75 protein-coding genes and 1 pseudogene (1 of these 76 only partly in view) are annotated in these 85027 nt (G+C 47.6%); 40 read left to right on the top strand and 36 right to left on the bottom strand.

Annotated features, from left to right (window positions below; translation table 11 throughout):
• The first annotated feature begins 553 nt into the window (after positions 1 to 553).
• The 4 genes from FJ444_RS12550 (at position 554) to FJ444_RS12535 (ending at position 5241) form a co-directional block, all read left to right on the top strand.
• Entirely contained in the window at positions 554 to 931 is a 378-nt protein-coding gene (locus tag FJ444_RS12550) for a hypothetical protein (protein WP_140958642.1), read from the top strand.
• Positions 912 to 2180, top strand: a complete 1269-nt coding sequence (locus FJ444_RS12545; RefSeq protein ID WP_140958641.1) for a hypothetical protein — start codon at positions 912 to 914, stop codon at positions 2178 to 2180. Before FJ444_RS12550 ends, FJ444_RS12545 begins: the two co-directional genes overlap by 20 nt.
• A gap of 17 nt (positions 2181 to 2197) precedes the next feature.
• Complete coding sequence (locus FJ444_RS12540; RefSeq protein WP_140958640.1) at positions 2198 to 3775, top strand: sensor domain-containing diguanylate cyclase; 1578 nt, start codon at positions 2198 to 2200, stop codon at positions 3773 to 3775.
• A gap of 383 nt (positions 3776 to 4158) precedes the next feature.
• Positions 4159 to 5241, top strand: coding sequence for a CNNM domain-containing protein (locus FJ444_RS12535; RefSeq protein WP_140958639.1), 1083 nt, complete (start codon positions 4159 to 4161; stop codon positions 5239 to 5241).
• A 23-nt stretch (positions 5242 to 5264) separates the two neighbouring features.
• On the opposite strand, the gene pdsS is transcribed toward FJ444_RS12535, so the two are convergent.
• A complete protein-coding gene (pdsS, locus tag FJ444_RS12530; protein ID WP_140958638.1) occupies positions 5265 to 7427 on the bottom strand; it encodes a proteobacterial dedicated sortase system histidine kinase in 2163 nt (720 codons plus the stop codon).
• A 17-nt stretch (positions 7428 to 7444) separates the two neighbouring features.
• On the bottom strand, positions 7445 to 8134 hold the full coding sequence (gene pdsR / locus FJ444_RS12525) for a proteobacterial dedicated sortase system response regulator (RefSeq protein ID WP_140958637.1): 690 nt from the start codon (positions 8132 to 8134) through the stop codon (positions 7445 to 7447).
• A gap of 337 nt (positions 8135 to 8471) precedes the next feature.
• On the opposite strand from pdsR, the gene pdsO reads away from it, so the two are divergent.
• Entirely contained in the window at positions 8472 to 9194 is a 723-nt protein-coding gene (gene pdsO / locus FJ444_RS12520) for a sortase-associated OmpA-like protein PdsO (RefSeq protein ID WP_140958636.1), read from the top strand.
• A 60-nt stretch (positions 9195 to 9254) separates the two neighbouring features.
• Here the strand turns inward: pdsO and FJ444_RS12515 are convergent, their stop codons facing one another.
• Entirely contained in the window at positions 9255 to 10172 is a 918-nt protein-coding gene (locus FJ444_RS12515; protein WP_140958635.1) for a diguanylate cyclase, read from the bottom strand.
• Between the two features lie 308 nt (positions 10173 to 10480).
• On the opposite strand from FJ444_RS12515, the gene FJ444_RS12510 reads away from it, so the two are divergent.
• The 5 genes from FJ444_RS12510 (at position 10481) to panP (ending at position 18411) form a co-directional block, all read left to right on the top strand.
• Positions 10481 to 13906, top strand: a complete 3426-nt coding sequence (locus FJ444_RS12510) for an ATP-binding protein (RefSeq protein WP_140958634.1) — start codon at positions 10481 to 10483, stop codon at positions 13904 to 13906.
• 195 nt (positions 13907 to 14101) lie between these two features.
• Positions 14102 to 15025: an ABC transporter ATP-binding protein gene (locus FJ444_RS12505; RefSeq protein ID WP_140958633.1), complete on the top strand. Its 924-nt coding sequence runs from the start codon at positions 14102 to 14104 to the stop codon at positions 15023 to 15025.
• Positions 15025 to 15798, top strand: coding sequence for an ABC transporter permease (locus tag FJ444_RS12500; RefSeq protein WP_140958632.1), 774 nt, complete (start codon positions 15025 to 15027; stop codon positions 15796 to 15798). The genes FJ444_RS12505 and FJ444_RS12500 overlap by 1 nt, the downstream gene beginning before the upstream one ends.
• Positions 15799 to 15801: 3 nt before the next feature.
• Entirely contained in the window at positions 15802 to 16479 is a 678-nt protein-coding gene (locus FJ444_RS12495) for a tRNA (guanosine(46)-N(7))-methyltransferase TrmB (protein ID WP_140958631.1), read from the top strand.
• A 294-nt stretch (positions 16480 to 16773) separates the two neighbouring features.
• Positions 16774 to 18411: a pyridoxal-dependent aspartate 1-decarboxylase PanP gene (gene panP, locus FJ444_RS12490; protein WP_140958630.1), complete on the top strand. Its 1638-nt coding sequence runs from the start codon at positions 16774 to 16776 to the stop codon at positions 18409 to 18411.
• A gap of 24 nt (positions 18412 to 18435) precedes the next feature.
• Here panP and FJ444_RS12485 read toward each other — a convergent pair whose 3' ends face one another.
• The 8 genes from FJ444_RS12485 to sfsA form a co-directional block, all read right to left on the bottom strand.
• The gene (locus tag FJ444_RS12485; protein ID WP_140958629.1) at positions 18436 to 20850 is read right to left on the bottom strand and encodes a PAS domain-containing protein; all 2415 of its coding nucleotides are present in this window, start codon (positions 20848 to 20850) and stop codon (positions 18436 to 18438) included.
• A gap of 144 nt (positions 20851 to 20994) precedes the next feature.
• A complete protein-coding gene (gene panC / locus FJ444_RS12480; protein ID WP_140958628.1) occupies positions 20995 to 21843 on the bottom strand; it encodes a pantoate--beta-alanine ligase in 849 nt (282 codons plus the stop codon).
• Positions 21844 to 21845: 2 nt separating this feature from the next.
• A complete protein-coding gene (gene panB / locus FJ444_RS12475) occupies positions 21846 to 22640 on the bottom strand; it encodes a 3-methyl-2-oxobutanoate hydroxymethyltransferase (RefSeq protein ID WP_140958627.1) in 795 nt (264 codons plus the stop codon).
• A 40-nt stretch (positions 22641 to 22680) separates the two neighbouring features.
• Positions 22681 to 23184 (bottom strand): 2-amino-4-hydroxy-6-hydroxymethyldihydropteridine diphosphokinase, encoded by a 504-nt coding sequence (gene folK, locus FJ444_RS12470; RefSeq protein WP_140958626.1) that lies wholly within the window; start codon positions 23182 to 23184, stop codon positions 22681 to 22683.
• Positions 23174 to 24517, bottom strand: a complete 1344-nt coding sequence (gene pcnB / locus FJ444_RS12465) for a polynucleotide adenylyltransferase PcnB (RefSeq protein WP_370298044.1) — start codon at positions 24515 to 24517, stop codon at positions 23174 to 23176. The genes folK and pcnB overlap by 11 nt, the downstream gene beginning before the upstream one ends.
• A gap of 36 nt (positions 24518 to 24553) precedes the next feature.
• Positions 24554 to 25492 (bottom strand): tRNA glutamyl-Q(34) synthetase GluQRS, encoded by a 939-nt coding sequence (gene gluQRS / locus FJ444_RS12460; RefSeq protein ID WP_255439149.1) that lies wholly within the window; start codon positions 25490 to 25492, stop codon positions 24554 to 24556.
• Between the two features lie 75 nt (positions 25493 to 25567).
• The gene (gene dksA, locus FJ444_RS12455) at positions 25568 to 26017 is read right to left on the bottom strand and encodes an RNA polymerase-binding protein DksA (RefSeq protein WP_140958624.1); all 450 of its coding nucleotides are present in this window, start codon (positions 26015 to 26017) and stop codon (positions 25568 to 25570) included.
• A 216-nt stretch (positions 26018 to 26233) separates the two neighbouring features.
• Complete coding sequence (gene sfsA, locus FJ444_RS12450) at positions 26234 to 26938, bottom strand: DNA/RNA nuclease SfsA (protein ID WP_140958623.1); 705 nt, start codon at positions 26936 to 26938, stop codon at positions 26234 to 26236.
• Positions 26939 to 26970: 32 nt separating this feature from the next.
• Between sfsA and pepB the strand changes: the two genes are divergently transcribed.
• Positions 26971 to 28257: an aminopeptidase PepB gene (gene pepB / locus FJ444_RS12445; RefSeq protein WP_140958622.1), complete on the top strand. Its 1287-nt coding sequence runs from the start codon at positions 26971 to 26973 to the stop codon at positions 28255 to 28257.
• Positions 28258 to 28331: 74 nt separating this feature from the next.
• Here pepB and FJ444_RS12440 read toward each other — a convergent pair whose 3' ends face one another.
• Positions 28332 to 28514 (bottom strand): helix-turn-helix domain-containing protein, encoded by a 183-nt coding sequence (locus tag FJ444_RS12440; RefSeq protein ID WP_140958621.1) that lies wholly within the window; start codon positions 28512 to 28514, stop codon positions 28332 to 28334.
• A gap of 149 nt (positions 28515 to 28663) precedes the next feature.
• Here FJ444_RS12440 and FJ444_RS12435 point away from each other — a divergent pair, with 149 nt between their 5' ends.
• Both FJ444_RS12435 and FJ444_RS12430 read left to right on the top strand, forming a co-directional pair.
• The gene (locus tag FJ444_RS12435) at positions 28664 to 29260 is read left to right on the top strand and encodes a YhgN family NAAT transporter (protein WP_140958620.1); all 597 of its coding nucleotides are present in this window, start codon (positions 28664 to 28666) and stop codon (positions 29258 to 29260) included.
• A 12-nt stretch (positions 29261 to 29272) separates the two neighbouring features.
• Complete coding sequence (locus tag FJ444_RS12430) at positions 29273 to 29854, top strand: YjaG family protein (RefSeq protein ID WP_140958619.1); 582 nt, start codon at positions 29273 to 29275, stop codon at positions 29852 to 29854.
• A 31-nt stretch (positions 29855 to 29885) separates the two neighbouring features.
• Here the strand turns inward: FJ444_RS12430 and rsmD are convergent, their stop codons facing one another.
• The gene (rsmD, locus tag FJ444_RS12425; RefSeq protein WP_140958618.1) at positions 29886 to 30470 is read right to left on the bottom strand and encodes a 16S rRNA (guanine(966)-N(2))-methyltransferase RsmD; all 585 of its coding nucleotides are present in this window, start codon (positions 30468 to 30470) and stop codon (positions 29886 to 29888) included.
• 360 nt (positions 30471 to 30830) lie between these two features.
• Here rsmD and ftsY point away from each other — a divergent pair.
• From ftsY to FJ444_RS12405, 4 genes and pseudogenes are all read left to right on the top strand, one after another.
• A pseudogene (ftsY, locus tag FJ444_RS12420) lies at positions 30831 to 31781 on the top strand (signal recognition particle-docking protein FtsY); the annotation flags it as partial.
• Between the two features lie 37 nt (positions 31782 to 31818).
• Positions 31819 to 32502, top strand: coding sequence for a cell division ATP-binding protein FtsE (gene ftsE / locus FJ444_RS12415; protein WP_140958616.1), 684 nt, complete (start codon positions 31819 to 31821; stop codon positions 32500 to 32502).
• Positions 32499 to 33479 carry a permease-like cell division protein FtsX gene (gene ftsX / locus FJ444_RS12410; RefSeq protein WP_140958615.1) on the top strand — a complete coding sequence of 327 codons (981 nt, stop codon included), beginning with the start codon at positions 32499 to 32501 and terminating at the stop codon, positions 33477 to 33479. The genes ftsE and ftsX overlap by 4 nt, the downstream gene beginning before the upstream one ends.
• A 66-nt stretch (positions 33480 to 33545) precedes the next feature.
• Positions 33546 to 34154 carry an ACP phosphodiesterase gene (locus FJ444_RS12405; protein ID WP_140958614.1) on the top strand — a complete coding sequence of 203 codons (609 nt, stop codon included), beginning with the start codon at positions 33546 to 33548 and terminating at the stop codon, positions 34152 to 34154.
• A gap of 7 nt (positions 34155 to 34161) precedes the next feature.
• On the opposite strand, the gene FJ444_RS12400 is transcribed toward FJ444_RS12405, so the two are convergent.
• Together FJ444_RS12400 and FJ444_RS12395 are read right to left on the bottom strand one after the other, a co-directional pair.
• A complete protein-coding gene (locus tag FJ444_RS12400) occupies positions 34162 to 35406 on the bottom strand; it encodes an EAL and HDOD domain-containing protein (protein WP_140958613.1) in 1245 nt (414 codons plus the stop codon).
• A gap of 139 nt (positions 35407 to 35545) precedes the next feature.
• Complete coding sequence (locus tag FJ444_RS12395) at positions 35546 to 36766, bottom strand: EAL and HDOD domain-containing protein (protein WP_140958612.1); 1221 nt, start codon at positions 36764 to 36766, stop codon at positions 35546 to 35548.
• A gap of 267 nt (positions 36767 to 37033) precedes the next feature.
• On the opposite strand from FJ444_RS12395, the gene rpoH reads away from it, so the two are divergent.
• Positions 37034 to 37888, top strand: a complete 855-nt coding sequence (gene rpoH, locus FJ444_RS12390) for an RNA polymerase sigma factor RpoH (protein ID WP_140958611.1) — start codon at positions 37034 to 37036, stop codon at positions 37886 to 37888.
• Between the two features lie 56 nt (positions 37889 to 37944).
• Here the strand turns inward: rpoH and FJ444_RS12385 are convergent, their stop codons facing one another.
• The 3 genes from FJ444_RS12385 to pip all read right to left on the bottom strand — a co-directional run bounded on the left by FJ444_RS12385 (position 37945) and on the right by pip (position 40333).
• Entirely contained in the window at positions 37945 to 38853 is a 909-nt protein-coding gene (locus FJ444_RS12385; protein WP_140958610.1) for a bifunctional GNAT family N-acetyltransferase/hotdog fold thioesterase, read from the bottom strand.
• A 92-nt stretch (positions 38854 to 38945) separates the two neighbouring features.
• Positions 38946 to 39383: a D-aminoacyl-tRNA deacylase gene (dtd, locus tag FJ444_RS12380; protein WP_140958609.1), complete on the bottom strand. Its 438-nt coding sequence runs from the start codon at positions 39381 to 39383 to the stop codon at positions 38946 to 38948.
• The gene (pip, locus tag FJ444_RS12375; protein ID WP_140958608.1) at positions 39380 to 40333 is read right to left on the bottom strand and encodes a prolyl aminopeptidase; all 954 of its coding nucleotides are present in this window, start codon (positions 40331 to 40333) and stop codon (positions 39380 to 39382) included. Before pip ends, dtd begins: the two co-directional genes overlap by 4 nt.
• A 101-nt stretch (positions 40334 to 40434) precedes the next feature.
• Between pip and FJ444_RS12370 the strand changes: the two genes are divergently transcribed.
• On the top strand, positions 40435 to 40665 hold the full coding sequence (locus tag FJ444_RS12370) for a hypothetical protein (protein WP_140958607.1): 231 nt from the start codon (positions 40435 to 40437) through the stop codon (positions 40663 to 40665).
• Positions 40666 to 40684: 19 nt separating this feature from the next.
• Entirely contained in the window at positions 40685 to 41332 is a 648-nt protein-coding gene (locus FJ444_RS12365; RefSeq protein WP_140958606.1) for a DUF2959 domain-containing protein, read from the top strand.
• Positions 41333 to 41420: 88 nt separating this feature from the next.
• On the opposite strand, the gene FJ444_RS12360 is transcribed toward FJ444_RS12365, so the two are convergent.
• Positions 41421 to 42308: a virulence factor BrkB family protein gene (locus tag FJ444_RS12360; RefSeq protein WP_140958605.1), complete on the bottom strand. Its 888-nt coding sequence runs from the start codon at positions 42306 to 42308 to the stop codon at positions 41421 to 41423.
• A 77-nt stretch (positions 42309 to 42385) separates the two neighbouring features.
• Positions 42386 to 43276 carry a methylenetetrahydrofolate reductase gene (metF, locus tag FJ444_RS12355; RefSeq protein ID WP_140958604.1) on the bottom strand — a complete coding sequence of 297 codons (891 nt, stop codon included), beginning with the start codon at positions 43274 to 43276 and terminating at the stop codon, positions 42386 to 42388.
• Between the two features lie 147 nt (positions 43277 to 43423).
• On the opposite strand from metF, the gene metJ reads away from it, so the two are divergent.
• A complete protein-coding gene (gene metJ, locus FJ444_RS12350) occupies positions 43424 to 43750 on the top strand; it encodes a met regulon transcriptional regulator MetJ (protein ID WP_140958603.1) in 327 nt (108 codons plus the stop codon).
• 87 nt (positions 43751 to 43837) lie between these two features.
• Here metJ and FJ444_RS12345 read toward each other — a convergent pair whose 3' ends face one another.
• A complete protein-coding gene (locus FJ444_RS12345; RefSeq protein ID WP_140958602.1) occupies positions 43838 to 45076 on the bottom strand; it encodes a malic enzyme-like NAD(P)-binding protein in 1239 nt (412 codons plus the stop codon).
• Between the two features lie 325 nt (positions 45077 to 45401).
• Positions 45402 to 45614: a 50S ribosomal protein L31 gene (rpmE, locus tag FJ444_RS12340; protein ID WP_140958601.1), complete on the bottom strand. Its 213-nt coding sequence runs from the start codon at positions 45612 to 45614 to the stop codon at positions 45402 to 45404.
• Between the two features lie 280 nt (positions 45615 to 45894).
• Here rpmE and priA point away from each other — a divergent pair, with 280 nt between their 5' ends.
• The 4 genes from priA to hslU all read left to right on the top strand — a co-directional run bounded on the left by priA (position 45895) and on the right by hslU (position 50904).
• Positions 45895 to 48081 (top strand): primosomal protein N', encoded by a 2187-nt coding sequence (gene priA, locus FJ444_RS12335; protein WP_140958600.1) that lies wholly within the window; start codon positions 45895 to 45897, stop codon positions 48079 to 48081.
• A 189-nt stretch (positions 48082 to 48270) separates the two neighbouring features.
• A complete protein-coding gene (locus FJ444_RS12330; protein WP_140958599.1) occupies positions 48271 to 48846 on the top strand; it encodes an SPOR domain-containing protein in 576 nt (191 codons plus the stop codon).
• Between the two features lie 132 nt (positions 48847 to 48978).
• Positions 48979 to 49503 carry an ATP-dependent protease subunit HslV gene (gene hslV, locus FJ444_RS12325; protein ID WP_140958598.1) on the top strand — a complete coding sequence of 175 codons (525 nt, stop codon included), beginning with the start codon at positions 48979 to 48981 and terminating at the stop codon, positions 49501 to 49503.
• A 69-nt stretch (positions 49504 to 49572) separates the two neighbouring features.
• Positions 49573 to 50904 (top strand): HslU--HslV peptidase ATPase subunit, encoded by a 1332-nt coding sequence (gene hslU, locus FJ444_RS12320; protein ID WP_140958597.1) that lies wholly within the window; start codon positions 49573 to 49575, stop codon positions 50902 to 50904.
• Positions 50905 to 50969: 65 nt separating this feature from the next.
• Here the strand turns inward: hslU and FJ444_RS12315 are convergent, their stop codons facing one another.
• From FJ444_RS12315 to FJ444_RS12300, 4 genes are all read right to left on the bottom strand, one after another.
• Complete coding sequence (locus FJ444_RS12315; RefSeq protein ID WP_140958596.1) at positions 50970 to 51140, bottom strand: DUF6435 family protein; 171 nt, start codon at positions 51138 to 51140, stop codon at positions 50970 to 50972.
• Positions 51141 to 51263: 123 nt separating this feature from the next.
• A complete protein-coding gene (locus FJ444_RS12310; RefSeq protein WP_140958595.1) occupies positions 51264 to 51503 on the bottom strand; it encodes a LuxR C-terminal-related transcriptional regulator in 240 nt (79 codons plus the stop codon).
• Positions 51496 to 53667: a peptidase domain-containing ABC transporter gene (locus FJ444_RS12305; RefSeq protein ID WP_140958594.1), complete on the bottom strand. Its 2172-nt coding sequence runs from the start codon at positions 53665 to 53667 to the stop codon at positions 51496 to 51498. Before FJ444_RS12305 ends, FJ444_RS12310 begins: the two co-directional genes overlap by 8 nt.
• On the bottom strand, positions 53664 to 54923 hold the full coding sequence (locus FJ444_RS12300) for an HlyD family efflux transporter periplasmic adaptor subunit (protein ID WP_140958593.1): 1260 nt from the start codon (positions 54921 to 54923) through the stop codon (positions 53664 to 53666). The genes FJ444_RS12305 and FJ444_RS12300 overlap by 4 nt, the downstream gene beginning before the upstream one ends.
• A gap of 300 nt (positions 54924 to 55223) precedes the next feature.
• Between FJ444_RS12300 and FJ444_RS12295 the strand changes: the two genes are divergently transcribed.
• The 4 genes from FJ444_RS12295 to FJ444_RS12280 all read left to right on the top strand — a co-directional run bounded on the left by FJ444_RS12295 (position 55224) and on the right by FJ444_RS12280 (position 59142).
• On the top strand, positions 55224 to 56768 hold the full coding sequence (locus FJ444_RS12295) for a hydroxymethylglutaryl-CoA reductase (RefSeq protein WP_140958592.1): 1545 nt from the start codon (positions 55224 to 55226) through the stop codon (positions 56766 to 56768).
• Between the two features lie 262 nt (positions 56769 to 57030).
• Positions 57031 to 57384 carry a PadR family transcriptional regulator gene (locus tag FJ444_RS12290; RefSeq protein ID WP_255439146.1) on the top strand — a complete coding sequence of 118 codons (354 nt, stop codon included), beginning with the start codon at positions 57031 to 57033 and terminating at the stop codon, positions 57382 to 57384.
• Positions 57385 to 57401: 17 nt separating this feature from the next.
• Positions 57402 to 57980 (top strand): hypothetical protein, encoded by a 579-nt coding sequence (locus FJ444_RS12285; RefSeq protein ID WP_140958591.1) that lies wholly within the window; start codon positions 57402 to 57404, stop codon positions 57978 to 57980.
• The gene (locus FJ444_RS12280) at positions 57973 to 59142 is read left to right on the top strand and encodes a metallophosphoesterase (protein ID WP_140958590.1); all 1170 of its coding nucleotides are present in this window, start codon (positions 57973 to 57975) and stop codon (positions 59140 to 59142) included. The genes FJ444_RS12285 and FJ444_RS12280 overlap by 8 nt, the downstream gene beginning before the upstream one ends.
• Before the next feature lie 57 nt (positions 59143 to 59199).
• Here the strand turns inward: FJ444_RS12280 and FJ444_RS12275 are convergent, their stop codons facing one another.
• The 9 genes from FJ444_RS12275 to FJ444_RS12235 all read right to left on the bottom strand — a co-directional run bounded on the left by FJ444_RS12275 (position 59200) and on the right by FJ444_RS12235 (position 72192).
• The gene (locus FJ444_RS12275) at positions 59200 to 59946 is read right to left on the bottom strand and encodes a dienelactone hydrolase family protein (protein WP_140958589.1); all 747 of its coding nucleotides are present in this window, start codon (positions 59944 to 59946) and stop codon (positions 59200 to 59202) included.
• A gap of 142 nt (positions 59947 to 60088) precedes the next feature.
• Positions 60089 to 63454: an amidohydrolase family protein gene (locus FJ444_RS12270; RefSeq protein WP_140958588.1), complete on the bottom strand. Its 3366-nt coding sequence runs from the start codon at positions 63452 to 63454 to the stop codon at positions 60089 to 60091.
• 129 nt (positions 63455 to 63583) lie between these two features.
• Positions 63584 to 65113, bottom strand: a complete 1530-nt coding sequence (locus FJ444_RS12265) for a DUF3369 domain-containing protein (RefSeq protein ID WP_140958587.1) — start codon at positions 65111 to 65113, stop codon at positions 63584 to 63586.
• A gap of 220 nt (positions 65114 to 65333) precedes the next feature.
• Positions 65334 to 65918, bottom strand: a complete 585-nt coding sequence (locus FJ444_RS12260; RefSeq protein ID WP_140958586.1) for a PEP-CTERM sorting domain-containing protein — start codon at positions 65916 to 65918, stop codon at positions 65334 to 65336.
• 329 nt (positions 65919 to 66247) lie between these two features.
• On the bottom strand, positions 66248 to 67597 hold the full coding sequence (gorA, locus tag FJ444_RS12255; protein WP_140958585.1) for a glutathione-disulfide reductase: 1350 nt from the start codon (positions 67595 to 67597) through the stop codon (positions 66248 to 66250).
• Between the two features lie 101 nt (positions 67598 to 67698).
• A complete protein-coding gene (locus FJ444_RS12250) occupies positions 67699 to 69006 on the bottom strand; it encodes a response regulator (protein WP_140958584.1) in 1308 nt (435 codons plus the stop codon).
• A gap of 84 nt (positions 69007 to 69090) precedes the next feature.
• Positions 69091 to 70767 (bottom strand): ATP-binding protein, encoded by a 1677-nt coding sequence (locus tag FJ444_RS12245; RefSeq protein WP_140958583.1) that lies wholly within the window; start codon positions 70765 to 70767, stop codon positions 69091 to 69093.
• A gap of 8 nt (positions 70768 to 70775) precedes the next feature.
• Positions 70776 to 71609, bottom strand: coding sequence for a phosphate/phosphite/phosphonate ABC transporter substrate-binding protein (locus FJ444_RS12240; protein WP_140958582.1), 834 nt, complete (start codon positions 71607 to 71609; stop codon positions 70776 to 70778).
• Positions 71610 to 71631: 22 nt separating this feature from the next.
• A complete protein-coding gene (locus tag FJ444_RS12235) occupies positions 71632 to 72192 on the bottom strand; it encodes a response regulator (RefSeq protein ID WP_140958581.1) in 561 nt (186 codons plus the stop codon).
• A gap of 190 nt (positions 72193 to 72382) precedes the next feature.
• Between FJ444_RS12235 and FJ444_RS12230 the strand changes: the two genes are divergently transcribed.
• The 9 genes from FJ444_RS12230 (at position 72383) to FJ444_RS12190 (ending at position 83217) form a co-directional block, all read left to right on the top strand.
• Complete coding sequence (locus FJ444_RS12230; RefSeq protein ID WP_140958580.1) at positions 72383 to 74050, top strand: EAL domain-containing protein; 1668 nt, start codon at positions 72383 to 72385, stop codon at positions 74048 to 74050.
• Positions 74051 to 74333: 283 nt separating this feature from the next.
• Positions 74334 to 76370, top strand: a complete 2037-nt coding sequence (gene prlC / locus FJ444_RS12225; protein ID WP_140958579.1) for an oligopeptidase A — start codon at positions 74334 to 74336, stop codon at positions 76368 to 76370.
• Positions 76367 to 77053, top strand: a complete 687-nt coding sequence (locus tag FJ444_RS12220) for a DNA-3-methyladenine glycosylase I (RefSeq protein WP_140958578.1) — start codon at positions 76367 to 76369, stop codon at positions 77051 to 77053. The genes prlC and FJ444_RS12220 overlap by 4 nt, the downstream gene beginning before the upstream one ends.
• A gap of 49 nt (positions 77054 to 77102) precedes the next feature.
• Positions 77103 to 78740 carry a M28 family metallopeptidase gene (locus tag FJ444_RS12215; protein WP_140958577.1) on the top strand — a complete coding sequence of 546 codons (1638 nt, stop codon included), beginning with the start codon at positions 77103 to 77105 and terminating at the stop codon, positions 78738 to 78740.
• A gap of 105 nt (positions 78741 to 78845) precedes the next feature.
• Positions 78846 to 79640, top strand: a complete 795-nt coding sequence (gene ubiE, locus FJ444_RS12210; RefSeq protein WP_140958576.1) for a bifunctional demethylmenaquinone methyltransferase/2-methoxy-6-polyprenyl-1,4-benzoquinol methylase UbiE — start codon at positions 78846 to 78848, stop codon at positions 79638 to 79640.
• Positions 79640 to 80260, top strand: a complete 621-nt coding sequence (locus tag FJ444_RS12205; RefSeq protein WP_140958575.1) for an SCP2 domain-containing protein — start codon at positions 79640 to 79642, stop codon at positions 80258 to 80260. Before ubiE ends, FJ444_RS12205 begins: the two co-directional genes overlap by 1 nt.
• Before the next feature lie 3 nt (positions 80261 to 80263).
• Positions 80264 to 81904 carry a ubiquinone biosynthesis regulatory protein kinase UbiB gene (gene ubiB / locus FJ444_RS12200; RefSeq protein WP_140958574.1) on the top strand — a complete coding sequence of 547 codons (1641 nt, stop codon included), beginning with the start codon at positions 80264 to 80266 and terminating at the stop codon, positions 81902 to 81904.
• 271 nt (positions 81905 to 82175) lie between these two features.
• Positions 82176 to 82385 carry a cold-shock protein gene (locus FJ444_RS12195; RefSeq protein WP_140958573.1) on the top strand — a complete coding sequence of 70 codons (210 nt, stop codon included), beginning with the start codon at positions 82176 to 82178 and terminating at the stop codon, positions 82383 to 82385.
• A 145-nt stretch (positions 82386 to 82530) separates the two neighbouring features.
• Positions 82531 to 83217 (top strand): hypothetical protein, encoded by a 687-nt coding sequence (locus FJ444_RS12190; protein ID WP_140958572.1) that lies wholly within the window; start codon positions 82531 to 82533, stop codon positions 83215 to 83217.
• 120 nt (positions 83218 to 83337) lie between these two features.
• On the opposite strand, the gene FJ444_RS12185 is transcribed toward FJ444_RS12190, so the two are convergent.
• Entirely contained in the window at positions 83338 to 84309 is a 972-nt protein-coding gene (locus tag FJ444_RS12185; RefSeq protein ID WP_140958571.1) for a PLP-dependent cysteine synthase family protein, read from the bottom strand.
• A gap of 134 nt (positions 84310 to 84443) precedes the next feature.
• Between FJ444_RS12185 and FJ444_RS12180 the strand changes: the two genes are divergently transcribed.
• A complete protein-coding gene (locus tag FJ444_RS12180; protein ID WP_140958658.1) occupies positions 84444 to 84902 on the top strand; it encodes an Lrp/AsnC family transcriptional regulator in 459 nt (152 codons plus the stop codon).
• Between the two features lie 32 nt (positions 84903 to 84934).
• Positions 84935 to 85027: the 5' end (the start) of an acyl-CoA dehydrogenase gene (locus FJ444_RS12175; protein WP_140958570.1), read on the top strand. 1086 nt of this gene lie beyond the right edge of the window; the window shows 93 of its 1179 coding nt (coding positions 1-93); it begins with the start codon at positions 84935 to 84937; the stop codon falls past the right edge of the window.

Genomic DNA, 85027 nt, shown 5'->3' with positions numbered 1-85027 from the left:
TATGCCTCAGAGTGCACGTCGTGATCTAAGTCGTTTTTACTCACTCTGAGAGGGCAAACTTCTATGCGAATTGGTATTAATTTTCTTAGATTCTTTTGGTAACCCTTAGGAATTTCCTGAACGGCTTGAACTGTAAAAGGCGAAAGCACACTTCAATATCACACCGCCAGAACTACTTTCGCTCTAAAAGGAGCTTTGGGCGAGCAGTGGAAGTGGACGTTTTCTGTTGTGCAACGCCGCTTTACTGGTGAGTCAGAAGTCGGCTGAACCCTGCTTGTTACAGTATGTTTCCCCTACAAAATAATTGAACTCTGTTTGAAGTCAGCTACGCTTTAAATGAGTAAGTTCAATGTCTCTGGGTGTTAATTCATGTTTAGTCATTTACTTCGAGGTAGTCGTAATAACGACGCGTGTCGGTGGCTATTTTTTGTATGTCTACTCAATCTGCACTGAATTAAACCTATTCAGAAAGGTGCTGTGTAACTTAATGTCCCGGCAAAACTGGCTTTGCAAAATGGTACTGGCGATAGCAGTTAGCAGCATTGCTAATTGTGTGTCAGCGTTTGCAGATCCCATCGCTGTCGTGGTTCCCCAAAAGAGTGAAATCAGTGAATTAACCAAAAAGCAGGTTATCGACATCTTTATGGGCCGCTTTGACTTACTTGAGAGTGGCCAGCGAATCAAACCGGTTGACTACAACAATGGTTACGAATTCAGGGAGCAGTTTTATCGTGCGTTACTGGACAAATCAGAGCGTCAGGTAGCGGCATATTGGTCCCGCTTGTTGTTTTCTGGCAGGGCAAAGCCCCCTATTCAGGTACCAAGCGTTCAAAATAGTATCGAAGAACTCAGTAGTGATGCTTCTATGATTACTTACATACCCATCACTATGGTTTCAGAGGAGATGAAGATTGTCCTGGTTCTGGAATAAGTCATTCGTGATGTTGTGTTTATTGTGTGTAGAGGCTGTAACGGCGAGCTTAGCGCATGCTCAGGTTAACGTTAACGGATTTGCTACGCTGGGGTACACAAGCAGTAATGCTGATGATCTGGTTTTTCGCTCTGCTATCAATCGCTGGCCCGAACAAGGTTCAAACTTTAAAACCGAATCAGTGCTGGGAATTCAAATTGATTATCAGTTGTCCGATAAAGCCGACATAGTGTTCCAAAGCCTGCTGGAAAACAAACACTATGACGCCTTGTCGGATTATTTTGAAATGGCATTTGTCCGGTATCAGTTTAACCGAAACTGGACTGCCCGGGCAGGACGCATCAATTACAATGCGTATCTGCTCTCTGAGTATTTACACGTGGGATACAGTTATCTGTGGGCTGCGCCACCCATGGAGTATTACACGCCTTCTTCCAATTTATCCTATATCGATGGGGCTGAAATTCAGTACAGGAAGTCGTTTTCTACCGGCGTTTTGCAATCTACCCTGGCCTTTGGCGTAAGCAAGGCAGATGTACTGAATAATGATGCAAATTACTTCTTTGAATACGATTATGTTGTAAATGGCTCCGTTACCTATGAAACCGATAATTGGACTCTTAAGGGGACTTTGAGTCAGTTCCATGGCAAACGGTCTTACTTCGGGAGCCTGAATCAGTTTCAACGGGATTTAACACAACTGCCATCAGATTGGTGGCCTGCCGCAGAAAGCATAGCAGACGAACTCAACTTTTTGGCCAAGCATGTTAATTACGCTGCGTTGGGTTACAGCTATAACGATAGCGCGCTCATCATCATGGCAGAAGCTGCCATGCTTGATGTTGAATGGAGCGTGCTGGGCAACCTGGCTTATGGTTATGTCAGCTTAGGCTACTGCTTCGGAGAACTTACGCCATACATCACACTGGCTACGATTAATACCACCGATAAGCGCAAGGTCATAGAACAGCCAAATTACGCTGAAGTAGGTGACCCAAATGCCATTGCCGACTTGGCCGGTATGTATTTCGGTTACCAGTATTTACTGGATATATCGCGCATAGAACAATCATCGGTGGCCATTGGCTTGCGTTGGGATTTTACAGCAAATTGGGCGCTAAAAGCGCAGCTTACCGCGTTTGAATTACGGGGGCCTGGCTACGGCATTTGGGGGAGTGACCAGCAGGTTAGTATAGATGACAAACGGGATGTGAATGTGTTTAACCTCAATCTCAATGTTATTTTCTAACGTCGGCCGGAATAGCCATGAATAAACTACAAGACAAGTTACACGTCAGACTGGCATTTGTTGTTGCGGTGGTAGGTATTCTTATTTCCATTGCAGGTAGTCTTATTGTTTTCCAGCTTGCGCAAGCCGAGCAACAGCGCTTCAGTCAGCACCTGGTAAATCAAATTGCGCAAGGCTCGGTTAAACCCGCAGCGATTGCTGTTTACGTAAACGATGCAGAGCTGGCAAAGGAGATCATCGAAAGTCTGCAAATTAATGATTTGGTGTTAGCAGCGGAAATTCGCAACGAAGCTGGCATTTTTGCTGAGACATCGTTAAAGAATGAATCAGCGGATGCAATTGTGCTGAAATTACCGCATCCCTTCATCAGTAACGACTTCGTAGGTGAGCTGCTGGTTTATCCTGACAATGTGTTTATTCAGGGTCTGGCAGTAGCCGATGCCCGTAACAGCGTTTGGGAAATGATGATGGTGTCGATGGCCCTTACGCTTACCATGTACATAGCAATTTATCAGTTGCTCTCTCGCCCGCTAATCAAGCTTTATAATGCCTTTGAGCGCGTTGATCCCAGTAATCCCGAATTCCTCGAAAAAATTGACATTCAGTATACAAAGAAAGATGAAGTCGGCTTTTTAATTAGCGGTATTAACCGCCTTATTCATGCTGTAAGAATTAACTTTGTTGCTGAACGGCGGTTGCGGATGCGAACCGAAAAGCTCGAGCAGCGGTTTCGGCTGGTGTTTGACAAAGCGTCGGTTGGTATTGGGTTAATCTCTACCAGAAAGGGTATTTTGTTAGAAAACCCGGTATTTCATGACATCGTAGGGCAGATATGCTCGTTACATGATTTTATTCATATGTTTGATACGCCCGATCAGGTAACGGAGGCGATTGCTGAGCTGCGGGCAACTCAGCAGTCGGGCCCAATAACCCTTGATCTGTCTTATCGCAACAGTGAGCAACAAGTTCGCTGGCTGAATTGCTTATTCGCGCTGGTAATCGATCAGCGCAGCACGGAGCGCAACGACGATATGTTAATTGAAGTGATTTTAAATGATGTGACGGATCGAAAAGAAAAAGAATCCAAAGCAAAATACCTTGCTCAGCATGACGCACTTACTGGCTTATTGAATCGTCATGGCGGCGAATTGAAATTACAGATGCTGATGAAGTCTGTTTCAACAACCACAGTCACGGCAATCATGCTGATCGATTTGGATAACTTTAAACCCATCAACGATAGTTACGGCCATGATGCAGGGGATGCGGTGTTACAGGAAACGGCTCAGAGAATTAAGCGCTTGTTCAACGATCCTGATGACGTGTGTTGCCGCTGGGGCGGCGATGAATTTGTCATTGGTTTCCGGCGCGACACATTGTTGCCGTCAGCAATGGAGACCCTTTGTAATACGCTTCTACACGGCATTGAAGCGCCTATTGCGCTGTCCAGTACGCAGTACTGTGCTATTTCTGCCAGTATTGGCGTTGCTTTGGTCGATACGCCACCACAAAGCCTTGAAGATATTCTGAATGAAGCTGATGAAGCCATGTATCAGGTGAAGCGACAAGGGCGCTCCAATTACCTGATCGTGTGAATTAAGTGCTTGTTGGCAGTGCCATATGGCCGAACTACTGAGTGAGTTACAGATAAACTGAAACGCCAGGGTTAAGTTAACCCTGGCGTTTTTAAATGTCCGTATAAAGGAGCTTAGAGATAAGCCCGGAAAATGCCTGCCGTGATAATGACTAAAGACACTGAGTACAATACCAGTGTGACCTGATCACATAATCTAGTTTTTGACATCATTCGTACCTCTTATCAGCGAATGTAATCAAAATGTAACACCATATGTTTTATTTGTTAATTATTCTTTGGTCGTAGATTGAAGGTTGTAACTTTATCAGTATGTCTCATAATGGATTGTTCGTGGCTTTTCATAAAAGCTCAGGAATTTGACAAGGAAACGGAACGAACAACATGTTACTCCTGCTTATTTATATTTTCATCGCACTGGGCTTTTCCTTTATTTGCTCAGTAGCGGAAGCGGTGATTTTAAGTGTCTCGTCAGCATACATCTCACTAATGGAAAAAGAAGGTAAGGGGAGCGGTAAGTTACTCCGTGAGTTAACCGACGACATTAACCGTCCTCTGTCAGCCATACTTACACTGAATACTATAGCGCATACGATGGGGGCGGCTGGGGCAGGTGCTCAGGCAGCGGTGGTGTTCGGCGATGCCTATCTGGGCGTAATTTCAGCGATTCTCACGCTGCTCATTCTGGTCTTTTCTGAGATCATTCCTAAAACACTCGGTGCTACCTATTGGCGCGGGCTTGCTCCAGTTACGGCGTATTTTTTGAAGTATCTGGTAATCGTATTATTGCCATTCGTAAAGATGTCTCAATGGCTCACAAAAGGGTTCAAGGAAGAGTCGCCACTGCGTGGACTTAGCCGGGCAGAGTTGCATGCCATGGCCGAACTCAGTGGTGAAGAAGGTCAGTTAGATGCACATGAGGCAGCATTTTTAAAAAGTTTGCTCAGTTTAAATGCGCTTACCGTTAAGGATGCCATTACTCATCGCACTCAGGTTTTTTCGGTGAGCGAAGAATTGAGTGTAGAAGGATTCTTCCATAAACACGGCAATATCGAATTTTCGCGAATCCCGGTTTACGAATCGCAAGACAGTGAATTGGTGACCGGCTTTGTGTTGCGTTCAGATTTACTGTTAGCCCAGGCCCGAGGCAACGGCGATAGCCCGCTCAGCCGCTATCGCAAGAGTATGGTTACCGTTTTAGGCTCCATGCCGCTGTCAGCCACGTTTGACCACTTTCTTAAGAATCACATTCACATGTTATTAGTGGTAGATGAATATGGCGGGCTCGAGGGCATATTGACACTTGAGGATTTGCTGGAGCGTTTGCTTGGGGTAGAAATTATTGATGAGAAAGATACCGCAGTGAGTATGCGTCGGCTTGCCTACATGATGTATCGCAGGAAGCAGCAAATGTTACTTAAAAATGTACCAGATAGCAGCATGACGCAACGGTCAGGAAAGCAATAACCCCTGACCTGACCGTGTTAGAACTAGTGCAGAGCAGGAAAGGTAGTTACTACACAAACGCCGGTATGGTCTGGCAGGTTGTTGAGCGCAATACTGCCGTGATGAAATGCCACGATGATATTGGCAATATACAGCCCTAAACCCAAATGAGGCGGTCCGTCAGACTGATTGCCTTCAGCTCTTACCGACACCATCGACTGGGTAAGCTGCGATTGCATCCCCTGAGGTAATAACGGCCCCGTGTTAGTAATACTGAGTTTAATGTGGCGATTTTCCTGCCAGATATGTAATGCAATAGTGCTGTCTTTAGTGCTGAACTCCACTGCATTGGCAATGATTTTATCCAGCATCTGGGCAATCAGATCCGGCGAACCGTTCAGCTGCGCTTGTTTAACCGATAATTTCAAGGCGAACTTGCGCTGCGGATAGGCATACTGATATCCCTCAACGCAGCCTTTTACTACCCGGGCCAAATCAAACTGTTCAGTATCTTCCTGACTAATGGCGTGTTCTAAGCGAGTAGCTTCACTCATACTATTTAAAATGCTGCTCAGGCGACTGATGCCAGATTGAGCACGACTCAAAAACACCTGTTGCTGGTCTGGATCCTGGACCTGATTAAGGGTATCCAGCGACGAACGCACTACGGCAATCGGTGTGCGCAGTTCATGAGAGAGTCTCGACGCCATATTCTCCAGATAAGAATTGTATTGTTGCAAACGACTTAATACGGCGCTGAACGAACGCGACAAATCACCAATTTCATCAGCATTGCGCGAAGGTGTTAAGGTACCAATGATTTTTCCGTTCGAGTCGATCACTGCCTCGGTGTTGTCGCGCAGCGTGCGGATACGACTGGAAATGCGATGTGCAAATAACAGCAGGCCTGTGGTACCCAATAGCATTACCGCTAAGATGACGTGAAAAAGTTGTTCCAGCGCCCGGTTGCGAAGAGTGCGAATACCGTGAGTGGTTTGCTCAACGACTACGGCACCCATTACCGCATCGCCAATGTAGATTGGATAGGCGGCAGACAGGATCACTGCTTTATTGTCGGGAGTGAGTCGCCATAGCGAGTCCGGTTCGCCTGCCAGCGCCCGGTTAATGTCTTTCCCGGCCAATGCATAGGCATCCGCCAGTTCGTCAACAAAATCGCCGGGGGGGCGGGTCAGAATTTGATAGTACAGCGGCAATAGCCAGTTTTGTTCTATATAACCCCACCAGCCCTGGCTGGCAGGACGCTGCTGTCCGGCATTAAAGCCCTGTGATGAATGGATTGAACCGGAACGCGCCAGTACCCGCTTGTGCTTGTCAATGACCCACACCCTCGAATCAGCGTAACGCAGTCCTGACAAAATACGCTCAATTTCCGGCGATGGCGTCACTACTGTACCTAAATCGTCACTTTGATTTGGGTTAGCAGTTCCCATTGCGTATTGTTTTATACGGCTGATGTCATCGTCTACATCAACCAGTGCAAATGCCAATGAGCCAGAGGTCATGGTAATAGGGAAGCGAAGCTCAATACTGTAACCTTGTTGCGTAAGTAACCAGCGCCCCTGAATTTGCAGGGCATTGTCGGTGGCTCTGAAGAAGCGGGGATCATCATCCAGTCGGTAGGCATTCACCCAACCGGGTTTGTAGGGCGAAATAATGTAACGCTGTAAGCTGTCGTTTGCGTCCAGCATGCCAATTAGCAGATGATCAGAGCGATCCACACTTAAACTATTGGGCGCTCGAAACACAACCTTGTCGTCGGCAACGTCAAACATGGCATAAAAATACTGGTCGTAGCGGCCTACCATGTGTTGAAAGCTCATGGATACCGGGGCTTTGTCGTCAAACCAGGTAACAATATTATTTTTATTATAGGCTTGTATCAGGGGCGACACCGCCTGCCATTCCTGCAGACGGCCATCTAACTGAATCGGCACGTCAATTGGTGGCGCATATAGATCGGTACCAGGGCGAACGTTTTGCAAATAGGCCGACTGACTATCGAACAGTGCCGGGCGTTCGTGCAGTGCAGTTGCCACTGCGCGTGCAGTCCCGATCATGGTTTGTTCCTGACCAATACGCAGATACTGCTCCAATTCCCAAACGTACTTGTACCCCAGCCACGGAATGGCGAACAGAAACAATGACAGAACTAATAACTGAAGCCTGATTGAAAAACGTAATTTCACAGCGCCATCCTGAGCCTTTACTGCTGCCAGCGGTAACCCATACCATACACGGTATCGATGTGATCAAAGTCGGCATCTGCCTGAATGAATTTTTTACGCATGCGCTTTATATGCGATGTAATTGTGGAGTCATCCACCACCATGCGCGACTCATCCATAAGTTGTTGTCGGCTTTTTACATGACCAGGGCGTTTTATGATGGCGTGTAACATCCAGAACTCGGTAACAGTTAATGCAATCGGCATGTCTTTCCAGCTTACTGTCATGCGGCTCACATCCACTAACAGGTGTCCCAGCTTTATCAGGTCGCTATCCTGCTTTGGCGTCGCCAGCAGGTCGGTGCGCCGAAATAGTGCGGCGATACGAGCCAGTAAATGGGCCATGCTGATGTCTTTGGTTAGGTAATCATCTGCGCCCATTCGTAAACCACTGATCGTATCTACGTCATTATCTCTTGCGGTAAAAAAAATAATGGGCAGTGTTTGAGACAGCCGGCGCAATTGCTGACACAGCATGAAACCGCCTTCCATCTCGTCTTTTAAACCAATATCAATGATCGCCAAATCCGGCAGAGCCTGATTAAAGGCGGCACTGGCCGACGGGCGATCTGCATAAGCATTTACCGTGTAACCCTGACCCGTCAGGGCCGCGGTATAGTTATCGCGAATGGCGATATCATCTTCTACTAGCGCAATGTTTCGTGGCATGGTTTTCACTTACAAAAGGTATGTACAGGCACTATACATTAAGAGTGCCTGTGGCGTGGCAAGTTCGGCACAAATTCCCCCAACTTGCCATATTTCTGCCACTTTTATGCAGGCATAACAGTCACTTCGTATTGCTGCAAGCCCTGAGCTGTAGTGTATTTATATTGCATGCGCACCTCTGAACTCCTGCATGATTTATGGCAATCCTGCCAACTTTTGCCCGGGTTACTGCTTTTTTGCCCCTGCATTTCCATAACACCCGAATCATTAAGCCATATGCGATTGCTTTAATAGCACCATCAAATCAAAACACCACAATCGTTTAAAGGAAATCACTATGCGTAAATCAATGTTAGCTGCCCTGGTAATGGCCACCTCTCTTACTGCAACCAGCACCTATGCAAAGGATAAAGAGTCTGATTACGAACATGCTCCCGGTATCGGCTTGGGCACCGGTGTGGTAATTGGTGCCATTGTGGCGGGTCCGGTTGGTGCTGCCGTAGCGGGTTTCATGGGCGCCATGTTAGGTAATGATGTACGTCAGGATAAAATCCTGGCGTCTAAAACTGAACAACTGTCGGCACAGTCACAGTTACTCTCTGAGCGCGATAAAGCACTGCTCGCCATGCGCAGTCAATTGCAATCCATGCAACAGGCTTCAGTCACCCAGGTGGCCATGCATGAGGAACGCAGCGAACCTTCTATTACATTGCAAAGCAGTGTGCAGTTTCAAACCGGCGCGTATGACATTGCGCCAGACTATCAAAAGCAATTGGATTTGATAGCAAAAACACTAAAAGGCTACCCGTCATTAACGGCAAGGCTAACCGGCCATGCTGATGTTCGGGGCGATGATGAATACAACCAGGCGTTGTCCATGCAGCGGGCAATAAGTGTAAAACAATATCTGATAAATAAGGGGGTAGATAACCAGCAGATTCTAACTGTGGCCCTAGGGGAATCTCAAAGTGCCCATCAGGGCGGTGAGCAAACGTTCTTTGATCGCAAAGTGGTAATTGAACTTGGCAATGAGGATGCAACGTTAACTGCCCAGCGCTAAGTATATTGCCAGGCAGGTAATCCGTCGTTACAGAGTGATTTGAGCGATCACTCTGTTTCGTTATTTACACACAACGCGATTTTTACCGTTCATTTTGGCTTCATACAAATTGACATCGGCCAGCTCAAGTATTTCGTCTAAATTATCCTGATTAAACGAGCGGGTACTAACCGCGCCCGCACTCACAGTGATCCTGCCAAAATCAGTGTTTTTATGCGGTATACCTGCTTTGTTCACGTCATCCACAATGGCTTGTGCAATGCATCTGGCGATGTGCATATCGGTATCTGGCAAAATGGCTAAAAACTCCTCGCCTCCAAAGCGTATCATTGCATCGCGCGAGCGGCGGGCGTGTTTCTGCAATATATTGGCAACTCGCTGCAGACATTGATCTCCAGCCAGGTGGCCATACTGATCGTTGTATTGCTTAAAGTTGTCCACGTCGAACAAAATAACCCCAAGACGCTGCTGACTGCGCAACAGTTGCCGGGCAAGTTTGGGGTATTCCTGCGTTAAATAGTTGCGATTGAGTAAGCCGGTTAGTGAATCGTGAAAGGTAAGCTCAACCAGCGCATCCATGCGCAGTTTACTGAGCAGGTGGTTGCGTACCCGATGAATGAGCGTTTGTGCTACAACTGGCTTAGAAACAAAGTCGTTGCCACCTGATTCCCAGCACTGAATTTGTGATTCCTTACTTACATTACCGGTGATAAATATAAGTGGGATGTCGTCCAGCTTTTCATTGTGTTTTATGGATTTACATAAATTCAACCCGTTCATTTCGGGCATGTTTACATCGATTACCATTAAATCAGGGCTGTGCTGCTCGCAATACGTTAGTGCATCCTGAGCATTTGCCACAGTAACGCAATGGCACAAATCACTGAGTATCGTTGAAATTACGGTGCGGCTTATATTGTCATCATCAACAATAAGTACAGTGCAGGATTCAATTTTTTTTGTGTCGAGTGCTAGCATAAATAAGTTGTTTGTAGGTGATTATTCAACTTGTTGTTAGTCTTAGCTCATATCCTGACAGATTACCTGTAAGGATGACATTGTAATTATCGTAATTTTGGCTAAAGTTGAAAAAACGTACGCCCGATACCTAAGTATTGGCTAATACTTTATTTATTGCGAATAAATGTTCGGCATTTTCGGCAATAAACCTGATAAAGTCTGGCAGTAAATAAAAAAGAAATACGGGCAATATAGCGTTACTCGCAACAAACAAGCATAACAACGTTAGAGTAATGCAGAACAGCAACAACGCACAGAGGTGAATTTTGCTCAGCCGATTACCTTTGCAACTGGTGGTATTATTCGCGCTGGTTGCGGTTGGTTCATCTTACCTGGCCAACAAACACATGGTTGAAACGGTTAACGAGGCCATTGCCGAAGATCTGGCTGTTAATGCCAGTGAGGTGTCGACGATGCTGTCTGATCATCTCGCAGAATACAAGCACGATGTAGCCTTTTTACACAGTGGACTGGCAGCAACTCATATACAGGAGCGACTGCTAGTTGCTAACTCAAGCGGCGAAACGTCTTTTCGCGGTCCTTCTGAGTTTGATACCGAAGAGTTGTTTAAGGCATTTCTGGCTTCTGCTCCGGCTTTTTTTCAATTGCGGGTAATTTTGCCCAGTGGTCAGGAATATATTCGTGTTGAACGCCGGGGTGGCCGGATTTTGCTGGCCGATAAGTCAGAATTACAAAATAAGGCCGATCGGGACTACGTAGAACAAGGATTACAACTGTCTAAATATGAAACCTATGTCTCATCAATTAATCTTAATGAGGAAAACGGCAGAGTAGAGGTTCCTTATCGTCCAACTGTTCGGATCGTAAAAGGTATTTACAGTCAGTCTAATCAGTTGGAGGGCTTACTGGTCGCTAATGCTGATCTCTCGTCACTACTGGCTAAAGTCGACGACCTTATTTCGTCAGACCTGCACATCATTATTGCCGACGAACATGGCACCATCATAAAGCACCCCGACAACAGTTATCTTTTTGCGAAACAACTGGGTACTAACAGTCATTTTTTCTCGCTTTACGACAGAGAGCCTGCACTGGAGAGTCGCGGTATTGAACATTTCAAAAATGTGAGTGATCCCGTTGATCAATTTGTTGGGAAAGCCAGTCGGTTCCAGTTAGATGCCAGCCACTTTATTGTGGCAGTTGTGGGTAAATCAGATGACGAAATCAATGCGCTTTATACGCAGTCTGCATTGAAGGTTTACAGTGGGTTGGGCTTTGTGTTGGTGAGTTTTGCCGGCATGTTTTTGCTGTTATTCCGCAATATGAAACATCACCAGGCGCTGGCTGAGTCCAGAGCGGTGTCTCATGCGGTTGTAGAAAACAGCAATGATGCAATTTTACTGTTTAACCGCAAGTACAGACTGTTGGATATCAATCCTGCGGCGGAGCGCTTGTTTAATGAGTCCCGAACTACGCTACTTGCCGAGCCGTTAGACAAGGCTTTTAATCAATATGCCAGTATGACCTTGTGTGATATTCACAATAGGGCTAAAGCCGCCAGGTATAATTCGGAAATTGACATAGAGTGGCGGGACGACATATCCATCCGGTACTTTAGGTGTGTACTTATCCCATTACAAGCAAAAGAGAATGCCGGTCAGTTTGTGTTGTTGCTTAACGATGTAACCGCGATAAAAAAATATGCCGCGGAACTGGCTGTATCTAATCGTCAGTTAGAAGATGCGGTATCCGAAAGAACCCATGAGCTGGAACTTGCCTTGGCGGAAGTCAAACAAGCCAATGTAGTTAAAACTCGCTTTATTTCCTCCATCAGTCATGAAATGCGAACCCCCTTGAATGGAATTCTCGGCGCGATGTCCATACTCAAGCGAGATCATGGAAACAAGGGGATAAGTGACATCATTGGTATGGCAGAGGTCAGTACAAACAGTTTGGCGATGCTGGTTAATGACATTCTCGATTTGTCAAAAATTGAAGCGGGCAAACTGGATATCAATCTGACTATGTTTAGCCCGGAAAAGCTATTAGAAGGCGTCTGTCAGTCACAAGCCGTAATGGCATTTGCTAAAGATATCGACTTTTTTATCGATACCTCTGCGCTCAATGTGTCGCAATTGAAAAGCGATCCCTTCCGCATCACACAGATTCTGAATAATCTGGTAGGAAATGCCATTAAGTTTACCCGTAAAGGGGCCGTTCAGGTAATTGCTAAAACCTCACAGGAAGAAAACGACGACGGCGTAAAATTAGTGGTAACTGTTAAAGACTCTGGCATAGGGATTAAGGAAGACGCACAGCAGGCCCTGTTTACTATTTTTACACAGGCAGATCGGAGTATTGCAGCCAATTACGGCGGCTCCGGTCTGGGGTTAGCGATTTGTAAGCAGCTATGTGAATTGCTGGGCGGGGATATTTCACTGAAATCTGTTGTAGGTCTGGGCACCGAGGTCACGTTTTCTATACCCGCTGACGAATTTGTGCGGGTGCCGGCAGCCCGGGCATCAAGACTGAAAAACGAGCAGATTGGACTGTTGTTAATGAATGAAGCTGAACAGGATCATCTCACTGCGTGTCTTGTGAGTTTTGGTGCTTCAGTTCAGGTGCTCAATGAAAAGATGGCGTTGCCAGAGCTGCAGAATGATCTGAGTGTACTTATCGATCTGGATGCAGCGAATGCGGAACATGTCGTGCAATCGTTTATTGAGCTACAGCCCCCTGCCAATAAGTCAAAAATGAAATTATATGGACTGAGCCGCACCGGTTATACCTTTGCTGCCAAGGGTATGCCCCTGTCGCCACTTCGCAAGCCATTAATGGTGTCTTCACTGCTTTCGGCACTAGCCGATCAAAGATCCTCGGATTTTCCGATTCTGGCTAATACGCGCCGTGATTCAGACCGCAAGCGCAACAGGGCGTCTGACGCGTCACATTTTAATCACCAAACCGTGTTAATTGTAGATGACAACAACATCAATCAGGATGTCGTTATGCATATGTTAGCCGGGTTTGACCTGAACTTACTCTTTGCCGAACACGGGCAGGCGGCCTTGGAGGTGCTTAAGGAACGGAGCGAGAAAGGCGAGCGAATCGACCTTATCCTTATGGACTGCAATATGCCCGTAATGGATGGTTTTGCCTGCACGCATGCTATTCGCAATGGCAAAGGGGGACTACATGTAATGAAAGTGCCGATTATTGCTATGACAGCCAATGCTATGAAAGGCGAAAGAGACCGATGTATTGACGCTGGCATGGATGATTATATTACCAAGCCGGTTGAAGCGGATATCCTGACAGATAAATTAACCTTGTGGATTAACCGCGACCTCAAAAAAACGAGCTCGGCCAAACTAATAGAAAATAGAGAGGGTAAAGAAGCACTGATAATTTGGGACAGAAAGGATGCCTTGCAGCGCCTGGCGGGAAACGAAACACTGCTTAAAAAAATTGTTAAGATGTTACTAGAATCTCTGGACGAGCGGTTATCTGCGATTGAAGATGCGATTAATGATGAGGATTCAGAAATGCTTCGTCAGCAAAGCCATAAATTAAAGGGCTCGGTAGGGGAAATAGGCGCAAAAACACTCCACAAACTGTTACAGTCGTTGGAGCATCCGCCCTCAGAACAGGATAATCACGAGGTATTTAACCAAATACTGCAAGACAGTGAAGCATTGCGAAAGGAGCTGACACAGTATCTAGCTGCTTAAGTCATTTTATTACCAAAATTAAAGGGTTGAAAACAGGCGCCTCGACCCTATATTCTTTAAAATTACACAAAGTTTAGCTGTCAACATGATTTATGTTGTTCAGCCTGAACAGTTAAACAAGACTGATTCTGGCGAAAACCGGTATTGGTTCTGCACTGTGCCAAACGGCAAATCTACTATTCCATGGAACAAAGCATGCAAGCGTTAACAATATCCGGGTTAACCAAAACCTATCGTGGCGGTGTTCAGGCGCTGAAAGGCGTCGATTTAACGGTCGCGGAAGGGGATTTCTTTGCCTTACTCGGCCCAAATGGAGCGGGTAAGTCCACCACAATTGGCATTATTAGCTCATTGGTCAATGCCAGTGGCGGTGATGTTAATGTGTTTGGTTACGATCTGCACAGCCAAAAAGAACTGGCTAAATCCTGTATTGGTTTGGTGCCGCAGGAGTTTAATTTCAATCAGTTTGAAACTGTGATGCAAATTGTGGTGAATCAGGCGGGTTATTATGGCGTGCCAAGACAGCTGGCCTTCGAACGTGCAGAAAAGTACTTAACCCAGTTGGACTTGTGGGAAAAACGCAATGCCAGAGCCAGAGAGTTGTCGGGCGGTATGAAACGACGTCTGATGATCGCAAGAGCGCTGATGCACGAACCCAAGATGTTGATTCTGGATGAGCCTACCGCAGGTGTGGATATTGAAATTCGCCGCTCTATGTGGCGTTTCCTGGAAGCGATCAATAAGCAAGGCGTGACGATTATTCTGACTACCCATTATCTTGAAGAAGCGGAAATGCTTTGCCGCAACATTGCGATTATTGATAAGGGGCAGATTGTAGAAAATACGTCCATGAAGTCGCTGTTAGCCAAACTCAATATTGAAACCTTCATACTGGATCTACAGGGTGATACCAACAATATTAAGCTCGACGGTTTTGCGCATCGCTTATCTGATGAGTCGACACTGGAAGTGGACGTTGCGAAGTCCGACGGTTTAAATCCGGTATTTGCGCAACTGACTGCTCAACATATACAGGTAATGAGTATGCGTAATAAAGCCAATCGTCTGGAAGAGTTGTTTGTGAGCCTGGTAGAGGCTGGCCGTAAGGAGAAAGCGTAATGTCGGCGGGTAATAACTGGATAGCACTTACTACTATTTGGATTAAAGAGTGCACGCGATTTTTGCGCATTTGGGTGCAAACACTGGTGCCTCCGGCTATTACAATGAGTTTGTACTTTGTGATTTTTGGTAATCTCATTGGACAGCGCATTGGTGAAATGGGTGGTTTTAGCTACATGGAGTTTATTGTACCCGGCCTGATTATGATGTCGGTGATCACAAACTCCTACGCCAATGTATCTTCGTCGTTTTTCAGTGCCAAGTTCCAGCGCAATCTGGAAGAAATGCTGGTAGCACCGGTGCCGGTGTGGGTCATCATTATGGGGTACGTTGGTGGCGGTGTGGCCAGAGCTATCCTGATTGGTCTGATCGTATCGGCTGTATCTATGTGGTTTGTGGATGTCAGTATTCACAGTCTGCCGGTGATTATTATCACGTTACTGTTAACTGCCACGCTGTTTGCAACGGCCGGTTTAGTCAATGGCATTTTTGCCAAAACCTTCGACGACATTAGCCTTATCCCTACGTTTGTGCTCACGCCGCTAACCTATCTGGGCGGTGTGTTCTATTCATTGTCATTGCTGCCGGAATTCTGGCAATGGGTAAGTAAAGCCAATCCTATTGTGTACATGGTGAACGGCTTCCGCTATGGCTTTTTGGGCGTGTCAGATGTTAATGTTGGCGCTGCCATTGGCGTACTGGTGATTTTTAATATCGCGTTGTTCAGTGTGGCATACATGCTGTTAAAGCGCGGCACCGGCATCAGAACGTAACCTATGCAGGGCAATTCTCGCACCGTGGAAACCACCCAGCCGGGTATTCACGACAAACTTGAAGCGCTGGTGGCCCGCTATAGGACTAGTGAGCATAAACGCCCGGTATCGGCGCATACACAACAGGCGTTTAACGCCTTTACCGAGTGGCTGGGTGACTGGCAGGGGCCTTTGATCATTGATTCCTGTTGTGGCGTTGGAAAAAGTACCGCTACCCTTGCAACGCGATTTCCGGATGCGAAAGTAGTTGGGCTGGATAAATCGGATTTACGCATACAAAAACATGCCCACTATCACAACAATGCCAGTAATTATCGGGTTTTTCGCGCCGATGTAAACGACTTCTGGCGCTTACTGCGACAGGCGCAGCCAGACGCTGCGTGGCAAATAGAACAACATTATTTGTTATACCCCAATCCTTATCCCAAGTCTGCCCAGGTCCAGAAGCGTTGGCACAGCGGCCCGGCGATGCCTGATTTAATGGCAATCGCGCCAATAATTGAAGTACGCAGCAACTGGTTACTTTATTTACAGGAGTTTGCCAGAGCCTGCGAACTTTATGGCAAGTCCACGCGTATTGATAGGGTTGAAACTACTACACCAATTACTCCGTTTGAGGAAAAATACCTGCGTAGTGGGCAAGACTGCTGGGTACTTCGCAGTATTGACGCAAACACCTGAAAGTGCATGAAAATGCTGCGAAAGTAGCCGTTTGTGTCAGTAGTGTTACACTTTTCGTAGGCTTTTACGTTAAAATCCTTATAATCGTTGCCCTGTTATTACCGGCCGCTGGCATATTAGACTTTATGGCACTTGGTGTAACAGGCATTCTGCGATAAAGTGCGGTATGAGTAAGAAAGCTCGTCGCTAAGTTTACAGGATGAGTTTCAGGCGTTGCCGTATCGCGTTGCTGTGGTGTAGTAGTTTGAGTAGGAACGACCACAGAGATCTATATTTATTCGAGAGGTGTGTAGTGTGGGTGAAGCACAAGTAAGCTTAGAGCACCTGTTCCGGGTATTCACTAAACCTGAACACAAAGACTCCAAGCTGGCACAAATTGAACAACACCTTTCCGACAATATTCTTGATTTTTTGTCGCAACATGTTGTAACCAAGAAAACGTCTCTGGAAGAGGTGGAGCAGGACTTTGCTGATGCAGCCATGCCTGAATCACCTGAATTTGTTTCAACGCATGCCGAACACCTGCTCGATAAGCTGGTGGCCCATTCGGTAAATACCTACGCTCCTACGTTTATTGGCCACATGACGTCAGCGTTGCCCTATTTCCACTTGTCATTGTCTAAGCTGCTGGTCGGACTCAACCAGAACCTGGTAAAGATTGAAACCTCAAAAGCATTTACGCCGTTAGAGCGCCAAGTGCTGGGGATGATGCACAACCTGGTTTATGAGCAATCAGAACCTTTCTACCAAAAGTATTTGCACAGTGCCCGTCATGCTTTGGGGGCGTTTTGTTCCGGAGGAACGGTTGCAAATATCACAGCGCTTTGGGTTGCCCGAAACAAGATGCTTGGCCCCGATGCCGGGTTTACTGGTGTCGCTCGAGCTGGTTTAGCCAGCGCGCTTCGCCACTATAACATTAACAACCTGGGTGTACTGTGTTCTAAGCGGGGGCATTACAGCCTGTCTAAAGCCGTTGATCTGCTGGGGATTGGGCGTGAAAGTTTATTAACGCAACCTTGCCCTGATCAGGTACTCGATCCTGCGGTTGCACTAAAAGCCGGCAAAATGTACCAGGAACAAGGGAATCGCCTGCTGGCGATTGTTGGCATTGGCGGTACCACCGAAACCGGCCATGTTGACCCTCTGGATGAGTTGGCAGATGTGGCTAAGGAGCTGGGTTGCTGGTTCCACGTCGACGCTGCCTGGGGTGGCGCAACACTGTTTTCGCAGAACTATCGTCCCATTATGAAGGGTATCGAGCGTGCTGATTCCGTCACTATCGATGCTCACAAGCAAATGTACGTGCCCATGGGCGCGGGTATGACCCTGTTTAAAAACCCTGAAGATGCCAATGCAGTGCGTCATCACGCGCAATACATTTTGCGCGAAGGCTCAAAAGATCTTGGCGCGACTACGCTGGAAGGTTCCCGCAATGGTATGGCAATGATGGTGTACTCATCGTTGCATATATTGGGACGCCGCGGCTACGAACTGCTCATAAATCAAAGTATTGATAAAGCAAAGCAATTTGCCAAAATGATAGATGAACACCCCGACTTTGAATTGGTTACTTCGCCTATTTTGTCTTTGCTAACCTACCGCGTGCTGCCACAATCGGTCCAACAGAAACTAATTTCATTACCCGCAGGAAAAGCCCAACGATTGAATGGTAAAGTGGACAAATTAGTTGTGAATGTGCAGAAATTACAGCGTGAGGCCGGCAAGTCATTTGTGTCGCGCACACGGTTGGAGAGTCCCAAATACGGTGCGTACCCCATTACGGTATTCCGGGTCGTTCTGGCGAATCCGCTTACCACAACAGCAGACCTGCAAGCCATTCTCAAAGAACAGCACGAAATAGCGATGCGCAATAAGGTGTGGCAAGAGTTATTACCTGCCGACAATTTATTGGCCAAAGTGGCGAATAACTAATTGCTTATGTTACTACTCAGCCGCTTAGGGAAGATTCTGTGGATTGATATGCGTTTTTAACATTGAGTACAACACCTTCGCATCTACAGGTTTGCAAATGTGACCTGAAAATCCTCGTTTCTGGTAATCTTCGATATCCGACGCCAAGACATTGGCCGTAATAGCAATAACAGGAATGTTTTTGTTAAGTGTTGAAATAGCCTTTTGGGCTTGCAAACCATCCATCTCCGGCATTTGAATGTCCATTAATACAACATCAAAATCCTGATTGGTAACCGCTTCTACTGCTTGTCGGCCGTTTTCTACCAGCGTCACCTCCGCATGGGTTTGAGCCAAAAATGCCTCAACAACAGCCTGGTTAATCAGGTTATCTTCAGCAACCAGCACTTTTTTGCCAGTTAGACTGGGTACTTCGGGTGTACCATCTTGATTGCCTTCCTGAAGGCTAACGTCTCTTTCCAACGGGAGAATGACGGTAACCTTAGTACCGACACCCTCTTTACTTTGTATGTGAATATCGCCGTTCATTAATCTGGCAAGATTCATGGATATCGACATACCTAATCCGGTGCCACCAAACTGGCGGGTAATGGACGAATCGGCCTGAGTAAAGCGGTCAAAAATATGCTTACAGGTTTCTTCGCTCATGCCAATGCCGGTATCCGATATCGCAATTGAGATGGCAGTGCCCTTTTGGTACTCGGTGCAGGCTATATGGATATCAACGTGACCTTCGCGTGTGAATTTAACTGCGTTGGAAGCAATATTGAGTAATATCTGCTTTACTCTAACCATATCCCCAAGCCAGGTATCCGGAAAGTCACTGGCAATATGTGTTTTCAGTGTGATCCCTTGGTTGTTTACCAGAGGCTGCAAGTCATATTCAACTGATTCAACGACATCCAGCATAGAGAAAGGCTTATTCTCCAGCAGTAACATGTCTGATTCAATTTTAGAGTAATCCAGCACGTCATTAATGATGGTGAGCAGGCTCCGTGCTGAGAATGTAGCCTTGTTTAATATGTTATCGAGCGTGTCGTTAAGGTCTGCTTGCTTCAGCAGCTGCAGCGCCCCTAGTATCGCATTCATTGGCGTACGAATCTCGTGACTCATATTGGCTAGAAAGGCACTCTTGGCCGTAGAGGCTGCTTCGGCCTTTAATTTTTCCTGCTCAAGCGTTGCAAGTGTTTCCACTTTAGCTGAGACATCATAATTCACGCCGATCATTTTAATCGGATTTCCTGCTTCATCCGAAATAATCTGCGCATTGGCTTTGATATGCCGAATATTTTGATCGGGTAATATAATTCTGAATTGCGTATCAAACCGCTTTTGCCCGGAGATAGCCTTGTTTAGCAGCTCTGTAGCGGACACCAAATCGTCAGGGTGTATCCTATTTTCCCAATCTGCAAAACTACCAGTAAATTGTGCTTCACTGATTCCATACAACGTAAACATGGCCGTATCCCACTGCAATTTGCCACAGGAAATATCCCATTCCCAAACGCCCATTTCCATCGAGTCATGGGCAAGTTGCATGCGTAATGCGTTGTTAATCGCCTCGGATTTTGCAGCTTGCAGCGCTTCTTTTTCTTTCCTTTGACGTGTGATGTCTTGCATAACGCCAAACAGTCTTGCACACTTGCCATTCTCAAAAAATGGCTTACCCAGCGTTCTTACCCAAACTTGGCGTCCGAATGCCGTGGTTAATTCGAGTTCCAGCGCCCAGGGACGTCCTTCACTCATACCTTTTTCGATAGCATGGGTTATTTGTAGTCTGCTCTCGCCCTCTTTATAAAAATTAATACCCGATGAGAGATTAGGTTCATAATCGTCGGGTACATCGTGAATACGACGAGTTTGTTGGCTCCAGCTTATTTCGCCCGTAAGCAGATCCATTTCCCAGGTGCCAATTTCTGCAATCTGCTCAAGCTCTTCAAGCACCAGGCTTTGCTTTTGCAATGCGGATGATTGCATTTGGGCATTTTCTGTTCGATGAATGGCTTGTTGTTGAAGCGTTGAGATATTGGTTAATGTACCAACAATCCGGATAGGCTTTGCCTCTTTATTGCGAATTGCTACTGCTCGAATCCTAACCCATACAACATTGTTGTTGCGGTGTTGAAATCGGACAATCTGATCTATTTGGTGCGAGGGGAGTGAGGTATGTTTCTTCACATTAGTGAGTAATTCGTTTAAATCGTTTTCATCAATGTAAGACTCCCATTGTGCAGTCTGGGTTTGTTTCATTATTGCATCGTATCCCAGCATGCCCCAAAAGGCGTCGCTCATCCATCCTCGCCCTTCGCTTTCCAGATCCCAATACCAGATCCCATCCAGCACACAGCTATCGATAAGTTTAAACAGAAACTGATTATCACCAAAAAAGCCGTTTAGCTCGTCAATGATTGTCTGTTGCCGGGAAATGGCTTTGGTCAAAGGTGAGCCTCGCTAAAACAGAAATGCAAATGTGTTTAGTAAGCGTAGCAGTGAGATGAAAGGGCATCAAAGATTTAGGGGGGATCTGCAGCAAAAGTCTTAACGAAACACATGGATGGGTTTCGTTAAGACCAGGTAGAAGATTTATCGGGAAAAATGCAGGTTATCGATAAGACGTGTTTTGCCCATAAAGGCGGCGATCAAAATTACCAGATCGGTATCGGTATCTTTTGCAGGTTGCAGAGTTTGGGCATTGCAAACCGCAACATAGTCGCGTTTGAATCCTGCGCCTTCCAACTGTGATATTGCCTGATTAATTATCGTCGCCTGAGACTCTATGCGGTTGCATAGCGCATCGCGCATCGCGTTCATTGTGGCATAAATCTGGGTGGCTTGTTTGCGCTCAGCTTCCGATAAATACCCATTTCTTGAACTCAGAGCCAATCCGTCAGCCTGTCTTCGGGTTGGAATACCGACAATTTCGATTGGCAACGACAAGTCTTCCACCATGGTGCGGATAACCTGAAGCTGCTGAAAGTCTTTTTCGCCAAAACAAGCCACATCAGGCTGAACCATGTTAAATAGCTTGCACACAATGGTAGCGACCCCACGAAAATGCCCAGGACGGCTGGCGCCACACCACAGTTCGGATATGCCGGGCACTTCCACAAACGTTTGTTCGTTAAGACCGCGAGGGTAAATATCGCTGGCTGCCGGGAAAAACAACGCTTCAACCCCTTCGGCATGGAGTTTGGCTTTATCTGCGTCCAACGTACGGGGGTAGGCATCAAGGTCTTCGTTCGCACCAAACTGCATCGGGTTTACGAAAATCGATACGATTACTACATCTGCCCGTTGTCTGGCTTGCCGGACTAACTCGATGTGGCCATCGTGCAGGTTGCCCATAGTGGGAACAAACGCGACGCGCAGCTGTGCCTGCCGCCACTGCTGGCGGGTCTCACGTAAAGTGCTCAGGGTTTCTATAAATTTCATAATTACTCGAAGCTGTGTTCCGGACCAGGAAATTCAACGGCTTTAACCTGCTCTATATACCGGTTAACCGCTTCTCGAAGATCACCGGTTTCAGTTAAATAGTTTTTGGAAAACTTAGGCATATAGTTGGCACTGATCCCAAACATGTCGTGCATTACCAGTATCTGACCATCTGTATGAGGGCCTGCGCCAATGCCAACAACCGGAATGGTGAGTGCCTGACTAATGCGCTTGGCAAGTGAAGTAGGAACCAGTTCCAATACCAGCAGTTGCGCACCGGCCTGTTCAAGTGCCAACGCGTCGTCCAGCAATTGCTGTGCTTTGTCAGATTCCCGGCCTTGCACTTTGAAACCGCCAAACACATTTACCGATTGCGGCGTTAAACCAAGGTGACCACAAACTGGTACCCCCCTGTCGCGCAAGCCACTGATAGACTCAGCAAGCCAGCGCCCGCCTTCCAGTTTTACCATACTGGCTCCCGCTGCCATTAAGGTAGCAGCATTGAGATAGGTTTGCTCTGGCGTGGAATAAGACATAAAGGGCATATCCGCAATCACAAAGGCCCGTTCGGCTCCCGCACGCACGCAGCGTGTGTGGTAAGCAACGTCTTGTGTGGTAACCGGTAGCGTACTGTCCTGTCCTTGTAACACCATACCCAGTGAATCGCCGATAAGCAGTATTTCAATACCCTGTTCGTCGAACAGCTTGGCAAAACTGGCATCGTAAGCGGTTAAGGCAGTAATTTTCTCTGCCGCTTGCTTTTTGGCTAATAGGGTAGAAATGGTTATTTTTTTCATAAGTGATCTCCTAAACAGGATACACGGGACTATACGTATTTTACGTGCGAATGGAAGAGGGAAGGCGTTTTAAGCCGTCCAGAGAACAGCGTGACACCCAAACCGATAAGGGATGGCCATCTGGCATAATCAGTTCCGGGGCAATTTCAAACAGAGGTACCAGAACAAATTCCCGCTCCGCCATACCGTAATGCGGCACGGTAAGGTCCGGTGTGTCGATGACTTCTTCACCAAACAACAAAATGTCCAGGTCAACCGTACGAGGTCCCCAACGCTCACCATCGCGAATTCGGCCGAGTGCGGTTTCAATCTTTTGAAGCCCACGTAATAAATCATGCGGCGTCATTGTGGTGGTTAATTTGGCAACTGCATTGACGTAGGGCGGCTGGTCAGGCGGTCCCATTGGCTTGCTTTGGTAAAATGACGACGTATGCACAACCTGTGTATGTTCCAGGTCGTTAATTGCCGTTATGGCAGCAACGAGTTGTCCAACAGAATCGCCCAGATTACTACCCAGGCCAACGAATACACGGCTACTCTGCATGATCTTCAGGCTTTGACTTGCGCGGGCGACGGCGTTTACGCGGTGCAGACCCTTCATGTTGACGCAGTTGGTTTAGGAGTTTCTTTTGCTTGCCCGCATCGGCATGCTGGAATTGCGTCCACCAATCTGCCAGTTCGAGCGTTTGTCCGCCTTCTACCTGCCCTCTGGCCAATAAGAAGTCATAACCAGCTCTGAATTTAGGGTGCGATAATAACTGGAACGCGCGACGACCAAATCTACGGGGCAAACGCTGTTGTAGAATCCAGATATCTCTTATCACAGTACTGAAGCGCTTCGGGATCATTATACGTAGGGTTTGTTTGTGCAATATGTCGCCCATCGCAATATTAAATGCATCGTTACTGTTTAATCCTGCTTCCGACTGCAGTTTCAAGGCATGCTCTTCAACCGGATACCACAACAGACTGGCATAAAGGAACGCAGGGGTAACGCGCTGACCACTGTTGATACGTTCATCCGTGTTCTTCAGAACGATTTCCAGTAACTGAATTTCCCTGCCGTCTTTAGTATGCAGTACATTCGCCAGTGCCGGAAACAGTGGGTCGAGCAATTTGTACTGATTCAGCAGGCGAAAGGTGTCGAGCCCATGACCCGACAAAAACAATTTAAGTGTTTCTTCAAATAGCCGCGCTGACGGGATGTTGCTTAGCAAATGCCCATGGGCCAAAATAGGTTTTGCAGAACGGGGCGTGATATTCATGCCGAGCTTGGCTGCGAATCTAACCGCGCGCAGCATGCGAACAGGATCTTCGCGATAACGTACATCAGGATCGCCAATTAATTCTACTTCGCGCCGATTAATGGCGTTAACGCCATTGGCGAAGTCAGTTACCGAGAATGTTGCCACATCGTAATACATGGCGTTAAAGGTAAAATCGCGGCGTTCAGCATCTTCTTCAATTGTGCCAAACACGTTATCCCGGACTAACTGGCCCTGTTCGTCTTGCTTAGCGCTGCTGGTTTCATCACTGTGGTGACCACGGAAAGTCGCTACTTCAATAATTTCGCGACCAAAAACCACATGGGCCAGTCTGAAGCGTCGGCCGATTAAGCGGCAGTTGCGGAATAGTTCTTTGATTTGTTCAGGCGTTGCGTTGGTAACCACATCAAAGTCTTTCGGTTTATGTCCGAGCATCAGGTCGCGTACACAGCCCCCAACCAAATACGCATCGAATCCGGCGTTGTTTAGCCGGTACATTACTTTAAGCGCATTGTCGCTGATGTCTTCTCTGGAAATACAGTGTTCAGCCCTTGGGATCACAACACCTTTCAGGGTGGTGTCATTGCTCTCGCGGCTTAGCACTCGCTTCATCTTGTCCAGAACACGGGTAATGATGGTGATTACTCCTCAATTATTTCGGCCGGTATGATAAGTAGATTCTGTCTCATCGACAATAACTTCCTGCATTTTAGGCACATTTCCATACTGCCAGTTTGCAGTAGCGGCGTCTAATATATCTGATACCGTGTCGCCTTTCACCGAAGACAGACCCAAAAAGGCCAAAGCGCGTAGCAAGTTGTCTTCTGGGGTGGCCAAATCCAACGCCCTGGCGTGGTTTTGTTTACTTAATTTTCGCCCTTTCGCAGTTGCTGCTACCGGAATATGGGCATAAGCGGGGGCAATGGCGGCAAGTGTTTTATACAGAGTAAGGTGGGCGGCGGTGGTATCCAGTAAATCACTGCCCCGTACAATATGCGTTACGCCCTGGGCGATATCGTCCACCACCACCACAAGATTGTAACTGTAAATGCCATCGCTGCGCTGCAGTAACGTATCTTCCAGTGCGTGTGGCTCGGTGACACAAATTTGCCCCAGGATGGCATCGGAGAAAGACGTCACCATGCTGTTACATTGCAACCTGACGGCGTGACCTACGGTTGAATGATTAGCCTTGCGGCAAGTGCCTGGATAAACGCCACCCTGCGCCCGAATTTGCTTACGGGTGCAAACACAGCCATAGACCTGCTGCTGCGCTGTTAGCCGCTGAATTACAGCCTGATATACAGGTAAACGCGCAGATTGATACCATACATCGCCATCCCATTGAAGTCCGTGGGCTAACAGTGCTTGCATAATAAGCTGATCGGCACCGTCTACACATCGCGGTTGATCGATATCTTCCATGCGCAGGATCCATCGACCGTTATTCGCCCGCGCGTCTAAGTAGCTGGCGAGTGCCGCAAGCAATGATCCAAAATGCAAGGGACCTGTCGGTGACGGAGCAAACCTGCCGACGTATCCGTTTTGGGATGAATTAGTGGAAATAGGGGACAAGAAATCCTGCATCACAGTGGTGAGGCAAAGGTTAAGTAGCGAAGCAAACGACCTGCTTATAAAAACAGGCCGATATGGCTACAAGGATTAACCCTGCAGTTGCTTCTCTTTTATTTCAGCCATGGTTTTGCAGTCAATACACAAGTCTGCAGTGGGTCTGGCTTCTAAACGGCGAATACCGATTTCGATACCACAGGAGTCGCAGAAGCCAAAATCGTCTTCTTCAATGCGCTTCAAGGTTTTCTCAATCTTCTTAATCAGCTTGCGTTCGCGATCCCGCGTTCTCAGCTCCAGACTGAATTCCTCTTCCTGAGCTGCACGATCAACTGGGTCCGGGAAATTTGCCGCTTCATCTTTCATGTGCGAAACAGTGCGATCCACTTCTTCACGCAACTGATTACGCCAGGCTTTCAGTATTAAACGAAAATGCTCCATTTGAGCTTCGTTCATATACTCTTCGTTGTCTTTTGACTGGTACGGGGTAAGCCCGGCAAGTGCCAAAAGGCCAAGGGATTTGGTTTCTTTCTCAGCTGGCATGTGCCACATCTCCTACACTACGACACCCTAAATGTCCTGAAATAAACGGTTATCTATAACAGAATCGTGTTGTACAGGCAACGTAAAGTGTCTTTAACTGATTACGGCACACGTTTCCTATTAATCGTATGCGCTATTGCCGCACCCATAAAAAATGCGGGCTTTTTTCAGCAAGCCGCAAATATGCCGTCCAAATCTTAAAAATCAACTCTTTTTTTACAAAATAACCGGGAGCAATTGATTTATAGTGATTTTTTCTTCACTCATTTTACAGCTTACGGCAAGTACTTTTACGCCGGCGGCCACAGCATCCTCCACTGCTAAAGCATAGGCTGGGTCTATGTGGTGGGCAACACTGACCTGTTCAATAGCGCTGTGCTGCACACAAAAGAACAGACAGGTATCAACACCGGTTCTTGCAAGTTCGGCAAGTCCTTGCACATGTTTTGTGCCTCTTGTGGTTACCGCGTCTGGAAAATAGCCCTGTTTACCGTCTGCCAGGGTAACGGATTTAACTTCCAGATAACAGAGTGAATTATCCTGCTGGGTCAGGCAGAAATCAAACCTTGATTGACCATCTGGCGCTTTTACTTCTCGGCGAACCGCCTGTAAGTGTTCAAACAATGGGTGAATACCCTGTTTAATCGCTTCGCTGGCCAACGTGTTGGCATGCTGAGTGTTAATCCCAATCCAGTGCTGTTGTGGGGTAAAGACCAGTTCCCATGTGAATTTAAGTTTACGCTTGGGGTTGTTAGCAGGGCTCACATAGGTAATAAAGCCAGGTTCAGCACATCCTGTCATTGCGCCGGTATTGGGGCAGTGCGCAGTGATGTGTTCGCCGGAATCGAGCAATATATCGGCAAAAAAGCGTTTGTATCGACGAATCAGTGTGCCGCGTAGCAAAGGTGAAGTAAACTGCATAAACGAATCACGTTATAAAACATGAGGACATTATGACTGACATGCAAGTGAAGATCACGGATACCCCTGCTGCGCTGAGTTGGGGTGAAAAAGCCGTGCTGAGTATTTCCGGTGATCAGGCGCTGATTCACATTAATGAAAAGCAGGACCGATTACGGATTATCCGTCGCGCTGCTCGTCAACTCGACAGCATGAATATACCAGTTGTGGTACTGGATGGAACGTGGGAGAAAAACGAGCAATGGACATTTGCGGGCAGTTTTACGCGGGCTTTCAGACCCGGCCGGGTTGTGTTTTGCGACAACAGCGACAAAGCAGAGTTAGAAAAGGCATTCTCGGCGCTGTTGTTTACGCGCAAGCTTATCAATGACACGCCAGACGTGTTATCGCCAATGGCGTTGGCTCAACGCGCGGCTGACTGGTTAAAGTCGCTGGCACCCGATGCCGTGAGCTATCAGCTGATAGCCGGTGAAGCGCTGCAGGCGCAGGGCTGGACAGGGATCTACAATGTAGGGCGTGGGAGTGACCGTGAACCCGTGTTCCTGCAACTGGATTACAATCCAGCAGGAGAAAGCAATACGCCAGTGTCAACGGCGCTGGTAGGCAAAGGGATTACCTTCGACAGCGGTGGTTACAGTATGAAATCCAGCGAAGGTATGCTGGACATGAAGTGTGACATGGGCGGTGCTGCAACGGTGACGGGCGCTTTAGGGCTAGCCATCATGCAAGGGCTAAATAAACGCGTAAAATTATATCTGTGCTGTGCAGAAAACCTGGTGAGCGGCCATGCCTATAAATTAGGCGACATTCTTACCTATAAAAACGGTACCAGTGTGGAAATCGTAAATACCGATGCCGAAGGCCGATTGGTACTTGCCGATGGATTAATCGCCGCCGTGGAATCGAAGGCTAAGTATATTGTGGATGCCGCCACTCTCACCGGAGCCGCTACGGTAGCGCTGGGCTACGACTATCACGCGGTATTTAGCCTGAATCCAGCGCTGTCACAATCGCTGCTGGATGTGGCTAAGGCTGAACAGGAAAAGTTCTGGCCGTTACCTTTGGAAACCTGGCACCAGGACCGTTGCCCTTCTGCATTTGCTGATACAGCGAACTCACGGGCGCAAAAAGGTGGTGGCGCCGGTGGTGCATCCAACGCGGCGGGCTTCTTATCGCGTTTTGTTACCGGTAACGAACAAGGCTGGCTGCATTTAGACCTGGCAGCGGCTTACCACGGTAGTGCTAACGCGGAGATGCCAGCAGGTGGCACAGGTGCGGGTATAAAAACACTCGCAGCCTTTCTTCGCTCAGCTGAATAGGTAAATAAAGACAACACCGTCCTGTTTTAGCGGGACGGTTTTATTGTGCTTGCTATAAATGGTTCCGATACGTGTCAGATACCACCAAGGCGCTCGGCAAGTGCTTTATATTTTTCTACGTCGGTGCGATCGAACAATGGACTGCCTTCCTGGTCTTTATCTTTGGCGACCAGTAAACTTTCTCGTTGTAATCGTTCTACCCGAATTTCTTGTACATTGAGGAAGTCCGCTACTTCCCGCACAGTCATTAAGCTCATCTTTGCAACCTGTGTTGTTAGAGGTAGATAGAGTAAAGCGCAAAAATGTCTGTTTGTGAATAAAAAGTTAATGTTTGTTCTGCCGGGCAAAAATGCCAGTAATCAACAATCTCTATGGCAAGAGTGCATTTTTAATAAGAGGAAAATTAATGGATACCTGGTCTGCAGCGGTCATGCTGTTTTTGATTATGGACCCGTTGGGTAACCTGCCGATCTTTATGTCGGTACTGAAAATGATTGAGCCTAAACGTCGCCGATTCATTTTGATTCGTGAGTTGTTGTTTGCGCTGGTTATTTTGTATGTGTTTCTGTTTAGCGGACAGGCAGTACTGGATTTTCTCAACGTTAAACAGGAAACCGTGAGCATCGCTGGCGGTATTATTTTGTTTTTAATTGCATTGAAGATGATTTTTCCGGTAAAAGGCACCAGCCCGATTGGATTGGCAGCAGGCGAAGAGCCTTACATCGTGCCGTTAGCTATTCCCATGATTGCCGGGCCTTCTACATTGGCCGCATTAATTTTATTGTCGAATCAAAGTCCGGATAGAATGGCGGATTGGGCGCTGGCATTGGGCGCTGCCTGGCTGGTCAGTGCAGCCATTTTACTTTTTTCTGGTGTATTTCATCGTATACTTGGCGAGCGAGGCCTGGCTGCTATGGAGCGGCTGATGGGCATGATTCTGGTGATGATTGCAATACAAATGTTTTTAAACGGTGTCGGCACGTACTTTTCGCAAGTAGGTTAGCCCCGGAGAGGTATTTTGAATAATAAATTGTCCACGTTTGCGCAAGTGCGCGCGTTAGAAGGCCGAAATGCAATTGCGTTCAGCGTAGCGCTGCTGGATAGAATGGTGCCCAATTATCAGCTTTTTTGTGAGGTCACTGAGTTTGGGGATCCCACCGTGCTTAGCCACTGCCTGAATTTAATGTGGGAAGTGCTGGCTAACCCTAAAAGTAAAGTGAATTTTGCAACGCAACTGGAAAAGGTAGAAGAAGCCACGCCGGATACCAGTGATTTTGATAACTACGGTGTATATCCTGCTATTGATGCGGCTATCGCGATGTCGGCTACCATTAATCTGATTTTAAAAGAAGACCCGCAAGGGGCGGTAGTGGTGAGCAAGCTGTCCCAGGGCAGTGTGGAAGCCTATCTGTTGGCTACCGGAGAAGCTACTGACGAAACAGTAAAAACTCACCCACTCATGCAGTTTGAAATTGCCATTCAACAGGAACTGCTGGATGCAGTGCAAAGTGATCAGCCATGGCTGGACATGTTAAAAACGCTGAAAGATATTGCCGCCAGTGAAGGGATCAGCAATATTGGAATCGAACGGGATTAGCCAGTGAATGGCTTTGTTAACCGCCTTAAAGTCAGGCGGTTAACAGGTAATAACTGAATTGCCCGGTTTGCTTGTGTTTCAACACACTTACTCCTTGGGGTAGCAGTAATGGCGGGGCACCGACTTCCTGTTCAATGTAGATTTTTGCTGATTCGGCTATTAACCCATGTTGCTGTAAAGCCTGTAGGGCAGGGTTAACCAGATTGTGTTGAAAAGGTGGATCGATAAAGATAAGGTCAAAAGGGCCTGATAAGGCGGGCAACACCTGCAGAGCATCACCCTGGTGCACAGTGGCTTGTGCTTTGAGCAATGCCAGGTTCTTTTTCAACTGACCTGCCGCCTGACTATTCTTTTCAATAAAGGTGGCTTCGCTGGCAAAACGCGACAAGGATTCCATACCCAGTACACCTGAGCCCGCAAACACATCCAGTACCCGGGCATCCTGTACGTCAGCCATTAACCAATTAAATAGGGTCTCCCGGGTGCGATCTGTACTGGGTCTTAGTCCTTCCGCATCCAGCACTGGCAAGCGTCTTCCACGCCATTGCCCGCTAATGATCCTTACACTGCCGCTCCGCCCGGATGGACGCTGAGATTTTTTTGCTACTCGATTCATTGTGCCAGAGAATGCTATGATTCGCCGATATTGATTGAATTTGTCTCCAGTTTACCGCAGAACGCGGAATCTCAGTAAGGATTTATCAGCACTATGTCTAAACTTTTTGGCTGGTTGAACAAGAAAAAGCCCGAAGAAAAAACACAAAGTGAAGCACCAGCTGCAAATGTACAGGGTGCTACGCCTGTAGAGTCAGCGCCCGTAAATACAGCTACTCCAACAGAGCCCGTTGCCACCATCGAGCCTGAGGCTGTTAGTGCAGTGGATGAGGCTTCCGCCCCGGCTCTGGTAGTACCAGATTCCGTTCCATCCAGCGAGCCCGTGGCAAAACCCGTCACTAAGGCTGTTCCACCTGCAGAGGAGAAAGCTTCGTTTTTTGGTCGTCTGAAAGCCAGCTTGTCGCGCACCAAGGCCAATCTGGGCAGTGGCATTGTTAGCCTGTTTAAAGGCAAAACGATTGATGAAGAGCTATACGAGGAGCTCGAAACGCAGTTATTGGTTGCAGATGTGGGAATGGACACCACGGGTAAAATTATCAAACAGTTAACTGAGCAAGCCAAAATCTCTCAGCTAAAAGATGGCGATGCGCTGTATCAGTTGCTAAAAGGGCAGTTAAAAGGCCTGCTCACGAATGTGGATAAACCGTTACCCGAAGTCATTGCCCGTCACAATAAAGCCGATGGCCCGTTTGTGATCCTGATGGTCGGTGTAAATGGCGTAGGGAAAACCACCACTATTGGCAAACTGGCAAAGCAGTTCCAGCAGCAGGGCAAAAAGGTCATGTTGGCTGCTGGTGACACATTTCGTGCCGCTGCAGTTGAGCAATTACAGGTGTGGGGAGAGCGAAACCATATTCCTGTAATCGCTCAACCAACGGGTTCCGATAGTGCGTCTGTATTGTTTGATGCCTTGCAATCGGCTAAAGCTCGCGGTATTGATATACTTATCGCCGATACTGCCGGGCGTCTGCAAAATAAAGACAACTTAATGGAAGAGTTGAAAAAAGTGGTACGGGTGATGAAGAAGATCAACCCGTCAGCACCTCACGAAGTAATGCTCACGCTTGACGCGGGCACCGGTCAGAATGCAGTTAGCCAGGCCAAATTGTTTGATCAGGCTGTAGGATTAACAGGTATCACATTAACTAAGCTCGACGGGACGGCCAAGGGCGGTGTTATTTTTGCCATTGCCGATCAGTTTGCTATTCCCATTCGCTACATCGGCGTTGGCGAGGGTATTGATGATTTGCGCAGCTTTAACGGCGAAGAATTCATTGAAGCACTCTTTGCTGAGGCGGAAAAAGGCGAGTAAGCACAATAACAACAATAATCAGTAGTCAGGATCAACGATGATCAGATTTGAGCAGGTAAGCAAAACTTATCCCGGTGGCCAGCGGGCACTGTCAAAAGTGGATTTTCATATTGCACAAGGCGAAATGGCATTTTTGACCGGTCATTCCGGCGCAGGGAAGAGCACACTGCTTAAACTTATAAGCATAATGGAGCGCCCCACCGTTGGGCGCGTACTGATTAATGGTCATGATTTGAATGTGATTAAGCGTCGTCAGATTGCTTACATCCGCCGTGATATAGGCATGATTTTCCAAAGCCATCAGTTGCTGATGGAAAAAACAGTGTTCGACAACGTCGCCCTGCCACTGGTGATTGAAGGCTATTCCCACAAAGAGATCAGTAAACGCGTGGACGCTGCACTGGAAATGGTAGGGTTGAGTAGTAAAGCTCGCAATTTACCTATTACCCTGTCGGGTGGTGAACAACAACGGGTGGGTATTGCCCGGGCAGTAGTGAACAAGCCACCATTGCTTTTAGCCGATGAGCCAACAGGTAACCTTGACCCTAAATTGTCGATGGAAATTGTACGCTTGTTTGAAGACTTTAATCAGGCGGGGGTCTCTGTATTAATTGCAACCCACGATTTGGGCCTGATTGCCCGTATGAAATACCGCACGCTCACCCTGAAAAACGGCAAAATGATTACCGATGGCTTAACGGAAGACGAGGCTATGTTATGAGTATTCTTTTTAAGGGCCGCAGTCAGGGTGCCAGTGAGCGCAAAGTAAATATCCTGCAGCGTACAGTGATGTTCTTCGTTAATCACGTCAGACAGGCCCTGGGGAGCCTGGGTGAGCTATGGCGTCAACCTGCGGCATCGCTTATGACCATTGGCGTGTTAGGACTGAGTATAACCTTGCCAAGTACCCTGTATATCCTGGTTAAAAATACCGAGAAAATCAGTGCGGGTTGGGAACAGGCCGCAGAAATATCCCTGTTCCTGAAATCCGGCACTTCTGCAGGCAGTGCACAACAACTTATTACACGGTTACAAACCTGGTCAGAGATAGACAGAGTTGTGTATATACCCGCCGATGATGCGCTGGCCGAGTTTCAGCAGCTATCTGGACTGGGGGATGCGGTGAAATATCTGGAGTCAAATCCCTTGCCTGATGTGGTGCTGGTTACCCCGAATGAAAAGCACATTGCGCCTACTTCAGCCCGGTTGCTGCTTGAAAAACTGCAGCAACAACGAGAAGTGGATATTGGTAAACTCGACATCGAATGGCTGGAAAGGCTATACCGGTTTCTGAACATCGCCACTGAACTGGTCACCATTATAGGTGTGCTGTTGTTCATTGCGGTTGTGTTGATTGTAGGTAACACTATCCGTTTGAATATATTGAATAAACGCGATGAAATCCTGGTGATGAAGTTGGTGGGAGCCACCGATAGCTTTATCCATCGCCCGTTTTTGTATACCGGTTTTTGGTACGGGTTGTTAGGGGGCGTAATTGCCTGGATGGCGGTGATCCTGATTTTATGGTGGATGGATAGCAGTATTCAGGCATTTGCTGCCCTGTACGATAAGAGCTTTCGTATTACCGGTTTAACCGGTAGCGCACTGGTAACTATGCTGGTGTTATCGGTGTTACTTGGCCTGGTGGGATCGTTGATTTCTGTGCAGCGACATGTGCGGGAAATTGAGCCGCAATAGTGCCTTCCTTTACGTATATACAGCAGGGGCAATCATTACCTGCTGTTGGCATCTACCTGGTATTCTATGAATTACCTAGCGCATCTTTTTCTGGCGCAACCTCATCCTGATTCCTATTTTGGTAATCTCTTAGGGGATTTCCGGCGTGGTGTTAATGTTGAACTGTATGATGTTGCGGTTCAGGCAGGTTTAGCAAATCATATATTGGTGGATAAATTCACCGACGCACATCAGTCTGTAATCCTTGCCAGGCAATTAGTTAGTCCTGTCCGGCGGCGGTTTGCCGGTATTATGCTGGATATTTGCTTCGACCACTTCTTGTTGCGTCATTGGAATACCTTTTCAGCAGAATCCCTGGCCTCATTCTCCCAGCGGGTTTACACAGGACTTGCGGAACGCCATGAACACATGCCGCCGCCAATGCAACGCATGGTGGGTAGCATGCTTAATCACAAATGGCTGGCGGGGTATGATGACATATTACAGCTTGAGGCTGTACTGGATCGCACCGCCAGCAGGATCCGGTTTCGCCATCAGTTCTACGGCAGTATTGTTGAAGTTAAAGCGAATTATGCGGCATTTGAAGCCGCTTTTCTTGCCTTGTTTCCGGCGCTGATTGCGCATGTTAAGCGCCACAGCCCGGAAAAACGCCCAGAATTCCGAGAATTGATGTAATAAGGCGTTACTTGTCAGTAACGATTTTCTTAGGGAAATACGCCGACAAGGTTTTGCGAATACCATTTCCCCACACAATCGCCTGATTGTATAAACTGTGCAGGTATTTTTGATCGATATTCAATTCCCGGGATTCTCTGATCACATTCATCCACAGTGCGCTTTCAAAGGCGCGAACCAGCTTTTTGTAATGATTGAACTCTGCAGATTTACCCAATAGCGCGTCGTTTACTTCATCAGTAAGGGGAAGCTGGCGCAATACATCCGGCATATCCTGATCCAGCAGGGCATCGAGTAATGAGAACAAGCCAATCAAAAAGCCAATAGGTGGATCTGAGTTTAAACCGCGCTCGTGAGCCAGTAAGTCAAAGAACTTGGCCCTTACCAGCGACATGTGAAGTAGTTCCAGGGGTTTGTCGTCACCTAAATTGGCAAGTGACAACAACGCAATGAATTTTTTGATTTCCACTTCACCCATATAATTGAGTGCATGGCGAAGCGATGTGATCTTGTAGCGCTTATTAATTGTCGGGTTGTTGATAAATTTCAACAGCAGGAACGACAACGCTGCATCGCGTTCAACGATTTGGTTTATGCGATCCAGATTAAACTGCGAACTTGAGCTTTCGCCCATTAAATCAACCAGATTCAACTTGGATGCGGGTAACTGGCGCTGAATACGTTTTTCCGGTGTGGCAAAAAAATAGCCCTGGAAAAAATCAAACCCGAGTTCACGACACACCACAAAATCATCATGGTTATCTACATTTTCAGCGACTAATTGAATATGTGAAGCCAGAAAACGGGGAATGTTCTTCTCGATAATTTCGTAGTTGGCTTTGGTAACATCCACTTTCAATATATCGATAAGTGGAAAAATAGAGTGCTGACCGCTAATCATAGCCGGGTCATCAATGGCCAGTTTAAAGCCGAGTTGTTTTACGTGTTTACAGGCATCCACCAATGCAGTTTGCTGCATGGGATAGTCTGAAAGTTCAATTACTACGGTGTCGGGGTTTAATGCAGTGGGCAATCCGGATATCAGGGTTTCACTCTGAAAGTTGATAAATGACGTTTTATCCCCGCAAATATCATCCAGCCCCAACGTGTGAAAGTGTTCGGCAATATACCGGGCTTTGTCTGCATCGTGTGAAGGATAAGCGCCAGATTTTCCGTCGCGAAACAGGAGTTCGTAACCAAATACTTCCTTGTCGCGATCTAAGATAGGTTGTCGTGCAATAAAGGCGAACATGACTCTGGATAATCCTTCTGGTACAACGGGCTCAGCGCATAGAGACCTAATGTAAACTTTAACCGATGGTTAAAGTTTGATCCATCTTTTGTTAGATAATGATCAATTTATATTGCCTTTTTCGCATAAACGTCAACTACTACTTTATCGTGCCTTTACAGATGTCAGCGGCCCATTGCAATGCCTCTGTGTAGTACTGGTGTAATTCAACCTGTTTGAGTTTCAGGCGAGAGCCGAGTGTCTTCACGGCGCTCCATTGTCCCATTTCAAATGCTTTTACCAAATGAAGGCAGTCTTTCAGGGTGTTTTTGTTGCCGCATAGCGCCGCTTTTGCCTCTTCGGGTAATGGCAGTTTATCTACTAATGTTCGCATGTCCTGTTGCATCAGTGTATCAATTAACGACAACAAACCGGTTAGGAATCCGGCATTGCGCTCATCACATTGTTTTAATGCAATCAGTATGGACTCGCAGAATTTTGCTCTTACCAGACTCATGGTGAGTAATTCGCCTGGCTTATCCCCTGACATATTCGCCAGTGTGAGAAGCGCAATAAATTTGCGTACTTCTTCCTGCCCCATAAATGTCATGGCGTGTTTAAGCGAAGTAATTTCGTTGCGTTTGTTTACCGTGGGATTATTAATAAATCGCAGCAATAGATACGACAAGGAAACATCCCGTTCGAGGATTTGATTAATTTTGCCGATGTCTAATTCGGGTCTGGTACTTTCTTGCAGTAATTCCAGCAAATTGAGTTCATTAGACCCAAGCTTCCGGTGTTTCAGGATTTGCGGCTTGGCGAAAAAATACCCCTGAAAGTAGTCAAAACCAAGGTCAAGGTAATACTTGAACTGTTGAGCGGTTTCGATGCGCTCCGCTACCAGTTTTATGCCTTTCTCTTTTAAGAAGGGAATGGTATTGCGAATCTGGTCGTCGGTTACGGTTGTAATATCGAACTTAACAATGCTGATATAAGGCAGCAACGAGAGCCATTTTTCGTCGAGGTCGTAATCGTCCAGCGCCAGTGCATAACCTTGCTCAGCAAATTGCTTACAGGCGATGGCCAAATTATCTGACACTTCTACGGTTTCTGTGATTTCAATCACCACATCGGCTGGCGTCAGACTGGTTGGAAAGCGGTGAAGCAGGGTATCAGTATGGAAGTTAATGAACGCAATTGCACCACCGGTTACTTCGTCAATGCCCACATTCAAATGGCTTTCCGTAAGAATTCGTGACGTCGCTTCATCAGGCGATATGTTTGGGAAACAATTTTGTTCCCCGTCTCTGAAGAGCAGCTCATAGGCATAGAGCTGTTTATTGGTGTCGACGATGGGTTGTCTTGCAATATACGCAAACATTCAAACCTCGAAATACAGCAGTTAAGCGCAAACAACTTGTTATTGTTGATCGTTTGTTATTCACTGAACCGTAATATACCTGTATGACATTTAATTGCTATTCAAAAATAGACTGGGATTGGAACTTTTTTTCATAAAAACGGTCTTGAATAATAGAAGTAATGACCCTATATTCAGGGTTTGCGAAGTCGGTGAGTTATCGTCTTGGCGTCGCACATAATTAACTTGTTTGTTATATTGGTGTGCTAGGGATTTTTTGAGGTGATTATGAGCAATAAGTTGCAAACAATGGCGTTGTCCGTTCCTCATAGCGGTAGCATTGAAGGCTATATTCAGGCCGTCAGTACAATTGACATGCTAACTGCGGAAGAAGAGCGCGAACTCGCGTTACGCTTGCGTGAAGACGAAGATATCGACGCTGCACGTAAGCTCGTTATGTCTCATCTGCGTTTTGTTGTGCACATTGCCAAGTCTTATTCCGGTTATGGCCTTCCTCAGGCTGACCTGATTCAGGAAGGTAATATCGGATTGATGAAGGCGGTTAAACGTTTTGACCCTTCTGTAGGCGTGCGCTTGGTATCATTTGCGGTACATTGGATCAAAGCGGAGATTCACGAGTTTGTGCTGAAAAACTGGCGCATCGTGAAAGTGGCTACTACCAAGGCGCAGCGCAAGTTGTTCTTCAACCTGCGCAAATCAAAGAAACGCCTTGGCTGGTTCACTCATGAAGAAGTAAAAACCGTTGCAGACGAATTAGGTGTAAGCACCAAAGAAGTGCTGCAAATGGAAGCCCGCATGAGCTCGCAGGATCAGGCATTTGATTTGTCTGCCGACGATGAAGAAAGTGGAAGCTTCGCGCCAGTTCAGTATCTGGAAGACAAGTCTACTGATGTAGAAACCAGCGTAATAAGCGATGACTGGGATTCAAATGCAACTAAGCGTTTGTACTCAGCCATAAAAACACTGGATGAGCGCAGTCAGGAAATCATTGAGACTCGTTGGCTAGCCGACGACAAAACTACCCTGCAAGATCTGGCAGATAAATATCAGGTCTCTGCAGAGCGCGTTCGTCAAATTGAAAAGAACGCAATGAAAAAACTGCAGGCCGCAATGGCAGCCTGAGCCAGTTAAGCATGACAAAAAAACGCCTCGATTCTGAGGCGTTTTTTTTGCCTTATTCAGACTTTCTGTGCGGATGGGAGTATCCAGTAAATACCATGGAATTCAGCAACCGGCGTGGTATCGTCTAATACCTGTACTTCCAGTTCCAGCTTGCACTTCTTGCCTTTTTCCAGTGTGGTAAACTTGCCTTTTAATCGTTCCAGATTACAGACTGCCCGCGGCTTCATGGTAATCGGTTTGTGATAGTGAATGTTGCCATCGCCCAGCACAATATCACCGGTTAAGCCGCGTTCTTTTAACTGCAAAAAGATCATACCCCAGCCAGTGAGTGTGGCTAAAGAGAATATGCTGCCGGCAAACATGGTGCCGTGTATGTTGATGTTTTTGTTGAGTGATGCACGGGTTTCCAGTGTTTTACCGGTAAACTGGTGCAGTTTTATGCCCATATGTTCGGTAATTGGAATGGTTTCTGACCAGGTATCCTGTAGCTCCTGGCACCAGTCCGGATGCAGTACCAGCAACGAAAAATCATCGAGCTTTTTTACCATTTGCTGGCGTTTTAACAAGCCCAGTTCATTGGGGGCTTCACGTTCAATTTTAAAGCCACAAGCCTTGAAGAACTCAATGGAAATTTCGCGGCTGTTGGTTACCGCTCTGATTGCGCCTAATTCTCTGGCAACGGCTTCCAGGGCATTCAGAATTAACTGACCCAGTCCTTTGCGCTGATAGCCACTATGCACAGCAATATGGCGGATCTGAGCCTCTTCGGCGGTATTCAGGTGCACGCGTCCACACGCCACTATGTCGCCTTTGTTATTCAGCACTACACGGTGTTCACTCACCTGTTCGTATTCATCTTTTTCTGAACCGGGCGGGAAATTCCAGGGCTGACGCAGATACTGCCACCGGAAATGGTAATACGCGGCTAATTCTTCGTCGCTTTTGGGTGTAGCAATCTTAAACACAGGCAACCGGTCTCGAGTTGAACACAGGGCCTCACATTAAATCGTAAGCCTTGCCGAACAGCAAGTGGCATTCTTCGAAAGCGGCGAAACTTCTACACCTGAAAGTGAAAGGTAACCGGACCATCGTTTATCAGGTGGACTTTCATGTCTGCACCGAATTCACCTGTCTGCACCGGAATGCCGGTGGCTTTTAGCGCATCTACGAATTGCAGGTATAATTGCTGGCCGATTACTGGCGACGCGCCTCGGGAAAAGCCGGGCCGATTGCCTTTTTGCGTGTCTGCCACCAACGTGAACTGCGAGACAACCAGTATGGCACCACCAGTTTGCTGGATATTGAGGTTCATCTTTCCCTGTTCATCACTGAACAGACGATACTGACTGATTTTTTTGACCAGTTTGTCGATTTGAGCCTGGCCATCATCTTTTTCTACACCCAGTAACAACAGTATGCCTTTACCAATTTGGCCAATCACATTTGCTTCTACGGTAACACTGGCTTCACTAACGCGTTGAATTAATCCAATCATAACTTTTGCTGCAATAACTGTTTGAAATGCTCAATGGCGTTCATTAGCGCCAGTTTAATTGCCGGTTCAGTACTGCTGTGTCCCGCTCCGGGTATCATATGCAATTGGCTCAGCGGCCAGTGTTCATGCAATGTGGTTGCGTTTTCTGGTTTGCAAATCGTATCACATCGCCCGTGAATAATGATTCCCGGAATACGCGCAAGCATGCTCGCTTTGCTAATAATCTCGTTCTCGGCAATGAAGCACTGCTGTGCGATATAGTGCCATTCAAGTACTGCAAGCGACATCACGGTTGGATGAACGGGTAATGAAGTGGGGTAACCGGCATTGGTATACACCCGAGCAATGCTTTCTTCCCAGGAGTACCATTTTGCTGCGGAGCGTTGTGCCTGGTCAGAGGCTAAATCAGTAAACATCTCTGTATAATGCCCGATAATATCTTGTACATTTTGTGCGTCAGGACAATCTTCAACAAATGCAGGGTACAAATCAGGATATATTTGTGCGGCGCCACCCATTGGGTCCAGAAACCAATTGAAATCTTCTTGCCGTGCCAGAAATATCCCCCTGAGTATAAGGCCGGAAACGGTTTCCGGTTCCTCCAGCGCAGCCAGCAACGCAAGTGTACTGCCCCAACTGCCACCAAATAGCAGCCACTTATCAATGCCAAGGTGTGTTCTGAGTTGGCGAATATCGGATAACAGATGCTGGGTGGTATTGTGTTCAAGTAACAGATGAGGGGTTGAGCGGCCGCATCCACGCTGCTCAAATCCAATTAAATGGTAAGCATCCAGGGGAAATAACTGCATGTAATCCGGAGCCAAACCTGCGCCCGGGCCGCCGTGGATCATGAGAACCGGAATGCCTTCGGGATTCCCGGAACACTCATAATATATGCGGTGATTGTTGCCTACATCTAAATGGCCGTGATGATAGCGAGTGGTGGGCACGGTTAAGTTCTCTTACAAATCAAGTTTTGAATATCGTTGTAACTTAACCCTAATTGATTTAGTTTACGGAGTAAATTGTATTTGTATTAAGGATGTTTTTTATGGCAGGTCAAGGTTCTGGCGGAAATGTATTAGCCGCAATTTGTAGTTTCTTTATTCCTGGCTTGGGGCAATTGGTGCAGGGACGAATTATGTCTGCATTGATGTTCTTTCTTATCTGTGCGGTAAGTTATGCGCTGTCTGCTACCATTATTCTTATCTTTATGTGGGTTGTGGGTGCAATCTTTCACCTGTGGTCAATTATTGACGCCGCAAAATTTAGAAGCGAGTAATGTTTAAAAAGGTAATCTCATGCGAAGCTTAATACCTGTTGTACTCACGGTAGCGTTGACCGCTGGTCTTACTGCTTGTCAGAGTGCTTATTACGCAGCCTGGGAAAAAGTAGGCGTTGAAAAACGCGACATACTGGTAGACCGGGTTGAGGACGCCAGGGATTCCCAGCAGGAGGCTGAGCAACAGTTTACCTCAGCGCTTGAAGAGTTTTCTGCACTGCTTCAGTTTAATGGTGGCGAGCTTGAAGAAGCTTACAACACCCTGAACGATAAATACGAAGCGAGTAAGCAAGCGGCTGATGATGTTACCCAGCGTATCGATAAAATTGAAAGTGTGGCAGAAGCACTGTTCGATGAATGGGAAACCGAACTGGAACAGTATTCAAATGCCAGTTTAAAGCGCAGCAGTCAGCAAAAGCTGTCTGAAACCCGTTTGAAGTACAACAAGATGATACGCGCAATGCGTCGGGTTGAAAGCAGCATGCAACCGGTGCTGGCAACGCTTCAGGATAACGTGTTGTTTTTAAAGCACAACCTGAATGCCAGTGCAGTAGGGGCGTTACAGGGTGAGCTGGGTACTATTGAGAAAAACGTGAAAAGCTTATTGAAAGACATGCAGGCCGCGATTTCCCAGTCTAATGCATTTATTGCTGAGATGGCTGGTTAGAGATGGTTGGTTAGTTAGCTAACTTGTTTTTCCGTTGAAAAGAAAAAGGTCAGCAGTTTGCTGACCTTTTTGCTGTGGAGCGGCAGAGCTAGTTTACCGGTAAATCCCGGGGCTCTTCCGTGGTGCCTTTGTCTGTCTCTGAGGCGTCTGCCAGTGAACAGGTAAATTCCGCACCGACTAATACAACCATCCATGACAGGTAAATCCACAGGAATAAAATAGGCAATGCAGCTAAAGCACCGTAGATAACCTGATACGAGGGAAAACTGGTAACGTAAAATGCGAAGCCCTTTTTACTCAGTTCGAACAATAGCGTAGCCAGCATTGCGCCGCCCAAGGCGTGTTTTGCTGGTACCCGGCGATTGGGTACCAGCGTGTACAAAATAATGAAGGCAGCAAGCGCAGTAAAACTGGGTACCAACTCCAACATAAAAGTGCCGAGTCCTGGCGTATATTCTTCCGCAAATTCAGCCAGTCCGGTCAGATAGGAAGTCATTAGTACGCTGGCTCCCATCAGCAATGGCCCCAGCGTGATCACCATCCAATAGATAGCAAAGGTATAGATTAGTGGGCGCTCACTTTGCGTACGCCATATGCGATTCAAGGTTTTATCTATGTTGGAAATAAGCAATAACGCCACAATCAACAACGATAGAATTCCCACTGCCCCCATTTGCGATGCGTTGCTAACGAAGTCACCAATGTAACGGTGTACCACGTCGCTGGCTGTAGGAACGAAATTGCTAAAAATAAACTGTTCCAGTTTATTGCGTACCTGGTCGAAGGCCGGGAATGCCGACAAAATGGTAAAGAACACCATAATAAAGGGCACAAGCGATAACAGGGTGACGTAGGCCAGATGGCCCGCAGAAATGGCGATGTTGTCGGTTCGACACCGGGTAATAAATACCGAACCAAAATTAATCAGTTTGGTGGACCAGGTTTCCCAAAGCGCTTGCCAGTCAGGCTTTTCCACAACAATTCCTTGCCTATGCGTAAAAGCCTAGTCTACCGCGTCCGTGCGGTTCATCAAATGATTTGTGTTAATTGCACTCAGTTGTTGTTAGCGCGCACGCCTAACATATGGCAAATCGCGTAGCTTAATTCGCTGCGATTAAGGGTATAGAAGTGGAAGTGCTTTACGCCTTCTTTGGCCAACACTTTTACCATGTCCATGGCAATATTGGCACCTAACAGATTGCGGGTGGTTTGATCGTCATCGTCCAAACCATCAAACATTTTGTGCAAATAGCCTGGCACATGCACGTTGGTAAAGCCCGCAAATTTCACCAGCGTTTGGTAGTTAGTTACTGGCAGAATGCCTGGCACGATATCCAAATCAATGCCAGCTGCAGCTGCGCGGTCACGGAATCGCAGATACACGCTGGCATCAAAGAAAAACTGAGTAATGGCCTCTGTAGCGCCTGCCTCTGCTTTGCGCTTCAGGTTCAGCAAATCAAATTGTGCATTGGGTGCTTCAGGGTGCTTCTCAGGGTAAGCCGCTACCGAAATGTCAAAATCCGCAACGTCTTTTAACAACGCAACCAGATCAGATGCATACATATCGGTTTTATCTACGCCTGGCGGTAAATCTCCACGCAGAGCAACTATGCGGCGAATACCAGAGTCCCAGTAATCTTTTGCGATTTGCTTGAGCTCGTCTTTAGTGGCATCAACACAAGTTAAGTGTGGGGCTGCGGTTACACCCGTTTGCTGCTGAATGCGTTTAACGATGTCATGGGTACGGTCACGCTCGCCACTGTTTGCGCCATAGGTAACCGACATGTAAGAAGGTTTCAGAGGCGCCAGACGCTCAACTGATTTCCATAGTGTCTTTTCCATCGACTCTGTTTTAGGCGGAAAAAATTCAAATGACACGTCTATGTCACGTAGTTCCGACAGCGATTGGTTTAGGGCATCGACCCCTTGTGCGTATGACACCATGATGTAATTTTCTCAACTGGACGTTTAGACGTCTAAACTAAAGAATATATGTCTGGACGTCAAGCGGTTTACACTGCTCAATTGACCTTTTCTGTGGTTTGTTTAGAATTTCTCAACATAATAAATAATCAATAGCTGGAATTAAGAATGGCAAAGTGGGACGGAAAGTACATTCACCCGTACGCAGAACACGGTAAAAAGAGTGAGCAGGTTAAAAAGGTTACTGTTTCGATTCCCATCAATGTACTGAAAGTGCTAACGGATGAACGGACCCGACGCCAGATTAATAACCTTCGCCATGCAACGAATTCGGAATTGTTATGCGAAGCGTTTTTGCATGCCTTCACTGGTCAGCCATTACCTGATGATGAAGATCTCCGTAAAGACAACCCTAACCGCATTCCTGGCGAAGCTCGCCGAATTATGTTGGAGATGGGATTAGATCCAGACGCCGAGGAAGGTGAAGAAGAGTAGTCCTTGGCATGATGTCGTAATACAAAAACAAAAAACGCCTCTGTAGAGGCGTTCTTTGTTTATAGCGTTATAAACATGATTAACGGTTTACGCGTAATCCGGGATCACATCTAAACGCGCCACACCCGAATCAATTGCAGCTTGTGCAACGGCTCTCGCAATGCGCGAGCACAAACGCGGATCCATTGGCTTGGGAATAATGTAGTCTTTTCCAAAGCTTAAAGACGCCGACTTACTGGCTTTCAATACCGATTCTGGTACCGGCTCTTTTGAAATTGCTCGCAACGCTTCAACTGCGGCCACTTTCATTGCATCGTTAATGGCTGACGCACGCACATCCAGTGCACCGCGGAAAATAAACGGGAAGCACAGTACGTTATTAACCTGATTTGGATAGTCAGAGCGGCCGGTTGCCATAATTATGTCAGAACGGGTAGCCAAGGCAACTTCCGGCTTGATTTCCGGATCCGGGTTTGAACAGGCAAACACAATCGGGTTTGGCGCCATCAGAGCCAGGGCTTCCGGTGGCAGTAAATCCGGACCTGATACACCTACAAAAATGTCAGCACCATCCATTACATCTTCCAGCGTGCGCTTGTCGGTATTGTTGGCAAACAACATTTTGTGCTCGGTTAAATCATCGCGACGCGTGTGGATCACGCCTTTTCTGTCGAGCATATAGATACGCTCGCGCTGAGCGCCACACTTAATGAGCAATTCCATACAGGCAACCGCTGCCGCACCCGCACCAAGGCACACGATTTTCGCGTCTTCTATGGATTTTCCCTGTATTTCAAGCGCGTTGAGCATACCTGCGGCAGTGACGATAGCCGTGCCGTGCTGATCATCGTGGAATACCGGAATTTTGCAGCGTTTTATCAGTTCCTGTTCTATTTCAAAGCACTCAGGTGCTTTGATATCTTCCAGGTTAATCCCGCCAAAGGTGTCGGCAATATTGGCAACCGTGTTGATAAATTCTTCGGTAGTGCGGTGTTTTACTTCAATATCAATCGCATCCAAACCCGCAAAGCGTTTAAACAGCAGTGCTTTACCTTCCATTACCGGCTTGGAGGCCAGAGGACCTAAGTTCCCTAATCCCAGAATGGCGGTACCGTTGCTGATTACAGCAACCATGTTACCTTTACCGGTATACTTGTAAGCAGCGTTGGGATCTTCGGCGATTTCGCGACAAGGCTCTGCCACGCCAGGGCTGTAAGCCAGTGCTAAATCATCAACGCTGTCTGCGGGTTTAGACAGTTCTACGCGAATTTTGCCCGGCGTAGGGTAGGCATGATAGTCGAGGGCACGTTGGCGAAAATCTGACATTCTTTAAATATCCTGTAATGCTTGTTGTCGCACCTTTATAAAGGTGACCGTCAGTCGCTAGTTATTATAATTATTATTTATGGCAAACTTTAACACAGTGAAATCATAGGCGTATACAAACAATTTCGGTTACACGCCTTTAAAATAACGTGTCCGATGAGTTACCGCCAAATACAGCAAGCTATACTCGATATTTTCTATATTTATCTGTTTTGTGAATGGTATTTATCCAGTGTATTGATAGTTGTGGAAAGTGTTCAAAAAACACAATGTTCAGGCACAAAAAAAGCGCCACAAAGGCGCTTTTCTCTGAAACTTAATGAGCTTATTTCTTGCCCAGTGCACCGAAACGCTTCTTGAAGCGATCAACACGACCACCGGTGTCAACGTTACGTTGCTTACCAGTGTAGAAAGGGTGACAAGCTGAACATACGTCCAGGTTGATGTCTTTGCCCAGTGTTGAACGAACAGTGATAACGTTACCGCAAGAACAGTTTGCTGTAATTGCTTCGTATTTTGGATGGATATCTTGTTTCATTGGATTACCTCATATAAAGGCCGTATCGCTATCCAGCCCGAAGCTGAACACCATACGTAGCTAAATTCAGTACAAGCGACATTCGCTTGGTTTTTAAGAGCGGCGCATATTACTGGATGTCGATAAATCAATCAAGATTTTTATCGATTAAAGTACGGCCCGACAGGTGTCCCAGCCGTAATTTTCTTCAGTAACCTGACGGATTAATGTTATTCTGTCCTGCTAACGTTTAAGTTTGTCAATGTGTAAGAAACAGCACAGGATACGCTGATAAATAATCATGCCCGTAGTTGATGTCGCGGTACCCGTACCGCTAAAGCAATCGTTTAGTTACCGCCACCACACGCCCGTTCAAATCGGTGTGCGCGTACAGGTGCCGTTTGGAAACCGCACCCTGATTGGCGTGGTGTTAAATTGCGCTGAAGATGACGCGAACAACGCAGAGCTGGCCTTAAAATCCGTAACCGACGTACTGGATGACGTGCCACTTTTTGATGCTACCCTGATTACGTTGGTTAACTGGCTGGCGAAATACTACCACCATCCCATTGGAGAGGTATGGGCCACGTTGATGCCGGTGCGTTTACGCAAAGGTATGCCGCTTACCGACAAGCTCGATGCTTTTGCAATAACAGAGAGCGGACAGGACGCCTTAGAACAATCGCTGGTAAAAGGGAAAAAGCAACAGCAGTGCCTGGCAATGTTTGCAGAAGGGCCGGTTGAAGAAGGTGAAATAAAGCAGCTCTTTACACCCGCCGTGGTGAAGGCGCTCCTGGAAAAAGCACTCATTCATCCAGTGCAAATCACCCAGCAAAGTCAGCCAGACTGGGCATCGTATTCATTACAGGAAACGCCACCTTTTGCTTCAAGGGAACAAGCGGTTGCCATTGCGGCAATTAATCAGGCGGGGGTGGGGTTTCGCACCTTTTTAATCGAAGGCGTTACCGGTAGCGGTAAAACCGAAGTGTACCTGCAGGTTATCGCGCCTGTGTTAAAGGCCAACCGGCAGGTGCTGATACTGGTACCTGAAATAGGGCTGACACCACAAACGGTGGGGCGCTTTGAGCGGCGCTTCGGTGTAAAAGTGGGTGTGTTGCATTCGCAGATGTCAGATCTGGCCAGACTACAAGTGTGGCAGCAATCGCGCCGGGGTGAACTGGGCATTGTTATTGGGACCCGTTCAGCCATTTTCACACCGATGGCCCGCCCGGGCATGATTATTGTTGATGAAGAACATGATGAGTCGTTTAAACAGCAGGATGGCCTGCGTTATCATGCGCGGGATTTAGCTGTAAAGCGGGCGCAAACCGAAAAAGTACCGCTGTTACTTGGCAGTGCAACGCCATCACTGGAGAGTCTGAACAACGCATTGGCTGGCCGTTATATCCATCTGCAACTTAGCGAGCGGGCAGGTGGTGCCAGCCATACTCAGCTGAAAGTACTGGATTCGCGTGACCAACCGCTCCAGGCGGGTATTGCTGCAGGCTTGCTTGGGATTATGCGCAGTCATTTGCAACAAGGTAATCAGGTACTGGTATTTTTAAACCGTCGGGGCTATGCGCCCGCGGTGTTGTGTCATCACTGCGGTCAAACCGTGGATTGCAAAAGTTGCGACCGGCCATACACTTTCCACAAGTCGCAGGCTCGTTTGCAGTGTCATCATTGTGGCGCCAGTAAACGAATGCCGACACAGTGCGGTGCTTGTCATAGTACTTCATTGCAAACATCAGGCGTTGGAACCGAGCAACTCGAACAAGGGCTAGGCGAGCTTTTCCCAGACGTGAAGCAGGTTAGAATCGATAGCGATGCGGTGCGTGGCAAAGGTGCGCTGGTTGCCCGGTTGGATGAAATCAACGCGCGAAAATATCAGTTGCTTGTTGGCACGCAAATACTCTCCAAAGGACATCACTTTCCCCACGTTACGCTGGTAGTAGTATTGGATTGTGATGGCGCGTTGTTTTCTGCCGATTTTCGCGCACCGGAGAAATTCGCACAGTTAATCACCCAGTTAGCCGGGCGTGCAGGACGTGCTACCAAGCCAGGTGAAATGGTTATTCAAACCGATAACCCCGGGCATCCACTGCTTCAGGATTTAATACAAAACGGTTTTGCACACTTTGCCCGCCATGCATTGCATGAACGCAAAATGGCGAACCTGCCGCCCTACAGTGCTCAGGCAGTGATTCGGGCGGAAGCCAATACTGCGCAGCAGGTGCATACATTCCTGCAGCAAGTGAAGCAGGTATTTGCTGTCAGTAGCAATCAGTTTGGCGGGTATCTCGCTGGCCCGTTGCCTTGTCTTATTGAGAAACGCCAGGGGCGCTTCCGTTTTATGGTATTGCTGCAGTGTACCCAGCGTGTGGCATTGCACGCCTGGATCACCAGCGCGTTACGCGACGTTCAGGGATTGCCACTAGCTAACCGTGTGCGCTGGAGCCTGGATATCGACCCCGTAGATTTCAGCTAATTGTCTGATACTGCAATAAATGGTGGTTGTAACCTCAATAAAATGTCATAACGGGTAAAACTTGGGCAGCTTTTTCTAAACAGGCGCGTTACACTGGTCTGCTCATTGGTATGTTCACTAATGAGTAGTCAGGTTTTAGAATTTTGCGCATGTTTGCGTGCCGTATGATAGATAAATTAGAAAGGCATTATGTCTCAACGCGATTATGTTTCTCGTGGCCGCACACCACAGAAAAAACAGAAAAATAAAAAAACGACAGGAAACGCCCGCAACAATGCTGGCCCATTGCCGGCTAAAACCGTCTCTTGGGTTGCTGTTGGAGTTGTCATTGCATTGCTGGTTGGGTTTGCTTACTTCCTGTGGTCTATAAAAGATAACGTAGAACCTGATGGCGTGCAGCCGCTGGCGAAAAAGCCAGTGGCAGTTGAAGATGAATTGCCAGAGTTACCACAGGAAGAGTGGGAATATATTAAAACGCTACCTGGTTACGAAGTTGAAGTGGATGTTGCTCAACAAGAGAAGTCAGATAAACGTTACCTGATGCAGTGCGCGTCGTTTAAAACTCGCGCTCAGGCAGAAGAAATGCGCGCAAAAATCGCCTTTCAGGGTATGGAAGCGCAAATCCGCCGAAGTGACGGTGACAATGGCGAATGGTTTCGCGTAATTTTGGGGCCCTATGACGCTAAACGTGATGCGGAGCGCGCCAAGCATGCACTGCGTAAAGTGAATATTACCACCTGCCAAATCTGGTTCTGGAATTTATAATCTGATCTTTTCTGGCCGTTGTATCTAACGGCCCTTGAAATTCTCTTTTCGTTCCCCCATTTTCCTTTCATTGTTCATGCATTGCCCGAGTTTTGATAATGGCAATGCCATAACCACCCAAGTGGAGTGAATGTGACTACAATTGTATCTGTCCGTCGGGACAACCAGGTAGTAATGGCCGGCGATGGTCAGGTATCGCTGGGCAATACCGTGATGAAAGGTAACGCAAGAAAGGTGCGTCGCTTATACAAAAACAAAGTACTCGCGGGGTTTGCCGGTGGTACCGCTGATGCGTTTACCCTGTTCGAACGTTTTGAAGCTAAACTGGAAATGCACCAGGGACACTTAACCAAAGCTGCAGTGGAGCTGGCTAAAGACTGGCGCACCGATCGCATGTTGCGCAAACTTGAGGCGTTGCTGGCCGTTGCCGACGAAACAGCATCGTTAATCATTACGGGTAACGGTGATGTTGTGCAGCCGGAGCAGGACTTAATCGCTATTGGCTCTGGTGGCAATTACGCACAGGCAGCCGCGACAGCCTTATTAAACAACACAACGCTTAGCGCAAAAGATATTGCAGAAAAGAGCCTGACCATTGCGGCAGACATTTGTGTGTTTACCAACCACAATCAAACGGTTGAAGTACTGGATTATTAATTTATCAGGTAATGGGTATTCAACCGGTTACCTGGCTGGCTCGGCCAGCACGAGATAAAAGGGTTTGCTATGTCTGAAATGACACCAAGAGAAATTGTTCACGAACTCGACCGACACATCATTGGCCAGCAAGGGGCTAAACGTGCGGTTGCTATTGCCCTGCGTAATCGCTGGCGTCGAATGCAACTGCCTCAGGAGTTGCGTCAGGAAGTGACACCAAAAAATATCCTGATGATTGGCCCAACCGGCGTAGGGAAAACAGAAATTGCCCGTCGTCTGGCCAAGCTTGCCAATGCCCCTTTCATTAAAGTGGAAGCTACCAAGTTTACTGAAGTTGGTTATGTAGGTAAAGAAGTTGAGTCGATCATTCGTGATCTGGCTGATATCGCGGTTAAAATGACCAAAGAGCGCGAAATGGAAAAAGTGCGCTTTCGTGCAGAAGAAGCCGCAGAAGAGCGTATTCTGGATATCCTGATCCCGCCAGCCGAAAACGCCTGGGGCGAGAAAGAACGCACTGAAGATCGCGGTACGCGTCAGTCATTCCGCAAAAAATTGCGCGAAGGCACACTCGACGACAAGGAAATTGAAGTGGATGTTGCCCAGCAGCAAATCGGCGTGGAAATCATGGCGCCGCCGGGCATGGAAGAAATGACCAACCAACTGCAAGGTATGTTCGAGAATCTGTCGTCGGGTTCGCATAAGAAGAAAAAGAAGATGCGTATTCGCGATGCCATGAAAGTGCTGGTGGAAGAAGAAGCGGCACGTCTGGTAAATAAAGAAGATTTGAAAGCCATTGCACTGGAAGCGGTTGAACAGCACGGTATTGTGTTTGTTGATGAAATTGACAAGATTTGTAAGCGCGAAGGCACCAGTTCAGCCGATGTATCACGCGAAGGTGTGCAGCGTGACTTACTGCCGCTGGTAGAAGGCTCTACTGTTTCAACCAAACACGGTATGATTAAAACCGACCACATTTTGTTTATCGCCTCTGGCGCATTCCAAATGAGCAAACCGTCGGATCTGATCCCGGAATTACAAGGCCGTTTACCCATTCGCGTAGAACTATCAGCGCTGAAAGTAGACGACTTTAAACGCATTCTTACTGAACCTAATGCGTCGTTAACCGAGCAGTATATTGCTTTAATGAAAACTGAAGGCGTTACGGTGGAGTTTTCCGAGAGCGGTATTCAGCGTATTGCGGAAGCGGCCTGGCAGGTAAACGAGAAAACCGAAAATATCGGTGCCCGCCGTTTGCACACAGTGCTGGAGCGTTTAATGGAAGACATTTCCTATGACGCATCAGAAAAACAGGGCGAGACCTACACCATTGATGCCGCTTATGTGAATGCTCACCTTGAAGCGCTAGTGGATAACGAAGACCTGAGCCGGTTTATTCTGTAAGCGCAAACGTGTACTCGTACATGGCGGCCCATTGGAGGCCGCTTTTTTATGTGTGCGAATTAGTGTTACTTCTTCTCTAGCATTTCTATCTGGCTCCACAAAGCCTCTGCTTGCGCGGTTAGTTCTGCGTATAAGCGCATATCGCCGTTGCGCTGGGCATGCATCCCTTTTTCCAGCAGGGCATTGTATTGCGCACGCATTTTTTTGGTGGGGTCTTTTTTAAATAATCCAAACATAATGGGGTCCACAGACGGATAAACTGTCTGGTTATACGTTGCGTCAGTGAATTGGATTAGTTTAAGGGGAGATGAACTAGAAAAGCGGCGATCACCGAGGTGATCGCCTCAATGCTTTACGGATCATGCTGCGGCCTGTGCGTAAATAAATCGAAAGTACCTGGCCATAAGCGCTGCGCGATTACGGATACATAACTTTCGGTAGATGTTTGCGCAGTGAAACTTCACTGTGCGCTCGCTAATGAACAGCTGAGACGCAATGCTCTTATTGGGCAGCCCTTCGATGATTTTTTGGGCAACCTGCAGTTCGCGTTTAGACAGTGCTTCGAGTTGGTCGTTAGTAAATAACTCTTGATCAAGCATAGTATTCTCCTTGGCTTGGTTTTGGGGGTAGATCAGTACGAAAGCTAACGGGTACCTCGGTCAGGCTTCCATCCTGTAGGTGAAATCGTCGTTGGGCCATGGCTATAGTTTCCTGGCGATGAGCAATAACAATGCGGGTCATGGGTAATCGGGCCAGGTTGGCATTAATGGTTTGTTCGCATTCAATATCCAGGTGGCTACTGGCTTCATCCAGGATCAGCAGCGCCGGATTTTGATAGAGCGCTCGGGCCAGGTACAATCGCTGACGCTGGCCGCCACTCAGGTTGCTGCCGCCTTCGTGCAGTAAGCTGTAATACTGCATGGGAAGTTGCATGATGGTGCTGTGCAGACAAGCAAGCTGGCAGCACTGCATCAGGCGATGCATGTCGATGTCGGGTTGAAAGCCACAGATATTTTCAATCAGGGTGCCAGACAGGCAAATGTCGTCTTGCATCACTGCACCAATGCGTTGTTGCGGGTGGCGGTTATCCAGCGGGGCACCGTCAATCAGTAACTGCCCGTTGGTAGGGCCAAACAACCCTACAAGGCACTTCACCAAGGTCGATTTTCCATTGCCGCTATGCCCGGTGATCACCACCAATTCGCCTGGATTAATGGTAAGTGATAAGTGTTTTAATACGGGCGAGCCGCCGTTGTAAGCAAAACTGAAATCGCGCAGTTCTACTTTGTGGGCAATGGCTGGCTGAGAGTCGGGTTGTGCGGGTGAAGATAAGTTATCCAACTGAGCTGTGGTATGCACAATGTCGGCTAAACGCTCCAGGTGAACCCGCAATAAACGCCATTGAATCAACTGCGAAATCAGTGTGTTAATGGCATTGTTGAAGCGCCCTTTGTAACTGATAAAGGCATACAGCATGCCTACGCTAAGTGCCTGTACTAACACCAGTTGCGCGGCAAAATACACCACCAGCAGGTTCTCCAGACCAAACAGGAAAAGCTGTGCGGCACTAAACCCCATATCCCAGCGCTTGATGCGAATGTCGCGATTCAGGCTGTCGGTTAGCAAATGCTGCCAGCCCTGCAAACGGAAGTTTTCAAGTCTCAACATGCGGACCGACTGAATACCGCGCACGGTTTCTATAAAGTGCGTACTTTCCTTGGCATCACATACCTGCTTTTCCTGCTGTAACAGTTGCAGAGGGCGAAGCAGTGCCATGCGAAGCAAGGTAAACAATACGGAGAAACCCAGTACGATAAGCATCAGCTTCACACTGTAAATCGCCATCAGTATCAAGGTGCACGCCACAATAAGTGAGTCCAGTACCAGGCTGACAATGCCTTCGCTGATAAACCGGCGAATCTCATGCAGTGTGCCAAACCGGGTAACCAAATCACCAATATGTCGGTTGGCGAAGTAGCTGAAGGGCAATTTAAGCAGATGGGTAAACACATTGACCGACAGTTGCTGGGCCAGGTGGCTTGCCAGGTGCAGTCCAACATTCTGGCGCACAAAATTGGTAATGGTTTCTACCGCCAGTAACAACAGAAAGCCAGCGAATAACACGTTAAGCAGTTGGGTGTCCTGATTTAAAATCACATCGTCAATGATTAACTGCATGTAGTAGGGACTGGCCAATGCAAAACACTGAAGTAAAAGCGAGAGGCCAAACATCAGGGCCAGTGAGCGTTTTAACCCAACAATATTGGCCCACAGTGCCGACAGGGTAAGTTTGCTGCGCGCATCGGCTTTCGCAAACGAGTTTGCAGGCTGGAGCTCAAGTGCAATCCCGGTGAAGTGTTCGCCAAACTCGGCCCAGCTGAGCTTTCTCTCGCCAATAGCCGGATCGTTGATGGTAATAGCCCGCGACGATACGCGGCTTAGCACCACAAAGTGCTGCATGTCCCAGTGCAGAATGGCAGGCAGGGTAAGTTCATTTAATTGAGCGGGTTCCAGCTTAACTGCCCGGCTATTAAGCGACATCAGCGTTGCATAGTCGGTAAGTTGCCTCAGGCTTGCTCCTTGTTCCGATACCAGTCCGGCGCCACGCAACTTGTGTAGATCCACTTTTAGTCCGTGGTAGGCAGCTATCATTGCCAGGCAGGCAACGCCGCATTCACTGTGCTGAGCCTGCATAATCTGCGGTACTTTACGTCGCCATGGCAATTGCAGAGAAGGCGTGAGCTGACTTAACGAGGCGCTCATAACACACCTCCATGCAATACATATAGCGGCTCAAATAACCACTGCAACAAGTTGCGTTCGCGAATTTGAATTTCCGCAGCAAAGGTCATTCCCGCACGCAGCGCAATATCATTATTGGCAAACCGGATATGATGACTCGACAATGTAGCGGTGGCCAGATACACGGGCTGTTCAGCCTGAAACGGAGTTTGCGCAATTTCCTGTGGCAATAGCAGGTGGGCCGACAATTGGGTGATCACGGCTTCTTGCGTGCCAAATTGGGTATACGGGAAGGCGTCGTAACGTACCTGCAAAGATTGCCCAGGCTCAATGAATCCTGCCGCGGCGACGGGAATTAACAGTTTCGCCTCAACGGTGGCATTTTCGGGCATTAACGACAACAGTGGTAACGAAGAGTGGGTTGCTTGTCCGGTGTTCACTTGTAGTTGGGAGACTCTGCCCCTGGCCGGTGCCACCACCAGAATATCCTGGGTGCTCAAATGTTGGTTTAAACGGTTTTGTTGTTCGCTGATCTGATTATCTATATCCAATTCAGCCAGCGCCTGTTGTTGTTGGGTGGCCGACAGGTTAAACCTTACTGACTGCTGTTCGGCGGCATTTTTGAGTAGTTCTCTGGCGAGCTGTTCATGTTGATAATGTTCATTCAACCACTGACTTTGAATGTCGCTAAGCTGATATTCACTGGCGTGGCCATCCGCAACCAGCACTTCTAAAGCCGACTTTTGTTTCGCAGCCAGTGCCAGTTTTTTCGCATGGAGCGCTTTCATACTTTGTAGCTGTTGCTGGTCGGCTGCCAGAGAGCGCAGTGAAGCGGTTAATTGCGCCAGTTGTTGCTGGTGGTTTTGAGCGGTAAGGGTGCGGCGTGCCTGCAGGCGCTCAAGCTGGCGCTGAATTTCCGCTGTCTGCAACTCTCCTGCATGTAAGTTTTGACTGAATATGGTGTCGCGCCGTAAGCGCACTAAGGGTGTACCCGCTTCTACCAGGGCGTTCTCTGTAACCAGTATTTCATCAACAATAGCCCCTGGTTGGGGACTGTACACATGGGTCACCCCAGAAGGGGGTTCCAGCCAGCCTGATACGGATTGAGTATAGGTATAATTGCCGGAAGTAAGCCAGTACACTGCTGCCGCCAGCCACACAAACAAACATAAGGTAAGGGCAATAAAAGACAGCCTGGGCCGCAATAATACTTCCCCTTTTATACGCTGTTGCTGTGCGTTTAATACCTGATGACGAAACAATGTGTTGGTTTGCATAACGCCTTGGCTCCCTGCATTCAATGTTGATTAACAGTAAGCCGGGAAGAGGCAGATTGCTTGCAGGCAAGGGCCGGTGTGTTATGGGGAGGGGACCCTACCTTCTGGATGTCCCAAATTTCGCATTGATGTCTCAAATGTACTGGTTGGTTACCGATCGGATAACGTCAATACGGGCATTGCGATATATCAACGCTATTCAAAAGAATACGAATTTCACTTGTACAAACTGTGAACCACTGGCTATTGTATGAAGACACCTAAAAAAACGATAAACAGAAATACGCCAAGGAAGTTTTTATGTTCATACCCAGTATCCTACTTCGTCAGTTGTATACCCACGGAAGCCTTACTCAAACCGAAGACGGCTTGCAGTTTATGCTTAAAAACCGTTTGAAAGATGCGGTGCTAAACCGGGTCGATGGTATTTCGATTGATGGTAAAGCCATTCCACCGAAATCCATTACGTTTCAGGTGGGGCCTGAGCAGGTTATGTCGATGGACGAACTCAATCAGGCGGGCGATGTGGCATTCGCTCTAAAACAGGCGATTACGGTATTTTTGGATGTCAAACTGCCGGTGAGCCCGGAAAAACATAAAATTGAACTGGCATTTAAAGCGTCGCCATTTGGCAAATTAAAATTCACGGTAGAAGACAATATTTCAGCGCCGGATACGTCAAACCGGCATATACCCCGCGATTCTCATGATGACTATGGTCAGGATATTATTGGCAAGCGCCAAAAGTTCTTTGAGGATTATTGCGGCGGTAAAATAAACCATGTGGGTAAATACTCAATTGATCCGCAAACCCTGAAAGGCAATATCGAGCACTTTATTGGTGTAGCCCAAGTACCTATTGGCGTGGCAGGGCCGGTTAAAATAGACGGTGAATATGCAAAAGGTGAGTTCCTTGTACCGTTAGCTACCACCGAGGGTACGCTGGTGGCTTCTTACAACCGGGGTATGAAATTGCTGAACATGAGCGGAGGCATAAAATCCACTGTTGTTGACGATGCCATGCAACGCGCTCCGGTTTTTGTATTTTCCGACGCGCGTGGCGCGCGGGATTTTGTGAAATGGGTGAATGAGAACATTGGCAAAATCCGCGAAGAAGCCGAAGCCACCTCTTCGGTAGCTAAACTTACCTATATCGATAGCTTCCTGTCGAACAAGTTTGCGTTTTTGCGTTTTAATTACCGCACCGGTGATGCAGCAGGGCAAAACATGGTTGGCAGAGCGACGTTTGCGGCCTGTGGCTGGATTCTGGATCATTATCAGGGAATAGAAAACTTCTACCTTGAGTCTAACTTCGCCACCGATAAAAAAGCCTCGCAAATTAATATTATGCGTACGCGCGGAAAGCGTGTTATTGCCGAAGCAACGATTAAACGTGAGCACTTACTGTCGGTTATGCGCGTTGATCCTAAACAAATTGACTATCATGGCCGGGTATCTGCGGTGGGGTCATTTTTGTCTGGCGTAAATAACACGGGTTTGCATTCGCCCAATGGTATTACCGCTATGTTTATTGCCACGGGGCAGGACGTGGCCAACGTGTCTGAGTCATCCGCGGGTATCATGTATTCTGAGTTAACCGATGACGGTGATCTGTATATCTCATTAACTATTCCGTCACTGATTGTGGCTACCTACGGTGGGGGTACCGGCATTGGTACCCAAAAAGAATGTCTGGAGCTGATGGGGTGTTACGGGCGTGACAAAGTGCTGAAGTTTGCTGAAATTGTTGGTGCAGTTGCACTAGCAGGCGAAATTTCGCTGGCCTCAGCCATTTCCAGTTCCGATTGGGTGTCGTCGCACGAACAATACGGGCGGAATCGTTAAGTTATTCGGTCTTTACAGTGCAGCGGTGTTTGCTGCTGCACTTCTGCCCATTCACTTTCTGCATCCTTCAGAAATACCTTTGTTCCTTCGGTTCAGTATGAAACAACGTTCAAGTTGAGTCGTTGCAACATTCGGTGTTTTACCTGAATACCTGCTCTCCCCTTATTGAATACACATCCTGAAACACAATGAAGTTGATTACTGTATTGTGGTTGCTATAACCTAATACTATGTATTGCATAGTATTAGGTTATACATATTGATGAAGCTGCAAGATGCATCACAACAGCATGCCAAATGGGATGCCCAGTTGCGCAAAGGAACATTAGAGCTGGCCGTATTAGCTGCGCTGGAAGGCAAGCAAAAATATGGTTTGGAATTGCTCAACCAATTTCAGCAATTTGACACACTACAAATCACCGAGGGCACCTTGTATCCGCTGCTGGACAGGCTAAAGCGAGAAGGCATTCTCGCCGCAAGCTGGATTCAGCAGGGCGAGCAACGTCCACGAAAATATTATTCACTTACCGTAGCCGGTGCAAAAAAGCTGGGGTTTTTGAAGCAGCGCTGGATAAGCACGGTAGCCGATCTAAACAGTATTTTGTGTGAATCATAATATAAGGAGCCAGAAAAATGTCTGAACGCAACGCTATCAGAACTTACCTGAAATCCCTGAGTCGATACCTTGCGCCACTCAGTGACGAAGAAGCGAACGAAGTGGTCAGGGAAATTGAATCACACATTTTCGATGTTATAGATAGTCAGGAAATGGCGGGTCAGGCTGCTGATATTACACAGATCCTGGCGCGTTTGGGGCCTCCCAGAGAGCTGGCGGAACAATACGTTAGCCATTTGCGCACAGGAACGCCGCCGCCGGAGGGGTTCGGTGCCATTGCCAGTGTGCGTAAAGGGTTGTCTAAAATGTTTTATTACGGGCTCGCAGTATTTGGTTTTGGAATCGGTTTGGCGTTGTTTGCGCTGGCCTTTGTGAATCTACTGGTGCCCAATGGCGTGGCAATCTGGTCTTCTGCAGATGGTAATTCAGTTGTTATTGGTTTGATGCAGCATCCCATTACTTCTGAGCAACCTGATTCGTTGCGAGGCTTTTGGATTTCGCCTGTGGCGCTGATTATGGGCTATTTAATTTTGCTCACTACACATAAAGTGCTTGGCTTTATTCGCCAGACTAAATCAGAGCCTCGTTATGTTTAAATCTATCACTCGCGCCGTTGGTCACTTCCTGCTAGTGTCAGTTGTGTTGCTTGCAATTGCTATTTGTGTGGGGATTTCACAGCACGCTTCCATTAATTTGGGTGATGCGCCACTGGCGTACAAGGTGGGCGGTGAAGGTCCTTTGGTGTTCTTTGAAAACAACCAGATGGCAGTGAGCTATATCCGGGGTTCGCGCGAAGAAGGCTTTAGTGTAGAAACCAACTATTATGCTAAACATGAATCCATACCTGCCAGTGTGTTTTTTGCATTGGACGAGTCTTCCTTTTCGTTTGTTCTCAATGAGCCTGCTGATACGCCACCGGCGGTTTATAACGACGACGAGCCTATTCTGGCTATCTCGGATCTGGAAGGGAACTTTCATACCTTCCGGAAATTTTTGCTGGCCCATGGAGTAATAACCCAAACCTACGACTGGCAATTTGGCAAAGGGCACCTGGTTCTGGTGGGAGATATGGTGGACCGCGGACAGTCCACTACGCAGTTGCTATGGTTTATTTATAAACTTGAACAGCAGGCGCTACTCGCCGGTGGTCGGGTGCATTACATACTAGGTAACCACGAAATCAAAAACCTGCAAGGCAACATGCAATCAGCAGCAGACAAATATACCCCTATCGCGGGTTTTGTGGGTAAGTCTACAGCCGGTTTATTTGCTGACGATGCATTTTGGGGGCGCTGGCTAGCGGCTAAGAATACCGTAGAAATGATCAATGGGCATATCTTCGTACATGGTGGTTTGCATCCTGATGTTGTTAAACATCAGTGGCATATCAACGCCATGAATCAGCGAATTCGCGCACATTACCGCCAGATGTACTACCCGGGATTGGCCGATGAAAAAACAGCAAGCTTACTGTCTACCGAAACAGGCCCAGCCTGGTTCAGAGGGTATTTGCGAGGCGAAGTGACGAACGATGAATTTGAACGTATTCTGACATTCTACGATGCTAAGAGCATTACGGTTGGGCATACCTTGCAGTTCAGTGTAAACAGTCAGTTCAATAATCGCTTATTCGCTATCGACGTGAAACACCCTGATGACTACAGAGCCAGCTTCCCGGTAAAGTCATCTGAAGGCTTGCTGATAGATGGCGAGCGGTTCTACCGTCTCACGGACGACGGCGAAAAGCATCAGCTTTAAGGCGATGTCAAAAACCCCTGAAGCGCGAGGATTTCAAGGGCTATAGTTCAGCACTTATTATTTTCCGGGAACCAGTGTACGTTGAAAAAACTGCACTGCTTGCTGGTACATCTGTAATGCCAAAGCACCGTCGTAGCGTTCACCTTCATCGCGCATAAAGGCGTGTACGGCATTCACTTCCAGCCAGTGATAGTTCAGCCCGGTAGTCATGCATTGCTGATATATTTTCAGGCGTCCTTCCGCCGGCACATGCGGGTCCTGTTTACCCCATACAAAGAACACTTCGCCCTTGATGTCGGCCATTCTCGCCAAACTTTGATCCTGTGGACTCGCGGGCAGGGTATCGCTGTGAATATCGGTTGCATACAAGCAAAACGCGCCTAATACCGCTGGATTAAGTGCAGCCCGATAGGCCAGGTGGCCACCTAAACACACTCCCATTGCGCCCACGGCATCCGAGCAAAAATCGGCGTTTTGGCAATACTCAACTATGGAAGCCAGGTCGGAATCGTAGCTGGTCAGTGGCTTTTGCCACTTGTCGTTGTTGCCTTTGTCTTTGCCCGCGTCATCATAACCCAGCACCGTGCCTATGCTGTTTAGCTCATGGAATACTTCCGGCACAATTACCACAAAGCCATGGCAGGCCATCATTGCTGCTGAACGGGCAATAGGGGCAGTGTGCTGAAAAATCTCTGAGTAAAATACAATTGTAGCGTAACGACCTTCGGCTGCGGGGCGGTATACATAGCAACGCATTGTGCCTGTTGCCGTGTTCAAATCTACTTTGTGCTGGATAATTTGCATAGTGGTAGTCGTTTTCAGAGAAGTAAAAGCAGGGTAAGATTATTCGCTGATTTGAATCAAAATGCCAATGTTAGATTGATATCTAAGTAAGTAGCAGAGATAAAAAAGCCCGTCATTGACGGGCTATTGTGTTAGCTGGGACTTAGTGAGTCCAGTGTAAATGGTGCGCCTTTTCTTCTATTTCAATGGCAGTTTGTTCAGGCATAAATGCCTGGTTGTCTGCTTCGAAGAAGAATGGCTTGCGGGTTTTCTTACTGCCCATTTCGTTCATGGTGGCTACATCGAATACCCGGCCGTTGATCACGGTGTAAGTGAGATACTCACTGCGGCGGATGTCATTTAGTACGTTGCCGTCGGTGATCATGATATCGGCCAGTTTACCAGGCTCAATGCTGCCCAGATCTTTACCCATTCCCAGGTGCGTTGCGCCGTCGATAGTGGCACCGCGCAGGGCTTCCCATGGAGTAAATCCACCTTGTACCATGCTCCACATTTCCCAGTGAGCAGCCAAACCTTCACGCTGGCCGTGAGCGCCAATGTTAACCCGTACACCTTTATCGCGCAGGGTTTTCGCATAGGCCGCTACGTTAACGTGATTGTACTGGTCATCCGGTGCGGTTGGACGGCGAATAGCGCGGCTGTCCAATATCGTTGATGGGGTATAACGCAATAAACGCTCGTTTTTCCATACTTCGGTGCGATCGTACCAGTATTCTTCACCCATTAATCCACCGTAAGACACCACAAACGTTGGGGTGTAACCAAACTGCGTGGCTGACCACAACTGGGTTAAATCGCTGTAGCCGTGGGCCACCGGCAGACTGTGTTCAAGGCCAGTATGACCATCTACCAGCATGGTGAGGTTTTGGTGGAATTTACCACCGCCTTCTGGCACGACCATCATGCTTTGTTGTTTGGCAGCCCAGAGCACTTGCTGGCGCTGATCGCGGCGAGGCTGGTTATAGCTTTTCACCGAAATTGCACCGGTATCCTTTAAGCGCTGGACATGGAAGTAGGCATCGTCGTAGCTGTTGATAATAGCTTTGTAGCCCAGTCCTTCGGCACCGTACAAAATGGTTCCGGTAGAATAGATACGCGGCGCAACAATATTGCCCGTACGTTGTAACTCAGATGCAGCAAAAATCTCAGTCGTGTCGTTCGACGGATCGTGAATGGTAGTCACACCAAACGACAGGTTAGAGTACTGTGTCCAGTTTTGCTGAGGAATAATTTCGCTGCGGCCTTGGGCGCCGTGAGCGTGAGCATCTACCAGACCGGGCAAAATGGTTTTGCCAGAGGTATCAATGCGCATTGCGTCACTTGGGATCTCAATCTCACCGCGTTTACCTACCGCGGCAATGCGGTTATCTAAAATCAGTACCACACCGTCTTCGATTACTTCCTGGGTATTGTTGGCATCGCGCATGGTCACTACGGTTCCACCGATCAGGGCTTTGTATCCCATGGGTTTGTCGGTAGTGGTTTTAAAGCTAAGATCCATACCTTGTGATACTGGCTCTGGCAGCGCATCTTTGCTGGTGTTGCCTGCAAAGGTGAAGGCATCACTCAGCTCGCGTTCGAAGTAGTAAGGGCCGTGGAACCAGCTTAACGACTTGCTGTCGGCTCGCCAGGTGAGGTATTCGCCAGCTCGGTTCGACAACTGGGTTACCGGCATGGACGTCATGTCGGGTCCAATGCTTACTTTTTTACCATTGTCGGTAAAGGGGGTTACGTAAGTATTAAACTGATAAACAAACGCAACGTACTGACGGTCCGGCGACAAGCGGTATTCTGCTACTTTGTCGGCCCCGTACAAGTGTACGCGATGGTCGTTACCCTGCAGGTTCACGCTGGACAGTTGGGTCTCAGCGTAGGGTGTGCCTGACACCCGTTCGGTAAAGTACAGTCGGTCAGTTTTGCCTGCAAAGTGGGGCTGAACGCCGCTGTCACTGACTTTCACCGGCTTGTTGTTGCCCAGGTTCATCACATACAAACCCGGCTCAACAGAGTATTTGGGGTCAAGCAAGTAACCACCGGTAAATTTACGATAGGTTACCCATTCGCCGTCGGGTGAAAAGGATGGTTCAACATAATGCCCGGGCGTTGGCGTAATCACTTTACCTTTGCCGCCGCGTGCTGACACGATGCGAACACTACCCAGTTCCTGATCGTGCCAGGTGGTGTAAATGATGTATTTACCATCGTCTGAATAACGCGGGTAGAATTCGTCATGATCGTTCTGGCGGGTCAGACGCTTCATTTTGCCTGTAGCAATATCACGTACGTACAACTTGCCTAACGCCTGGAACAGCACTGACTTGCCGTCGGGAGACTTTTGCGACCACCGGATCATCTTTACGTCGAACTCGTCTGGTGCCACATCCACATCAAAGTGGAGGGCATCGGCCACTTGCTTGGTTGTGCTCACGCTTACCGGGATCTGCGTGATTTCGCGGGTTTTTACATCCAGTTTGTTAAACTTACCGCCAGTCCAGTACACAATTGACTTGCTGTCCGGTGTCCAGTCGAAGTAAGCGTAATAGCCTTCTGAACCAAATCCTTCCTGCATATCGCGTTCAAGTTCGCGGCTTAACAGGGTTTCTACGCCGGTTTCCACGTCTTTAATAAACAGCGCGGTGTCGTATTTTACCCGGCGTAAAAAGGCGATGTACTTGCCATCAGGAGAAGGCGTGGGCACAACTGCGCCACCGGTGCCACTGATGTAGTTGGACTCCTCGCCGGTTGTGCGGTCAAAACGGGTAATCGCGAAAATGCCCTCCAGCGGGTCGCGGTTGTATTCAAAATAGGCACCCGGCACCGTGTTTTGGGTGTAATAAATATATTTACCGTCGTGCGAAAATACCGGGTCTGCAATGTTCTGCTGGTCGCGTTTGCCGTTCACGCGTTCTTTTATGGGTAAGCCTGCTCCACCTGCCTGGTGATAAATCCAAATTTCACCGGCCGGGATACTGCGCGAAGACATGATCCCTTTAGTCACCACAATGTATTGCCCATCCGGACTCCATTTGGGTGAATGGATGATATTGTTCTTTTCCTTGGTGACTTGCCGTAAGTCTGTGCCATCGGCGTTCATCACCCACACATTGGCCACGCCGTCGCGATCGGATATAAAGGCGACTTTACTGCCATCGGGTGAAATGGCTGGCTGGATATTCCAGGCGAAGTCTTCCGTAAGCGCAGTGGCTTTGCCGCCACCTATATCGGCACGATAAATATCGCCCAGCATGTCAAACAGGAAATACTTGCCGTTTGGCGCAATATCCAGGCTCGACCAGGTGGTCTCTTCAGTATTAATGGCAACATTGGTGAGCGGGAATGGTGGTTTGGTTACGTCCCAGCTAGCTACATCGTAACCGGTAGTCTCTGTGGCTGGCGATTGGGTATCCTGTGCTAAAAGAGCAGGGCTGTGTAAAGCCAGCACACTTAATAATGACAAGGCAATTTTGCCCGGGCGAAGCCGTATCTTGTTCTGTCGGGATTGATTCATTGTTGTTCTCTGTTGATGTTATTGTTGAGTGCAACCATTATTGGCAACAGTTGCCAGTATAAGATAAGCCGATAGGGAATGGACGGCATTCATCGAAGAAATTTAGCAACTTGTACGAATAGCGAGGGCTTAATCCAGATCGGGAAATTGCGCTCGAATAGCCGTAAATTCGTCAAAATGGGTGAGTAAGATATCTACCAAAGCAGGATCAAACTGCTTACCCCGTTGCTTTTCAAAATACGTTTTTATCTCGGCTTCAGACCAGGGGCCCTTGTAGCACCGTTTGCTACCCAACGCGTCAAACACATCGGCAACGGCCGACACCCTGCCCGCAATGGAGATTTGTTCGCCAGCCAGGCCATTGGGGTAACCATGGCCATTCCACTGTTCATGGTGTTCATGGGCAATTTGGGCACCTACCTGCAATATAGGATTGGTACTCTTACGCAACATGTCGTAACCCACTTTGGCGTGAGAGCGCATGATGGCAGCTTCTTCCTCGTTGTGTTTACCGGGCTTGTTGAGCACAATATCGGGGATGGCTACTTTGCCCACATCATGTAGTGGCGAGGCCAGTTTGATCATTTCTGCTTCGGATTCAGTTTGGCCTGCGCGAAGTGCCAGTAAGTGGCTAATGTGGGCAACCCGTCTTACATGTGAGCCGGTTTCTTTGGAGCGCACTTCAACGGCTTCGCCAATAATGTAAGAGAGTTCTTTTTGTGACTCCCGAATTACTTCGCGAAGCTTAATATTTTCGTGTGATACCGCAATATTGTGCGCAAAGAAACTCAGTAGATGGTGTTGCACAGCTTCCAACTCGTCATTGCGGGCGACATACAGCACACTCTCCATGCCACGACGCGTGGTGAAGTAACTCACAAAGTAATCGTCTCCCTTTACACTTTGCTTTTGTCGCAAGGCCGATTCGATGCGGCGCTGAATATCAGGCGGAATGGCGGTGGCAGATTTATTGTGCAAATTGGTAGCCAACACCTTGTACTGATTCCCCGATTTGGCGTCACGGGTGACCGCACAACAAATGATGTCGCTGGACTCAATGCCCAGGATAAGCGAAATCTGGTTCAAAATGGTTGAAGCAAACTGGGGTAGGGTGTCACACTCAATAAACTGGGTTGTAGCGTGAATTATTTTTTCCAGGCCCTGTCGATGCCGCTCAATCAGTTTCAGATCCCGATAGGCTCTGAGTGCGGTATACATGGCCGTTTTCAGCCGCATGGCCGTGAGTTCGGTTTTGTTTTTATAGTCGTTTATATCGTAATCGCGGATTACGCGTTCTTCAGGGGCTTCGCCGGGTTGGCCGGTTCTTAAAATAATTCTGAGTACCTGATCATTCAGGGTTTCGCGGATCCATTGCACCAGCTTTAAGCCTGCCTGGGTGGATTCCATAACAACGTCCACCAGCGCAACGGCAAAGCCTGCGCCGTTATCCTGGGTTAAAATGGCCTGAGCTTCTGCAGCGCTGCTTGCAGTATGAAATTCTATGCGTTTGCCCTCAAATTCAAAGTCGCTTAACACCATTTTAGTAACAGTATGAATTTCAGGTTCATCATCAACAATGAGCACTTTCCACACAGCCATACATGGCGCTGATTCTTCCGACTCGTCGTCACTGGCAAACAGTAGGTCGTCACCCAGCATAAATACACACTACCTTTTTTATATTGTTAATAATGAATATAGTACAGCGCTGGGATTCCGCCGGTTTACTACACTGGCATTTAATTAAACTTTAGGATAATTATGTAAGAAATTGATGGGACTTGCGTGTTTACTTCGGCATAACAGCAAAAAGCCCGGTAAGAGTACCGGGCTTAATTGAAATCCGTATTGCGTTCTTTTTTGTGAACGGCTGGCGTGATTACTTAGTGCGACGCGCTAGTCGCAGACCAGCAAGCCCCAGGCCTAATAGTGCCAGAGAGGCTGGCGCTGGTACGTCACTGGTGTCAGGCAGAATTACTGTTGGTTCCGCGCCGTTTTTGGCATCCATGATGGTGCTAAACAGTGAGTCGCCGTTGGCGTCGAAGAAGGTCACTTTGTACACGTCGCGCTCTCTACAGCAATCGTCACGACCAAAAATTTGGAATGAAAACAGTTCCTGTACGCTGCTAAAAGCAATGGTTAATGCAGTATTAAACTGACCGTTAGCGTTATGATAAATCTGACTTAAACCGTAGTTTCCTGCTGTATTTCCATCGATGGCATTGCTCGCACTGGTGCGAAAATCCCACTGATTTGGCGCAGATGCAACTGCACCAGCCGTACCCAGCGCAACATCATTTAAGTCCATATTTAAGGCAATAACTTCGGCTACCTGCAGGTATTGGCCAATGTTATTTTCAATTTCAACGTAGCTAACATTGATCAAACCAGCGTGTGCACTGGTCATGCCGGCAACAGAAAGTGCCAATGCGCAGAGAGAATTTTTTAATTTCGATAAAATCATAACAACTCCAAGTTAAATTCCATATAAAACAAAAACAACTAAAACTTCGTCCTAATTTTTTGCTTTAACTTGTCAAATGACGAACATGAATTAGCATGAAATATGCCATTATTTTTATTATTTTATTTCAATGGCTTGCATGTTGTCATACCAGCTGGCGATTGGCATGGTAAAAAAAGCTGACAGATCGAAGTAAGTGTGCGGTTGTTTTTTGTTCAGCCTGGTGTGGCGATAAGCAGCGGGGCGGTGGGGCAACGCGGGCGGTTAGTCTGTGCGGGCAGGTGCTCACATGTCAGGTTTGGCATGTGAGCACCTGAGTCTTATGAGTATTAAGTCATAGTAACGAATTCTTCACCGCTGGTGGGGTGAATAGCAATACAGGCGTCAAAATCGGCTTTAGTTGCACCCATTTTCATGGCAACCGCGAAGCCTTGCAGGATTTCGTCCATGGCGTAACCAATACCGTGTAACCCTACCACGCGTTGCGATTTGCCTTCGCATATCAGCTTCATGCTGGTTTGCTGTCGATGACGGGTTACCGCCGTGTACATGGCTGCAAAACTTGAGCGATATACCGTGAGATTGTCTTTGCCGTACTTGGCTTCGGCTTCAGCTTCAGTGAGACCAACCGTGCCGATGGGCGGATGACTGAATACCACAGTGGGCACCAAAGAATAATCCAAATGTGCATTGTGTTGTTGGTTAAACAGGCGTTCGCTAAGGAGTCGGCCCGCTTTAACCGCAACAGGCGTAAGTTCTGGTTGGCCAGTAATGTCGCCCACTGCGTACACGCCCTCAACGGAGGTGTTCTGATAGGTGTCTACAGTAATGAGGCCGTTACTCTGCACGGCAATTTGGGTATTTTCCAGGCCAATGTTGTCGGTGTTGGGACGTCGTCCGGTAGCCCAAATCAAACAATCAACGTTAAGCGTATTGCCAGTGTTGAGTGTTAAGGTTAGCTGTCCGTCAGACTGCTTTTCAACACGGGTTATCTCGGTTTTTGGATGCAAATTTACGCCTTCTTCAGCCATTAAGGTTGTAAGCGTTTCCTGAATGGTATGGTCGAAATTGCGCAGTGGCATAGGCTGGCGAATTAACAAATGCGTGTCGCTGCCTAATGCATTTAATACCCCGGCCAGCTCAACACCAATGTAGCCACCGCCTACCACGGCAACGGACTTGGGCTGTGTGGTTAGTGCAAAGAAACCATCGGAATCAATACCGTATTGTGCCCCTTCAATGTCGGGCGTAAACGGGCGGCCGCCGGTTGCAATGGTAATGTGTGGGGCAGTGTAATGCTCGCCGTTTACTTCTACGGTGTGGTTGTCTACAAATTTGGCATAACCGTTCAACAAGGTCACCTTGTTGTTACCCAACACCCGGTCGTAGGATGCATGAATTCGCGAGATGTAGGCCTGGCGGCTGGCTACCAAAGTCTCCCAGCTAAAGTTGTTTACGGTTACATCAAAACCATAATCCGGGCCGTATTTGTGAATTGCTTCAGCAACCTGCGCGCCGTACCACATGGCTTTTTTCGGAACACATCCCACATTAACGCAGGTTCCGCCGACAGCCTTGCTCTCAATCAGCAATACTTTTTTACCGTGCTTGGCTGCTCTGTTGGCAGAAGCAATGCCGCCGCTTCCTCCACCAATACAAATATAGTCGAACTGTTGCATGAAATACTCACCTGAGTGTTTAATTTAAGGTGTATTCTTGCATTTATTACGCATACAAAACACCGGTTTAGCGCAAGTATAGGGTTACTTTGTTGGTAAAGTTACCCTATCGTCGCGTCTTCTAACCCATTTCGTTCAATGGCAATGTCGAAATAGCGGTTGTGTTCACGTTCGTACTGAGCCAGTTTCGTGATGGTAGCATCGGTAAATACGTGGCCCTCAGGCAGCAGCAGTATGTGATTTTCGTTGTAGAGATTTTTGCTGAGAACCATGCCTGCTCTCAGCTCGCTGGTCCCTAAACGGTTTTCGATGTAACTGGGTTTATCAATGTCCCGGTTGTTCAGCAGGATATCCAGTACGGCTCCGTCATAGCGAGTATTGCGGTGTTTTTTTAATTCCATTTTGGCTTCAATGGGGGTCATAGTTTGTCCGGTAACCCGGCCACTCACCATGCGCCAGTAATCTCTGGCTACAGCCAGGATCCTTGCGCCAATTGGAATTTGAGACGCCACTAATTTATATAAACCTGCACCATTGTAATACTCAAACTGATACTCCAGTATGTCGCTTACTTCCTGCAAATGTTCTGCGGGCGCGAGTATAGTTTTGGCCAGTTTAGTTTGCGACAGATAATTTTTTTGTTGCTGATAAGTGAGCTTGTTAAATGCCGGACGATAATCTTCAGGTTTTAACCCCAGCAAACCAAACTCGCCAATCAAACAAGCATAACGAATAACATTGATTTCTTCCTTGGGGCATTCCAGCAGTGTGGCTAGCTTAGTGGCTAATTCGCTCACTTCAATGGCGAATTTACCGTCGATATCCGGGTTGATGGAAATCACGTTAAACAGAACCTGCTCAAGCGCGGCGTTGCGCTGCTCTATACGGCGCAGGGCCGCTTTAATTTGCTTGGTGCGTTTTTGCACTACCTGCTCAAGTGAGTTGTTCACTTCTTTCAGTTTGGCATTTTGCAGTTTGGTAAGCTTTTGCAGGCGCGTGTTTTCATCTTTCAGGCGAATGCGTTCCAGGCCCTCTTCAATGGTATTTATGAGTTCCTGATTGTCCCAGGGTTTTTGCAGATAACGGTGAATACGGCCCTGATTAACGGCTTTAATAGTGGCGTCTATGTCGGCAAAGCCGGTAAGTACCACACGGAAAGTGTCTGGATATAGTGTTGCAACCTGTTCCAGCAACTCTGCGCCAGTCATACCAGGCATTTTCATATCTGATATCACCACGTGAATGGTTTTTTCCTGCATGATTGCCAGGGCTTTGTCGCCACTATCGGCCAGTGTGAGATCAACATCCAATGAGAAAAGTGCACGCTTAATGGCACGCAGGATGTTTTGCTCATCGTCAACACAAAGCACCTGATATCTTACTTGCTCTGTGTGTTGTGGATCTGTCATGTCTTACTCCTTGTTAAACCTGGTTTGCCGCGCAAGGCTCCTGCCTGCAGGGCAGTTAAGGTTTAATCAGTGAAAAGGAAGCAACTACTGTACTTCCTGATTTTCTGGTTGCAACGCCTGGTCAATATCACCAGTAGGCAAGGTAATTACGAACTTACTGCCTTCACCTTCTTTGCTGGTCACGCTAATCGTACCGCCATGTTCCTGTATAATGCCGTAGGTAATCGACAACCCTAGCCCGGTGCCCTGACCTTCGGGTTTCGTGGTAAAAAACGGGTTGAAGAGTTTTTCCTGATTTTCTTCAGAGATACCGCAACCTGTATCGGCTATTTCAATCCTCACCTGGTCTTTGTGTAACCGGGTTTGCACAGTTATAACCCCTTGTCTTCCCGTTGATTCAATCGCTTGCCCTGCATTGATTAGTAAATTCGTGAATACCTGGGTAAGCTTTCCTACATTAATGAACACCCGGGGCAGGTCAGCAAACTGTTTCTCTACCCTACAAATATATTTTAGTTTGTTATTCACCATTGTCAGGGTGGTGTTGAGACAGTGATTTAAGTCGAACCACTGTTTTTCGTCGGAGTCGATGCGTGAAAAAACTTTTAGTCCTTTTACAATTTCGCTTACCCGCGTGAGCCCTTCCACCGATTCTTCTATCAATGGCGTGATGTCCTCACTGATAAAGTCAAAATCATGCTGCTCGTAAAATTGATGAATTTCGTTGATAAGCGCTTTCTGTTCGTCAACGTTGGTGTCTGGCTCAAGCTTTTTCACCAATGTCATCAGTATCTGGAACATCGACAGGTAATCAGTCAATGTGCTTAAGTTACTGCTAACAAAGCCCACTGGATTATTGATTTCATGGGCCACACCTGCCGCTAGCTGGCCTACAGACGCCATTTTTTCCGCCTGGAATAATTGTTGTTGAGTTTCTTTAAGTTCTTTGTTTGAGCGCTCTAACTGCGCATTTTTTTCACTGAGCGCCTGGGTTCTCTGCGTGACTTTTTCTTCCAGGGATTGATTGAGTTGTGTGAGTTCGTTTTCCGCTTCCATCCGCGAGCGGCATTCATCCGCCAGGCTAATAACCAGAATGTTAAAGGTTTTGACCAGCTCGGTAAGTTCATCCTGCCCTTTTTCGGGAATGGTAGTATTGCGGTAGTCCTTTGTTTTTACCGCTCTAACAATATTTTTGGCACCTTGACGCAGTGTATTCAACTGGGAGGTTAAATAGGTGCCAAGTCCATAACTGAATAACGCTACAAGCCCCAGTTCGATGAGCGCCAGCGATACTATCCAATTGCGGATTTTGATAAGTGATGTTTGTACGTAGCCAATGTCGATGCCAAGCTGGATTTCACCGTAATGATGTCCCGACACTACAATGCTGCGGCTTGAATCAAATACCTCATCGGTTACCTCTGCCAGGGTGGTGTCAGCATAAAAATCAGCCGGCAAATTCGAATAGTTTGTTGCCTGAGCCAGAATGCGCTGTTGATTGTCAATAATACGGACATAGGCAATGTCCGGATTTGTCATCAGTTCCTGCACTGACGCTTCGAGTGCAGCTAAATCGAGGGTGAGTAACGCGTCTTTGGTGGTTGACGCAAATAAGTTAATAGTAGTGGACGCGCGTTTAACTATGTTGTCTTCAGCTAAGCGGTTAATAAAAGACAAACTGGTTACGATCAATACAATCAGCAAGGTTGCTTCGATAATCGCTGTACCAGTTATTGTTTTGGTTCTTAATGTTAAACGCATACCCGTTCCTAGTAATAAGGCCGTGAAAGCGACAAAATACCCAACTCTCTGACATCATCCCAATCACTGTCCAGGGCTTCAATAAAACCGGTAAAATTAATACCTTGCAGGAGGTGAGCGTTGTCTTCACTCTCACTTAACGATAGCAGTGCGTCGAGTATGAGACGTCGGTGAGCCTCAGGAACCCGGCTGTGAACAGCCAGTGCATGGGGCGTATAATCCTTACTTTTCCAAAGAATCCGCAATTGCTCGTTCTGTACTTGGGGTAAATGTTCAAAGGTACGAATAATGCCTCCACCGGCCGGAAACAGTCCGTTGATAACATTAAGATAGACGGAGTCGTGAGAATTTACATACTGCGCATTAATACTGATGTTTTCTTTTGCCAATTGGCCGCGGGGAATAATACTGGCTGCGAAAGCGGCAGGAGCCGGGAAAGCCAGTGTTTTGCCATAGAGTTGTTCCAGTGTGGTGTAAGGACTGTCCTTTTTTACCACAATAATTCCGCTAATCCGCTTGTGGGCATCTCTGGCTAACGGCAAGTAATTCGCCGATTCACTAAACACCACATAGTGATACGGATTCATATAAACTAAATCATAATCCTGCTGCGCAACCCGGTTTTCAAATGTTGGAATATCGGTTGCTGTGGCAAATGAAATCGCAAAACCGGTTTTTTCGTTGATATAGTCGATAACCGGGATCCACATACCAGCCAGCTTTTGTGCAGACTGTTGAGGTACAATCCCCAGCGAGTATTGAACGGGCGTTTGAACAACGGGCTCGGGCTGTTGAGCAAAAACGCCGGTACATACCAATAGCAAGACTAAAAGTGCTTTCATCGCGACAGCCCTCAATGGCGTGTTAATTTAGCATGAACTGTTCGAACAGCTGAGTCAGATCATGGTTAGAAAACGGTTTGGTTAAGGCAGCATCCGCGCCCAGAGACAATGCCTTTTGTAAACTGGTGTCATCTAACGCAGAGATAACAATTATTTTAAGCCCTTTTTGCGATTCCTGCTGGCGGGTATATTCAATAACGCTGTAACCGTCCATGCCTGGCATACTCAGATCCAGCGTCATAATGCGCGGAGCGTGCTGACTTAACATCATGCCTGCCTGAAACCCACCTGTAGCGATCAGAGTGTCAAAGCCTGCTCTTCGGGCCACCCTTTGGATTGATTTAGCAACCGGCATTTCATCATCTACAATTAAAATTAACGGCGATGCCTCGGGTTTTAACGCGTCAGGAATCGGCATGTCGTGGTGTTCCAGAAAATCAATGAAGTCACTGATTAACACCCTATTATTGCCGCGGCCAGGAAGCTTAAAGCCCTTTAGCTTACCGCTTTCCAGCCAGCGAATTACCGTTCGCAAGTTGACATCGCAATACTGTGCGATTTCTCCAGAGGTTAATGTTTTCACTGCTCTACCTCAGTGTTTTGTTTTGTCATTGCGATAAGATATAACATTAAAAGCAAGTTAAGGCAATTAAGACCTATGTATAATATGCGACATTAGTGACATTGTGTTAGTGTGCTATAGTCAGAGAATAAAATCTGGTGTTTTAAACGTGTTTATTGGCCTGAATATTGGGATTGCAGAGGCATAACGTATGTATAGTGGGCAGCATGAACAGTCCTACCAACCATTAACTGTGTTGGTAGTAGATGATGAGAAAGCAATTGTTAATGCATTAAAGCGTGAATTGCGCTCGCTGGATTGTGATGTGATAACCGCTACATCGGGACGAAAGGCAATGTCGATATTACAGTCGCAACCTGTCACGCTGATGATTACCGATCACAATATGCCAGAAGTCAGCGGTGTGGATTTACTGAGATTTGCCCACCAGTACTCACCGCAAACCAAAAGTTATATGTTAAGTGGGGAAGGTGACTTACAGGCCGCCGTTGAGTTACTTAATCAAGGGTTAATCAGTAAATATTTGTCCAAGCCCTGGGACAAACGCGCATTGCAAGAGGAAGTCTCCGGTATATTGAATGCCTGTCGGGCAGCTGATAACGGTGTTGTTCATAAAGAGTTAAAACCCAGGAGCAATAGCAATGTTATTCGCTTGCAGGATTACAATGCTCTGATCCTCATCCGGCTACTAAACAGCAGTGATATTTTGTTGAGTTATGGCGAACAACAAGTAGAAGCGCTGGAAGTATTACTTGCGGGACGTATTGATGGTCTTGTTACGCAAAGCCACAAGTTGCGACTGGAGCAGAGCGGTGTATTTGGGTTATACCTGGAACAGGCAACAGTTGAGCAAACGCAAATTCTTTGTGCTCAGATCAGACAACAATTGCAGCGTACTTTCAATGTGAATGGCGCTGCAATTTTCTGCCATATTGGTATTGGTTTCAGAGCTCTGCACGACAACAAACTTGACCATGGCATTTTAATTAACAGCCTTGCCGATACCATCGTCAGAGACAGCCATCGCATCAGTGTTTCGCATTTGGATAACTCCACTATTTCGCAGTATCAACGGCAGCAACTATTGAGTGCTGAAGTTGAGCAAGGACTCAAAAATCAAGAGTTTAAGCTGGCATTCCAACCTAAAGTGTCTACGTCCACCGGGTTAATTCAAAGCGCTGAAATCCTATTGCGCTGGCAGCATCACAGTTTAGGGTGGGTACCGCCGTCTGAATTCATTTGTTTAACTGAGTTAGACGGACAAATTAAAGCCATCGGTGAGTGGGTGCTCGACAATGGTTTTAAAGCCGCCAGTGAACTGCGCAGATTCAGTACTGAACTCACCAGTATCGCGATTAATATTTCAGCGAAGCAATTGCAGTCGTCCCACATTGTTGAGTTTATTAGCGAGAAGTTGAAGCAGTACTATCTACCGCCATCATTCATTGAACTGGAAATAACCGAAACTGCATTGGTAGAAAACGGCCAGTATCTGGAAGAGATATTGTGGCAGCTAAAATTGCTGGGATTAAAGCTCTCAATTGATGATTTTGGTGCTGGCTTTACCTCGTTTTCGTACTTATCGAAGTTACCTATCGACATTCTCAAGCTCGATCGCAGCTTAATCATGGGATTGCATAAAGATCGCCAGCGCCAGGAGTTTATTGGTAGCCTGATAGTAAGCTGCAAAAAGCTCGGTATTAAAGTGGTAGCCGAAGGAGTGGAGGAGCAGGAGGAACTGGCCTGCCTGAAGTCAATGCGCTGCGATACCATTCAAGGGTTTATTTATAGTCCGGCAGTACCCAGGCAGGAGTTTGAAAAACTGATGATTCGCCAGCCGTTCGTAAATAAGCACTAAAACTGGCCTTTTAGCTTACGGGGGCACTGCGCGATACTCGGTGTGAGGTACCCCGCACATTTTTGCTTTTTTATATGGTAATTCTTCCAGACTTGTTTTTTACTAAATTATCCCAATTTCATTCATAATACGTAATCACACACGTTCAGAACAAAGTATGCGGCAATGACAGGTACTGAGCAGTTTACGCGGGTTGTCTATTTGTGTTTCAAGCACATCATAAGTTCATTCGCGAGCAGGCCAATGCCGCTTTTCAATATACTCGTAAAGTTAAGAGAATTTCATGACAGCACTCGCCATTGAAAAAGTAGACGGATTACCTTTATTCACTGCCATTACGCCTGATCAGGTTAAACCTGCTGTAGAAAAGGCTATTGCGCATTGTAAAGCCACTATCGAGCAGGTGGTGGCTAGCAATCAGTACACCTACAAAAACGTAGTCGACAGTATCGATGAAGCAGACGATGTGCTGAACAATATCTGGTCGCCGGTGTCGCATATGAATTCCGTGGTAAGCAGTGATGAGTTACGCAAAGTGCACGATGCGTGTTTGCCAATGTTATCTGAGTACGGCACCTGGGTAGGTCAGCACGAGGGCTTGTATCAGGCGTATAAGTCGCTGCGCGATAGCGATGAGTACGGGCAACTTGACGAAGCTCAGCGCAAGGTAATCGATAATACACTCCGCGATTTTACGCTGTCGGGTGTTGCGTTACCTGCCGATACTAAAAAGCGTTTCGCAGACATTCAGGCACGCTTATCCGAACTGTCGTCTACGTTTAGTAATAACGTAATGGATGCGACGATGGGCTGGACCAAACATGTAACCGATGAAGCCGAACTGGCGGGTTTGCCTGAGTCTGCATTGGAAGCGGCCAGTCAGGCAGCGCATCAGAAAGACCTGCAAGGCTGGTTATTTACACTGGATATTCCCAGTTACCTGCCAATCATGCTTTATGCTGATAATCGCGCACTGCGCGAGGAAATGTATCGGGCTTATGCAACGCGCGCGTCAGAGCAGGGCCCGAACGCCGGTGAGTGGGATAATACCCCCATTATTCAGGAAACCCTGGCATTGCGCTCAGAACTGGCGTCATTATTGGGCTTTGCTAATTACGCAGAGCGTTCCATAGCTACGAAAATGGCTTCAACCACAGAGCAGGTAACCGGCTTCCTGCGTGATTTAGCCGCTAAATCCAAACCCCAGGCAGAGCGAGAGCTGGCCGAAGTGCGCGCGTTTGCCGCCGACAAACATGGTATGGAAGCGCTTGAAGCCTGGGACGTGCCTTATTACAGCGAAAAACTTAAGCAAGACCGCTATTCTATTTCCGATGAAATTCTGCGCCCATATTTTCCTGAGCACAAAGCACTTAGCGGCTTGTTTACCGTGGTGGAAAAACTCTACGGGTTGTCTATTACTGAAGTCAACAACGCAGATACCTGGCACAAAGACGTACGTCTGTTCAGTATTACCGACAAGGACGGCACCTTGCGCGGACAGTTTTATTTAGACTTGTACGCGCGTCCGAAAAAACGCGGCGGTGCCTGGATGGATGTTTGCCGGGTGCGCAGAGTAAAAGCCAGCGGTGAATTGCAAACGCCAGTGGCTTATCTGGTATGCAACTTCAATGGCCCGGTGGGTAATAAGCCCGCTCTGTTTACTCACGACGAAGTGGTAACCCTGTTCCATGAGTTTGGTCATGGTATTCATCACATGCTAACGCAAATGTCAGTACCTGGGGTGTCGGGTATTAGCGGTGTGCCGTGGGATGCTGTAGAACTGCCCAGCCAGTTTATGGAAAACTGGTGTTGGCAGGAAGAAGCGCTGGGCTTTATTTCAGGCCACTACGAATCGGGTGAGCCACTGCCTAAATCCCTGTTAGATAAAATGCTGGCAGCGCGGGATTTCCAGGCGGCCATGCAGATGATTCGACAGTTGGAGTTCAGCCTGTTTGACTTCCTATTACACATGGAAGACGGCAAAACGGCTGATGTGCAGGGCGTGCTAAACACTGTGCGCGAGGAAGTATCCGTTATTCAGCCGCCATCGTTTAACCGTTTCCAAACCAGCTTTGGACATATATTTGCTGGTGGCTACGCTGCTGGTTACTACAGCTATAAATGGGCGGAAGTGTTGTCTGCTGATGCATTCAGTCGGTTCGAGGAAGAGGGGATTTTTAATCCGCAAACCGGTGCCGATTTCCTGCATAACATTTTGGAAATGGGGGGAAGCCGTGAACCAATGGATCTGTTCGTGGCGTTTCGTGGACGCGAACCTGAGGTTGATGCGCTGCTTCGACACAATGGTATCGCCGCGTGAGCGCTGAAAAATTCGACGCCATCTATGCCCGGGCTGCCGAACGAAAAGGCGGTGAAGCGGGTCTTGAGGCCTTAGTAGGGCAGCCTTTACCGGCTGCTGCTGTGGCGGCGTTAAGCGACGACAGAGTGCTCTCGGCCTTTACCAAAAAGGTATTTCAGTCGGGCTTTGTATGGCGGGTGATCGAACAAAAATGGCCGGATTTCGAAGACTTATTTTTTAATTTCGACGTAGACAAAGTGCTGTTGATGCCAGATGACATGCTGGAAAAGCGTGCCCAGGACAAGCGCATTGTGCGCAATCTTAAAAAAGTGATGACCATACGCGACAACGCCATTATGTTGAAAGACATCGCTCAACGGCATGGCAGCTTTGGTAAATTTGCCTCGCAGTTTAGCGGTGCTTCGATAATCGACCTGTGGGCGCACCTTAAAAAGCATGGCGCGCGCTTAGGTGGCAACACCGGGCCTTACGCACTTCGCACGATGGGCATAGATACCTTTTTACTGAGTCAGGATGTGGAAGGTTATTTTCGCGCACACAACCTCATTAGCGGCGGCTTAACCAGCAAGCAAAGCTTAACCACCATTGCCAACACGTTTGCCGACTGGCAGTTGCAAAGTGGCAGAAGCTTACAGGCCATTAGTCAGATTGTGTCGTACAGTTGCGGTGACAACCGGGTTTAATGCATTACCCCACTCAGCAAAGCATCAGAACAAAAACATTGAGGCAGAAATGAAAAGAACCGCTAAAACCCTGATAGGTATTGCATGCGCAACGGGATTAGTTGCAGCAAGTAGCAATATTGCATTGGCTGGCTCAGCAGATCGCTTTAAAGGTCATATGAGTTTGTTGGCCGATGATTTGTTAGAGGGTCGTGATACGGGCAGTAAGGGGCATGACTTTGCATCGTTGTACATTGCCAGTGAGCTAACCAAACTGGGCATTATGCCTGCTGGCGATGCGGGTAGTTATTATCAGATGGTGCCGTTTAAACAGGCAACCATTGATATGAAAGCGTCTGCGTTGTCGGTGTCTAACGGCAGCGAAAGTATTGATTTTGCGTTCATGGACAACATGCTCATGAGCGCAGACATAAACGAAACTGACACGCAAATAACTGCCGAGCTGGTGTTTGCGGGATTTGGTATTGAAGCTCCATTTCTTAATTACACCGACTACGAGGGCGTTGATCTTCGCGGTAAAGTGGCGGTGATCCTGTCAGATCGGCCCCATAGTTTCCCAAGTGAAGAAGGGTCTCATTTTCGCCGTCAAATATCACATGCTCTGGTGAAGCACGGTGCCATAGGTGCTATTGTGCTTAGCACGCCGGTGTCTGAAAACGTGTTTCCGTTTGAAAAGCGCAAATTGTATGTAAGAACACCCCGCACTCGTTGGGTTGATGCCAACGGGAGTGTGTTTGAAGGGTTTCCGGAGCTAAAAGCCGGTGCTACGTTGAGCGTGGAAGCGGGTAAACAATTATTTGAACTGGCTGGTCTGGATTTACAAACCTATTTCGACAAAGTGGAAAATGGTGAGCCAATCGAAGGGCGTCCGCTCGGACTCTCTGCCACCTTTACCAGTAAATCGGCCCACACGGCCACAACCAGCCCTAATGTAATAGGCATCATGGAAGGCAGCGATCCGGTACTCAAACATGAGTACATTGTGCTTACTGCCCACAGCGATCATATTGGTATCAGCGGGCACTCGGTGCTGAAAGATAAAATCAATAATGGCGCCATGGATAACGCCAGTGGCGTGTCTACTTTGCTGGAAATTGCGCATGAAATAAGCCACTCAGCAGTAAAACCTAAGCGTTCGGTTATTTTTGCTTTTGTGACGGGCGAAGAAAAAGGCTTGTTGGGATCTGAATATTTTGCACATTATCCACCTGTGCCGGTACACAGCATGGTGGCAAACGTGAATCTGGATATGCCAATTTTAACCTATCGGACCGACGAAATGATTGCGTTTGGCGCAACCCACAGTTCACTGGAAACACCAGTGCGTGAGGCGCTGTTAAAGCACGAAATAAAGTTAATTGACGATCCGATGCCAGAACAGGCGATCTTCGTGCGCAGCGACCAGTACAGTTTGGTCAAGCAAGGCGTGCCGGCGGTGTATCTGGTACCGGGTATGAGTAATCAGGAAGAAAATGCGATTGGCATGCCGGCGTCTGATTTCCTGAAAAAGCACTATCACATGCCCTCCGACGACCTGAACTTGCCTATAGATTACGAATGGGCGGCGAAGTTTGTGGATATTAACTTTGAAATCGTAATGAGCCTGGCAAACGCTAAGCAAACCCCCAGTTGGAATGAAGACAGCTTCTTTGCCACCTTCAAACAAGCTCAGGATGGTAAGCCGTAGCGGTTTTGGGTACACTGGCAAGCAGAAAATTTATTGCCAGTTCAGACTTTAACGCGCCGTTAACTCCGTTGGCGGTGCGCTAAGCATTAACAGAAGAAGTCAGCCATGCAAGAGCAACAATCCTCTCCATCCGCTTCCAAGCAAATTGAAAGCGGTGCGGAACAGTCTACCCATTTTGGTTTTCGTCAGGTAGAACGTTCGAAAAAAGCGTCTTTGGTTGCCGGGGTATTTGACTCCGTTGCCGCAAAATACGACATGATGAACGACCTGATGTCGATGGGCGTGCACCGCTTATGGAAGCGCTACACCATTGATTGCAGCGGTATCAAGCCAGGGCAAAAGGTACTGGATCTGGCCGGTGGTACCGGTGATTTGGCGGCTAAATTCTCGCGTTTGGTAGGGACAACTGGGCACGTAGTGTTAGCCGACATCAATCATTCCATGCTATCGGTAGGCCGTGACAAACTGCGCGACAAGGGCGTGGTAGGTAACGTTGATTACGTTCAGGCTAATGCCGAAGCATTACCTTTTCCCGATAACCATTTTGATTTGGTTACCATGGCATTTGGTTTGCGTAATGTTACCGACAAAGACAAAGCACTGGCGTCGATTTTCCGCGTACTAAAGCCGGGGGGCCGCTTATTGGTGCTGGAGTTTTCCAAACCCACTAACGAGGTGTTGTCGAAAACCTACGACTGGTATTCGTTTAACATTTTGCCAACCATGGGGCAGATAGTGGCGAATGACAAAGAAAGTTACCAGTACCTGGCAGAGTCGATTCGTATGCACCCGGATCAGGACACGCTTAAAAGCATGTTTGAAAACGTCGGTTTCGAACGTTGCGATTATCAGAATCTCACTGGCGGTATTGTAGCCTTGCATCGCGGGTATAAGTTTTAATGCCAACGGTACCGCTTCTTACGGCAGCGGCCGAAACGCTGGCTAATAAGTTATTGGCGTTGGATCCTGACGCCAGGCAGGGGTTGAAACGTTTACAGGGTAAGCGCCTGGTCATAAACCTGACCGACATTAAGCAGTGCATTGCGCTGGCTATATCAGAACAGATTGATGTGTTGGCATTGGATGCACTGCCCGACGGTGATGAATCCACATGTGTGGTGACTACTCGTTTGGCCGTGCTGCCAAAGTTAAAAGAAGCCAGTCAGCTTACGCAGCTAATTAAAGCTGGCGAACTGGAGGTGTCGGGTGAACTGGCGATCGCTCAGCAATTTTCCGGCGTTTTGAATTCGCTGCACATTGATTGGGAAGAGCAATTGGCCCAGCATACCGGCGATGTTGTTGCTTATCATGCATTTTCGTTTGCACGCTCAGTAGGGCAGCAGCTAGCGCGCTTTGGTAACAAATCTTCACTCATTTTGGGTAGTGCACTCACCGACGAAAAACAGCTGGCGGCACATAAACTGGCAGTGATGCACTTTTCCGATGAAGTTAGCCGTTTGCGCGACGATGCCGAACGCCTCGAATCCCGCTTATCGCGCCTGGAGTCAAAGCAGTCTTAAACTATGCGTATTCTTCGTCTCTATCACATTAATAAAGTACTGCTCGAACATGGCCTGGATGAATTAATTCCTGGCCGTTGGTTGCCCTGGTACATCCGTGTGTTGCGCCATTGTATTTTTTGGATCCCTAATCGGCATAAAGATAAAAGCGCCGGGGCTCGCATTATGTTGGCGCTTCAGGCACTGGGCCCGGTGTTCATAAAATTTGGCCAGATGCTGTCTACCCGCCGTGACCTGCTACCCCCTCATATTGCCAATGAACTAGCCCTGTTACAGGACCGGGTGGCTCCGTTTGACACCGAGCGCGCTCAGCACATTATTCGCCAGTCATTACAAATCAAGGCGCTGGGTGAAGTGTTCAGCGAGTTTGATACTACGCCGCTCGCGTCGGCGTCGATTGCGCAAGTACATGCAGCCAGATTAAAAGAGGGCGACATTGACGTAGTGGTAAAAGTACTTCGCCCGGATATTCGCAAAACCATTGTGGCTGACACCGAGCTGATGATGACCCTGGCGAAAGTGTTGCAGAAGTGGTTACCCGACGGCAAACGCCTGCGTCCGGTAGAAGTAGTTAAAGAATACGAAAAAACCATTGTTGATGAGCTCGACCTTACGCGTGAAGCCGCCAATGGCATGCAGTTGGGGCGCAATTTTGAAGGCTCAGAGGCCCTATACGTACCCACTATTTACAGTGATTATTGCCGAGCAAATGTGCTGGTGATGGAGCGCATTTACGGTATTCCCATTTCTAACATTGAAGCGTTAATTGAACAGAATACGAATCTACGCATTTTGGCGGAACGCGGTGTAGAGGTATTTTTTACCCAGGTATTCAGAGATAGCTTTTTTCATGCTGACATGCACCCTGGCAATATATTTGTGAGCCGGGAAAACCCGGAAAATCCGCAGTATATCGCCATTGATTTTGGCATAGTGGGTACGCTTAATCAGGAAGATAAGCGCTATCTGGCTGAAAACTTTATTGCGTTTTTTAATCGCGACTACCGCAAGGTTGCCCAACTGCATGCCGATTCAGGCTGGGTGCCATCAGACACCAATATTGACGAATTTGAAGTGGCCATTCGCACCGTTTGCGAACCGATTTTCCAAAAGCCGCTAGCTGAAATTTCCTTCGGCAATGTATTGGTACAACTGTTTAATACCGCGCGGCGCTTCAATATGGTAGTGCAGCCGCAGTTGGTATTATTGCAAAAAACGCTACTTTACGTAGAAGGGCTTGGCCGTCAGTTGTATCCCCAACTGGACCTGTGGCAAACCGCAAAGCCCTTTCTGGAAAACTGGCTTCGCGAACAGATTGGCATAAAAGCCATGTTCAGCAAAGTAAAAACAAATCTGCCTTTCTGGAGCGAAAAGCTGCCGGAAATGCCGGATTTACTCTACGACACCCTCAAGCAGATTAAGCGTTTTCCAGAAAAGCAGCAGCAGGCAAATATGGCCATTCTGCAACAACACGTACGGGCTCAAAAATCACTGCATCTGAGCATTGTAGGTGCTACTCTGGTGATAGTGAGTGCTATAGTGCCGTTGTATTCCGTGCATTGGACGTTACCTGCCTGTATCGGTTTAACTGGTATGATGTGTTGGTTTGCAGCGTGGTGGAAAGGCCGCAAAGCGCCGGAATAACGGGCTTGACACTGACCTGCGAGATTAATTTTTTATTAAATCTAAATAACTTTCGCAATTTTAGTATCAATTTACTCAGTGTGTGGTTATAGTATTTATGTTCTTTAAATAGTTGTGCTTTCGTTGGTCTATTAACGTCGCGCAGATATAAACATCGAATTAAACCTCGATGCTGTTAAACCTGTTGTTAGTTTTGCCGTAAGTCACCCTATTTAAAAGCAAGTCCGTGCAATTTAGCACAAAGGTTTTACAGAGTTTTTTTGAGGTTTTCATGTCTAAAGTAACTGGTACCGTTAAGTGGTTTAACGCAGAAAAAGGTTATGGCTTTTTAACGCAAGACGACGGCGGTAAAGACGTATTCGTACATTTCCGCGCAATTGTATCTGAAGGATACAAAACTCTTGCTGAAGGTCAAAAAGTTCAATTCGAAGTTGAACAAGGCCAAAAAGGTCTGCAAGCGGCTAACGTTTCAGCCCTTTAATGATTTTACGGCTCCCGGCGTTGTCGGGAGCCCGTTTATCTTCTGAAGTCAGGCTCCCTGCTTCCTCTTTTACACGTATTGCTGCTGGGCAGTGATAGGCGCTGTATTCTTGATACCCATCACTCAAGCCTTGTTGAGGGATTCTATGTATCGATTGCTTTTCGTTTTCCTGTTTTTTAATTCATTATTTGCTATTGCCCAGACTGAGAGTGGGATCGCCCAGACTGAGAGTGGGATCGCCCAGACTGAGAGTGGGATCGCCCAGACTGAGAGTGGGATCGCCCAGACTGAACATGGGATTGAGCAGGTAGTAACCGTCGCTGATAAGTCATTTCTTAAACGGGATTTCGAACAACCAGCTGCCCAAGGCGAGCAGGATCCTGAAGAAAATCGTTTGCGCCAGGAAATTTTTTATTTCAGCCAGGTGAATACATTTATATTGCGTGGGTTGGTAGAAGACTACGCGAAGCAAAATCAAATTGAACCTGAGCCTGCGCATATTGCCGGTTTTAAGCAAGTGTATGCAAACACAGGCCTGACAGAAGAAAAACTCGACTCTCTGGCGCACTTTAATGCACTGCGCTTCGCTGTAGATAAAAATCTGTTTAAACAGTTTGGGGGGAGAGTTGTATTCGATCAAGGTCATCCGAATATGCCAATAGAAGCCTATACAAAGTTGCTAATGGCATATAAAAAGATGGGGCGCCTGGTGTTTCATGAACAAAAATACGAAACGCTGTTTTGGAAAAGTCTGGAGCGGCCGGGCGCACTGGATATCCCTTCTGCTGACGTAAAATTTGATACGCCATGGTGGATGCGTGTTGCTCGCTAGCTATGCGAATTGGTATTACATTTAGTCCAATAGTCGCTTCACCACAATGAGCGACGCCTATAAAGCTCAGCGAAGCAGTCATTCAGCAGGTAAGCTGACTCATCAAACAGGTCAATCGGATTACGGCTGACTGAACAAGGGGGTTGAAAAGTACCGTTCAGCCCCATCTGCAGCAATCGCCAAAATGTTCTTTGCGCGGTACTCAGGCAACCTGGCAAGCGAGAATGCAACGGCAAGCGTTGCGCCACTGGATATTCCCACAGCAATGCCTTCCTTACACGCCGCCTTACGCGCCATGTGTAGTGCAGCCTCATCGGTTACCTTTACTACCTTGTCAATGACGCGTTTATCCAGCAACGGTGGAACCATGCCGGGATGTACCCCCGGGATACCGTGTGTGCCGCTTTTGCCCTCGCTGAGCAACGGGCAGTTGCTCGGCTCAGCAATAACGATTTCTATGTCACGGCGTTGCTGCTTTAAAAAGCGACCAATACCCGTTGCCGTGCCGCCCGTGCCCATACCTGTTACCAGCACGTCAATGTGCTCTCCCATGTCCTGCCAAATTTCCCTTGCCGTGCTTCGCGCGTGTTCGGCGGCGTTAACCGGGTTAGCAAACTGATTCATCGACACCGCACCCTCAATGGTTAGCAGCAGGGTGTCTGCTACCTTCATGGCGCCGGGCATTCCGTCTTTTTCAGGTGTTAAAATAAGATTGGCACCGTAAAAGCGAATAAGCTGCTGGCGTTCCTTCGACATATGCTCAGGCATAACAATGGTCACCGGCACCTGATGAATAGCGCCTAGCCATGCGCAGGCAACGCCACTGTTGCCTGATGTTGCTTCAATCACATTCAGATTAGCGTGCTGGTGCGTATTCAAAATGTGTTCGAACATGGCTTTGGCCGCGCGGTCTTTAATGGAACCTGCCGGATTAAAGTATTCGAGTTTGGCAAATACCTGTCCCAGCGTCTGCTCTTCTGCACACAGGCGGTTTAATTGAAGCGTAGGTGTGTTGCCAATCGTGTCAGTAATGCACTGCACTACACGTTGACGTGGCGCAACGCGCTGCGGAAAGGAAAGCGTATTATGCATGCGCTGGACTCTGGCAAATAAACATAACACCAGTATGGCAATTTCGGCCGAAATAAATTGCTAACAAATTCAGATAATGTCAGTATTTTTAAAAATTAATTCCTTAAAAAGGCAATAAGTTGAAAAATATTACTTTGGATTCGATTGATAAAGAGATTCTTAGTCTATTGCAAGCCGATTCTGATATTGCGATCCAGGATATTGCCGAGAACGTAGGATTAACGGCCACGCCTTGCTGGCGGCGAATTCAGCGCTTGCAGGAGCAAGGGCTGATAAAACGCCGGGTTGCCTTGCTGGATGCACACTCGCTGGGCCTCAATTTAATCGTTTTTGTCCAAGTTAAAGCCGGACGACACGATGACAAATGGTTAGCACAATTCGCCGAACATTGCAGTGCCTTCGAGGAAGTGGTGGAATTTTACCGGATGTCTGGCGAATACGATTACCTGCTAAAAGTGATGGTGGCCGATATGCAGAGCTTCGATCATTTTTACAAGCGACTCATAAAAGGGGTTAATTTGGGGGATGTAACGTCGAGTTTTGCTATGGAGCAAATCAAATACACCACGTCTTTACCCCTTAACCGAATGTAATTTATTAGAAAAACGACAATCAGGAGACAACTATGGCCGCCAATCCCTACTGGCAGGACTTACTCATGCTGGATAAGCAACTGTCTGACGAAGAACGCATGTTGCGTGATACGGCTCATCAGTTT

This window comes from Aestuariibacter sp. GS-14, assembly GCF_006494365.1.
In the GTDB taxonomy this organism is placed as follows: domain Bacteria; phylum Pseudomonadota; class Gammaproteobacteria; order Enterobacterales; family Alteromonadaceae; genus Alteromonas; species Alteromonas mangrovi.
The sequence above is the reverse complement of the archived record's forward strand: the minus strand, read 5'-3'. Positions and strand labels throughout refer to the sequence as shown.

Excerpts from the sequence above, each read along its gene's own strand:
- FJ444_RS12540 (WP_140958640.1), top strand. The coding sequence starts at position 2,198 with ATGAATAAACTACAAGACAAGTTACACGTCAGACTGGCATTTGTTGTT.
- FJ444_RS12535 (WP_140958639.1), top strand. The coding sequence starts at position 4,159 with ATGTTACTCCTGCTTATTTATATTTTCATCGCACTGGGCTTTTCCTTT.
- pdsR (WP_140958637.1), bottom strand. The coding sequence starts at position 8,134 with ATGCCACGAAACATTGCGCTAGTAGAAGATGATATCGCCATTCGCGAT.
- pdsO (WP_140958636.1), top strand. The coding sequence starts at position 8,472 with ATGCGTAAATCAATGTTAGCTGCCCTGGTAATGGCCACCTCTCTTACT.
- FJ444_RS12515 (WP_140958635.1), bottom strand. The coding sequence starts at position 10,172 with ATGCTAGCACTCGACACAAAAAAAATTGAATCCTGCACTGTACTTATT.
- FJ444_RS12505 (WP_140958633.1), top strand. The coding sequence starts at position 14,102 with ATGCAAGCGTTAACAATATCCGGGTTAACCAAAACCTATCGTGGCGGT.
- FJ444_RS12500 (WP_140958632.1), top strand. The coding sequence starts at position 15,025 with ATGTCGGCGGGTAATAACTGGATAGCACTTACTACTATTTGGATTAAA.
- FJ444_RS12495 (WP_140958631.1), top strand. The coding sequence starts at position 15,802 with ATGCAGGGCAATTCTCGCACCGTGGAAACCACCCAGCCGGGTATTCAC.
- panC (WP_140958628.1), bottom strand. The coding sequence starts at position 21,843 with ATGAAATTTATAGAAACCCTGAGCACTTTACGTGAGACCCGCCAGCAG.
- panB (WP_140958627.1), bottom strand. The coding sequence starts at position 22,640 with ATGAAAAAAATAACCATTTCTACCCTATTAGCCAAAAAGCAAGCGGCA.
- folK (WP_140958626.1), bottom strand. The coding sequence starts at position 23,184 with ATGCAGAGTAGCCGTGTATTCGTTGGCCTGGGTAGTAATCTGGGCGAT.
- pcnB (WP_370298044.1), bottom strand. The coding sequence starts at position 24,517 with ATGAAGCGAGTGCTAAGCCGCGAGAGCAATGACACCACCCTGAAAGGT.
- gluQRS (WP_255439149.1), bottom strand. The coding sequence starts at position 25,492 with ATGCAGGATTTCTTGTCCCCTATTTCCACTAATTCATCCCAAAACGGA.
- dksA (WP_140958624.1), bottom strand. The coding sequence starts at position 26,017 with ATGCCAGCTGAGAAAGAAACCAAATCCCTTGGCCTTTTGGCACTTGCC.
- sfsA (WP_140958623.1), bottom strand. The coding sequence starts at position 26,938 with ATGCAGTTTACTTCACCTTTGCTACGCGGCACACTGATTCGTCGATAC.
- pepB (WP_140958622.1), top strand. The coding sequence starts at position 26,971 with ATGACTGACATGCAAGTGAAGATCACGGATACCCCTGCTGCGCTGAGT.
- FJ444_RS12440 (WP_140958621.1), bottom strand. The coding sequence starts at position 28,514 with ATGAGCTTAATGACTGTGCGGGAAGTAGCGGACTTCCTCAATGTACAA.
- FJ444_RS12435 (WP_140958620.1), top strand. The coding sequence starts at position 28,664 with ATGGATACCTGGTCTGCAGCGGTCATGCTGTTTTTGATTATGGACCCG.
- rsmD (WP_140958618.1), bottom strand. The coding sequence starts at position 30,470 with ATGAATCGAGTAGCAAAAAAATCTCAGCGTCCATCCGGGCGGAGCGGC.
- ftsE (WP_140958616.1), top strand. The coding sequence starts at position 31,819 with ATGATCAGATTTGAGCAGGTAAGCAAAACTTATCCCGGTGGCCAGCGG.
- ftsX (WP_140958615.1), top strand. The coding sequence starts at position 32,499 with ATGAGTATTCTTTTTAAGGGCCGCAGTCAGGGTGCCAGTGAGCGCAAA.
- FJ444_RS12405 (WP_140958614.1), top strand. The coding sequence starts at position 33,546 with ATGAATTACCTAGCGCATCTTTTTCTGGCGCAACCTCATCCTGATTCC.
- FJ444_RS12400 (WP_140958613.1), bottom strand. The coding sequence starts at position 35,406 with ATGTTCGCCTTTATTGCACGACAACCTATCTTAGATCGCGACAAGGAA.
- FJ444_RS12395 (WP_140958612.1), bottom strand. The coding sequence starts at position 36,766 with ATGTTTGCGTATATTGCAAGACAACCCATCGTCGACACCAATAAACAG.
- rpoH (WP_140958611.1), top strand. The coding sequence starts at position 37,034 with ATGAGCAATAAGTTGCAAACAATGGCGTTGTCCGTTCCTCATAGCGGT.
- dtd (WP_140958609.1), bottom strand. The coding sequence starts at position 39,383 with ATGATTGGATTAATTCAACGCGTTAGTGAAGCCAGTGTTACCGTAGAA.
- FJ444_RS12370 (WP_140958607.1), top strand. The coding sequence starts at position 40,435 with ATGGCAGGTCAAGGTTCTGGCGGAAATGTATTAGCCGCAATTTGTAGT.
- FJ444_RS12365 (WP_140958606.1), top strand. The coding sequence starts at position 40,685 with ATGCGAAGCTTAATACCTGTTGTACTCACGGTAGCGTTGACCGCTGGT.
- metF (WP_140958604.1), bottom strand. The coding sequence starts at position 43,276 with ATGGTGTCATACGCACAAGGGGTCGATGCCCTAAACCAATCGCTGTCG.
- metJ (WP_140958603.1), top strand. The coding sequence starts at position 43,424 with ATGGCAAAGTGGGACGGAAAGTACATTCACCCGTACGCAGAACACGGT.
- FJ444_RS12345 (WP_140958602.1), bottom strand. The coding sequence starts at position 45,076 with ATGTCAGATTTTCGCCAACGTGCCCTCGACTATCATGCCTACCCTACG.
- rpmE (WP_140958601.1), bottom strand. The coding sequence starts at position 45,614 with ATGAAACAAGATATCCATCCAAAATACGAAGCAATTACAGCAAACTGT.
- priA (WP_140958600.1), top strand. The coding sequence starts at position 45,895 with ATGCCCGTAGTTGATGTCGCGGTACCCGTACCGCTAAAGCAATCGTTT.
- FJ444_RS12330 (WP_140958599.1), top strand. The coding sequence starts at position 48,271 with ATGTCTCAACGCGATTATGTTTCTCGTGGCCGCACACCACAGAAAAAA.
- hslU (WP_140958597.1), top strand. The coding sequence starts at position 49,573 with ATGTCTGAAATGACACCAAGAGAAATTGTTCACGAACTCGACCGACAC.
- FJ444_RS12315 (WP_140958596.1), bottom strand. The coding sequence starts at position 51,140 with ATGTTTGGATTATTTAAAAAAGACCCCACCAAAAAAATGCGTGCGCAA.
- FJ444_RS12310 (WP_140958595.1), bottom strand. The coding sequence starts at position 51,503 with ATGCTTGATCAAGAGTTATTTACTAACGACCAACTCGAAGCACTGTCT.
- FJ444_RS12305 (WP_140958594.1), bottom strand. The coding sequence starts at position 53,667 with ATGAGCGCCTCGTTAAGTCAGCTCACGCCTTCTCTGCAATTGCCATGG.
- FJ444_RS12300 (WP_140958593.1), bottom strand. The coding sequence starts at position 54,923 with ATGCAAACCAACACATTGTTTCGTCATCAGGTATTAAACGCACAGCAA.
- FJ444_RS12295 (WP_140958592.1), top strand. The coding sequence starts at position 55,224 with ATGTTCATACCCAGTATCCTACTTCGTCAGTTGTATACCCACGGAAGC.
- FJ444_RS12290 (WP_255439146.1), top strand. The coding sequence starts at position 57,031 with ATGAAGCTGCAAGATGCATCACAACAGCATGCCAAATGGGATGCCCAG.
- FJ444_RS12285 (WP_140958591.1), top strand. The coding sequence starts at position 57,402 with ATGTCTGAACGCAACGCTATCAGAACTTACCTGAAATCCCTGAGTCGA.
- FJ444_RS12280 (WP_140958590.1), top strand. The coding sequence starts at position 57,973 with ATGTTTAAATCTATCACTCGCGCCGTTGGTCACTTCCTGCTAGTGTCA.
- FJ444_RS12275 (WP_140958589.1), bottom strand. The coding sequence starts at position 59,946 with ATGCAAATTATCCAGCACAAAGTAGATTTGAACACGGCAACAGGCACA.
- FJ444_RS12270 (WP_140958588.1), bottom strand. The coding sequence starts at position 63,454 with ATGAATCAATCCCGACAGAACAAGATACGGCTTCGCCCGGGCAAAATT.
- FJ444_RS12265 (WP_140958587.1), bottom strand. The coding sequence starts at position 65,113 with ATGCTGGGTGACGACCTACTGTTTGCCAGTGACGACGAGTCGGAAGAA.
- FJ444_RS12260 (WP_140958586.1), bottom strand. The coding sequence starts at position 65,918 with ATGATTTTATCGAAATTAAAAAATTCTCTCTGCGCATTGGCACTTTCT.
- gorA (WP_140958585.1), bottom strand. The coding sequence starts at position 67,597 with ATGCAACAGTTCGACTATATTTGTATTGGTGGAGGAAGCGGCGGCATT.
- FJ444_RS12250 (WP_140958584.1), bottom strand. The coding sequence starts at position 69,006 with ATGACAGATCCACAACACACAGAGCAAGTAAGATATCAGGTGCTTTGT.
- FJ444_RS12245 (WP_140958583.1), bottom strand. The coding sequence starts at position 70,767 with ATGCGTTTAACATTAAGAACCAAAACAATAACTGGTACAGCGATTATC.
- FJ444_RS12240 (WP_140958582.1), bottom strand. The coding sequence starts at position 71,609 with ATGAAAGCACTTTTAGTCTTGCTATTGGTATGTACCGGCGTTTTTGCT.
- FJ444_RS12230 (WP_140958580.1), top strand. The coding sequence starts at position 72,383 with ATGTATAGTGGGCAGCATGAACAGTCCTACCAACCATTAACTGTGTTG.
- prlC (WP_140958579.1), top strand. The coding sequence starts at position 74,334 with ATGACAGCACTCGCCATTGAAAAAGTAGACGGATTACCTTTATTCACT.
- FJ444_RS12215 (WP_140958577.1), top strand. The coding sequence starts at position 77,103 with ATGAAAAGAACCGCTAAAACCCTGATAGGTATTGCATGCGCAACGGGA.
- ubiE (WP_140958576.1), top strand. The coding sequence starts at position 78,846 with ATGCAAGAGCAACAATCCTCTCCATCCGCTTCCAAGCAAATTGAAAGC.
- FJ444_RS12205 (WP_140958575.1), top strand. The coding sequence starts at position 79,640 with ATGCCAACGGTACCGCTTCTTACGGCAGCGGCCGAAACGCTGGCTAAT.
- ubiB (WP_140958574.1), top strand. The coding sequence starts at position 80,264 with ATGCGTATTCTTCGTCTCTATCACATTAATAAAGTACTGCTCGAACAT.
- FJ444_RS12195 (WP_140958573.1), top strand. The coding sequence starts at position 82,176 with ATGTCTAAAGTAACTGGTACCGTTAAGTGGTTTAACGCAGAAAAAGGT.
- FJ444_RS12190 (WP_140958572.1), top strand. The coding sequence starts at position 82,531 with ATGTATCGATTGCTTTTCGTTTTCCTGTTTTTTAATTCATTATTTGCT.
- FJ444_RS12185 (WP_140958571.1), bottom strand. The coding sequence starts at position 84,309 with ATGCATAATACGCTTTCCTTTCCGCAGCGCGTTGCGCCACGTCAACGT.